The sequence below is a fragment of the Corallococcus sp. AB032C genome (genome assembly GCF_003668935.1).
In the GTDB taxonomy this organism is placed as follows: Bacteria; Myxococcota; Myxococcia; order Myxococcales; family Myxococcaceae; genus Corallococcus; species Corallococcus exiguus.
On record NZ_RAWP01000001.1, the window covers coordinates 57,288 to 172,630 of the forward strand.

Here is a 115,343-nt window from a genome sequence, read left to right on the forward strand (position 1 = left end):
CGTCCAAGAGCTGCCCCTGGTACGCGCTCTGTCCCTCCACACCCGGCGGACGCGCTTCACGCACCAGCCCGCGCCGGAGCAGCACGTTGCCGTCCGGGCAACGCACGTCCTGGCCCAGGCACCACATGGCCACGTCGAACAGACGGTCGCCGTCGCGGCGCACGTCGCAGGGAAGCAGGGAACCGGCACTTCCAGAAGAGATCTTGGACATGGGGCGCCTCGGGCTTCATTGGAAAGAGAGGAACCGGGGGGTCAGTCGTGGGCGTGGTCGTGCTCGCCCGACTCCTCGATGACGAGCGACACCGAGGACAGGGTCGACGGCCCGAAGGTGAGCGTGTGCGTGCCCACGGTGAGCGGCACGACGTAGCGGCCCTTGATGTCCGTGCAGAGCGAGGAGCTGGTGGCGCTCTCCTCGAACTCCACCGTCGTTCCGCTGCCGTTGGTGACCGTCACCGGCACCGTGGCGTTCGTATAGAGGACGTAGTCCGTGGCCTCGGAGACGGCGAAGGACACCGCGCCGCCCTTGCCGCCAGCGACGTCCACCAGGGCGATGTCGTAGCGCTTGTGATCGTTGCTCACGGCCGGGCCCGTGCCGCTGACAGCAGCGGTGACGGCGGCGGCGGGGCCTTCCTGCAGGTGCTCGCAGCCCTCCTCGTCGACGTGGGCTTCCTCTTCGTCGCCACCGCAACCGGCGGCGAGGAGGGCGGTGGACAGCAGCAGGGCGGACAGAAGCTTCTTCTTCATGATGGGGACTCCAGGGACACGGGATGGACTGCGGGAACTCCAGCCGCACGGGCCGCACGCGCACCGCTCCTCAAGAGGCGCGAACGCGAAGGACCGGACGGGACTGGAAGGAGGGACCGCGGCACGAAGCGCGCGCCCGTGCACGTGGCCGGAGGTTCCATGCGCGTACGGCGGATCCGTTCAGCGAACGGGAACGCGCACGCCCTGGACTCCGGTGGCCACGGCGCACCCCGGCCCACGAAGACACGGGAGGCCAGGACGGCGGGCTACGGCGGCGGAGACTTAAGCGCGCGGCGGCGACGACTTGGGCGCGAGCCTCAACAGCGCGACGGGTGCCGCGTGGAAGCGGAACACCGCCAGCGCGGGGCTGGAGCGCGTGGAGACCGCGGCCATGACGGGCGCGGACTCGGCCGGAGGCGGTGCCTCACGGCGGAGGAAGGCGTGGTGGCAGTGAGCCTCACCACCGTGGGGCGTGGCCTTCGACACCGGCGCCCGGGCCACGCGCGCGTCGTCGAAGGAGAGCTCCTCCTCCAACGGGCCGTCGTGGGATGACGCCTCGCTCACGTGCATCACGTCCCCGTGCTCCAGGCACGTGGTGTGCTGCACGAGCGCGAAGTGGAGCACGCTGCCCACATACACCAGCACGCACACGAGCACCCACGGCAGCGCCAGCAGGCGCGGCAGGGAGCGACTCGTGCTGAGGTGGCGTCGGAGGCGGCTCACGTCGACTCGGTCTCGAAAAGCAACTCAGTTGTTTTTAAGCGACCTCCCTGCCCGGTGCAAGCCGGGATGCCCGGGCCCGGGCCGGAGGGCGAGGTGGCGGACACAGGGAACCGCGACGGGACCCGCGGGTTGTGGACCCACGAGCCCCTGGGGTCGTAGGTTCCGCGCCGTGCACGAGCTCATGGATGTCCTGCGCAGGCAGGCACACTATTTCGGACCGGAGCTGGCGAAGACCGCCTACCAGCGCGGCCTCGCGGTGACGAAGCAGGATGGCAGCACCCAGCCCATCCCCATCACCGCCACGCCGGTCATCCTGGACGCCGAGGAGATCAAACGCCGCTCGCTCCTGTCCGCGAAGCTGGCCTCCGCCACGATGAAGATGGCGCGCGCCATCCTGGGTGGCCCGGACGCGGAGCTGCTGCTGGGCGCGCTGTCGCCGCTGGAGCGCAGCCTGGCGCAAGGCACCTGGGAGGCGAGCCGCAAGCTCGCCACCACGCGCGTGGACTACTTCGTGTCCGGAGGCCGGCCCTGGGCGCTGGAGGTGAACGCCACCATCCCGGCCATGCAGGGCTATTCGGACATCGCGGCGCGCACCTTCATCGAAGTGGTGGCGCGGCACGTGCGCTATCCGGAGAAGGCGCTCGCGTCGCTGCTCACGCTCAACGGCAACAACGCGCTGCCGCTCTACCGCTCGCTGCTGGATGGCTACGCGGCCGAGCGCAACGGCCAGATGCCGGACACGGTGGCGCTGCTCTGCCGCAAGAACGACGCGCAGATCACGGAGCTGCGCTGGCTGTGCGAGCGCTTCCGCGAGTTCGGCGCGGACGCGGACGTGGTGCATCCGGAGGACGTGTCCGGCGACGACGCCTTCACGGTGAACGGCAAGAAGTACGACCTGGTCTACCGCCACCTCTTCGTGCGCCGGCTGGAGCAGAACCCCGCCCCCTGGGTGGAGGACTTCCTCTCCGTCGTCCCGGGCAAGAAGGCCGTGTTCTTGAACCCGCCCGCCTCGCAGGTGGAGGTGAAGACGACGTTCGCGCTCCTGTCCCAGTCGGTCACGGACGCGGCGCTCGCGGAGCGCGCGGGCCTCACGCCGGAGGAGTTGGAGGCGGTGCGCGAGTCGGTGCCGTGGACGCGCCCCTTCCGCCACGGTCCCGGCGTGGATCCGGACGGCGCGAAGGTGGATGACATCGTGGCCCGCGTGGCCGGGGAGCCCGCGCGCTTCGTGCTCAAGCGCGCGTGGGACTACGGCGGCAAGGCCGTCTTCCTCGGCCGCTCCGTGGGCACCGGGCCCTACGAGGAGCGCGTGAAGGGCGCCTTCGGCGAATCCAAGACGTGGGACCAGCTGTGCGAGCGCGCCGCGACAGACGCGCAGGGTGGCGGCTACGTGGTGCAGGAGGTGGTGGACACGCAGCCGGAGGAGCACCTGCTCTGCGGGACGAACCAGGTGCTGCCCACGTCCTTCTTCGTGGATTACTCGGCGTATGCGTCTGTTGGGCTCGCGAAGCAGCCCGCGTGGGGCGGGGTGTGCCGTGGGTCCATGTCGGAGATCGTCAACATCGTGGGTGGCGGTGGCGTGCTGCCCCTCATCACGACGGAAGTCGCTTCGAAGCTTTTGCTGGCCTGGAAGGCCCTTTAAGGCGTCCTCCAAGGGTCCTCGTTAAAGAGAGGCCGGGACTGAAGCGGTCCCCGGCCCGAAAGGAAACGGAACACATGGCGTGGGAATCTTCAGGTGGCTGGCAGAGCGGGCAGGCGAGCGCGGTGGACGACGTCCTGGTCCAGGAGTCGCAGCGCGCGTTCATGTCGCGCGTGCACGGCTGGATGTTCGCGGGCCTGGCGCTCACCGGCGTGATGGCGATGGTGACGCTGGCCAATGAGGCGCTGCTCCGCGTGGCGCTGCAGAACCGGATGGCCCTGTTCCTGGTGCAGTTGGGCGTGGTGTTCGGCCTGTCCATCCTGGCGCCCCGGCTGTCCGGCCCGGTGGCCGCGGTCATGTTCGCGGGCTACGCGGCGCTCACCGGCGTGACGATGTCGGTCATCTTCCTCATCTACACGGCCAGCTCCATCGGACAGGTGTTCTTCATCACCGCCGCGACCTACGGCGCGATGGCCGTCTATGGCACCGTCACGAAGAAGGACCTGAGCAGCTGGGGCACGTTCCTCTTCATGGGGCTCATCGGCATCCTCATCGCGGGCGTGGTGAATATCTTCGTCAAGAGCAGCGCCGTGTCGTTCGTGACGGCCTGCGCGGGCGTGCTCGTGTTCGCGGGCCTCACCGCCTACGACGTGCAGAAGCTGCGCGAGTACCATGCGGGCACGGGCTTCAAGAGCACGGCCACGGTGGCCATCGTGGGCGCGCTCACCCTCTACCTGGACTTCATCAACCTGTTCCTGTCGCTGCTGCGCCTGCTGGGCAACCGCCGCAACTAGTTCCAGGGTTCAACGCAGGTCCCCAAGGCGGGGCGCGAGGCGGGAAACCGCCTTCAGCGCTCCGCCTTCTTGCTGAAGGGCATCAGGAGCCGCTCCACGGGGCGCCCCTGCACCAGGTGCTCCTCCACGATGGTGGGCACGTCCTCCACCTTCACGCCGCCGTACCAGGTGCCCTCCGGGTAGACGACCACGGAGACGCCGAAGGCGCACGTGTCCACGCAGCCCGCCGCGTTGGCGCGCATGCCGCGCTTGAGCCCGCGCTTGTCGAGCTCCTCCTTGAAGGCCGCCCGCACCTCCTCGCCTCCCTTGGTGGCGCAGCACCCCTTGGGGTTGCCGTCCGGGCGACGGTTGGTGCAGACGAAGACGTGGCGTTCGAAGGGAGGCGGCATGGTCCGCCTCCTAACGCGCCCGGGCTTCGAAATCGACGCCGCCGTTTGGCGGGCAACCGTCCAGGCCCACCTCGCCCGGTCCTTGTGTCACGGGGCCTCCGGAGCGCCCCTACGCTCGGCGCACGGACTGGCAGCAAACATCCGTCAGTGATCACAAGCGCTTGGACAGGCGCCCTTCCCCGCATGTCCGATTTCGCATGGTCATGGCCATACATTGCCAGCCACAACAGGCGTTGCGAGCCACAGGCGGGGTTCCTAGATCCAACTTGGGGTGGCTGTTCGGCCACTCAGCACCCACACCAAATGCAGTGTGTATGCGAGGACCTGATACTAGATATAGGGGAATGGGTGATATTGACGGACCCCACCAGCGATCATATTGATCCGCCCGCCCGGCGGGAGGGCAGTCAGGCCCGGGCCCGGATTCCAGTGGAGGACCCGCTGGCTTCTGCCCATCCCGAACCATCCCAACGCTGCCGTCCCCGTACCTGGAAGTGATCATCGGATCCCCTGGGATCTCGCGGCGTTGGCTATTTTGCAAATTTTGCATCAGCACTCTCAGTGGATCTGGAGGCGGGCGTCATGGAGAAGGAACTGAGTGGGAAGCCGGCGGTGGGGGGCAGGGAGCCGCGGCGCGGCGGCCGTGCGAAGGGCAAGGCCGCGGTGGCCTCCACGGGGCTGAGCGTGGAGCGCTTCTTCACGACGCCCGGCGTGGATCCGGCGGACGAGCTGGCGTGGGAGCACCGCAGCGCGAGCATCAAGGGCGAGGACGGCAAGGTCGTCTTCGATCAGAAGGACATCGAGGTCCCCCGCTCCTGGTCGATGCTGGCGACGAACGTCGTGGCGTCGAAGTACTTCCGGGGCACCCCCGGCACGCCCGAGCGTGAGACGAGCGTGCGCAAGCTGGTGGCGCGCGTGGTGGACACCCTCACCCGCTGGGGCGAGGACGGGCACTACTTCGCGTCGGCGGTGGACCGCGAGGCTTTCCACGCGGAGCTGACGCACCTGCTCCTGCGCCAGAAGGCGGCGTTCAACTCGCCCGTCTGGTTCAACGTGGGCGTGGAGGAGCACCCGCAGTGTTCGGCGTGCTTCATCAACAGCGTGGACGACAACATGGAGTCCATCCTGGGGCTGGCGCGCACGGAGGGCATGCTCTTCAAGTACGGCAGCGGCACGGGCTCCAACCTGTCCAGCATCCGCGGCAGCAAGGAGCTCCTGGCGGGCGGCGGCACCGCGTCCGGCCCGGTGTCGTTCATGCGCGGCTTCGACGCGTTCGCGGGCGTCATCAAGAGCGGCGGCAAGACGCGGCGCGCGGCGAAGATGGTCATCCTCAACGCCGGGCACCCGGACATCCTCGATTTCATCCGCTGCAAGTCGAACGAGGAGAAGAAGGCCTGGGCGCTGATTGAGGCGGGCTACGACCCGTCCTTCAACGGCGAGGCCTACGGGTCGGTGTACTTCCAGAACTCCAACAACTCCGTGCGCGTCACCGACGACTTCATGAAGGCGGTGGTGAACGACGGTCCGTGGCAGACGCGCGCGGTGCGCGACGGCCAGGTGATGGAGACCTACAAGGCCCGTGAGCTGTTCCGCGAAATCGCGGAGGCGGCGCACCTGTGTGGCGATCCGGGCCTCCAGTACGACACCACGGTGAACGCGTGGCACACGTGCTCCAGCACGGCGCGCATCAACGCGTCCAACCCCTGCTCCGAGTACATGTTCCTGGATGACTCGGCCTGCAACCTGGCGTCGCTGAACCTGATGCACTTCCGCACGCTGGAGGGTGGCTTCGACGTGCCCGCCTTCAAGCACGCTGTGAATGTGGTGCTGCTGGCGCAGGAGATCATCGTCGGCTTCAGCCGCTACCCCACCGAGCGCATCGCGAAGAACAGCCACGACTACCGTCCGCTGGGCCTGGGCTACGCGAACCTGGGCGCGCTGCTGATGGCGTCCGGCCTGCCGTACGACTCGGCCGCGGGCCGCAACCTGGCGGGGGCGATCACCTCGCTGATGTGCGGCGAGGCGTACGCGATGAGCGCGCGCATCGCGGAGAAGCAGGGCGCGTTCGCGGGCTACGGCAACAACGCGGAGCCCATGCTCGGCGTCATCCGCAAGCACCGCAAGGCGGCGTACCAGCTGCCCGTGGACGGCGTGAGCGCGGAGCTGCACACGGCGCAGAAGGAGGCGTGGGACGACGCGCTGGCGCGCGGCACGGAGCACGGCTACCGCAACAGCCAGGTGACGGTGCTGGCGCCCACGGGGACCATCGGCTTCATGATGGACTGCGACACCACGGGCATCGAGCCGGACATCGCGCTGATCAAGTACAAGAAGCTGGTCGGCGGCGGCATGCTGAAGATCGTCAACCAGACGGTGCCGCTGGCGCTGGAGAAGCTGGGCTACCCGCAGACGCAGACGCAGGACATCATCGCGTACCTGGACAAGCACGACACCATCGAGGGCGCTCCGCACCTGAAGCCGGAGCACCTGCCGGTGTTCGACTGCGCGTTCAAGCCGTCCAAGGGCCAGCGCAGCATCCACTGGATGGGCCACATCGAGATGATGTCCGCGGCGCAGCCGTTCCTCTCCGGCGCCATCTCCAAGACGGTGAACCTGCCGAATGACGCCTCGGTGGAGGACATCGAGAAGGCATACATCGAGGCGTGGCGCAGCGGGCTGAAGGCCGTGGCGGTGTACCGCGACGGGTGCAAGCGCACGCAGCCGCTCAACACGTCGCAGGACAAGGCCCCCGAGAAGGCTCCGGAATCCCGCCGCGTGGTGGCGGAGCCCGCCCCCGCCGTGACGCCGGAGCCCAAGGCGCTGCGCCGCCGGCTGCCGGACGAGCGGCAGTCCATCACGCACAAGTTCTCCATCGGCGGCCACGAGGGCTACCTGACGGTGGGCATGTACGAGGACGGCAAGCCGGGCGAGCTCTTCGTCGTGATGGCGAAGGAGGGCTCGGTGGTGAGCGGCCTGATGGACAGCTTCGCCACCAGCGTGTCGCTGGCGCTCCAGTACGGCGTGCCGCTGCAGGTGCTGGCGGACAAGTTCTGCCACACCCGCTACGAGCCGAGCGGCTTCACGGGCAACCCGGCCATCCCCATCGCCAAGTCCATCACCGACTACATCTTCCGGTGGCTGTCGCTGAAGTTCCTGCCCACGGAGCCCCGCGCGGACGACGCGGAGGTGACGCCGGTGGAAGAGGCCCGTCCGGAGCCGGTGACGCAGGCGGCGGTGCCGGCCCAGGTGGGGACGCTGCAGCTGTCCGCGATGAACTCGCGCAGCACGTACCTGAACCAGGCGGACGCCCCGCCCTGCCACCAGTGCGGCGCCATCACCGTGCGCAGCGGCGCCTGCTACAAGTGCACGAACTGCGGCACGACGACGGGCTGCAGCTAAAGCGCCGCGTCGGTCTTGAGCTGAAGTGAGAAAGGGCTCCGGGGCTTCAAGCTCCGGAGCCCTTCGTGTTTCAGGGGAAGCGATGGAGGCGGGTGCAGATCTCCACGGCCCTGTCCGCGATGCGGCCCAGTTCCTCCAGCATGGCGACCTCCAGGGGCGAGGGGCCGTGCTCGGCGACGAAGAAGGCCACGGGCTGACCGCGCGAGTGCAGCGGGAAGACGAGCAGGTGGGACTCGGACTCGCCGCACAGCGCGGAGAAGATGGCTTCGTCCTGAGGCACTTGCGGGGCACTGAAGACGCTGGGGCTGGGGCCGTTCAGCGCGGAGGTGAAGAGGGACGGCGCGTCCAGGTCCACCTTGAGCGCGGTGACCTCCGGACGGTCGCTGCCATGACCCCAGGCACGGCCCACACGCGCGAGCCCGAAGCTGTCCCCCAGGAGGAACGCCCGGCGGAAGCGGCCCGCGCTGTAGGCCAGCAGCACCTTGCCGACCATGCCCTGTGAGTCCGCGGTGTCGAGCGCGGAGAGGACCTGTTCCGCGGAGACGGCGGGACCGTCCGTCGGCGTGTCGGTGGACGCACTGGCTGCGGCGAGCAGGGCCTGAGCGGGATCGACTTGCTCGGAGGCTTGCGGCTGCCACGGCTGCTGCATGAACTCCCATGCGGAGGCCAGGGCCACGCCGTCCTCAGACGCAGCGGGCGCGGCGGCGGGGACGTCCAGGTCGACGACGCGGTCCGCCCAGGTGGTCTCCGGGTTGTGGCCCACTGCACCCTCCCCGTCCCCGCCGCCCTGCCAGCCCACGAACTCCCACGTGGAGGCGAGCTGCATGGGTTCCTCGGAGGAGGTGGGCAGGTCGTCGAGCGCGATGGGCGTCCGGTCGCGGGCGGGCGCTGGAGACGCGGCCACGAGGCGCGGCTTTGGCAGGGCCACGGGCTCTTCGGCGGGCGCCGGTGTGGCGACGGGTTCGGGTGCCACTTCCGCGTGGGAGACGAGGGCGACCTCGAACTCCGGGGGGACTTCGGCTCGATGCTCCTCGGTGGGCGCGGGGCTGGGGGCCTCCGCCGGAGGCGCGGTGTTCACGGAGTCGGACTTCGGTGCGGCGGCGACCTGCCAGGACTCGGCCTCCGAAGACGCGGAGGGCTTCTGCGAGTCTCCCGCCAGGCTGAACTCGAGCGCGTCCGCTTCGGCGTCCTGCGTGGCTGGGGCGGAGGCAATGACAGAGTCCTCCGGAACATTCGCATCAGGCGAAGGCGCCGTGGAGATGGACGCCTCAGCGGGGAGGCTCTCCGGCTTCGAGGCTTCGACGGCGACGGGCGCTTCCGGAACGGCCTTGAGCTCCGTCGCCTCCAACAGCCCGCCATCCTTCGGGGCGTCAGCAGCGGCAGGCGCGGCGATGGATTCCTGCGCGGGTGCTTCCTTCGCGCCAGCCGTGGATGCGTCGGGCGCGGCGTCCCAGACGGGTTCCGCCTCGGGAATGGGCAGAGGTTCGTGCGGCTCGACAGACATCACCGCTTCGACTTCGAGGACGCCCGTGGCTTCGGCGGCCTGCGATGCGCGCGGCTCGGCGGACATCACCGCTTCGTCTTCGAGGACGTCCGTGGCTTCGACGGCCTGAGGCGCGTGCGGCTCGGCGGCCATCACCGCTTCGACTTCGAGGATGGCCGTGGCTTCGACGGTCTGAGGCGCATGCGGCTCGGCGGACATCACGTCCTCGACTGCGAGGACGTCCGGGGCTTCGGCAGATTTGGGCGCGTGCGGCTCGGCGGAAATCACGTCCTCGACTTCGAGGATGTCCGTGGCTTCAGCGGCCTGCGGCGCGTGCGGCTCGGCGGAAATCACGTCTTCGACTTCGAGGATGTCCGTGGCTTCGGTGGCCTGGGCCTTCTGCGGCTCGGCGGCCATCACCGCTTCGACTTCGAGGACGTCCGAGGCTTCGGCAACCAGCGCCTCGTGCGGCTCGGCGGAAATCACGTCCTCGACGTCGAGGATGTCCGCGGCCTCCGCAGCGGTCGCGGCGGGCAGCTCCGCGGACGCGGCGTCCACGTCTTCGAGGATGTCGCTGTCGGACAGATCATCCCCGGTCAGGAGCGCTGCGGGATCGGACGCCTTCTCGGGGGCGTCCGCGATAGATGCGGCGTCGATCGGCTCGGGACTCGGACTGACGTCGGCATCGACAAAAAGCTCGGCGTCCAGCACCAGCTCGGACAACGACGAACTCGGGGCAGGCGTGGCGATGGCGGCGTCTGCCTTCACATTCAACGGTGCATCCACGACGTCCGAAGCCACCTGCTTCGCGGGAGCGGCGTCAGTGAATGCATCGCCCCACTCACCTCCGAAGGCCGGCACCGAACCACTGGCTGCCGGGACTTCCTCGACGGAGGCCACCGCGGGAGCCGCGTCCGCAACGGCCGCAGTGATGGCTCGAGTCACTCCAGACGGACGCCGAGCCGCTGGGGGCTGGGCTCCACCGGAAGACAGCTCCATGACAGGAATTGAGGCACCCGCCACGTCCTGCGGAATCCCTGCCAGCGAAGACCCCGCAACTGGCGAAGCCTGGGCCGTTCGCGCAACCGCTGGAGCGAGGCCCACGGAGGCACTCGTTTCCCCAGACAGCCCTTGAGGCGCAATGGCAGGCACACTGCCCTGAGCGGCATTCGCTGCCCCAGACAGGCCTTGGGTTCCATTCGCCGGACCCAACGTCCCTTGAGCCATCGCGGGCGACAGGCTTCCAGCCGGCACATTCGTCGCGCCCTGGGCCATCGCGGCCGGAGGTACGGCGACAGCACCTGGACGAGGCGGCGGAACGAACGCCGGAGCACCAGGAGGAGGCACGGCGACACCCGGTGCGCCAGCAGCCACCGAAGGCACAACTCCAGAGGGAGGCCCCTGCCGCGGCGGCGCCCCCGGAGGAGGCGGCTGGACAGGACGTCCCTGCACGGCATTCGGCGGCATGGCGCCCGGAGGCCCCATTGGGCGCGCACCCGGAGGAGCCCCGGCACCGGGAACCCCAGGCGCGGGCGGAGGACGCTGCCCCGGAGGAACAGGCCCAGCGCCACCTGGAGTCATCATCACCGGCGCGGGCATGCCCGGCGGAGGCCGAGGCGCAGCTCCCGGCGGCATGCCCGGAACTCCCGGAGGAGGCCCCGCGCGAACCATGCCCGGAGGCATCGGTGCACCCGGAGGCCCCACGGGTCGCGGCCCCGGCACACCAGGAGCGGCGGGACGCATGCCCGGAGGCGGCGTCTTCGGCACAGCGGGGATCCCCGTCGCGGAAGGCCGAGCCGCCGGAGGCACGGGCCCGCCCCGTCCAATCATCCCGGGTGGCTGCCCCCCCGGCGGAGGCGCCGCACGCGGAGGCATTCCGGCACCCGGAGGAACCGCCCCAGACACAACGCCCATCGGCGCAGCCCCAGGCGGAGCAACTCCCGGAGCCACCGGCATCCCCGGAGCCGCGGACGGAAGCCCACCCGCTGCCCCCTGCCGGGCCACCATGCCCGGAGGCTGTGCCGCCAAGCGCGGCGGCGGCGCGGCCGGAGGACTCCCACCGGGCCGAGCCGTCTCAATGACAGGCGGAGCCCGCATCGGCTCGCCCATCACGATGTCCGGAAGCTCCTCGCCGATGATGGCCGCGTCGGCGATGTCCGCGTCGGCCTCGGAGTCCTCCGAGTCATCACTGAGGAACTGTCCCGGCGCGAGCCCGCCGAACATCCCCGCGACCTCGGGCTCCGCGCGCACGGGCGCGGGCGGAGGCGGCACGGCCGGCGGCGGCACGACCACCGGCGCCGCCATGGCCACAGGAGCGACAGGCGCCACCGCCGCCACGGACACCGAACGGCGCGCGGGCAACGGAATGGCCGGCTTCAGCGGGCGCGTCGGCCGGTCGATGTCGTAGCGCTTGCTCAGGTAGTGGAAGAGCCGCAGCTCCGGCACCACGTACGGGACGATGCGCATGCCGGTGATGAACCCGAGCGCATCCGTGGTCTGCAGATCCAACGGGTTGGCCATCGCGACCTTCAGCCGCCGGCCCTCCACCGCGAGCGGGAACGCCTGGTGCTTCTCCGCCTGATCCGCGTTGAGCAGCTTCAGCGTCGCGTCCGTGACGGCGTCGAAGTCCGCCTCCATCGCAACGGGCAACCGGGTCAGCTCACCCAGCACCATGCCCACCGTCTCGATGTCGAGGAACCCCAGCTCCACGAGCCGGGAGCCCAACCGGCCTCCGTGCACGAGCTGAGCGCTCATGCCCTGGTCGAGCTGCGCCTGCGTCAGGAGGCCCTTGCGGACCAGCGTCAATCCCAGCTTGTCGCCCATGTCGGCCCGCAGTCTAAACGGCTTCGCGGTGCCAATGAGAGGGTGCGCACGAATACGACCTGCGCACCCGTCCTGCTCGCCTGCCCGGTGGCGCCCGGGTCAGTACGCGTTCTTCGACAGGAAGCCACCCAGCGCGGTGCGCAGGAGGATCTTCAGGTCCATCAGGAGCGACCAGTTCTCGATGTAGTACAGGTCGTACTCGATGCGCTTCTGGATGGACGTCTGGCCGCGCAGGCCGTTGATCTGCGCCCAGCCGGTGATGCCGGCCTTCACCTTGTGACGCAGGTGGTAGCGCGGAATCTGGCGCTTGAACTCCTCGATGAAGACGGGTCGCTCCGGACGCGGGCCCACGAGGCTCATGTCGCCCCGGAGCACGTTGAAGAACTGGGGCAGCTCATCCAGCGAGTACTTGCGCAGGAACGTGCCCACCGGCGTGCGGCGCGCGTCCACGGCGCTGGCCATGGTGGCGCCCTGGACCTCCGCGTCCACGCGCATGGTGCGGAACTTGAGGATGGCGAAGGTGCGCCCGTCCATGCCCATCCGCTCCTGGCGGTAGAGGATGGGGCCCTTGCTGGTGAGGCGCACCAGCAGGGCGGTGAACACCATCATCGGCGCGCTGACGGCGATGGCCACCAGGGAGAAGAGCACGTCGAACACGCGCTTGGCCACGCGGCTCCAGCCGTCCATGGGGTCGCCCTGGAGGCTGATGATGGGCAGGCCGCCGAACTCCTCCAGGCCGCCGTACAGGGTGATGTACTGGTACAGGTCCGGCACCACCTTGACGTCCACGGTGCGCAGCGCCAGCTGTTCCATCAGCGGCTTCACGCGCGCCTGGTCCTCCAGCGGCACGGCGATGATGACCTGATCCACGGGGTGGGCATCCAGGTAGGACTCCACCTCGCCCACATGGCCCACCACGCGCACGCCGCCCACCCACTGGCCGACCTTCTCCTCCTTCAGCGACAGCACGCCCGTCACGCGGAAGCCCAGCTCGCGGTGGCTCTCCACGGTCTCGATGGTGCGCAGCCCCAGTTCCTCCTCGCCGATGACGAGGATGGACTTGAGGTTGTAGCCGCGCCGGCGCACCTCGCTGAGCAGGTGGCGCATGACCATGCGCGACAGCGCGATGAGCGTGAAGGCGTAGACGACGAAGATGGCCAGCGTGAGGCGCGAGTAGCGCTCGCGGATGAAGTACGTCACCGCCACCAGCACGAGCGTCGCGGTGATGGTGGCCTTGAAGAGCTCGAACAGCTCCCCCATGTGCGAGCGCGCGCGGTTGGTCGCGTACAGCCGGGCCCGCTGGAACGTCATCGGGAAGATGACGAGCACCATCACCAGGGAGACGAACGTCTCACCCGGGGGCGGGACGCCCTCGGTGATGGGGAACACGCCGCTGAAGCGGGTGAAGTACGCGAGCACGAACGCCACCCCGAGCATCCCCGCGTCGGCGGCGACCTTGATGGACGTGTAGAAGCGCTGCAGGCGACCAAACACCGCGGTGACTCCTGACGGGGGACGAGGACCGTCCGTCGGATGCAAGACACGCACCCTGAGCCCCGGGAGCCCTCAAGCGCCCGGGCCCCTCCCCCGGCGCGGCGTCCTATCACGGGTTTTTCCGTGAAACCAAGGGGTTGCACCGGAGGGCAGCGGACACAAGGCGTCACGCCGAGCGGGCAGGCCTCGGGAAACTGGGGACGGCGCGGACAGCGCTGTCACACCGTTGGGGAGGACGGGGACATGCCCAGCAGGGCCTCCACCTCCGCCTGGATGGCCTGCTGGAAGCGGGCGCGGCTGAAGCGCTCGGCCTGGGCGCGGGCGTCCTCGGGGCGAAAGGACTGCTCCCAGGCGTCGAACTGGCGCACGGCGGCGGCGAGGGACGCGGGGGTCTGCTCCGGGAAGAAGAGGCCCGTCTTCGGGGTGACGGTCTCCAGGGCGCCGCCCTTGCCGAAGGCGATGACGGGGCGGCCGGTGGCCTGGGCCTCCAGGGGGGTGATGCCGAAGTCCTCCTCGGGGGTGAAGAGGAGCGCGCGGGCGTCGCGGTAGAGGGCGGGGAGCGCGCTGTCGGGCACGTTGCCGAGGAACCGGATGTGGGGCGGGAGCGGCCCGGACGTGAGGCGCGAGGCCTCCTGTCCCGTGCCCACGACCCACAGGGGGGTGTCGAGGGTGCGGAAGGCCTCCAGGGCGACGTCCAGGCGCTTGTAGGGGGCGAAGGCGCCGAGCCACAGGAAGTAGCCGCCCTGCCCTCCTCCTTCGAGCGGCATCTGGGTGAAGCGTTCGAGCTCCACGGGGGGCGGGACGACGGAGGCGTCGCGGTCCCAGAAGCGGCGGATCTTCCCCACGATGTGCTGGGAGTTGGCGACGATGCGGTCCACGCGTTGGGTGGAGGTGCGGTCCCAGTGCTGGAGGTAGGGGCGCACGGCGAGGGCGGCGGCGCGCACGGGGAGGCGGGTGCGGCCGGGGCCGAAGTACTCGTCGAACAGGTCCCACATGTACCGCATGGGAGCGTGGACGTAGCTCAGGTGGGGCACGCCGGGAGGCGCGTGGATGCCCTTGGCGACGCAGTGGCTGGAGGACAGGACGAGGTCGTAGTCGCCGGTGATGCGCAGGGCTTCGATGGCGCGGGGGAACAGCGGCAGGAAGTGCCGGTAGCGCGAGTGGATGCCCGGGATGTGCTGGAGGAACGACGTGGTGATGCGCCGGTCCTCGATGCGTGGGGACTGGCTGCCCGGCTGGTGGATGAGGGTGTAGAGGTCCGCGCTGGGGAACAGTTCGCAGAGGGCGTCGAGGACGCGTTCTCCGCCGCGGTGGGTGACGAGCCAGTCGTGGACGAGGGCGACCTTCACGGGTGGGCCTTCTAGCACTGGCGCGGCGGTGCGGGGGGAAGGCGGCGTGTGGTAGGCCAGGGAGCGTGCCTTCTGTCCTGCTCGACTTGAGAATGGTGCGCGGTCAGCTCCACGGCATCGCGAGGTACGCGCTGGAGCTGGCGCGCCGCCTGCCCGCGCTGGCCCCGGACCTGGAGTTCTCCGCGCTGGTGCCGGCGAAGGGCCTGCCGGACGACCTGGGCGACCTGACGCCAACGATCCCGCTGCACCGGTCGAGGGCGGGGTATCTGTCACCGACCGAGCAGCCGTTGCTGGCGTACGAGCTGACGAAGCTGAAGCCGGACCTGTTCCACGCGACTTCGTTCTCGTTGCCGTTGTTCTGGCCGGGCAAGTTGGTGGCCACGTTGCACGACGCGAACCACCTGGCGCTGGCGGACCAGTACACGCCGGTGCAGGCAATTTATTACAAGGCCGTGGTGGGTCCACGGGCGCGGTTGGCGACTGCGCTCATTACCGTGTCTGACTTCTCCCGGGAGGAGCTGGGGAAGTACCTGAAGATGTCGCCGTACCGGTTCCAGGTGATCCACAACGGAGTCGATTCAAGGTTCCAGCCGCCCACGGTGAGTGAGGCGAAGGCGTTCCGGGAGCGGCATGAGTTGCCGGAGCGGTACATCGCGGTCGTGGGCAACGCAAAGCCGTTCAAGAACCTGGCGATGCTGGGGAAGTTCGCGCCGGACCTGCCGGTGCCACTGGTGTTGCTCGCGGGCAAGGGGGCGGTGGCTCACGAAGTCGGGCTTCACGAGAACGTGATCGACCTGGAACAGCTGCCTGAGTCGGAGATGCCGTTGTTCTATGGGGCTGCGACGGCGTTGCTTGTGCCATCGAAGTACGAGGGATTTGGATTGCCGGCCCTGGAGGCCATGGCGTCCGGGTGCCCGGTGATCGCGGCGGATGCGACAGCGCTCCCGGAGGTCGTGGGCGACGCGGCGCTCCGGCTGGATCCGACGGCGTCTTCCGCATGGAGGGAGGCATGCCTGCGACTGTTACGGGACGACTCCCTCCGCAGGGAACTGGTGGAATTGGGCAGGGGGAGGGCCGCGCGTTTCACCTGGGACATCTGTGCATTGCAGACGTTGGGTGTCTTTCGCAGAGCCCTGGGTGACTAGTTCACGTCGAAGGTACAATTCCATTCACTGCCATCGGCAAAGCGATAGACAAATCCACCTTGCGCATCAGTGGTTGCCACATGGTTGAGGGTAAGGGTCGCGGACATCAACATTCCGGGCTTGAGGTAGCCACCCATCCGAAGGTCATCGACGGGATCGTAGTATCCCGCCCACCGCAAGCCGCTGGGCCCGCCGCCAGCAACCAGCTCATCTTCACTCCCCCGAACCAATTCATAAGCAGTCGGCGAGCGAATCACGAGTTCTTCACTGAAAGTAATACCCACCCCGATGGAGGCCACACCCTTCTCGTGGAGAGAATCCGTGACATACGACAACGCGAAGTAGGTCATCTTGTTGTCGTACAGATCCGGATGGGTCCGCTCCAAGGAGCTCCTCTCCCCGTCAATGGGCCAGTTCACAGCCTGCCCCAGATGGGTTCCTTGACACGATCCCTTGGCGGGCGACTCACAGCCGACGGCAAGCGCTCCGCAGCAGGACAGCACCAGAGCCAGACGCGACGATGACGGGTCCATGAGTCCCAGTCTAAACCAGATCTGGACATGGCCCAAGCCACTCCCGAGATGCCTTCCATGACAAGCCTTGCGACTTCGCACCTCCTTCCAAGCGCATTCCGAGTGGCGCGTGTTCTTGCAGGGGTGGTGCTCTTCTTCGCCTCGAACGCAAGCGCCCAGGCCCTCCACCCGCTCCAGGCCGCAACGCCGAAGGCTGTCTCACTGACGGTGAGTGGCGGCGTATCCCTGGGCACGTATGAGGCAGGGTTCCTGTACTACTCAGGAACATCCTCTCAGGGAGAGCGCGCCGTGGACCTGCGACTCGTGACTGGCGCCTCCGCGGGAAGCCTCAACGCCTTGCTTGCGATCATGGCGACCTGTGGCGTGGATGCGTCAACACCGGGCCAGTCGTTGTTCTGGGACATCTGGGTTCCCATCGGATTCAATGACCTCTTCGTCCCGTCCTCGACGACGCCGCTCGGAGTCTTCTCGCGGGAGGCGCTGGAGCGGCGCGCTTCTCATGTCGAACAGGCCTGGAACCGAGGCTTGGACCGCTCCTGCGACGTAGTGCTCGGAGTTTCAACGACGCGCCTTTCGCCTCGTGCCCTTCAGGCCGCGAATGGCCGTCTCGACCTTCCGCGACTCGAAGAGAAGTTCGCCATCCGCATCCAGGGACGCGGGCCCGGACGCGCTCCACGCGCGACCAACTACACCGCGCGCGAGGGCCGGCGCTTGGAACTGCTGCTGGAGACGGACGAGCACGGAGAGCTCCCCTTCGCGAACCTGCGCGAACTGCTGCTCGCGTCCATGTCCTTCCCCATCGCGTTCCCGCCCCAACCCCTGCGGACCTGCGCGCCGAACGCTGCCGCGAAGCCTGGGGTCTGTCTGCCTTCGGAGGCGAAGCGAGAACTCTTCATCGATGGCGGCGTCTTCGACAACACACCCCTGCGTCTGGCCGTGGGGCTCGCCCGTGATGGTCTTCGCGAAACCGCGGACGGCAAGCTGGAGTGGCGTCCGGTTCCACAGCCCAACACACGCACGACGCCTCCCGGTATCGCGTTCGCATTCATCGATCCGGACGCCACCGAGTATCCGGTCGCGCCTCCCACCCAGGCCAGCGCTGGACCTGTCTCGCTGCCCGGAACACTCGCGGAGATCCTAGCGGCGTTCGTGGACACGGCGCGCTCCAAGGAACTGGCCATGCTCCTGGAGGAAGAGCCGGAGATCGCCAAGCGCCTCACCCTCCCCCGCCGACACTTCCCCGCGGCCGGTGCGCCCCTCTTCGCCTTCCTGGGCTTCTTCGAAAGAGGATTCCGTGTCTTCGATTTCTACCTGGGCATGTATGACGCCCGGCGGATGATGGATGACGCGTTCCGGGAAGGGCGAACTCAAGCGGAACAGCCTCGCACGGCAGCGATGGATGGTGTTGGCGGATGGCAGCCCTTCGCATGCATGAGCGCTGTCTACGACTCATCACCGAGCGCGGAGCATGCATGTCAGGGCGAAGCGCTGGAAGACTTCCGGGCGCTGCTACAGATGTCCTTGGACCAGCTCTACGACGCATGCAGCAAGTCCGCCGGCACCGTCCCCCCGGGCACCTGGCGCAATGCGCACTGTGACCGCGCCATCGCGGGCCAGCCACCGCCCCATGTCCCGGGCCTCCATCCCACCGAGTGGCCGGACTGGAAGCAGCGCAAAGAGGAATCAGAGCTGGCGTATTCGATGCGGCTCCTGGGTGCCTACGGCTTCGGGTTCCGGGACCTCGGTGTCCCGAAGGGACAAGGAGACCAGGCCGTCATGCGCATCCGCCATGCGCTGGGTGACGCGGCCATCCGGCTCGCCGCGGTGCAGCCCGCCGCAGACAAGCCCACGGTCCGCTTCGCCAGCAAGCTCGCGGTGGACAGCATCAGCTACGAACCCCAGCGCCTGTCGCTGCACATCACGATGGGGCCCACGGAGAGCGAACTGGGCTTGAGCGTCGGGGCCTCCGAGATGCCGCTGTCGTCCGGGCTCCGGTTCGCGGGTGCTCTTGGGTTTCGGGGACTCGAAGACGTCCTCTCCTCTGGTAGTAGCAGCGATCCCTTTGGCGTGATCCTCGCGGGAGGACTGGAGTTCCAGCCCCGCGCCGAGCAGACCTTCCTCTCCCAAAGCCGCCTTGCGCTTCGCGCCGGATGGTTGTTCAGCGCGAACGACGGCTACGGAACGAGCCTCTGCACGGACAGAGGCGCCAGCCACGTGACCGCGTGCTCACGACCCGTCGTCCAGGCGCTCGTGGGCATCACCTTCCTGGAGTTCCTCCGGGCCCAAGTGGTCGGCGAGTGGTACCCGGGCAGCAACTCGCGGAAGACGCTCTGGTCCGTGGCCCCAGGCATCGGCCTGGAGCTTGGACTCTGACGAGTCCTCGCGAAAACCAGGATGGGAACCCCCTGAGATCCGTGACGCGGGCGTAAAGTCACGTACATTCATGGTCTCCATTCGCTCGATCGCTCTCTCCTGCATCGTCGTACTCGGCATCTTCGCTGCCTGCAGTGACGATTCCCCCAACCCACCCGGCGGGACACCCGACGCCTCTGTGCCAGATGCGTCCGTGCCTGAGATGTGCACTGACGCGGGCACCACGCAGTGCGGCGACACCTGCGTCAACACCGACAGTGACTCTGCCCACTGCGGAGGGTGCGACCAGGCGTGCACGAGCACCGAGGCCTGTGAGGCCGGCGTCTGCGTCGCCGTCTGTCGGATCGACGGCGAGCAGTTCGCGGCCGGCGCGGTGAACGCGGCGAATGCATGCGAGCAGTGCGTGCCCGCGACGTCCGCCACGACGTGGACGCCGCTCGCGGACGGGGCGGCGTGCGGCTCGGGACAGATTTGCTCGGCCGGGGCGTGCAGCCCGAAATGCCTGATCGACGGTACGTTCTACTCCGAGGGTACGCCGAACCCCGCGAATGCCTGCGAGGTCTGCACGCCCGCGACGTCGACGACGACGTGGTCATCGCGCGCGAGCGTTCCGCTGCTGGTCGGCGGCACCGACATCGCAGCGCAGGGCTGGACGACGGTCGCGCAGACGCCGAACACGCTCACGTACGGTGAGGACTACGTCCGCCTCGCGACGTCGACGGACAGCGGCGGCCGAACGAGCGGGCAGTTGCTCATCACGCGGGCGAACGCGTTCGACGCAACGAAGCCGTTCAAGCTCCGCGTGACGATGCAGGTCGAGTCGGCGAACAACCACAACGCGCTCGACAGCGGCGCGGCCATCCTGGGGAGCTTCACCCCGCCGTTCGGCAACTCCACGGATCGCTCGCAGATGATCTACCTGGACAACGCGGCGATTGGCTGGGCGGATGACACGCAATCCGCGGCGTTCTCCGTGACCGATGGCGCGTACCATGTCTACGAGCTCGCGGTGGATGCCGCGAAGGTCGCGACGGTGAGCATCGACGGTGTCGCGAAGCTCACGCGGAACAACTTCTCGGCGACCGGCACCATCGCCCTCGGCGACCAGACCAACGATCCGAAGGTCGACGGCGTGGTGCGGATCAAGTCGGTCGAGCGGCTCTGCCAGTGAGGCTCCTCCCTGTCCCCATTCATGTGAATGGGGACAGGGTCATGTGTGGGCCATGACCGGGAACCGGTGGGCCTCTTGTGAGGGATGGAAGTTGCGCACGAACAGGTCGGCTTCCATGTCCTCACCGGCCGTCACGGCCTCCGGCCAGTAGCGCTCCGGAGTGAACCCGAAGCGGATGGACCGGATGGGCCGGTCAATCAACCGGGGGATCCAGGCTCGCAGGTCGAAGGGCTCGCGGGCGAAGACGTCGTCGAGGTACAGCGTCTCGCCTTCGACTCCCGCGAACGCCCAGGCGTCCGTTCCCAACTGGCGCAGGGGCCTCGCGAAGCCATTGGCCACGGGCCAGCTCGCCACCGTCGCGTAGCCTCGCGCGCCGAAGCGTTCCGTGGAGGGACGCCCTTCGCTGGAGAGCGTGGCGAGTCCAGCGCGCACTTCCGCGTCATCCAGATTGAGCGTGGGCGCGGGTGGGCCAGCCGGTACGGCATCGTACGGGGTGGCGAACAACGTCTGCATTTGAGGCTGGAACCCGAAGCGCGGGTAGAACTGGCGCACCTTGGGGTTGGCGAAGAGCAGCACGGGCGCATCCCCACACGCGTCCAGCGCGGCGTTCATGACCACGCGCGCAAGTCCCCGGCCACGATGCGACAGCAAACACCCCACGGCTCCCAGCTGATGGGCCAGCACCTCGCGCCCTTCCAACAGCAGGCGCATCCGCATCACGGAGGTGTTGGCCACCACGCGGCCGTCCTCAATCAGCGCGAACGCACGGTAGTCGCCGTTCCACTCTCCCCATGCACGCCAACGGCGGAAGTCCGCGCGGCGGAACACCTGGGGCACGTAGTCACAGAACAGCTCCTGCAATCCGGTATCGACCTGCCTGATTTCGCTGACCGCAACGGCTTCCATCACACGCCCCCACTCAGCTTGAAAACTCAATCAGGTTCATGGCGGAGCGGCGTACTGAACTCGCACAGCCCCAGGCCCCAGATGAGCATGAATGACAGGTGCACGCTGGGGTGGAACGGCAGGTAGTGCACCAGGGCCAGGACGTGGAAGCCCACGAAGGACAGCAGGGCTCCCGTGGCCGGAATCGAACCCGCCCGGTGCCTTCGCACCAATGCCCTCGCCAGCAGGAAGTGCATCGTCGCCAGCAGCACCAGCCCCACGAGCCCTGTCTCCGCCCAGGCCGTCAGCCAGAGGTTGTGTGAGTCCGTGGCCAGCAGGTCCGTGATGCCCGTCTCCGCCTGCGTCGCCAGGGCCGCGGGTTTGTGATTGCCGAAGCCCACGCCCACCCAGGGGTGCTCCCGCACCAGGCGCCAACCCACGGACATCGCCAGCGAGCGCTCTCCGCTGCCGAAGAGGTTGTCCACCGCCTTGCCGAAGCGCTCCCGCCACGCGGGCGTCAGCAGCACCACGGCCACCAGCGCCACCGCCACGCCCAGCCCCGCCTTCCGCGCCGTCCCCCGCAGCAACAGCAGCAGCGCCAGCACGCATACGCCCAGCGCCGCTCCCAACGCCGCTCGCGCGAACGCGCCGTAGATGGACAGCAGCAGCCCCAGCACCATCACCCCGGCCAGCACCCGCCGCCGCGTCACCTTCGACCGGCCAATCACCGCCAGCGCCGGGCCCAGCACGGCAATCGCTCCGTGCGCGAACCGCAGCCGGTGGAAGAAGAAGCCTCCCGCCGCGTACCTCGGGTTCTCCTCCGTCCCGAAGTTCTCGTGCAGGCGCGCCAGGTTCAGCTTCAGGAACTTCGGTGGCTCCCAGGGCCACTGCACCCGGTGCTGGAAGAAGCCCAGCGCCGCCGCCAGCAGCCAGCCTCCGGCGACGAGGCTCCCCAGCATCAGCCACGGCACTCCCAGCGTCCCGATGCACGCGACCGCCGCTCCCGCCACCGTGTCCAGTGCCTGGCCGTACCTCGCGCCCCGGGGCCACTTCGTCGCGGCTCCCGTCAGCAGCGCCACCGCTGGGGACAGCAGCTGCCAGACGCTCAGGGCGACGCTCGCCAGCACGAACGCCCTCACGTCCTTCTCCAGGCGCAGCCGCTTCGTTGCCGCCAGCGCCAGGGCCAGCGCCGTGGCCAGGATGGCTCCGGCCTGGAGCACCGCCTCCGCCAGCACCAGCCCTACCGCGTAGAGCCCCAACACCGCGGCGACCGCCGTCCTCCAGCGCCCTGACTCGACCGTCTTCGTTTCCGTGCCCATGCCGTGCGCCTCGAACTCGCGAGGCCGGTGGACCCTATCCCACCTCGTGCTCCCCTGCCCTTCCGGACTGGACCTGGAATCCCCGTCGATGGACGCCGTCATCCCTTTTCACGCGCTTGACGTTGGCGCTCCGGACGGGCACGCGTTACCCAGGGTCCTTTCCCCGGTCCCCCTTCCGACATGCGCACCACCCATCGACCGTTCACCACCCTGGCTCTGGCACTGTCCCTCTTCGTGGCCGCGCTGGAGATGACCGTCGTCTCCACCGCCATGCCCACGGTGGTCAGCGACCTGGGCGGCATCCAGCACTACGCGTGGGTCTTCACCGCGTACATGCTGTCGTCCACCATCACCGTCCCCATCTACGGGAAGCTCGCCGACCTCTACGGCCGCAAGCCCATCGTCCTCTTCGGCTCCACCCTGTTCCTGCTGGCGTCCCTGGCGTGCGGGTTCTCCACGTCGATGAACATGCTCATCGCGTTCCGCGTCCTCCAGGGCCTGGGCGCCGGCGCCATGCAGCCCATCGCGCTCACCATCATCGGGGACATCTACACGCTGGAGCAGCGCGGGAAGGTCCAGGGCGCGTTCAGCGCCGTGTGGGGCATCGCGGGCCTCGCGGGCCCTCTCACCGGCGGCCTCATCGTGAAGTACCTCACGTGGCACTGGATCTTCTTCATCAACATCCCCATCGGCATCGCGTCCATGGTGTTGCTCGTCATGTTCTTCCACGAGCAGCTCCAGCCCAAGCCTCGCGCACGGCTCGACTACGCGGGCGCGGCGCTGCTGTCCTCGGGCGTCGTGGCGCTGCTGTTCGGGGTGCAGGGTTCGGGAGCGACGCTGCTCGCCCTGCCCCTGGCCGCCGTGCTCCTCACCGCGTTCGTGTTCGTGGAGCTTCGCGCCGCCGAGCCCATCATCCCGATGAGCATCTTCAAGATTCCCACCATCGCCATCTCCAGCCTGGCCGGCGCCCTCTTCTCCGCCGCCCAGTTCGGCGCGACCACCTATGTGCCCCTGTACGTGCAGGGCGTGCTCGGCGGCTCCGCCACGATGGCGGGCGGGATGATCACCCCCATGATCGTCGGCTGGCCGCTGGCGAGCCTCATCGGCGGCAGGCTCATGGTGCGCACCGGGTTCCGGCCGCTCATCGTCGGCGGGCTGGGGCTGGCCTCCATTGGCACCGTGCTGATGGCGCTGCTGCTCAAGCCCGGGGCTTCCATGCTGGTGCCGCAGCTCGCCATGGGGTTGTTTGGCATTGGCCTGGGCTTCGCCGCCATGGCGACCATGGTGGCAGTCCAGACCACCGTGGGCTGGGAGCTGCGCGGCGTGGCCACGGCCAGCAGCATGTTCTTCCGCACCATCGGCGGGTCGCTGGGCGTGGGCATCATGGGCGGCGTGCTGGTGTCACAGCTCATGAAGGACCCGAATGTCCCCGTGAGCGCCGCCACGGAGCTGCTCGGCCCCGAGCATGGACGCGGCCTGGCTCCCGCCGTCCTCGAGACGCTCGGCGGAGCGCTGAACACCGGGCTGTCCATCAACTTCTGGATCATGTGCTCGGCGATGATCGCCGCGTTCGCGGCGGGCCTGTTCTTCCCCAAGGTGAAGCGCGTCACCACGCCCGTGAACATGTCGGACGTCACCGCCTCCCACTGATGCCCGGCGTCCTTCTAAGCCGCCGGGTTCCAGGAGCTGGGGCTCGCTGGAACCCGGCGGCACGTCATGCGTCTGGCCTTGCGCTGACGCTCACCGGCCTTGTCACTCCGCGCTGGCGCTCAGCGGCGTGCAGGTCACGTTGGCGGACACGGCCCACAACGCGTCACCCCAGACGCCGGAGAACCCCCGGAAGTAGATCCTGTTGCCCACGCGCGTGAACTCCTCGGGTCCCTCGGCCCCGGGGCTTGAGGTGGTGACGCGCCCCGTGCCCGCCGCCGTGCCATTCGTGACCTGCGGCATGAGTCCCAGTCCGCCGTCCCACGAGCTGAAGAGCAGCGTGCCAGAGCCCGTGTCGAAGAGGGGCGAACTGCTCTCGTCGGACGTGGTGAGCCCCTGGCTGACCTGCCGCGTCCCTCCCGCCGTGCCGTCCGTCACCCACAGCCCGACCTGGCGAGGCGCGGGGCCCGGCGAGCTGATCGCCACGGACAGGTAGAGCTTGCCCCCGGCCTCCCGCGAGTCCCGCACGGAGGGCGTGTTGTCCTGCTGGCCAGGATAGGGATTGGGCAGCGTCGTCACCGGGGTCTTCCCGCCTCCGGAGAGCGACAGGCGGTTCAGCTTCAACCGCTCGCCATCGTCGGCGAGCGTGGACAGGTAGACGTAGGAGCCCAGCGCCCCCAGCAGCCGCGCCTGCTTGCCGAAGGTGTCCAGGCGCACCGTGCCCGCCGCCGTTCCATCCGTCCGCCACACCTCCGTCCCGGAGGAGTCGTCCAGCGTGAACATCCCGTTGCCGTTCGCGAGCCGGCGCGTCGCCGTCACGAAGGGGGCCCCCGCGTCCACGCGCTTGACGAGCCGGGTGCCCGCCGCCGTGCCGTTCGTCCGCCACAGGCGCGTGCCGTGGGTCGCGTCCTGGAGGAAGAACAACAGCGCGTCATTCGTCCGTACCGTGGAGCTGGACAGGGACGCCCCCGAGCCGAAGTCCACCACCCGGTACGTCCCCGCCTCCGTCCCGTCCGACCGCCACAGCTCCACCGCGCTCTCCTCCCTGCGGAAGAAGGTCAGCACGCCCCCCAGGTCGGTGAGGTTCGAGAGAATGGAGTTCGCGCTGCCCGGCACGATGTCCTTCACGAGCCTCGTTCCCGCCGCCGTCCCGTCGCTCACCCACAACTCGAAGCCCGTGGCCGGGTCACTCATCTTGAAGAAGACTCGCGAGCCCACGGCCGTGAGCGACGAGAAGTCCCGGTAGTTCAAGCCCGCGAAGGGGAACTCCTTCACCGGAACGGTGCCCACCCCGGTGCCGTCACTGCGCCACAGCCCAGCCGTCCCCTGGTAGGGATCCACGGTGAAGTACAGCGTGCCCGCCACGTTCGTCAGCCAATCGGGAATGGGCCGGGATGGCGAAGGCAACGGCGCACCCGGCGGGAGGAGGTCCTTCACCTTGAAGGCCGCCATGGCGGGTGTGCACGCCTGCGCCTGGACCTGCTGCTCCTGGGCCACGGGCCGCTCCATGTCCCGCGCTCCACCGCAGCCCACGAACGACAACCCTGCAAGGATCCACCCGAATCGCATACGCATGGCCCAACTCCTTGTCAGACGAAAGCAAGGGACGATGGGACGCGTGGCGATGGCTGCCAATGTGCCCTATAGGCGTTAGGGCTTGCGGTCAACACGACGGCCGCGCGAAGGCCGCTCCGCTGTCGGGAAACCGACGCGCCCGATTTTTCCCATCACAGACATTGCATGGCGTGGGCCAGCTGGAGTCCCATCCGCCGGGGGATGCACGGCCTTCACTTTAGGAGATGAAAGATGGCGGGTCCGCTGAGTGACGAGGAGCTTGGAAAGATTGACGCCTACTGGCGCGCGGCGAACTACCTGTCCGTCGGGCAGATCTACCTCAAGGACAACCCGCTCCTGGAGCGACCCCTCACCCGCGAGGACATCAAGCCCCGGCTGCTCGGGCACTTCGGCACCACGCCCGGCCTCAACTTCATCTACGTCCACCTGAACCGCATCATCCGGAACCACCGGGCCAACATGATGTATCTCATTGGCCCCGGCCACGGCGCTCCGGGCATCATCGCCAACACGTTCCTCGAAGGCTCCTACACGGAGCTGTATCCCAACATCGAGCGCAACCGCGACGGAATGAAGCGCCTGTTCCGCCAGTTCTCCTGGCCCTACGGCGTCCCCAGCCACGACGCGCCGGAGGTCCCCGGATCCATCAGCGAAGGCGGCGAGCTGGGCTACTCGCTGCTCCACGCGTACGGCGCCGTGCTGGACAACCCGGACCTCATCGTCCCCTGCGTCGTCGGCGACGGCGAGGCGGAGACGGGCGCGCTCGCCGCGAGCTGGCACTCCAACAAGTTCATCAACCCCATCACCGACGGCGCGGTGCTGCCCATCCTGCACCTCAATGGGTACAAGATCGCCAACCCCACGGTGCTCGCCCGCATCGACGCCGACGAGTTGGAGTCGCTCTTCAAGGGCTACGGCTACACGCCCTACTTCCTGGAGGGCGACGACCCCAAGGACATGCACCAGCGGATGGCGCAGGTGCTGGACACCCTCTACGCCGAAATCACGCGCATCCAGCGCCACGCCCGAGAGAAGAACGACCCCACCCGCCCGCGCTGGCCCATGCTCGTGCTGCGCACCCCCAAGGGGTGGACCGGCCCGAAGGTGGTGGATGGCAAGCCCGTGGAGGGCACCTGGCGCGCCCACCAGGTCCCGCTGGCCGAGGTGCGCGACAACCCCGAGCACCTGAAGATCCTGGAGGCGTGGCTCCACGGCTACCGCCCCCGCGAGCTGTTCGACGCGAACGGCACCTTCCGCGAGGAGCTGGCGGACATCGCCCCCAAGGGCCGGCTGCGCATGGGCGTCAACGCGCACTCGAACGGCGGACAGTTGCTGGTGCCGCTCGCGCTGCCGGGCTTCCGCGACTACGCGGTCGACCCGGGCGTCCCGGGCTCCAAGCAGGTCAGCGCCACCAAGGTGCTGGGCGGCTACCTGCGGGACGTGATGCGCAACAACCTGGCGACGAAGAACTTCCGCATGTTCGCCCCAGACGAGAACGCGTCCAACCGGCTCCAGGACGTGTACGCCGTCAGCGGCAAGAGCTGGGACGCGAAGCAGGAGCCCACGGACGAGAACCTCTCCGTCGACGGCCGCGTGATGGAGGTCCTGAGCGAGCACCTCTGCCAGGGCTGGCTGGAGGGGTACCTGCTCACCGGACGCCACGGCTTCTTCTCCTGCTACGAGGCGTTCATCCACATCATCGATTCGATGTTCAACCAGCACGCCAAGTGGATAAAGAGCGCCAGGGAGCTGCCGTGGCGCAAGCCCATCGCGTCGCTGAACTACCTGCTCAGCTCGCACGTGTGGAGGCAGGACCACAACGGGTTCTCCCACCAGGACCCGGGCTTCATCGACCACGTGGCCAACAAGAAGGCGGATACGGTTCGCATCTACCTGCCGCCGGACGCGAACACGCTCTTGTCGGTGGCGGACCACTGCCTGCGCTCGAAGAACTACGTGAACCTCATCATCGCGGGGAAGCAGCTCTCTCCGGCGTGGCTGGACATGGAGAGCGCGGTGCGCCACTGCTCGGAGGGCATTGGCGCGTGGGACTGGGCCAGCAATGACGACGGCGACCCGGACGTGGTGATGGCCTGCGCGGGCGACGTGCCCACCCTGGAGACGCTGGCCGCGGTGACGCTGCTGCGCGAGTGGGCCCCCGAGCTCAAGGTGCGCGTGGTCAACGTGGTGGATGTCTTCACGCTCGCGCCCGTGCACGTCCATCCGCACGGACTCAACGAGGAGGACTTCAACCGCCTGTTCACCACGGACAAGCCCGTGGTGTTCGCGTTCCACGGCTACCCCACGCTCGTGCACAAGCTCACGTACAGCCGGGCCAACCACGACAACATCCACGTGCACGGGTACAAGGAAGAGGGCACCACGACGACGCCGTTCGACATGACGGTGCTCAACGACATGGACCGCTTCACCCTGGCGCTGGATGCCATCCGTCACTCGAAGGCCGCGCGGCACCGGCGGGACGACGCGGAGCAGCGCTTCTCCGAGGTGCGCCAGCGCCACAAGCTCTACGTGTCGGAGCACGGCGAGGACATGCCCGAGGTGGCCGACTGGAAGTGGACCGCGCGATGAGCGATTCGGGCGCGGTGCTGGTCATCAACAGCGGCTCGTCGTCGCTGAAGTTCGGTCTCTACGTCGAACAGGGTGGCCAGGAGGCGGTGCGGTTCAAGGGCAGCGCGACCCACATCGGCGCGGAGCAGGGCCGGCTGGTCGTGAAGGACGGCGCGGGGGAGCAGGTGCGCGCGGTGGACGTGCGGCATCCGTCACAGGAGGAAGCGTTCCGCGAGGCCGTGCGGCACCTGGAGGAGCTGGGCGGAGAGCGGCCCCGGGCCATCGGGCATCGCGTGGTGCATGGCGGCCCCCGCCTGCGCGAGCACCAGGCCCTGACGCCGGAGGTGATGAAGGCGCTGGAGGAGGCGACGCACTTCGCGCCGCTGCACATCCCTCCGGCGCTGCGGCTCATCCGGGCCACGCAGCGGCAGTACCCGGGCGTGCCGCAGTTCGTCTGCTTCGACACGGCCTTCCACGCGACGATGCCGGAGGTCGCCTCGACGTTCCCCCTCCCCCGCTCCGTGCGGGATCAGGGCGTGCAGCGGTACGGCTTCCATGGTCTGTCGTACGAGTCCATCGTGGCGAGGCTCGCACCCCAGGTGCCCGCCCGCACCGTGGTGGCCCACCTGGGCAACGGCGCGAGCCTCGTGGCGCTGGAGCGCGGACGCTCCGTGGATACCTCCATGGGCTTCACGCCCACGGGCGGCATCCCCAGTGGAACGCGCACCGGTGACCTGGATCCGGGCGTGCTGCTGTTCCTGATGCGCACGGGTGGAATGGACGCGGATGCGCTGGAGACACTGGTGAACCACGACGCCGGTCTCCGGGGCTTGTCGGAAGGGACCAGCGACATGCAGGCCCTCACACGTGACGCGGCGGCGGGCAACGCGGCGGCTGAGCTGGCGGTGGACGTCTTCACGCGAAGCATCGCGAAGACGGTGGGGGCCTACTCGACGGTGCTCGGCGGGCTGGACCTGCTCGTGTTCACGGGAGGCATCGGAGAGAACAGCGCGCGGGTCCGCGAGGGCGTATGCGCGAAGCTGGGCCACCTGGGTATCCAGTTGGACTCGCGGCGGAACGAAACCGGCGCGGAGGTCCTCACGGCCGATGCGTCGCCTTGTCCGGTGCGCGTGCTGCCAAGCGATGAGGAGGTTCAGCTCGCCCGGCACACGCGCCGGCTGCTTCGCGGGTGAAGCCTCCTACGCCTGCCGCGTGGCGCTCCGGCGCGGCAGGTGCAGCAGGCCTTCGCGGCGCAGCCACAGGGCTGCCGCGACGATGGTCAGCAGTGTCGTGGGCATCCAGGCCGCCACGGCGGGCGCCAGGCGCTCGGTGAGCACCAGCGTGCGGGACACCACCATCAGGCCCCACATCGCCACGGCGATGAGCAGCCCCTCCACCACCGCCGCCGTCAGGTGTCCGCGCCGGTTCGTCCGCAGCGCCAGGCCCACCGCGAGCAGCGCAGCGGGCAGCCCCGCCAGCGGATACGCGAAGCGGTTGTGCCACGCGAGCTGGAAGGCCTTCGTCGCGAGCCCCACCTCCGCTCGCGCGACAATCTGCTCGCCCAGTTCTCCCAGGCGCATCTGCTCCGGACGGCCCGGCCGGATGCGGAACGTCGTCGCGCCCACGCCCAGCTCGTACTCCGCGGTGGGCTGCTGCGTCACGGACGTGCGCCCGTCCTCCGTGAACGTGCGCTCCACCACGTCCGTCAGCTCCCAGCGCGTGCCCTCCACCGGGCGCATCCGCCCCGCGTCCACTCGGCGGCGCAGCTTGAACTCCGGCGTCAGCGTGAAGATGGAGACGTTCTCGAAGCCCTCCTGCGGATTGCCGCCTCGCAGGAAGAAGATGGCGTCCCCCCGCCGGAACCACTGCTTCGGCGTGTAATACATCCGCCAGTCGCCCCAGCGGTTGAAGCGCTGCGTGGTGATTTCATCCACGCGCCGGCCTGCCCTCGCGGCCACCGTCTCGTCGAACACCACCAGCCCCACGCACGCCACCAGCGCGCACACGCCCACCGGCAGGTACAGCGCCGCCGGTCCGAAGGTGAGCGCCCGGAGCGCAGTCACCTCGCCCTTCTTGCGCAGCGCCGACACCGTGGTGCCCGCCGCCAGCAGCAGCGCCGCCGGCCCCAGCTGCTGCACCGTCACCAGCGCCTTGTAGCCATAGAGCTTGAGCACATCCAGCACCCAGCCCTCGCCACCGTAGGCCTTCGCGCGATCCACGAAGTCCACCACCAGGAACACCGCCACCACGCCCGCCAGGATGCCCAGCGTGTAGCGCACGTACGCGCCCACCACGTACCGGAAGAGGGTGCCCTTCACCGCACCGTCCCCGAACGCGTCACGCGGTACAGCGCGAACGCCCCCACCGCCATGAAGAGCACGTTCGCCAGCTGCCCCGCGACGAACACCGGCATCTGGCCCTTCTGCCCCATCTGCTCGAAGGCGCGGCTCAGGAGGTAATAGAGGACGTAGCCCCCCAGCGTCAGCAGGTAGCCCCACGCGCGGCCCGCCTGCCTGCGGCCAATCGCCAGCGGCGTGCCCAAGAGCGCGAACGCCACCGGCGCCACCGCGTTGCCCATCCGGCTGTGCAGCGCCATCAGGAAGGGACGCGCATCCTCGCGCCGCTCCTCCGCGTCCTTCGCCGCCGCCAGCAGCTCCACCGGCGTCAGCTCCTCCTTCGGCGAGCGGAACCGGTTGCGCCGCGACAGCGAGCCGCCCAGCCCCACGTTGATCTCCGCCTTCTCGAACGCGACGACGCTCGCGTCCACCGAGGAGCGGTTGGCGCGGTGCACCTCGCCTTCCCTCAATTCAATCCGCAGCGCCTCGCCCCGCTCGGACGTGCCCACGCTGCCCTTGTGCGCCAGCACCAGCAACGGCGAGCTGGGGTCGCGGTCGTCGTGCAACAGCACATTCGTCCACCCGCCGCCCTTGGGCGCCACCTTCTGCGCGTACAACGTCAGGTCGCTCAGGTCCTCGTAGAAGACGCCGGACTTCACGTCGCCCGCGACGTTCTTCTGGATGACCTCGCCCACCAGGTCCTTCACGCCCGTGAGGCCCCACGGCTCCACCGTGGACGTGAGCAGCACCATGAACGCGCTCAGCGCGATGCCCACGCCCAGCGGCGCCGCCAGCAGCTGGAGCGGGCTGATGCCCAGGGCCTGCAGCGACGTGAGCTCCCGGTCCTCTCCCAGCCGCCCCAGGCCCAGCAGGATGGCCAGCAGGAACGCGATGGGCAGCGCCATCACCAGGAAGTGCGGCGCCAGGTACGCGATGAGCCGGCCCAGGTCGACCAGCGTCACCGCCGAGCCCAACAGCACGTCCGTGCCGCGCAGGAACTGCATCACGAACAGCAGCAGGAACATGAACGCCACCCACACACCCAGGGGGACGAGCAGTTCCTTGAGCAGGTAGCGCGCCAGCAGCTTCACGACCGCGCCCGCAGCCCCCGCGCGCCAATGTCCCGGCGGAAGTGCTTGCCCTCGAAGCGTACGGCGTCCGCCGACTCCAGGGCCCGCTCTCGCGCCGTCGCCAGGCTGTCACCCCGAGCGCACACCGTCAGCACCCGGCCACCCGCCGTCACCAGCGCGCCGTCCTGCTTCGCCACGCCCGCCAGGAACACGGGCGCGTTCGACGCCACCTCGTCCAGCCCTTCAATCCGCTGGCCCTTCTTCGGCGCCTCCGGGTAGCCCTCCGCCGCCAGCACCACGCCCACGGACGCTCCCGGGAACTGCTTCAGCGGCCGGGGCTCCAGCGTCCCCTTCGCGCACGCCTCCATCAGCGGCAGCAGGTCCTCGTCCACCTGCATCACCAGGACCTGCGTCTCCGGGTCGCCGAAGCGCGCGTTGAACTCCAGCACCTTCGGGCCAGACGCCGTGAGCATCAGCCCCGCGTACAGCACCCCGCGCAGCGGCGTGCCACGCTTCTTGAGCACCGCCAGCGTGGGCGCGATGACCTGCTCGCCCACCTGGACCAGCTGCGCCGGAGTGAGGAACGGCGCCGGGCAGTACGCGCCCATCCCGCCGGTGTTGGGACCCGTGTCGCCCTCGCCCACGCGCTTGTGGTCCTGCGACAGCGGCAGGAGCACGTAGCGCTCGCCGTCGCACAGGGCCATCAGCGAGACCTCCTCGCCCTCCAGCAGCTCCTCCAGCACCATGCGCTGGCCCGCCTGCCCCATCTGGGCCACGGCGCGCACGGCTTCACGCGCGGACTTCGCGTCCGGCGCGACGATGACGCCCTTGCCCGCGGCCAGGCCGTCCGCCTTCACCACGATGCGGCCCTGCGCGACGGCGTACGCCTCCGCCTCCGCCGCGTCCGTGAAGACGCGGAAGGCCGCGGTGGGCACGCCCGCCTCCGCCATCACCTCCTTGGCGAAGGCCTTGGAGCCCTCGATGCGCGCGGCCGCCGCGACGGGGCCGAAGCACGGGATGTCCACCTGCGCCAGCGCGTCCGCGACGCCCGCGACGAGCGGCGCCTCCGGGCCCACCACCACCAGGTCCACGCGCTCGCGGCGCGCCAGCGACACCACCGCCTCCGGCGAGTCCGCCTGCAACGGTACGTTGGTGCCCCACCGCGCCGTGCCCGGGTTGCCGGGGCCGACGAGGAGCCGAGAGAGACGAGGACTCTGGGCCAGCTTCCATGCGAGCGCGTGCTCGCGGCCGCCCGACCCCAGCAACAGGACCTTCACGTCAACCTCGCTCGTCCAGTTTGAAGAGCAGCGTCTTCGCCGGGAAGTAGGAGGGATCCAACCCCACCACCTTCTCCAGCACCGCGCGCGCCTCCTGCGGCTTCGACGTCATCAGCAGCTCCGCCAGCTTCGTCTGCGCGGACAGCATCTTCGGCGCGACGTCCAGGGCGGACCGCAACGAGCGCATCGCCCCCGCCACGTCCCTGTCCGCGGCCTGCGCGAGCCCCAGCGACAGGCGCGCCACCGGCAGCCCGCGCTCGACCCGCACCGCGCGCTCCGCCAGGCTCCGGGCCTGCGGCCCCTTCGTGTCCAGCGCGATGAGCGCCCGGTACGCCTGCGCACCGCCGCTGTTCTCGTTCACGTCCACCACGGTGTGCAGCAGCCGCTCCGCGGTCTGACGGTCCCCCTGATGGAAGCGCACCAGGGCCTCGTAGAGCAGGGGCTGCACGTCCTCCGGACGGTCGCTCAGGGACTTCACCACGTTCTCCACGCCCACCAGCGTGTCGCCCGGCCGCAGCCAGAAGCGCGACAGCGCGGGCCGGGGCGCCAGCCGCAGGGGATCCCACTCGCGCGCCTCCAGCACCGGGTAGAACAGGCGGAAGACCTCGTCGCGCTTCTTCGCGCTCGCCGCCGCCACGCCTTCCAGCAGCTTCGCGTCCATGCGGCGGTCGTCCAGCCGCACCGCCTGCTGGAAGCGCTCCTGGGCTCCGGCCACGTCGCCTTCCAGCAGGTGCACGCGCCCTTCCAGCACCTTCTCCAGCGCGGCGTCCTGCAGCCGGCCCTGGAAGCCCTTCAGGTGCTCGCGGGCCAGGGCCGCGTCCTTCTGCGCCAGCGCCACCAGGAACCACTGCAGGTGGGCCTCCGGCATCGCCGGCACCACCTTCAGGGCCGCCGCGGCCGCGGTCGCGGCACCGGTGTCATTGCCCGCGGTGCGCTCCGCCGCGGCCAGGTGGCTGAAGATTTCGGAGGCGTCTCGCGGGCCGTAGCGGGACGCGTTCTTCGTCAGCTCCTTCAGGGCGCGCACGGCTTCGCGCGCGTTGCCCTCCGCCTGGTAGCGCAGCACCGCCAGCGCCAGGGAGGCGCGCACGTCGCCCGCCTTCGCCTTCAACCGGTCCTCGTACAGCTTGCGCGCGCGGGCGGTCTCGCCGACCTCCACGTAGATGCGGGCGGTGGCCTCCAGGCTGTTCCAGTCCTGGGGATCCAGCTCCATCCGCTGGCGCAGCTGCTTGAGCGCCAGCCCGTACTGGCCGGCCTGCTCGTGCGCGAGCGCGCTGTAGTAGTCCACGCGCTGGAGCTTCGGCGCCAGCTTCCGCGCGGCGTCGAACTCCTGGTTCGCCAGCTCACGCGACGTGGCCACCTGCGAGCGGCCCAGCACCAGGTGCGCCTCGGCCTTGTAGGCGTCAGCGGCCTTCGGCTGGGACAGCACCTCCGTCGCCAGCCGCGCCGCCTCCTCCAGGTTGCCGGACTGACGCGAGCGCGCCAGCAGCAGGTTCGCGTGCGCGACGAGCAGCGCGGGCGTCTCTCCAGCCATGCCCGTCGCGGCCTGGATGAGGTCGCGCGCCTCCTGGAAGGAGTTGTCGTCCATGCCCGGACCGCGCCCGAGCGCCAGCGCCTGCACGTACCCGGCGATGGCGTCCGTGCTGCGTGGGTCGAGCAGCAGCGCCTGCTGGAAGGACTCCTCGGCTTCCGTGTAGGCGATGCGCTGGTCCAGCTCGAGCTGCTTCTGACCGGTGGCCAGGTGCTCCGCGCTGGTGCCCTCCAGCTCCAGGAACTGGAGCTTCCACCGGCCCACCGCGGTCAGCACCTCCGGAGGCACCGCGGCCGGAGCGGGGGGCTGCGCGGCCCGGGCCAGCTGCTCCTGCTGGGGCTTGTGCACGAGGAAGTAGTAGCCCGCACCGCCGGCCCCCAGGACCGCCAGCGCCACCAGGCCGAAGACTCCTGCACGGCTGCCGCCACCGCTTCCGCCACGCTGCGCGCTGCGGACCGGCGCGGCGGTGATGTGCGACGTGCGCGCGGGCTTCACCGAGCTCACGCGCGAGTCCGGCGCCAGCGCCGTGGCGCCCTCGAACCGGGGTTCGTCCTCGGACGCGGTGCCGTCCAGGCCGCTCATCATGGGCAGTTCCACCAGGCCGCCGCTGTCGGACGGAGGCGGCGCCGCCACCTCGGGCGCCACCACCACGGACGACTCCCGGGGGAACGCGGACTCCCGCTGCTTGCAGGCCTCGCAGGTGCCCAGGGCCTGATCGAAGGGGTCCGTCAGGTCCTTGCCGCACGAGCGGCAGTTCGTGTGCATCTCCTTCTTCGGGACCACCGGCGCGGGCGCGCGGGCGGACATGCGGCCCAGGGACACCGCCCCGGCGGGAGGCGAGGAGGCCCGCCCGGGCGTGGGCGCCAGCGGGGCTTCCGGCTCCAGGCCCCCGGGCGCCGGGCCGAGGAAGTCGAGCAGCGGATCTTCCGGAGGAGCGGATGGCGCCGCTGCCGGCGCGGGAGCCGCCACCCCGGGCGCGTCGGGCACCGGCGGGCCAGGCTTCGCGGCGGGCGCCGCCCTGGGCGAGGACGGGCCCAGGTTCGCGAACGGGTCCGCGGGAAGGCCCCGGGAGACCTGCGCCGCGGGCGGCCCCAGGTCCGCGAACGGGTCCACGCTCCCCGGCGGCCCCAGCTCCGGCATCTCACCGAAGTCCCCGAAGAGGTCCGACTTCGCAGCCGCCTTCGGTGCTTCCCGTGGCTTCGCGGCGACGGGCGCGGCGGCCGGATTGCTCCGGGGCTCGCGGGCGACTGGAGGCGCCGGTGCGGCCGCGGGCGGATTCGGCTCGGCGGCGGGAGGCACGGCCCCTTCAGGGGGAGCCGTCACGGACGCGGCCGAGGCCTCCCGCTTCACGAGCTGGAGGTGACGGCAGCGGGGACACTGCGCGCGGACGCCCTTGGTCGTGATCAACCGATCGTCGATCGCGTAGGCCGCCGCGCATTTCTGGCAGACGATGCGCATGAAGTTAGTGGCGGAAGTGTCGCACTCCCGTCACCACCATGGCCATCCCATGTTCGTCCGCGGCGGCAATCACCTCCGCGTCCCGGACAGACCCGCCTGGCTGGATGACCGCCGTCGCCCCCGCCCGGGCCGCCTCGTCCAGCCCGTCCCGGAAGGGGAAGAAGGCATCCGAGGCCACGGCGCTGCCCTTGAGGGCCTCGCCACCCCGCGTCATGGCGATGCGCACGGAGTCCACCCGGTTCGTCTGCCCGCCGCCCTGGGCCAGCAGCTGCGCCGGCGCCGCGAAGACGATGGCGTTGCTCTTCACGTGCTTGCACACCTTCCAGGCGAAGCGAAGGGCCCGCTCCTCCTCCGGCGTGGGGGCGCGCTTGGACACCACCTTCCACTCCAGGGGCGGCTCCACCGCGTCCCGGTCCATCAGCAGCATTCCCCCGGACACGCTGCGCGCGTCCACCTGGGGCCGGGGCGCCGCCGTGGCGGACGCCAGCGCGGGGCCCGCCTCCAGGAGGCGCAGGTTCTTCTTCCCCGCCAGCACCTGGAGCGCCACCGCCGAGTACGACGGCGCGATGACCGCCTCCAGGAACGTCTCCGCCATGGCCTTCGCCGTGGCCTCGTCCACCTCCCGGTTGAAGGCGACGATGCCGCCGAAGGCGCTCACCTCGTCCACCGCGCGGGCGGTGCGGTAGGCCTTCTCCAGCGCGTCGTCCACCGCCACGCCGCACGGGGTGTTGTGCTTGATGACCACCGCGCAGGGCTTCTCCGGGAACTCCAGGACGAGCCCCAGGGCCGCGTCCAGGTCCAGGATGTTGTTGTACGAAAGCTCCTTGCCCTGGAGCACCTTGGCGAAGGCGACGGACGGCTCCTTCGGGGCGGCGTATTCCTTGTAGAAGGCGCCGCGCTGGTGCGGGTTCTCCCCGTAGCGCAGGCCCTGCACCTTGCGGAACGCGAGCGACAGCTCTTCGGGGAAGGGCTCCTGGGCCTCGCCGGACAGCCACCCGGAGATGGACGCGTCGTAGGCCGCCGTGTGCGCGAACGCCTTGCGCATCAGCCGGCGCCGCGTCTCCAGGCCCACCGACTTGTGGCCCTCAATCTCCGCGAGCACCGGCGCGTAGTCGTCCGGGTCCACCACGATGGCCACGTGCTGGAAGTTCTTCGCGGAGGCGCGGACCATCGCCGGCCCGCCAATGTCGATGTTCTCGATGACGTCGTCCTCGCCCGCGCCGGACGCCACCGTCTGGCGGAACGGGTAGAGGTTCACCACCACCAGCGAGATGGGCTCGATGTTGTGGGCCGCCATCTCCGCCTTGTCGCTGTCCAGGTCGGGCCGGCCGAGGATGCCGCCGTGGATGCGGGGGTGGAGCGTCTTCACGCGGCCGCCGAGGATTTCGGGGCTCTTCGTGTGCTCGGACACCTGGGTGGCGGGGATGCTGGCGGCCTTCAGGGCCTCCAGGGTGCCGCCCGTGGAGAGCAGCCGGTAGCCCAGCCGCACCAGGCCCTGGGCGAAGGGGACCAGACCGCGCTTGTCGGAAACGCTCAGGAGAGCCAGCACGTGTGCGCCTCGCAATGGGTGGGGGGTGGCGCGGGTCCTAGCAACCACCCCCTGGGGTGTCAACGCAACACGTCACCCCAGGCCCTCAGCGAAACAGTGCCCTGCCCTCAGGGCTTGCGGGCGGACACGGGAGGCTCGGCCTCCGTGGCCTCACGCAGCTTCATCAGGCCGCGCGTCTCCACCTGACGGATGCGCTCGCGGGTGAGGTTCATGATTTCCCCCACTTCCTCCAGCGTGATTCCGCCCTTCTCCGCCACGTCCAGGGCACAGGTGTGCTCCAACTCCGTGATTTCCTTGTCCGGGAAGTTGAGCTTGATGGAGCCCGTCTCCGGGTTCACGTCCAGGTAGAGGTTGTGCTTGCAGGACACGAAGAGGCACGGGCGCGGGCCGTTGATGCAGTCCGCTCGGGTGCGCGGCCGCTGCTCGTCCACGAGCTTGAGGGTCTCCGCCTCTTCCGGGTCCAGCTGACCGGCGAGCCTGCGCCGGCGCAGGTCGCGCGCCATCTCCTTGCGCGACATCGTCTTGGAGCGCCGGCGTTCCGCGGGCTGCTCCTCCTCATTCCCCCCCTCGCCCTCCTGCAGCTGCTTCACTTCCGACATGTTTCGTCCTCCAGATGTGTGGAGTCTATCCGGTTCAACAGGACCCGGGGGGGCATCCTATTGTGGCCGGAGCGTTTCGTCTTCGCGCGCCGTGACGGCGCTGCCCAACCGGGCGACATCCCGGACCAGATCCTGCGCCCGTTGCCTGAGCGTTGCCAACTGGGCTTCGAGTGACCTCCTGCGTTCTCCTCCCAGGGGCCGCCCTCCCAGCTCCTCCTGGAACCCGTCCAGTACTTCCGACAAGTCCCGCTGGAGCTGGTCGATGTGGTTTCGGTGGAACACGAAGGAGCGACGGATGTCCTCCAGGGTGTGTCCTTCGGCCATCATCTTCTTGATGACGTTGATGCGCCGTACCACTTCCACCGGGTAGAGGCCCAGGCTTCCCTGGTGCTTCCCCTTGCGGCCCACACGGCGGCTGCGGGGGAGCAGACCGGCCTGGACGTACTTCCGGAACGTCGCCTCCGAGAGCCTCACGCCCCGGGGCCGGAAGATTTCCAGGATCGCGTTCGCGGGCAGGCCTCCCGCGTTTTCGCGCTCGATGCGCTCGAGTTCGTCGGGCGCGAGCAGGTCCATCGATTCCATTGAATAGAGGCTACTGAATGGACGCCATAGGTGCCAGATTCGCGCGTCATTCGTCAAGGAAGACGAGCAGGCGTGCGGGCGGACGTCGTCCGTCCGACGCTGCGCGCCGGCTGCCGGGGGCTTCAGGGGATGGAGGGACGGGAGGCGGGCTCCAGCCCAGCTCAGCGGCCGCGGGACGCGCGGAACTCCTGAATCACGGAGCCGTTGGCGGGGACGACGACGGTGAACGTCTTCGTGCTGGTCGGGTGCGCGAAGGTCAGGCTGTAGGTGCCGGCCGGCACCTTGTAGCTCGCACGGCCCTGCACGTCCCCGAGCCGCTTCGCGCCCAGGAAGACGGTGGCGTAGGGGTTGGCCCGCACCTGGAGCGTGCCCATGGCCTTCGCTGTATCCGCGGCGGCAGGCGCCGTGGCGGGGGCGGCCGGTTCGGTGGACGGAGGCGGGGTCAGGGCGGCTTCGCGCTGCTGCCCTTCCAGCTCCGAGTCGATGGCCTCCGCGGCCGGCGTGCGGGCGGGTTCGGCCGGCGGCACCGTGGCGGTGGCCGGAGGAGGGTTGGCGATGGGGGCCGTGGCCTGCGCGGGCGGACTCCCCTGCCCCGCGTCCCGGGCACCGGTGTTCGAACGGGCCACGGCGAGGACGCCCACCAGGCCCGCGAGCCCCACCACGGCGGCTCCAGCCCACAGGGCACGCTTGCGGTTCGGCGCGACGGGAGGCCCCGGCTCGGTGGCGGAGACCGTGTCGAGCTCACGGTCGTCGGCGCCAGAGCCTTCGTCGGCGGCGAGCGCGACCCGGCGCGCGGAGGCGGTGTCGGGCTTGCGGCTCGAGGACTCCGCCCGGCGCGCGGAGGCGGATGACCGCGAGCCTCCATCCACGGAACGGCTCGCGGACGCACCGGCGTCGTCATCAGCGGAGCCGGCCCAGGCGGCCATGGAGTTCTCGTCGCGAGGGGACGCATCCCTGGCGGCGGGGACCTCGCGGGATTCGCTGCGCCGGGCGAGCGGCGCTTCCCTTCCCATGGATTGCAACGGCATCTGCGGCGTGGGCTGCGGAGGACGACCACTTGGAGCCTGGTCGTCTCGCGACAGCACCAGCGTCGTCCCGTGGCGGTCCTCGTCCGGCGAGGCGCCCCGCTTCGCTCCCGAGGCGTGCTCGCGCGACGGCATCACCGCCGTGGGTTCGCGGGGCGGCGCTCCGGCGGCGGGCAGCGCTCCATCCTCCAGCGCGGTGCGCTCCGGGAGCGCGGGCAGCGCCTGGTTGCTCGCCGCGATGGGGAACAGCGGCCGGACGAACGCGCCCACGTCGGTGTCGTCCACGGAGCGGGCGTGGTTCAACACGCACTGGGCCAGCGCGCGCTCCAGCTCCCCTGCCGTCTGGAAGCGCTTGGACAGGTCTCGCTCCAGCGCGCGGCAGATGACGGCGTCCAGGTCCGGCGGCACATCCGGGTTGAGGCGCGCGGGCGGAACGATGGTGCTCTCCTGCACCGCGCGCAGGACGGCGATCTCCGAGTCCCCCTGGAACAGGCGCCCGCCGGTGAGCAACTCCCACAACACCACGCCCAGCGCGAAGACGTCGGTGCGCACGTCCACGCTCTCGCCCCGGGCCTGCTCGGGGGACATGTACGCGAACTTGCCCTTGAGCACGCCGGGGTTCGTCAGCTTGTTGCCCGCCTTCGCGATGCCGAAGTCGGTGAGCTTCACCGCGCCGTCGTAGGACACGAGCACGTTGTGCGGCGTGACGTCCCGGTGCACCAGGTTCAACAGCTCGCCGTTCACCCGCAGGCGGTGGGCGTAGTGCAGGCCGCGCGCGACCTCCGCGCCGATGTGCGCCACCAGCACGGGCGGCATCGGCGTCATCGCCTCCTTGCTCCGCTTGCGCAGCTCCCACAGCGAGCAGCCGCGCACGTACTCCATCGCCAGGTAGTAGGTGTCCTCGTGCTTGTCGAAGTCGAAGATCTGCACCACGTTGGCGTGGTTGAGCCGCGAGGCCAGCCGCGCCTCCGCGATGAACATCTGCACGAAGTCCGGGTCGCTCGCGAGGAACGCCCGCACGCGCTTGATCACGACCTCCTTCTCGAAGCCCTCCGGCCCGCGCGCGGTGCACAGGAAGATCTCCGCCATGCCCCCTTCGGCGAGCTTGCGGCGCACGACGTACTTGCCGACGTGGGTGCCTGCCTCGAGCGTCACGGAAGGGTCCAAGGCCACGCCTACTCGAACTTGACCGTCACCACGTTGAGGTCGATGGGACGCACCTCGATGCGGCGGCTGACAGTGCGCTTCAGCTCGGGGTTGGTGAACTTGCAGTCATACGAACCCACCCGCAGCTCCACCGGCTGGAACGGCGTCTCCCCCAGCTTGCGGCCGTTGCATGACACCTCCGCCCAGGGCGTCACCACGAAGCTCACCGACGCGGCCCGCTCCACGGCGCGCGCGGCTTCACGCACCTCCGGTGCAGGCACCACCGTGGCCGCCGTGGCGACGGGCGTCTTCACCACCGGCGCGGGAGCCTGGGCGCCAGCGGGCTCCTGGACCTGCTTCACCTCGGGGGCCGCGGCGTCCGGCTCACGGGGAGCGGCCACGCCGGAAGGTCCGACGCCGGGCTCCGGTGTCGTTGGAGCCGGCGGCGCCGACGCGGGCGGCTCCGTGCCGGGCTTTCCGGACGACGGCATCGGCACGAGCTTCAGCGGCCCCACGTCGAGCCGGCCGGACGGCGGGATGACGACCTGCGTGCGCAGCTCGCGGTAGCCTTCCTTGATCAGCACGACCCAGTAGCGGCCGGGCTTCACCGTCGGCAGCGTCAGCGGCGTGCGCTCCGGGAGCACCCGGTCCTCGAAGACGACGCGCGCGCCCGCGGGCTCGGACGCCACGTGCACACCGCTGGCGCCCGGGCCCAGGCTCCACACGAGGGCGACGCCCACCAGGATCGCGACGAGCACGATGGCGCCGTACAGGAGCCCCCGGCGCTTGGGCGACTCCACGGCGGACTGCTCGGTGAGCGTGCCGGTGCGGGCCGGCGGCACCCACGCGCCAGGCATGGGCGCACGCGACGCGGAGCGCGGCGCGGTGGACGCGGTCATCTCCTCGATGGTCGCGTGGGGCGCGGGCACCGGGAGCCGGTGGCCGCGGTGTTCACCGGACGGCGTGGGCCCGCCCGGACGGGGAGCTGGAATCTCGGAGCGCGGCACGGCGCGCAGGTCCTGCGTGGGGCCCTCGTCCACGTCCGCGCGGGAGACAGAGCGCATGTCCAGGGTCGAGTCGTCCTCGTCATCCCGGGTCAGCGTCGCCGTCAGGGAGCGATGATCCAGCGTGGGACCGTCCTCCTCGATCTGGAACGCGCCGGAGAGCTTCCCCTGCGTATCCACCATCGCGAGCGTGGGGCCGTCCTCCTCGATCTGGAACGCGCCGGAGAGCTTCCCCTGCGTGTCCACCATCGCGAGCGTGGGACCGTCCTCCTCGATCTGGAACCCGCCGGAGAGCTTCCGCTGCGTGTCCACCATCGCGAGCGTGGGACCGTCCTCGTCCTGCGTCACCGTCGGGAGGGACGGCTCCTCCAGGCGCACCGGCCGGGTGCTCCGCGAGGGCGGGGACTCCAGCGCCCGCCGCGAGCCCGTCATGCCCCGGGGGGCCTCGGCGCGAGGGTCGGCGTTGCGGACCTCGGAGCGGGGCTCCGGCCGCGCTTCGACGGCGCGGGCCTCCACGCGCGGGTCCGCGTTACGGACTTCCGAGCGAGGCTCCGGCCGGGCATCGACAGCGCGGGAGTCCACTCGCGGATCCGCATTGCGAACCTCGGAGCGGGGCTCCGGGCGGGCGTCGACGGAGCGGGCCTCCGCGTTGCGCGCGTCCACCCGCGCCTCCGCGTTGCGGCCTTCCGGACGGGTATCCGGGCCCCGGACCTCCGAGCGAGCCCCACCCGCCTCCGCGTCCTCGCGGCGCGCCTCCACCTTCCCACTGGGACGGCTCGGCCGGTTCGGACGTAGCGTGGTGGTGGGCTCGTTCTCCGTGCGCCCCGGCGCCGTCGCGGGCCGCATCACCGACCGGCGCGGCGCGGGCGCCGGAGCCACTCCCGCCTCCTCGTCCGTCACCTGCACCTCGCCGGAGCGCGCCTCCTCCGTCAGGCGGTCCGCGTACAACTCCCCCATGTACCCGGCCAGGTCCGCCGCCGTGCCGCACGGCTGCGGCTGCGACGCGAGCCACCCCTCCAGCGCCCGCTGCAGCTCCTGCGCGTGCTGGAAGCGCGCGTCCGGCTCCTTCGCGAGCGCCTTGAGCACGATGACGTCCAGCTCCGCCGGCACCCGGGGCGCCACCTGCGAAGGCGCGGGGACGTTGCACTCCGCCACCGCCGACAGGGTCAGCATGTCGCTGTGGCGCTTGAAGAGGCGCCCCCCGGTCAGCAGCTCATGCAGCACCACGCCCAGCGCGAACACGTCCGAACGGCGGTCCACGCGCTGCCCGGCGGCCTGCTCCGGCGACATGTACGAATACTTGCCCTTGAGCACCCCGGAGCGCGTGACGGTGGCCTGATCCGCCGCCTTCGCGATGCCGAAGTCCACCACCTTCACGCCGCCGTCGAACGTCACCAGGATGTTCTGCGGCGACACGTCCCGGTGGACGATGCCCAGCGGGCGCCCCGCCGCGTCCGTCTTCTTGTGCGCGTAGTCCAGGCCCGCGCACGCCTCCAGCAGGATGCGGCACACCAGGGGCACCGGCAGCGGACGGCCCGCCGTCTCCGAGCGCTTCCAGAGCCGGCGCGCGTCCACGCCATGGATGTACTCCATGGCGATGAAGAAGGTGTCCCCCTCCGCGCCCAGGTCGTAGATCTGCACGACGTTGGGGTGAGCGAGCCGGGCCGCGATCCGCGCCTCGTCCAGGAACATCCGGACGAACTCGTCGTTCTCCGACAGGTGCGGGAGGATCCGCTTCAACACCAGCAGCTTGTCCGGAGCATCCGAACCTGGCCGACGTGCGAGGTAGATCTGCGCCATGCCGCCCGTGGCGAGGCGCTTCAGGAGCTGGTAGCTGCCGTAGGTTTCGATGGACACGGCCGGACGCGAGGAGGCGAACCCCAAGCGTAAGCGGCCGGGCCAGGGGAATCAAACATCGAATCCCCCTGGGCTTTTCCCGGCTCCACCGGGCGTGTGCCTAGCGCCGGGCGGCCCGGACCTCGCGGGTCTCCCGCATCAGGGCCTCCAGTTCGTCCAGGTGCCGCTTGAGCACCGGCATCAGCACCGGGGCCGCGTCTACCCGGTCGAACAGGTCCAGCACCCGGTCCACCTTGCGCTCGATCTCCTGCGCCCTCACGGGGCTGATGCGCCGCAGGAGCATGTCCGCCCCGGCCTCCATCAGGACCCGGGCCACCGCGTTCCGGTCCGCCAGCGGCTCCTGCTTGCGCTGCCCCTCTCCACGGATGACCCGCAGTCCCGGCGCACCGGCGCGCGGAGAGGACTTCAGGGGCTCATCGGGCATCCAGGTGCTCACAGCGCCTCCAGGGCAACAGCGTGCAGACGCTCCGCAGGGTACACACCGAGGGAGCGCCTCCAATTTTCTGGTCATCCGCACAGGCAGATGCAGTGCTGTAGCACCGGGGTCTGACACCCCCGTTCGGGGCCGGATGGCCGGCCCGTCACGGGGTCCACACCCACAGCTTCTTCACCGTTCAGTCGTTGGCGCAGGCGCGGCGGTAGGTGACGGCCACCTTGGAGCCCGGCGGCGGCACCACGCTGAACACCACGCTGTTGGACGCGGCGTCATAGGTCCACCCGCTGGTGGTGGCGGTGCCGTTGACGGTCACCACCACCGTGCCCGCGTCGGGCTCCTCGCTCAGCGGGAAGCGGTCCTGCGCGCTGAACGCCTTGCTGGCCACCTGCCGGAGCAGCGGCGCGTAGTCCGCCGCGCAGACGTTGAGCACCTCGCCGCCCGTCTGCGCCGCCGCGTCCGCGTACCGGGTGCCGGTGCCGCCCGCCGTGGCACAGGACGTCTTGGTGGGCGCGATGGCGAAGAACGTGGCCCGCTGCGGCTGGTTCTCACCCTTGCGCTGCTGCGCCCACTGCACGTACGTGGAGACCGCGTCCGGCGAGTGGTCGTCCTCGTCGCCCACGAACACCACCACCAGCGCCGCGGAGTCGCGCAGGAAGCCCGCGTTGCCGTCGTTGGCCAGCGGCGTGCGCGGATCATCCACGTTGTTCACCAGCGGAGAGGTCAGCGCGCGGCGCATCGCTTCAAAGCCCTGCTCCACCTGGGCGCACTGGCCCACCTGCACGTTCTGCTGGAGCACCTGCGTCACGTTGGCCGTGCCCAGGGTGAGGATGCGCTGGCGGCTGTTGTCCGCCGGGAAGAAGCGGCCGGCCTCGCCACCCAGCGCGCCGCCCGGGCACGCGCCGGACACCGCGGAGATGCCCGTCGTCGTCACCGCCATGTTCACGTCCACCGCCTTGTTGCGCGCGGCGTCCACGAACGCGGGGATGGCGGACACGAGCTTCGGGTGCTCCTCCACCATGGACGCCGTGTTGTCCACGACGAACAGCACGTCCACCTTGCTCACGTCCTGCTGCACGAAGGTGTCCGTCTTGTCCGTCTTCTTCGACGACTCACCGATGAGCGGCACCATCAGCGGGATGGCCAGGTCGCTGGAGTCCACGAAGAGCGGCGACAGGTTCATTCCCGTCACCTGCGCCAGGTAGTCCACGCCCACCGTGAAGGACTCGCCCGGCGCAAGCTGGAACGCGGGCGGCGCCGGGTGGTCCAACAGCTCGAACTCCGTGTCCGTCGTGCCCGGCCCGATGAAGACGTTGGACACCGTGATGGGCGTGGTGCACGCGTTGAGGTAGTTCACCTCGCGCGGCGCCGGGCGGCAGTCCTTGCGGCCCAGGCCGAAGTCCAGGTACCAGGGCGACGCCACCAGGCACGTCTCCTGCGAGTTCGCCATCAGCGGCACCTGCCGCACCGGCGTCACCGGGTTGTACTGCTCCACCTGCAACTCACCGATGAAGCTGCCGCCGGTGAAGGGCGCCTGGAACGCCACCTGGAAGCTGAACCAATCCCCCGGGTAGATGATGCCGCCGAAGAGCTCGCCGCCGGGCATCTTGAACACGCCGCCGCCGTCGTTGGCGACGCGGATGTTCTTCACGGGGCACAGGTCCGTGCCCTTGTTCTCCAGCTTCACGCCCAGCACCGCGCCGCGGCCCGGCGGGAGGGTGCCGAAGTCCACCAGCTCCGGCGTGACGGTCAATTCACAGGGCGCGTGCGCCTTCGCGCTGCCGAAGAAGTCCAGCTGCACGGTGGACGCGGAGAACGCGCTCGTGGTCATCACCAGCGCGCCGGATGCGCTGCCCTCGCGCATGGGCTCGTAGAAGACCTCCAGGTTCAGCTCGCCGTTGGCCGGCAGGGTGAACGGCAGCGTCACCGGCTTGTTGTTGAACTGGAGCTGGGCGCCCGTCGCGTCCGGCGTCCAGTCCAGCGTGTTGATGGTGAGCGGCCCCGCGTTGTCCGTGCCGCAGTTCTTCACGTTCACCACCACGCGCACCTTGGAGCCCAGCGGCTGCTCGCCGAAGTCGTACATCATCGGCGACACGCACAGCTCGGACGCGCCGCCAAAGCCTCGCAGCGGCACGGGCAGCGTGGGATGGCGCTTGCTCACCACGGTGTAGACGGCGCGGTCCGTGGCCGCGCCCATGTGGCCGGGGCTGTAGCGGATTTCAAAGGCCCGCACTTCGCCCGGCTGGAGTACCAGCGGCAGGCCCGTGTTGTTCTGGCTGAAGGACGCGTCCGTGCCATCCAGCATGAGCGACGTCACCGTCACCGGCTCCGTGCTGATGTTGCGCAGGCTGGAGGCCTTGATGGCGTCGCGGTCCACCGGCACCGCGCCAAAGTCCACCACCTCCGGCTCCGCCACCACCGCGCGCTCCAGCGACTCCGCCGTCACCTGCACCGGCACGTCCGCGCACCCGTGGCAGGGCGAGATGGCCAGCGCGACCTGCTTCTTGCCGACCTTCACCGGGTTGAAGGTGAGGGGCAGCTCCACGCGCTCGCCCGGGTTCACCGTCACCGGCGCCGCGATGAATTCATCCTTGTCCGCGCCCACCAGCTTGGGCGTCACCATCACCGGCAGTTCCGTGGGGTTGTCCAGCGTCACGCCCAGCGTCTTGGTGGAGTCCGCCTCGATGCGGCCGAAGTCCAGCGCGCGCGGCGTCACCCGCGCCCACGCGTCCACGCCCGCGCCGTTGAGGGGAATCCGCATCAGCGGCTCGATGCGCGTGTCCGAGCGAATCACCAGCACCGCGGGCAGACCGCCCTGCGCCAGCGGCGCGAAGCGCACCTTCAGCGTGCACTCGCTGCCCGGCACCAGACTGTGCGGGCCTTCGTGGGTGAACTCCGCCTTGTAGGCACCCTCTGGCCCCTCCACCCAGGCCTCGTCCACCGTGATGCGCGCGCGGCCTACGTTGCGCAGCGTCACCGTGGATTCGCGAGCGTCGAAGACCGCCACCCGCGCGAAGTCGACGCCACCTGGCGTCGCCGTCAGCCGGCCGTCCGCGAGCGACGAGCGCTCCCGGTCCGCGCAGCCCGACAGAAGTCCCACCACCACCAAACCCAGCAGGCCCCAGCGCCCCGTCATGGCACCCACCCTTCCCTCCCCGCCTCGCCCAAAAGCCTTGAAGCCGCGAACGCGGCCACACCTTCCGGGTGTGGCCCTCGCGGATCAGGTGGCGAAGCTAGGCACCCACCCCGGGACTGCCAACCGCCTCACCGTGGGAAAAACAGGGGAACTGCCCTCCAGAACGTCCACTGGATGGCACCACCCCCGCCCACCCCGGCGGAAGACTTCAGAATTTCGGAATCCGCAACGTCTTGCTGATCATCGCGCTGCCGCTGACCACGTAGAGCAGCGCCAGCGGGTGCAGTTGGAGCGGGCCCAGGTTCCACACCCCGCCCCACAACGCGTCGCCAATGCGGCCCTGCCAGGTCGCCACCGCCAGCACCATCACCAGCACCAGGCTGGTAGGGATGGGCGTGCCCTCGAAGTACTTCACCTTGCCAGTGCCGTCGGACAGCTCCGCGGACGTGACGTTGAAGCGCGCCAGGCGGCTGATGCCACACGCGACGAAGTAGAGCAGCGCCGCCACGTCCAGGTTGCCGCGCACGCCCACCGCGAACGCCAGCGCCGCGGGCGCCATGCCAAAGGAGATGACGTCCGCCAGCGAGTCCAGGTCCGCGCCCAGCGGCGACTTGCGGAAGCGCCACCGGGCGATGCGGCCGTCCGCCACGTCCATCACCAGCGCCACCGGCATCAGGCAGAACGCCACCCACAACCAGCGTGGGTTGTTGGTGGCCAGCGACTGCATGGCCGCCAGGATGGCCCCGGCGCCGGCGAAGCCATTGCCGAGCGTGACGAAGTCCGCCAGCACGAAGGTGCGAATCATGGAGAAGTGGCGGCGCTGGCGGCGGGCCGCGGGCGGCGACGAGGGCTCGGACGTCATGGCTCACATGTAACACACACCGTCTTTCCGGCTTTCCCAAACCCACGACGCAACGCATCCGTCCGTTTCATCTCCGTGGAAAAGTCAAATCCCAGAAACATTGACCGGCGAATCGCCACCTTCCTAGTCTCCGGGCCGCCATGCCCGAGCACATCCCCGATAATCTTCCTCCTCGCGGAGGGTCCCGTTCTGTCCGGACCCGCCGTCTTTCTTTCTCCCTCATCGCGTCCATGGCGCTGGTTGCCAGCGCCGGATGTGACGACAAGGAGCCGGTCGACCCGACTCCGACTCCGACCACCCCGAAGTACACGGCGAAGATCAAGCGCACGTCGTACGGCATTCCGCACATCACCGCGGACTCCTACGCCAGCCTGGGCTTCGGCCAGGGCTATGCCTTCGCGCAGGACCATGTCTGTACCCTTGCGGATCAGATCCTCAAGGTGCGCGGCGAGCGCGCGCGCTACCTGGGTCAGGGCGCGGGCAACAGGCACGTGGCCAGCGACCTGGCGTACCTGGCCATGGACCTGATGGGGCGCGCGGAAGCGGCCTTCCCCACCCTGTCGCAGGAAGTGCAGGACATGGTCACCGGCTACGTGGCCGGCTACAACAAGTACCTGCAGGACACGCCCCCGGAGGCCCGTCCCACCGAGTGCGCCAACGCGGCATGGGTCAAGCCCATCAGCACCGTGGACCTGCTGGCGTACAACACGGACCTGACGCTGCTGGCGGGCATCAACGCGCTGGCGCTCACCATCCCGAACGCCACGCCCCCCACCGTGGGCGCACAGTCCGTGGACCCGAAGCAGGCCGCGCTGCGCCCGCAGATGCCGTCGCTGGAGGAGCTCCAGCGGCTGAAGCTGGCGGACTTCGGCAGCAACGGCTGGGCCCTGGGCGGTGAGCGCACCGACAACGGCAAGGGCATGGTGATGGCCAACCCGCACTTCCCCTGGGAAGGCGAGCTGCGCCTGTGGGAGAGCCAGCTGACCGTGCCGGGCCAGATGAACGTCTACGGCGTGGGCCTCATGGGCGTGCCGGCGGTGCTCATCGGCTTCAACGAGAACGTGGGCTGGACGCACACGTTCTCCTCCGGCCAGCGCGCGACGATGTACCAGCTGCAGCTCGTGGACGGGAAGCCGACCGTCTACAAGTACGGCAGCGAAGAGCGCCAGATGACCTCCAAGACGTTCACCATCCTGGTGAAGCTGTCGGAAGGCTCCCTGACGAACTACTCGCAGACCGTCTGGTTCAGCCACTACGGCCCGATCATCGCCTTCCCGGACTCGGCCGCGCCGGGCTTCCCCTCCGGCACGCTGGGCTGGAACACCAAGACGGCGCTCACGCTGCGTGACGCCAACATTGAAAACACCAAGTTCCTGGACCAGTTCCACGGCATGAACAAGGCCAAGAGCCTGGCCGAGTTCAAGGCCGTCTACGCCACCGAGCAGGGCCTGCCCTGGGTGAACACCATGTTCGCCGACAAGGACGGCAACGCCTGGTACACGGACGCCACGCCCACGCCCAACCTCTCCAAGGACGCGTACACGAAGTGGCTCACCGAGGCGACCACGGGCTCCAACCCCATCACCGCCGGCATCTTCCAGGGCCTGGGCTTCGTGCTGCTCAACGGCAGCGACCCGGCCAATGAGTGGCAGGTGGAGCCGGGCTCGCGCAGCCCCGGCCTCGTGCCCTTCGCCAAGGTGCCGCAGCTGGAGCGCAAGGACTTCGTCTTCAACGCGAACGACAGCTACTGGCTGGCCAACCCCGCCGCGCCGCTCACCGGCTTCTCCCCGCTGCACGGCCTGGAGAACTTCCCCCAGTCGCCGCGCACGCGCATGAACGCCAAGGTCCTCACGGAGGTCAGCGCCACCGGCGCCTCCGGCGCGGACGGCAAGTTCACCCACGAAGAGCTGAAGACGGCCGTGTTCAGCAACCGCAGCAGCATGGAGGAGCTGGTTCGCGCCTCGCTCGTGGAGCGCTGCGCGGGCAAGACGACGGTGCCCTACAACGGCACCGCCGTGGACATCAGCCAGGCCTGCGCGCTGCTCACCGCCTGGAACGGCCGCTACGACGTGGACCAGAAGGGCGCGTTCATCTTCCGCGAGTTCCTGGGCGCGTACACCTCCGGCAACCTCCAGAACGCGGGCCCGCTGTTCTCCGTTGGCTTCAACCCGGCCGACCCCATCGCCACGCCCAACACCGTGACGCCCGCGCCCGCCACGGGTGACGACCCGGTGCTGGTGAAGCTGGCGCAGGCCGTCTTCACCATCAACCGCTCCACCAACGCGCTGGACAAGACGCTGGGCCAGGTGCAGTTCACCACCCGCTCGGGCACCCCCATCCCCCTGCACGGCGGCATGCACCGCGAGGGCGTCACCAACGTGATGTCCTACGGCGCCGCCCGCACCACGGTGTTCGACTTCGCCCAGCCCCACACGGCCACGTTCAACGCCAACACCCTGCTGGCGAAGGAGGGCTACCCCATCAACAACGGCAGCTCCTTCATCATGGCGCTCCAGTTCACCAACGCGGGCCCCAGCGCCAACGCCGTGCTGACCTACAGCCAGTCTGGCGACCCCAAGTCCCCGCACCACGCGGACCAGACCCAGCTGTACTCCCAGAAGCAGTGGCGCCCCATCCTCTTCACGGACGCGCAGATCAACGGCGACGCGAACATGGTGGAGACCACTGTCTCCGGCGGGTAACCGCTTCCACCTGAAGACCTGAAGTCTCTTGAAGGCCCTGGGAGCCACCGCGCTCCCAGGGCCTTCTTGTTTTCATGGGGAATCGCCGTTGAAACTTGTCACATGGAACGGAATAGACAGACAGGGCGGGCGGCCCCGGCGTCTGGGTTCAACATCCAACAGCTGACATCCAAGGGGGCCTTCGAGGCGAACACACAGTCCGTGACGTCGTCAGGGCTGAGCCGATGTGTCGTCTCAACAATGTCAGCCTCCAGGGCTAGTTTCTTGACCGCGGCTGAAGAGCAGGATGTCCCTCAGGCCCAGGGAGAAAGCCCGGACGCGTACCGACCGGGACGGCCGCTGGGTCCGACACGAAGGAGTCGCGAACGCCATGGCACTTCCGGTCTACAAGACAGACGTCATCGATAAGGTGTTCTTCCTGCGCTGGGATGCTCCACCGACGCCGGAAGAGATTCAGGCGGTGTTCCAGAAGATGCAGGCCGCCTACCAACAGCACCAGCAGCAGCCGTTGGTGCTGGTGACAATCGCGGGAGCGAAGTCCGCGGTCCCCAACAGCGAACAGCGGCGGCACCTGTCCAACATGCTGTCGGACGCGCGGGCGCTGTTCTCCGAAATCCACGTCATCATCGAAGGCAACGAGCTGCAGCACAACCTCCAGCGCGTCATCGTGTCGGGGATGCTCATCGTCACGCGCACGTATGACGACCAGTTCATCCGCGTGCACAAGAACGCGGACGGGGCTGCGGGCTTCATCGCCCGGCGGCTGGGCGTGGATGGAACGCAGCTGGTGAACGAAGCGCGGTCGCGCGGCGTGGTGATGTAGTCCCCGGGGGGATTCGGGGGCCCTTCAGAAGGGCCCCCGGCCCCGGAGAGAGAAGCCTTCGCGCGGGCGACCCTTTCAGCCCCTCGCGCCCTGCCCCACCGGGCGGGCCGGACGGGTGGCGCTGACGGTGCCGCGCACGTAGCGGTGGTCGAAGAGGTCCACGTAGAGGTACTCGGGCCAGGACACCATCGCGCGAGCCCCCAGCATCACGCCTCGCATGATTTCACTCACCATCAGCCCCGCGGCGGTGGTGGCGCCAATCACGCACGTGGGCGCGTGGCCCTTTCCCTGGTAGCAGGCATCCATGTACTCCTGGAGCATGTAGCTGCCCAGGTGCGGGATGATTTTGGGCAGGTCGATGCGTCCGTCCGGGAGGATGAAGAGCTCTTCGTAGAGCGGCGCGTCCGGCTGGAAGACGTGGAGCGCGGCGCCAAAGCCCAGCATCAGCCCGGTCATGATGGGGATGCCCATCTCCCGGCACGTCTGGTGGAGCGACTCCTTGGCGCGGGCCCCCGCGATGTCGATGACCTCCACCACGTAGTCCACCGGCGGCAGACCGCCCAGGCCCTGGAGCACGTGCGCCACGTTGGCGTCGGTGATGCCCTCCTTCGCCTTGTGCACGCGCAGGTCCGGGTGGATGTCCCGGCACATGCGCTCCACCACGTCCACCTTGTGCTGGCCCAGGGTGCTTTCAAAGCAGCCAATCTGCCGGTTGATGTTGTGGCGCTCGTAGACGTCGAAGTCCGCGAGCGTCAGGCAGCCGAAGCCCAGGCGCGTCAGGTCCACCGCGCACTGGCCTCCGGCGCCGCCCACGCCGGCGACGAGCACGTGGGTGCTGGCGAGCTTGTCCATGGTCTGCGGGTGGAGGACGCCCAGGTTGCGCTGGAAACGGGGGTTCACGTTGCTCATGGCAGGGCTCCCTACTTGCGCATGCAGACGTAGAAGTTCTCGCCGTAATAGTCGTCGCCGTCGGCCACCAGCGCCTCGCTGAAGCCCACCTTCTCCAGCAGCTTCACCGCCTGGTCCGTGTCCAGGAAGGTGACCATCTCGTTGGGGTCCGTGGTGAGCTTCTGGGCGCAGGTGCGGTGGTGATTCACCGCGCGCTGGAGGCTCTCCGTCCAGCGTCCCTGGGACTCCCATTCCCGGATGGAGTTCTTCAGCACCAGCTCCAGGTCGGGCCGGGGCCGCTTGTTGCTCGTCATGCACAGCACGCCGCCGGGCTTCAGGTGCGTCCAGGCCTCGCGCAGCACGGCCTCCGGGTCCCTCACGTAGAAGAGGACGTTGTTCATCACCACCGCGTCCGCGGCGCCCTCCACCTCCAGGGGGAAGGTCGTCACGTCCCCGGGCAACAGCGTCCAGCGGGCGCGCACCGCCTCCGGCTCCTTCGCGCGGCGGCGCACCGCCAGGGCCAGCATGGCCTGGTTGTTGTCGAAGCCGACGACGCGCTGCCCACGCCTGACCAGGGGTTCGCTCACGAGCCCCGTGCCACACCCCGCGTCGATGACGTAGGAGCGCTCCCGGGTGTCGCGGAGGATCTTCTCGCGCTGCCGCTGGTAGCACGGCAGTTCGGGGATCATCTGATCGTAGCTGTGCGCGAAGTCGTTCCAGATGTTGTCGACGAAGACGGTCTCGGGCATGGGTCCTCCCCCTCCGAGGGGAGTCAGGGTGAGACCCGCTGTTGTCTCCCGGCCTGGCGCCCCCGGGCGATTGCCCCGCCGTCCTCCCCTAACATCCAGGACTTGCCTGTTTCAAATGTATGTGTTGGATTGAATGAACAAACACACCCTGGGGGGCCGGCGGGGGTGTCCGTTCAGTCCCAGGGGACCCGCTCCATTCGTGGTCCGCATGTCTCAGCATTGAAGTACGCGGAGTCCTGCGTTTATTCACTCGGAGGGTGCTGGGAGCGGCGTCCAGCGGCCTTCACCGGTGAAGCTTGCCCTGCGGGGCAACACCAATGAAATCAACTACTTGGGCCCTGGCGCGGAAGGTGCTCTGGGAAGGCCTGCATCGGGAGGCACCGGGTGTCAGAGCCTGGCGCTTGTCTGCGTGGGGGACCCTCAATGCGATCCGAGGTCGGTATGCGTAGGACGTTGAGCCTGTGGGCGATGGTGGTGTTGTTCGTGGCGCTGCGCGCGAATCCGGGGGACGCGCACGAGGTGACACTTCAGGCGGATCCGTGGACGCGGCCGCTGGTGGCGGCGGGCCTGGTGGCCTCCAACACGAAGCGAGAGGCGCTGGGCGGCGGCCTGGCGCACTACAGCTGGAAGGTGCGGGTGGGCGCGGGGAGGTACGACGCCATCACCGTGCACCGCGTGGTGCGCGAGTCGCGCCCGTGGATTCCGGCCCGCAGCAGCCGGGCGGTGTTCATGGTGCACGGGGACCTGTGGGGCTTCGCGCCCGCGTTCCTCACCAACAGCTGCGTGACGACGATGCCGGAGAACCGCTCCCTGGCGGCGTTCCTGGCGAGCCAGGACGTGGACGTGTGGGGCCTGGACCTGCGCTGGGTCGCGGTGCCGGAGGAGGAGACGGACTTCGAGTTCATGGCGGACTGGAGCATCCAGACGCACGTGAAGGACGTGGGCACGGGCCTGGCGCTGGCGGAGGTGGTGCGGCGGCTGACCGGAAGCGGCGGCGATGACCGGATGTTCCTGCTGGGCTGGAGCCGGGGCGCGACCATCGGGTACGCGTACCTGGACGCGGAGTCGCAGCGTCCGCGCGCCCTGCGCCGGGTGGACGGCTTCGTGCCCATGGACATGGTGCTGCGCTACGGGCCAGACGCGGCCCAGCAGCGCGAGTGGGCGTGCCAGCGGTACCAGGTGCTCCAGACCGCCCGCGACGAGGGCCGCACGGAAGGGGGCCTGCTGGGGCCCGGGGCGGGGCTGCCGGTGAAGCAGATCGGCTGGCTGGCGGACCAGTATCCCAACAGCATCCCTCCCAACCCGGCGGCGGCGCTCGCGGGGCTGACCAACCGGAAGGTCGCCGTCATCGCCGCCGGGCAGACCGGGACCCTCCTGGACCCGCTCCAGCCGATCACGCCGGACTACCACCTGGCGGGCAGCATTCCGGACACCGCCGGCAAGCCCGACAAGACGGCCTTCACGCCGGAGCCCACCCTGTTCGACTACTTCCAGTTGGCGGCTCCCTACCAGAGCCTCAACGAGGTGGTGGAGACGGAGAAGCAGCTCTGCGGCCTGAACGTGCCCTACGACGACCACCTGAAGGACGTGAAGGTGCCGGTGCTGTACGTGGGCGCGGCGGGCGGCGTGGGCCGCTACGGCGAGTACTCCACGCGCCTGCTGGGGAGCACGGACGTCACCCACATCATCGTGCGCAACCGGCCGGAAGCGCAGCGCGCGCTGGACTTCGGCCACGCCGACCTGTTCCTCGCCCGGGACGCGCGCGTGCGCGTGTGGCAGCCCATCCTCCAGTGGATGCGGGCGCACTGACGAAAGCGTGGAGGGCGGAGGGCTACTCCGGCTTCCACAACCCGTGGCGCCGGGCCCGGCGGCCCAACGTCACGGGGTCCATGCCCAGGGCCACGGCGGCGCGGCGCAGGACGCCGCCGTGGCGCTCCAGGGCCTCGCGGATGAGGTCGCGCTCCACCTGCTGGAGCCGGGCCCTCAGCGAACCATCCCCGGTGGGGTCCGCGCGGGGGAGCGTGGTGTTGAGGAGCGCGGGCGGCAACAGGCGCCGGGTGAGCATCTCCCCGGGCCGGGACAGGAGCACCGCCCGCTCCACCACGTTGCGCAGCTCGCGCACGTTGCCCGGCCAGCCGTAGCCGTGGAGCACCTCGTCCGCGTCCGGGGCCACGCCCGTGGCGGAGCGCTTGAGGGTGCGGTTGAACTGCTCCACGAAGGCGCGGGCCAGCTCCGGGATGTCCTCCGGGCGCTCGCGCAGGGGCGGGATGTCGATGGTGAAGCTGTTGAGCCGGTAGAAGAGGTCCGCGCGGAAGCGGCCGGCGCGCACCTCCTCGCCCAGGTCCCGGTTGCTCGCGGCCACCACGCGCACGTCCACGTGGCGCACCTGGGTGCCGCCCACCGGGCGGATGTCGCCCGTCTCCAGCACGCGCAGCAGCTTCGCCTGGAGGTTGGGCGTGGTGTTCTCAATCTCGTCCAGGAAGATGGTGCCGCCGTTGGCCAGCACGAAGAGGCCCGGGTGGTCCGACACCGCGCCGGTGAAGGCCCCCTTCACGTGGCCGAACAGCTCGCTCTCCAGCAGCGTCTCCGTGAGCGCGCCGCAGTCCTGGACGACGAGCGGCAGGTCCCCCCGTCCGGAGAGGCGGTGGAGGATGCGCGCCAGCACCTCCTTGCCGGTGCCCGTCTCGCCCTGCAGCAGCACCGCCACCCGGTGGGGGGCCACCAGGCGCACCATCTCCATCACCCGCTGCATGGGCGGGCTGCGAAAGCCCAGGTCCTCCCCGTGGCGGCCCACGCCCACCACCGGCGTCTGGGCCAGCGCGCGCTCGCGCATGAGGTTGCGCTCCAATTCCAGCGCCATGCGCCACTGCTCCGTGCGGAAGCCGTGCTCGCGCCCTGCCTGGAGCACCGCCTCGCGCATGGCTTCCGGGTCCGGCCAGGCGCCCGGCGCCCGGTAGATGCGGCCGGAGTTGAAGAGCGCCACCAGCCGCTCCGGGGCCGCCGGGGCGCAGTAGACGATGCGCGAGGCCAGGTCGCTGGGCGGCCCCGCCCCCGTGGGGTCCACCTCCGCGCGCAGCTCCGCCAGGGACTCCACCAGCGCGAGCGCCCGCGACTCGTCCTGGCCGCACACCAACAGCACCGCCATGTCCCCGCGCGTGAGCAGCGCGTGCACGTCCTCCGCGGTGGCGGCGAAGTGCGGCGTGGCCACGCCGTCCAGGGCCTGGCGCACCGCGCGCGTCTCGTCATCCGAGGCGAAGGCGGCCACCACCTGCAGGTGGGACGAGGCCAGGTAGCGCGCCAGCTTCACGCCGTCCGCCGCGTCGAAGGCGCCGAAGCTGATGCCCAGCGCCGCGACGGTGCCCCCGACGCCCGCCGTGTCGTGGCGCCAGCGCACCGTGCCGTGCACCCGCACGTGGGCGCCCGTGTCCGGCAGCGAGAAGGCCATCTCCACCGGCTCGTTCTCGCGCGGGCCCTCGGAGGGGCTGCGCGGCGTGGCGATGAGCCCGATGCCCGTCTCGCTGATGTTCACGGACCAGCAGCCATGCAACGCCGGCTGGGTCACCACCTTCACGTACAGCGGCTTGCGCTCGCTCCGGGGCACCTGCTCGGAGTCGGGGCGCGACATGGGGTGCGTCACTCGACCGGCCTCATGGCCGCCGCGCGGCGGGCTTGCTGGAAAAATACGAACATTGCGGACGGGGTTTCTGCCTGATTCTCCCGTCATCGCAAGTCGGCGGCAAAGGGGATGTCCTCTCAGCACGCCGCAAGTGGACACGGGTCCAAAGCGCCCTGCCCGGAACACGGCGAACCCTCCCCCACACCGCACCACAACCCACGGCGCGAAACGTCCGTGCTCCGGCGGTGCGCATCCCACGCGACGGGCTGTCTCTCTCCTTCCGGGGTGTTGAAGGATTCCAACCGGGCCGTCTGAAATTGATGTCTGTCTTTCAGTTTCGAACCTGCCCAGCGTGCAAGCGGGCTCAGCGTCGCTTGTGTTCGAAATAAAACTTCGGTATTCGGTTTATCACCTTGGAACACGGCAGGCTTTTCCCCCGCTGCCGGATGGAGCACCGAACACCCGTCACGCTGTCTTTCTCCTCCCGTCGACGCGGCCCTGTCGAACAGGTCCGGGAGCACGAGAGGGGATTGTCCCGCCGTAAAGCCAGACATCCCCCAGCCATGCCCCTGTCTCCTGTCGTTGGAGCATGGCTTTTCACTGCCTGTCCTTTCCCCCTGGGCCAATTCCTTGAAGAAAACCCTCCTCCTGGTTGAAACGTTGTTTGTCCTGGGCGCCGTCGGCTGTGGCGCTCCGGATGGTTCCCTTCCGGTTGAAGACCGCCAGCCGTCACTCGAGACGTCCGGCGAGGACCTCACCACCACCGGCTGCACGCAGCTCACCCCCGCCAGCGTGAAGGCCAGCGGCGACGACGGCACCGGCAGCGTCGCGGCGAACACGCTGGATGATCAGCTCACCACCCGCTGGAGCAGCCTGGGCAAGGGCCAGTGGATTGACTTCGACCTGGGCGCCACCAAGGCCGTGAGCGCGGTGTCGGTGGCCTGGCACGAGGGCAACACGCGGGCGAACACCTTCACCGTCTCCGTGTCGCCGGACGGCTACACCTATACGCAGGTGTACAGCGGCAAGAGCAAGGGCAACACGACCGCGGCGGAGACGTACGCCTTCACGTCGGTGAGCGCGCGCCGGGTGCGCGTCACGGTGCAGGGCAACTCCCTCAACGACTGGGCCAGCATCGCGGAGGCGCGCCCGTGCTCCGGCACCACGACGGCGCCGCCCCCCACCACCCCGGGAGGCATCGTGTGGCGGGGCGACTTCGAGTCCGGCAGCCGCAGCCAGTGGGACGGCACGCAGATGATGTCCGCGGACCGGCTCCAGGTCGTCTCATCGCCGGTGCGCGAGGGCGGCTACGCGCTCAAGGCCACGGTGAAGCAGGGCGATGACCCCATCAACTCCAGCGGCAACCGCAACGAAATCTTCAAGCAGACGAAGGAGGCGGTGGGCTCCGAGTACTGGTACCGCTGGAGCACGCGCTTCGCGCCGGACTTCCCCAGCGTGAACACCTGGCAGCTCTTCACCCAGTGGCACCATGACGGGTGCTGCGGCTCGCCGCCGGTGGAGTTCTACGTCTACGGCGAGGAGATGCGGCTGAACATCGGCGGGTCCCCGGGCACCATCGTCTGGCGCACGCCGCTGGTGCGCAACGCGTGGCACGACTTCGTCTTCCACGTGAAGTGGTCCCCCAACGCGAGCGTGGGCTTCGTGGAGCTGTACTACGACGGCCAGTTGGTGCTGCCCAAGCGCAACATCGCGACGCAGTACTCCGGGCAGCTCAACTACCTGAAGATCGGCCTGTACCGGAACGACACCATCGCGCCGGTGGGCGTCGTCTACCACGACGGTTGGGTGATGGGCCGGACGCAGGCGGACGTGCTGGATGCCAACTACAAGTTGAAGTGAGACACCGGCCGCGTGCCCCGGTAGGCGCCGGGGCACGCTCCGGGATAGGCTTTCACGAGTCCATCCCGAGGAGTCGTCTCATGCGTCTGTGCGCCGCGCTGACCGCCCTGTCCCTGCTGGCGTCCTGCACCACGACCTACGCCATTCCCAAGCCGGAGCTCACGCGGCTGGATGGCTTCCGGGACGAGAACGCGGCGCTGATGCGGGAGCTGGGTGACGTGATGCTCAACCGCGTCACGGACCGCAAGCGCACGGTGCGGGACGTGGAGGGCCAGGCGCACCAGTTCACCTCCGACACGCCGCTGGCGCTGGTCTCCGCCCAGGCGGACACGGAGTTCCAGCGCTTCATCGAGGTGGGCGTGGACGGCGACCGCTTCCGGGGCGTGCCCCTGGAGGGCTCCACCTCCAGCGTCTCCGCGCCCCCGGTCGTCGTGTCCCTGGCGGAGGTGGACCACGCCCGGCTGCGCGAGTTCAGCCTGGGCAAGACGCTGCTCCTGACGGGCACCATCGGCGTCGTGTTGATGGGGTCGCTGGTCATGGTGAGCAAGCTCTTCAAGCCCACCACCGGTTCGGAAGGCGACCGCCCTGGTGGCGTCATCGACCTGGGCCCGACGCCCCGGCTGACGTTCTGACGTCCCGCTAGCGCGCGTCCGTGCGCTGGCGCAGCAGCCCTTCCTGGGCCACGGAGGCCACGAGCCGACCGTCGCGGGTGAAGACGTGCCCGCGCGCCAGGCCCCGGGCGTTGCCGGCCCAGGGGCTTTCCATGGTGTAGAGCAGCCAGTCGTTGACCTTCAGGTCGCCGTGGAACCACAGCGCGTGGTCCAGGCTGGCCATCTGGAAGCCCGGCTGGAGGAACGTCTGCGCGTGCGGCTGGAGCGCGGTGCCCAGCAGGTTGAAGTCGCTGGCGTACGCGAGCACGTAGCGGTGCACCTGGGGCTCGTCGGGCATGGCGCCGTCGGCGCGGAACCAGACGTGCTTCACGGGCGGCTCGGCGGTGGGCTCGAAGGGGTCCACGTACGTCACCGGGCGCATCTCAATGGGCTTGGCGGAGAGGAACTTCTCCCGGGCCCGCTCCGACATCCGGCCCGCGTGGCGCCCCAACAGCTCCAGGTCCGTGGGCAGCGACTCCGGCGGCGGCACGTCCGGCATGGTGGCCTGGTGCGTGAAGCCCGGCTCCTCGCCCTGGAAGGACGCCATCAGCGTGAAGATGGGCTGCCCCTTCTGGATGGCCACCACGCGGCGGGTGGTGAAGCTGCCGCCGTCACGCACGCGGTCCACGGTGTAGACGACGGGCAGGCTCGCGTCCCCGGGGCGCAGGAAGTAGCCGTGCAGCGAGTGCACCGCGCGCTTCTCCTCCACCGTCTGGCTGGCGGCGGACACGGACTGCCCCAGCACCTGCCCTCCGAAGAGCTGCCGGAAGCCCAGGTCCTGGCTGGCGCCACGGAACAGGTTCTCCTCGATGGGCTCCAGCTTCAGGAGCCCCAACAGCTCGTCCAGCACCCGGCTCATGTACGTCCTCCCGTTTTGACGCACCCCGTCCATATCCCAGCCCCGGGCCCGTGCGCGCGGACCAATGTAGAGTGCGGCGCCTTTCCGCCCCGGAGGAGCCCGTGGCCTCGCTTTCCCTGCCAGACGCCGTCCGGCGGCACCCGGCGGCCTGGGGCATGGCGGCCACGTTCGCCGCCAGCCTGCTCCTGCGCGGGCTGTACCTGGCGGGTTCGCCGGACCGGGACTGGCCCTTCTCCGTCTTCTTCGCGGGCGACGCGCGCTTCTTCCACACCGCCGCGATGGACCTGGCGAGGGGCCGCGAAGGCCCCATCGCCCTGCCCTACCACCCACCCCTGTTCCCCGCGCTGTTGGGCCTTCTGTACCGGGTGCTGGGCGAGCCCGCGGGCAGCGCACTGCCCTACAAGCTGGCGCTCGCCTGTCTGGGCGCGGCCACGGTGGCCTTCTGCCAGGGCTTCTGGCGGCGTCTGTTGGGGACGCCGTGGAGCCTGGTGGCGGCGGGGCTGTACGCCACGAGCTTCGGGTGGCTGGTGCTGTCCACCACGTACAGCAATGAAACGCTGTCCGCGCTGTGGCTGTGTTTCACCTGTGCGCTGGCATTGCGCATGGGCGGCGCGGTGCCGTCCTGGCCCGCGGTGTTGGGATTGGGCGCGGTGATGGGATGGGGCACCCTCACCCGCGCGGAGCACCTGGGGCTGTGGCCCTTCCTCCTGATGTATGCGTGGACGGCGCGCGAGCGGGGGCCCTGGAAGCCGTGGGCCCTGCGCTGGGGCGCGGCGATGGGCGTATCCCTGCTCCTGCTCGTGCCCTCCGCGCTGCGCAACGTGGACACGATGCGCGAATTGAACGCGCGGGCGCCGCACCTGGAGCCGCTGCCGGAGTGGGTGCCCGTCACGGTGTACGGGCCGCTCAACTTCGCCATGGCCAACCACTCGGGCGCCACCGGGGGCTTCACGCCGGCCCTCATCAATCAGGGCGGCAACAACGGACAGTTGGACCCCTCCCGCCCGGAGCACCGGCGCCTGCTCTTGCACGGCTACGCGGAGGGGCTGCGCTGGATGGTGGCCTCGCCCGGCGACGCGGCCGGGCTGCTCTGGACGAAGCTGGACCTGTGGCTGGACGGCCTGCGCCTGGGCGTTGGCGTGTCGGACGTACCCGGAGGCCTCACCGGCGAGCGCGCCCCGGTGGACGTGTTCGTGCCCGACTCCGCGTGGCTCAAGTGGCCGCTGGCGGCGCTGCTCCTCGCGGGGATGCTGCTCTCGCTCAAGCCCGCGCACGCGCCCTTCCGGCTGCTGTCGCTGGTGGTGCTGCACCGGGTGCTCATCACGCTCGCCTTCTTCGGCTATGCGCGCGGCCTGCTCGTCGTCTTCCCCGCGCTCCTGCCGCTCCTGGTGCTGCCATTGAAGGTCCTGGGCGAGCGCCACGCGGCCATGGCCCGGCGGCTGCCCGCGCTCGCCGGGGCGCTGCTGCTGCTCCTGTGGGTGGAGGCCGCGCTCGTCGCCACGCGCGAGCCGCCCCGCCGCTTCATGGCCAGCGGCACCACCGATGCAGTCAACGGCAAGCTCATCCAGGACGACCGCGTCCGGCTCTGGCCCCAACCCTGAGCAGGCGTCCGGATGGAATACTGCGAGCGGATCAAAACACTCCGAGAGTGAAGAACCGCTTGGTGAACACTTCAACCACTCGAATTCACTCATTTTCTTTTAATTCATAGTTACTCAGGAATAACCGCAATTCATTTTTAAAAAGCGAATGACCTAAGCAGGAGGCGCTCCGCCCCGGAGCCCGCCGGTCCCGTCCGGCGGCATCACCCGAGGAGACGTCATGCGCCCCCTGCGGTCCGCGTTGTGTTGTCTTGCCCTCCTGGTGTCATCCACGACGTACGCATTCCAACCCTCCCAGCCCGAGCAGCAGAGCGCGGCGGCGAAGAAGGCCTTCTTCAAGCCAGACCTGTACCTGCCCATCCAGAACGTGCCGCTGGAGAAGGCGCGGTCGCTGATGCCGCGCGCGGGCGCGGACAAATGGGCGGGGTTCGTCACCCGCTTCGGCGGCAACGTGCAGGTGTACCTGGATCCGCTGTCCGGCATGCCCACGGGCATCCAGGGCAGCTTCCCGCTCATCCCGGGTGACGGCTTCCGCAACAACGTCTCGCTCGAGTCCGTGCGCCAGGGTCTGGGCCGCTCGGTGGGCAGCGTGGACGAGTCCGTGGTGGGAGAGCTCGTCTTCAAGTTCGTCGCGGACCATCAGGACGCGATTGGCGTGGACCTCTTGCAGCTGGGCTCGCCGCGCGTGACGCAGGTGACGGAAACGCTGTGGCAGGTGCACATCCCGCAGGTGGTGAACGGCATCACGGTGCGGCACGGCCGGCTGGCGGCCACCATCAGCCACGGCAACCTCGTCCTCCTGGGCACGGAGGCGTGGGCCAACGTGGGCATCGATACGAAGCCCCGCTTCACCGCGAACCAGGCCATTGCCGCGGGCAGCACGTTCCTGGGCCAGACGCTGTCGCCCACCAGCCTGTGGCAGCAGCCCACGCTGGAGGTGACTCCGTTCGCGCGCACGGGCGCGGCCTTTGGCCAGGGCTACGGCCACGCGCTGGTGTGGAGCTACGGCTTCTCCAACCCCGGTGAGCACGAGCGCTGGAAGGTGACGGTGGACGCCAACTCCGGCGAGGTGCTCGCCGTGGAGGATGACAACCACTACTTCGACGCGCAGGTGAAGGGCGGCGTGTACCCGTCCACCAACATCGGCACCTGCACGTCGAAGGAGACGTGCGGCACCATGCAGCCCAACACGCCCATGCCGTGGGCGAACACGGGCTTCGCGTCGCCCAACAACTTCACGGACGGCGCGGGCATCTACAACTACAGCACCGGCACCCTCAACACGACGCTCGCCGGCAAGTACGTGAGGATCGCCGACAGCTGCGGCGCCATCAACGTGAGCTCCGCCACGGGCAGCCTGGACCTGGGCGGCGTGAACAACGACCACGACTGCACGGTGCCCGCGGGCACGTCCGCGGGCAACACGCCGGCGGCGCGCTCCAGCTTCTACGAGCTGAACAAGATCAAGGAGGTGGCCCGCGGCTGGCTGCCCACCAACACCTGGCTGCAGGGCCAGCTGACGTCCAACGTGAACCTGTCCAGCACGTGCAACGCGTTCTGGAACGGCAGCACCGTGAACTTCTACAAGTCCGGCGGTGGCTGCCGGAACACCGGCGAGATTGGCGCGGTGTTCGACCACGAGTGGGGCCACGGCATGGACAACTTCGACTCCAACGGCTCGCTCTCCAACTCCAGCGAGGGCTACGCGGACATCGCGGGCATCCTGCGCCTGCAGACGTCCTGCGTGGGCTACGGCTTCTTCCAGACGACGAACACGGGCTGCGGCCTCACGCCGGACGGCACGGGCTACAACCAGCAGGAGGCTCAGGTCGCGGGCCAGTCCTGGTGCAACCTGCGCTGCTCGGGCGTGCGCGACGCGGACTGGGCGGCGAGCGCGCCGAACATCCCGGCCACCCCGCAGAACTTCACCTGCCCGATGTGCTCGTCCGGCTCCGGCCCGTGCAGCAAGCAGGTGCACTGCGCCGCGTCCCCCGTGCGCCAGGCGGCGTGGGACCTGGTGGCGCGCGACCTCACGGCGGCGCCCTTCAACTACAACTCCAACGACGCGTTCCTCTTGGGCAACAAGCTCTTCTACCAGGGCTCCGGCAACATCGGCACGTGGCACGCCTGCAACTGCTCCGCGGGCACGTCCGACGGCTGCGGCGCGACGAACGGCTACATGCAGTGGCTGGCCGCGGACGACGACAACGGCAACCTGGCGGACGGCACGCCGCACATGACGGCCATCTACGCCGCGTACAACCGCCACAACATCGCCTGCTCCACGCCCGCGCCCACCAACGGCGGCTGCGCGGCGGGCCCCACGGCGGCTCCCACCACCACGGCCACCCCGGGCGACAGTCAGGTGAGCCTGTCGTGGACCGCTTCCGCGGGCGCCAGCCAGTACTGGGTGATGAAGACGGAGGGCTTCGCGGGCTGTGACTTCGGCAAGGCGCGCGTGGCCACCGTCACCGGCACCAGCTACACGGACCCGGAGGTCGCCAACGGCCGCCAGTACTGCTACTCGGTCGTTCCCGCGAGCAGCAACGCGTGCTTCGGTCAGGCGTCCGCCTGCACCTGCACCACGCCCACCTGCGCGGCGCCCGGCGCGCCCACGCTGTCCACCCCCGCCTCCGGCGCGACCGGTGTCGAGCTGCTCGCGGTGCTGGACTGGGCGGACGTGACGGGCGTGTCCGGCTACGAGGTCCAGGTGGCCACCGACAGCGCCTTCACCAACGTGGTGCGCAGCGCCAACTCGCTGGTGGCCAGCACCTGGACGGTGTCCCCGGGCCTGTCGGCGACCACCGCCTACTACTGGCGCGTGCGGGCGCTCAACTCGTGCGGTGGCACCAGCTCCTGGAGCGCGGCGCGCAGCTTCACCACGCGCGGCTGCGTCACCCTGGCGGCCCCCACCCTGACGGCCCCCGCCAACGCGGCCACGGGCGTCGCCCTGGCGCCGGCGCTGGACTGGTCCGACGTGACGAACGCGTCCGCGTATGACGTGCAGGTGGCCACCGACAGCGCGTTCACCAACGTGGTGCGCAGCGCCACCGGCCTGTCCACCAGCGCGTGGAACGTGACGCCGGGCCTGTCCAACCTCACGGCGTACTACTGGCGCGCGCGGGCCACCGACAGCTGCGGCGCGAGCCCGTACAGCACCGCCTTCAGCTTCACCACCACCAACGTGTGCACGCCCACCGTGGCCACGTACAACTCCACCCTGCGCACCCCGGCCTGCGGATCCGTTTGCGGTTGCGACACCGGCACCACGCTCGTCAACGGGCGCGGCACGATGTCCGGTGGCATCGAGCCCAACCAGCCCAACACCCTGGGCGCCACCTGCACGGACGGAGCCTCCGGCGTCTACCACTCGGATGAGAGCATCGACCGCATCGTGCTCAAGACGGTGGACCAGGGCACCATCACCCCGGGCAAGCAGCTCACCGTGGACGTGACGGTGTGGTGCTACGGCACCACGGACCAGCTGGACCTGTACTACACGACGAACACCACCACGCCCGCGTGGACGGCCGTCACCACCGCCCAGGCCTGCACCGCGGTGGGGCTGAAGACGTTCTCCATCCCCGTCACCGTGGGCAGCACCACCGGCAACCACGCCGTGCGCGCGCAGTTCCGCTTCGGCGGCACCGCCTCCAGCTCGTGCGTCACGGGCAGCTACAACGACCACGACGACCTGGTCTTCAACGTCGCGTCCGCGGTGGCCACCAACCCCACCGCCCCGTCCGCGAAGCAGGTGCGGGGCCGGGCCCTGACGGCGCGCTAGTCAAGACGCGCGAAGCCGTCCTTCAGTGACATGGGGGCTCCCGGTCCACGCCGGGAGCCCCCGTGCCTTTTCACGGCCTACACCACGTGGAAGCGCTTGCTCGCCTCCAGGTCCCTGACCTGAAGGTGGACGTGGTCGAACATGCGGCCGTGGTGCAGTTCCATGGTCTGCCTCCCGTGATTCGCGCGTCGGGTGTCGTTCAACACCGCGCGCTCGCACGACCATCAGAGCTGCAATTCACGCATGTCAAGGCGGCTCCGCCCGGGAAGTCGTGAAAGCGGCAGCGACTTCCACAAAAGCGCGGGCGCGCGGCGGCGGGACGACGCAGCTTCGTGCGATAGTCCGCGCCACTTCGCTGTTCTTGCCTTCAGGAGGGTGCCGCGATGTTCATCGAAATCATCGTCCTGCCCCGTGAAGAGCAGTCCCCGAACCCGCGCGCGGCAAAGGCCTCCAAGGCTCCCCAGCCGCTGGAGAAGCGTGGCCGCGCGGAGCTGGCCCAGGTGTGGCGTGAAGAGGGCAAGGCCTTCCACGGCGCCGTCCTGGAGTTCATCAAGGCCCAGCACCTCCTGGGCGCGGTGAAGTGGATGAGCGAACCGGGCCTGCTGCCCCAGGTGACGCTCGTCGCCTCGGACCGCGTCCTGGAGAAGCTCCAGGCGGAGCCCCGCTTCGCGGCCGGCCGCTCGCTGAGCATGAACCTGCAGACCTGAGAGCCGCCCGTCCCCCGCGGCGTCCCCCTCGCATTTCCCATTTTCCAATCATTTTTCCGTGACACCCGCGTGAGCCCTTCTGCGGCGCGTCCGGGCGTGGCCGGGGTGCGTCACTGTTGGCGGCGAAAGCTGTCTCATCGTGTTTCACGATGCTGGCAGCCTTGACGGCGGTGTCTTGAATTCCACAGGATGCGCCCCCAACCCCCGAGGTCTGGCCAGACGGCCCGGACTTGAACGTGGGCGGTCCTTGTCGTGCCTCCCGTCAGTGCGCCCCTCGCCTGGAATCGGAGCGGAACATGCGTTTGAAGAGAGTGGTCCCCGTGGTCGTGTCGCTGTGTTGCGCCACCGCTTCCGCCGAAGAGCCGCGTGACAAGGAGGTCTTCATCACCATCGGTTCGGACGCGGTGGGCACGGTGCGCTCGTCGTTCCGCGGCGGCGGCGCGCCCACGCTGGTGCGCGAGGCGAACGGGGTGAGCGTGCTCAAGCTCACCGAGTCGCAGCTGGGCGACGTGTCCGCCATCATGCATGACCAGTATCACCGCTGCGCGGGCTACATGGCGCACGACACGCAGGAAGAGGCGCTCGCGCAGCTCACGCCCGCGCAGCCGGTGCAGTCGCTGGTGAGCTACACGCTGGACAACGCGCCGGTGGTCAACTCGCTCTTCTCCGGCCTCCAGGAGGCCAGCCTCAGGAGCACCATCACCCAGCTGTCCAGCTACACGAACCGCTACTACAACAACTCCACGGGCGGCACGCAGGCGGCCGACTGGCTGAAGTCGACGTGGGAGTCCTACGCCAACGGGCGCAGCGACGTGGGCGTGCAGCTGTACACGCACTCCGGCTGGACGCAGCCGTCCGTCATCGCCACCATCACCGGCACCGTCTACCCGGACGAGGTGGTCGTGATTGGCGGCCACCTGGACTCCATCAACATCAACGTGAGCACCTCCAGCCGCCCCACGGCGACGGCGCCGGGCGCGGATGACGACGCCTCCGGTGTCGCCACGCTGTCGGAGGTGTTCCGCGTGGCCATGGCCAAGGGCTACAAGCCGGCGCGCACGGTGAAGTTCATGGCGTACGCGGCGGAGGAGGTGGGCCTCTACGGCTCGCAGGCCATCGCGCAGGCGCACAAGAGCGCGAACGCGAACGTGGTGGGCGTGCTCCAGCTGGACATGACCAACTACCGCGGCTCCACGTGGGACCTGACGCTCGTCACGGACAACACCAACGCGGCGCAGAACACGTTCCTGGGCAACCTCATCGACACGTACACGGGCTACACGCGCACCAACATCACGTGCGGCTACGGGTGCTCGGACCATGCGTCGTGGAATGCGCAGGGCTACCCGGCGTCCCTGCCGTTCGAAGCGCAGATGAACAACGACAACCCCAACATCCACACGGCCAACGACACGCTGGCCAACAGCTCGGATGGAACGAGCGGCAACAACGCCAACAACGCGCTGAAGTTCGCGCGCATCGGCGCCGCGTATCTGGCGGAGCTGGGCAAGGGCACCATCCCGGGCCTGCCCACGGACACCACGCCCCCCACCGTGGCGCTCACCGCCCCGGCGAGCGGCGCGACGGTGAACGGCACCACCAGCATCACCGCGACGGCCAGCGACAACGTGGGCGTCAGCCGGGTGGAGTTCCTGGTGGACGGCGCGGTGAAGGGCACCGTCGTCTCCTCGCCGTACAGCTACGCGTGGGACAGCCGCACGGTGGCCAACGGCAGCCACACGGTGGCGGCCCGGGCGCATGACGGCGCGGGTAACACCACCACCACGACGGCGCGCACGGTCACGGTGTCCAACGTGTCCACGACCGGAACCTTCGACAGCACCTACAAGACGCTGCGTTGCAGCGCGGCGGCGGCCACCTGCGACAGCGGCACGCTCTTCAACGGCCGCGGCACCCGAGGGCCTGAGGTGAACACGCCCAACACGCTGCGCGGCACGTGCAAGGACGCCAGCAGCGGCACCTACAAGAGCGACGAGTCGATGGAGGCCCTCAAGGTGTCCACCGTGGACGGCTCCAACTTCGCCGCGGGCAAGCAGGTGAAGGTGGAGGCCACCGTCTGGGCCTACGCCACCCCCACGTCGGATCGGCTGGACCTGTACTACACGGCCAACGCCACCGCGACGACGCCTGTCTGGACGCTGATTACGTCCGTCACGCCGTCGGGCGCGAACCTGCAGACGATCTCCGCCACGTACACGCTGCCCGCCGGCGCCGACCAGGCCGTGCGCGCGCAGATGCGCTACGGCTCCGGCACCCCGACCAGCGCGTGCGTCTCCGGCGAGTACAACGACCGCGACGACCTGATGTTCACCGTCCAGTAAGCACGGAAGTGACGTGAGCTGACACAGGAGGGGATCCGGGCCGCTTGCCCGGGTCCCCTTCGTGTTTCAGGCCGCCTTGAGCCCTTCGAGCGGCAGCTCCACCACGAAGGTGGAGCCCAGGCCCGGCGCGCTGTCCACGGTGATGCGGCCGCCGTGCGCCTCCACCACCTGCCGCGCAATCCAGAGCCCCAGGCCCAGGCCACCGTAGTTGCGTCCGGGCACCGCGCGCTCGAAGCGCTCGAAGATGCGCGCGCGGTCCGCCTCGCTGATGCCAATGCCCTCGTCGCGCACGGTGAGGCGCGCGGTGCCGTCCTCGGCGGCCACGCGCACCGCGATGGGGCGGCCCTGGCCGTACTTCGCCGCGTTCGTCAGCAGGTGGTTCACCACCTGGTCGATTCGCAGCCGGTCATACCGGCCCACGAGCGGCATGTCCGCGTCCAGCGTCACCGTCACGCCCATCCGCGCCACGTCCTCGCGCAGCCGGGCCACCGCGTTGCCCACCACGGAGGTCAGGTCCACGTCGTTCAGGTCCAACGCGAGCCGGCCGGTGGTGAGCTGCGACACGTCCAGCAGCGTCTCCATCAGCGCGTGCAGCCGCTGCACCTGCCGGCCGGCGGACTCCAGCGGGCTCCTCGCGCGGCCCAGCGCGTCGTCCCCCAGGCTTCGCTCCAACCGCTCCAGGTGCAGGCGGAAGGCGGCCAGCGGCGTCTTCAGCTCGTGGCTCGCCACCGCGAGGAAGTCGTCCCGGGCCTGCACGCTTTCGCGCAGCGACTGGGAGAGCATCTCCTGGCGCAGGGCTTCGCGGCGGCTGCGCGACAGCTCCAGCATGGAGCGCACGCGCGCCACCAGCTCCCGGGCGCTGAAGGGCTTCACCAGGTAGTCGTCCGCGCCCGCCTCCAGCCCCTCCACCGCGGCCTCCTCCCCGGCGCGGGCGGACAGCATCACCACGGGGACAGCGCGCGTGGCCGGCCGCTCGCGCAGGCCGCGCAACAGCCCGAAGCCGCCCAGCCGGGGCATCATCACGTCCGTCAGCACCAGGTCCGGAGGACTCGCGCGCGCGGCGGCCAGCGCTGCCTGTCCGTCCGTCGCCAGCGTCACGTCGAACGACGGCGACAGCACGCGCTCCACGTACTCGCGCATGTCCGCGTTGTCGTCCACCACCAGCACCTTCGCCCGGGGAGCCTCCTCCGCCGGGTACTCCTCGTCCGTCAGGGCCCGCACCGGCTTCAGCGCCCGGAGCACGGGCTCCGCGTCCGACCAGCGCTCGGCCTCCTGGAGATAGGGGCGAGCGCCCAGGGCGGTGGACTCCTGCTGACGCGCGGCCTGGATGCGGTCCGCGGGCAGGTGCGCGTGGCCCCGAGGGATGCGCACGGTGAAGGTGGTGCCCCTCCCCTCTTCGCTCTCCACGGTCACGTCGCCGCCGTGCAGCTCCACCAGTTCATGCACCAGCGCCAGCCCGATGCCGGTGCCTTCGTGCGTGCGGCTTCGCGCGTTGCGCACGCGGTGGAAGCGCTCGAAGAGGTGGGGCAGCTCCTCCGCGGGGATGCCCGTGCCCGTGTCGGTGACGCACAGGAGGAGGGAGGCGCCCCGGGCCTCCTGCCGCACGATGATGCCGCCCTCGAAGGTGAACTTGAGGGCGTTGGAGAGCAGGTTGAAGACAACCTTCTCCCACATCTGCCGGTCCACCCAGACGGGCTCCGGAAGCGCGGCGCAATCCACGCTGAAGGACAGGCCGGTGCGCTCGATGGCGGAGCGGAAGTGGCCCGTGAGGTCCTTGGTGAACACGGCCAGGTCGGTGGGCTCGAAGCTGGAGTCGATGCGGCCCGCCTCCAGCCGGCTGAAGTCCAGCAGCGTGTTCACCAGCCGCAGCAGGCGCCCCGCGTTGCGGTGGACGAGCTCCAGGTCCTTGCGCGCGGTCTCCGTCACCGGCACCTGCGCGAGTACGTCCTCCAGCGGCCCCAGCATCAGCGTGAGCGGCGTGCGGAACTCGTGGGAGATGTTGTGGAAGAAGGCCGTCTTCGCCCTGTCCAGCTCCGCCAACGCCTCCGCCCGCTGGCGCTCCTCCTCGTAGGCCCGCGCGTTGCGCAGCGACGCCGCCACCTGCGCGCTCAACAGCTCGCTGAAGGAGGCGTGGCCTTCATCGAAGGCGCGGTTGGGGGACAGCGCCGTGACGAGCACGCCCAGCGGCGCGGCCGTGCCGGAGCCCGCGAGCGGATGGAAGAGGAACGTGCCCACCGCGTCACCAAACGGTCCGCCCTTCATGGACAGGAGCGCCTCCAGTCCGTCCCGCCGCACCCGCTCCCCTCCGAGCGCGCGCAGGAACGGCGCCGCCATCCGGGAGCCGGCGTCCAACTGCACGGTCTCCGGGCTCAGGGGGCCGCCGCGTTCGATGCCCACGGTCCCGCACAGCGTCAGCGACCTGCCGTCCTCCTCGCGCAGATAGAGGAGCGCGCACGGCACATCCAGGGGGTGGTCCGCCAGGGCGGTCAGCAGGTCGCCGCACGTCTTCACCACGCTGCGCGTGTCCGCGGCCTGGGCGGACAGGTCGCGCAACAGCCGCGTGCGCCGCTCGCTCAGCACCCGGGGCGTCACCTCCGCGCACACCGCGAGCATGCCGCCAATGGCCCCCATGTCGTCGTAGGCGGGCGCGTGGCTCACGTCGAAGTAGGACTCCTCGCGATAGCCGCTGCGGTTGAGGAGCAGTTGGAGCGCGGGCACCCAACTGGCGATGCCCGTCGTCATCGCCTCGCGCACCAGCGGCTCCAGCGAGTCCCACGCCTCCGCGAGCGTGCCCCGGATGTCCGTGCCCAGCGCGGCCGGGTGCTTGTCGCCAATCACCAGCGAATAGGCGTCGTTGTAGAACTGGGTGAGGTGCGGACCCCAGGTGAGGATCATGGGGTAGCGCGACCCGAGCAGCGTCTTCACGAGCATCTTGAGGCTCGTGGGCCAGGAGGCCACGGGCCCCACCGGTGACGCGGCCCAGTCGTGCGTTCGCACCAGCGCGTGCATCTGACTGCCGCCGGTGAAGAGGGCCTCCGGCGTCTGCGGCGGAACATCCTGACTCATCGCGGGCGCTGCTCCTCACATCAGCGAGCCATGTCCCTAGGTCGGCTCCTGGTGGCTTCCCACTGGAAATGTGCCCATCCGTTTGGAGTGGAGCATCTCCCGAGCGCCCGGCTGGCCGCCTGCCGTGAAACAGCGGGCGGGCTGTCCTCCGCCAGGCACCAGTCCCACCTTGGAGGGGATGATGCCATCCCCTCAGGCCGAGTCCCGCGTACTGCGCGAGAAACACCCCACCGAGGGCGCGGAGCGAGGCCGGCTGTCGCCCCGGCGCGAGGCGTTGCTCCAGGCGCGCATCAAGGACCTGTCCCTGCGGCTGGGGGGCACGCCGCTGGAGCGCTACATCGCGCAGCTCCATGCCGAGCTGGAGGCGAAGGGACTCTCCTTCAAGCCCCAGTGCTACCTGTCCGACGAGTGGGGCTGTCCGTCGGGGGTGCCCGTCATCGGCCTGCCCTTCTACCTGGCGGATCCGGACCTGCTGTCCATCGAAGCGGAGCTGGGCGGAAGCGCGGAGACGGAGGCTGAAATCCTGATGTACCTGCGCCACGAGGCGGGCCACGCGTTCAACTACGCGTACCGCCTCTACGACACGGACGAATGGCGCCGCGTCTTCGGCGACTACGGCCGGCCCTACCAGGACGACTACAAGCCCCGGCCCTTCTCGCGCCGGTACGTCTTCCACATCTCCGGCTGGTACGCGCAGAAGCACCCGGACGAGGACTTCGCGGAGACCTTCGCGGTGTGGCTCACGCCGGGCAGCGACTGGGCGAAGCGCTACCAGGGTTGGGGCGCGCTCAAGAAGCTCCAGTACGTAGAGGACATCGCGAAGCGCCTGGGCCGTACGACACCGTCCGTGCAGCTGGCCGAGCCCGACTTCACCACCGAGGAGATGGAGGGCACCGTCCAGGACCACTACCGCCAGCGGGAGCTGGACGAGAAGGTGGACGTGGAGCTGCGCAACGCCTTCGACCACGCGTTGGAAGACATCTTCTGGGGGCCGGGAGAGGCGCCGGTGAGCGCGGCGACGCTGGTGCAGGCGGAGCGGCAGCGCCTCCTGTCCACCGTGGGTCACTACGCGGGGGTGAGCCGGGGCGTGGTGCGCGCGCTCGTGGACCACCTGGCGGAGCGCACCGCCGCGCTGAACCTCACCCTGCATCCGGATGACAGCCGCGAGGCGGCGATGCAGCTGGCGTCGCTCGTCACCGTGCTGGCGATGAACTACCTGCACACCGATCGCTTCTTCGAGGACTGAAGCCATGCCCGTGAAGTCCCTTCGCGTCGCCATCCTCCACTACCAGACCAAGGAGGATCCGCCGGATCCCGTGGTGACGCAGGTGGGCGCGGCGCTGCGCGCGGCCGGCCACGACACCCTGGAGGTGCGCGTGGACGAGAGCGTCTCCGACCTGGTGCAGAAGCTCACGCACACCCGCGCGGACCTGGTGTTCAACCTCTGCGAGACGTTCGCGGAGGACTACCGGCTGGAGGTCAACGTCGCGGCGGTGCTGGAGCTGGCGCGCATGCCCTTCACGGGCGCCGGCACCGCGGGCCTGCTGCTCGCCCAGGACAAGGTGCTCACCAAGCAGCTGCTCCAGTTCCACGATGTGCTCACACCCCGCTTCGCCACCTTCGACGGCACGTCGTTCCAGACGAGCGGCGACTTGTCCTTCCCGCTGGTGGTGAAGCCCGCGCGCTCGGATGCATCCCTGGGCCTGGGCGTCGAGAAGGACATGGAGGGGCTGGCGAGACGGGTGAAGAACATCCGTCAGGAGTACGACGACGAGGCGCTGGCGGAGGAGTACATCGAAGGCCGCGAGCTGTACGTAGGCGTGGTGGGGGACGCGGCGAAGCCGGAGGTGCTGCCGGTGGTGGAGCTGGACTTCGGCTCCCGGTGGAACCGCAAGCGGATGAAGATCGCCAACCGCGAGGTGAAGTTCGGCCCGGAGACGCCGGGCAGTCCGCGTCTGGTGCTGCCCAAGGACTTGTCGGATGAATTGAAGGGCCGCATGGAGCGCGCGGCCGTCACGGCGTTCCGCGCGCTCAAGCTGCGCGACTACGCGCGCATCGACTTCCGCGTGTCCAGCCGCACCAACGAACCCTACCTCCTGGAGGTGAACCCCAACCCCTACCTGGAGACCCAGTGCGAGGTGGCCATGGGGGCGAAGGAGCGCGGCATGGGCTACGAGGCGCTCGTGCAGCGAATCGTGGACACCGCGGCCCGGCGCCACGGCCTGGGCGTGGGGTCCAAGGCCACGGCGGGTGTGCCCTCTCGGGAACCGGCCCACGCCCCGCACTGAGCCCGGTCCAACGTCCGGCGCGCGAGTGACGCCCCCACGGCATCCCGCCCGGATTCCGGTGGCCCGGCCGTGGGCGTTGCTCTATGGGGGACGGGTGCTCCACCGTCAGTTCCTGGACCATGCGAAGGCCGTGGCCCGCTTCGCGCCCGTGCGGCCCGCGGTGAAGGCGGGCCTCCGGGCCGCGCTCGCGTTCTTCGTCCCCACCGTCGTGGGCACCGCGCTGCATCTGCCCGCCACCCTGTGGCTGGCGATCGGCGGCTTCAACACGTCCTTCGTGGACAAGGGCGGCTCCTACCACGCCCGCTTCCGCGCCATGGGCGGCACGGCGCTGGCGGCGGCGGTGTCCGCGGTGCTGGGCGGCCTGGCGGGAATGCACCCCGCCCTGGCCATTCCCGCGACCCTGCTGTGGGTGACGGCGTGCAGCTTCGCGGGCGTGTACGGAGCGGCGTCGAACATCACCGGCAACATCGCCGCCACCACCTTCGTCATCGCGCTGGGGCTGCCCGCGGACAGCGTCGTGCACGCGCTGGAGTCCGGCCTGGCGGTGCTGGGCGGCTCCGCGTGGGCCATGGTGCTGTCGCTGGTGCTCTGGCCCATCCGCCCCTACCGGCCCGCGCGCAAGGCGGTGGCGGCGTGCTTCGACGCGGTGGCGGACTACGCGGAGGGGCTGTCGCGCACGGTCCAGGGCGCGCGCGAGGACGCCTGGCAGGCGCTCATCCAGGAGCAGCACGGGCGCATCCGCGAGCTGCTGGAGCTGGCGCGCACCACGCTCGCGGCCACGCGTCAGGGCCGGGTCGAGCGCGGCCGGGGTGAGCGGCTGCTGGTGCTGCTGGAGGCCGTGGACGCGATGTTCATGGGGCTCATCGCCCTGGGCGAGCAGTTGGAGAGCCTGGGCCCACCGGTGAGCGGCCCCGTGGGAGACCCGCGCGCGGCGGTGGCCGTGGCGCTGCTGGACTGCGCGAACACGGCCAGGGACCTGGTGCTGCTGGTGGAGCAGGAGGGCCGCAACCGCAGGCCCCAGCCGGAGTGGGACGGGCGTGCGCTGCGCGACGCGCTCGGAGACCTGGACGCGCGCGGACTCGTCACGCGACTGGAGCGCGCGCGGCTGTCGGACATCGCGCGGTTGCTCACGGAGATGCGCGAGCGCGCGGACGTGGCGCTGGACACCGCGTGCCGGTTGGCCGGCCCCCTCACTGAAGCCCCGCCTCCCGCGCGCGAGCTGGCCGAGGAGTCGCACGCGTCCCTGTTGGATCCGGTGCGTGCGCACCTCACGCTGGATTCAGAGGTGCTGCGGCACGCGCTGCGCGCGGGGCTGACCACCACGGCGGCGGTGTACGTGGCCAGCGTGTTCCGGCCGAACCACGGCTACTGGGTGACCATCACCGTCCTCACCATCATGCAGCCGTACACCGGCCCCACCTACCTCAAGGCGCTCCAGCGTGTGCTGGGGACGGTGGTGGGAGGCCTGCTGGCCATCGCCGTGTCGTCCTGGCTGCAGAATCCGCACGCGATGATGGGCCTGTTGTTCTGCACCGCGGCCCTGTGCGTGAGCCTCATCCCGCTCAACTACGGGCTGTACACCATCTTCGCCACGCTCACCTTCGTCCTGCTGGCGGAGCTGGGCAGCGGAGACTGGACGCTGGCGCCGGTGCGCATCGTCAACACGCTCATCGGCGGCGCGCTGGCGCTCGCGGGCACCTTCTTCCTGTGGCAGCGCTCGGAGAACCAGCGCTTCCCGGCGCAGATGGCGGACGCGCTGCGCGCGGACCGCGAGTTCTTCAACGTGCTGGCCCGCGCGTGGCAGCGGAACGGGCCACCGGAAGCAGCGGCGCTGGCGGAGGCGCGCCGCAAGCTGGGGCTTGCCACCATCAACGCGGAGACGTCCTTCCAGCGCCTGCTCACCGAACCGCGCTGGCGCACGGAGGCGGTGGAGCCGCTGATGACGCTGCTCGCCTTCACCCGCCGGTTCGCCGCTGTCTGCACCCTGCTCGCGTCGCGGCGCTCCGTGCCCTCCACCCCGGCGGTGCAGGAGGCCCTGTCACGCTTCGCGCGCGCCATGGACGCGAGCATGGAGGACCTGGCGGACTCGGTGCACCATGGCCGCCGTCCCAAGACCCTGCCCGCCTTCGACGCGCTCATCGGCTGGAACGTCCCCACCCCGGACGCCCCCGGCGCCGCGATGAGCGCCGAGGCTCCCCTGCTCCAGTCCCAATTGGAGCGACTGGCGCGCCAGCTCACGGTGCTCCACACCGCCGCCGTCCGCCGCCTGGAGGCCCTCCCTCAGCCATCCACGATTAACAAGCATTAGCGGAACAGCCTGAATAGACTGCGGACTCCCTCTTGGTGTCTGGAGTCCCCCATGTCCCCCTGGTTGTCCCGTGTCCCCCTGCAGGGCCTGCTGCTGGCCGCCTCCACCCTCCTGCCGCCCGCCGCGAGCGCGGCGAACGAGACCGTGCGGGTGTGGCTGACGACGACGTCCGGCAGCACGCTGTCGAAGAAGCTCAACGCCGAGGCGAACAAGGCGTTCGGTCCGGAGACGGGCAGCGCGACGGCCATCGACGTGAACGAAGGAGTGACCTACCAGACGCTCGACGGGTTCGGCGGCGCGCTGACGGATTCGTCCGCATGGCTCATCTTCAACTCGCCCCAGCGCACGGCCATCATGAACGACCTGTTCAGCGTGACCGCGGGCGCGGGACAGAGCGCCATCCGTCTGCCCATGGGCGCGTCCGACTTCGCGCGCAACAACTACACCTACGACGACACCTGCTGCGACCTGAACGACTTCTCCGTGGGCCACGACACGGCGTACATCCTGCCGCTCTTGAAGCAGGCGCGCGCCATCAACCCGGAGGTGAAAATCTTCGCGCTGCCGTGGAGCGCGCCCGCGTGGATGAAGTTCAACAACTCGCTCACCGGCGGCGGCTACCTGCGCAATGACTTGTACGGCACCTACGCGAACTACTTCGTGCGCTTCGTGCAGGCCTACCAGACGAACGGCGTGCCCATCCACGCGCTGAGCCTCCAGAACGAGCCGCACAACGCCAACGGCGGCTACGCGACCATGCAGATGGAGTCCAACGACCAGTCCATCTTCGCCGCGCAGCACCTGCGCCCCGCGCTCAACGCCGCGGGCTTCAACGGCGTGAAGGTGCTGGCGTGGGACCACAACTGGCACGACGGCACGGGCCCCGCGGGCTACCCGCATGAGGTGATGGCCTACAACGGCGGCCAGGCGCAGAGCGCCGTCGCGGGCGTGGCCTACCATTGCTACGAGAGCCCCGAGGGCAGCTACAGCGTCCAGTCCGCCTTCCACGACGCGTACCCCGCCAAGGAGGTGCACTTCACCGAGTGCACCGGCGGCTTCTGGGCCACCAACGCGGCGGCGAACCTGGAGTGGGCGTTGCAGAACAACCTCTTCGGGCCGCTGCGCCACTGGTCGCGCACGTCCTTCTACTGGAACCTGGCGTTGGATCCGAACCACGGGCCGCGAGTGGGCGGCTGCGCGGACTGCCGGGGCATGTTCACCGTGGACAACGCCGCGGGCACGTACACGCGCAACGAGGAGTACTACGCGTGGGCGCACCTGGCGAAGGTGGTGCGGCCGGGCGCGGTGCGCGTGGGCGCCACGTCGCTGGGCAACAACAACATCGAGACGCTCGCCTTCCGCAACCCGGACGGCTCGCGCGCGCTCATCGCGCTGAACTCGAATGACGGCGCCACGCTGTCCTTCAAGGTCCGCTGGAACGGCCAGTCCTTCGAATACACGCTGCCGCCGCGCTCGGTGGCGTCCTTCCAGTGGGGAGGCACGTCCGGTCCGCAGGGGCCGTGGTACCGGCTGGTCAACAAGGCCACCAACAAGTGCGTGGACATCGTGGGCCCGTCCGCGGCGGACGGCACCGGACTGCACCAGTGGACGTGCCATACGGGCGCGAGCCAGCAGTGGTCCCTGGTGGCCACGGACAGCGGCTATTCGCGGCTGGTGTCGCGCTACAGCGGCAAGGCGGTGGACGTGGCGGACGCGGGCCAGGCGGACGGCGCGCGCGTGCAGCAGTGGTCCTGGGCGGGCGGCGCCAACCAGCAGTTCAAGCCGGTGGCCACCACCGGCGGCTACTCCCGCTTCGAGGCCCGCCACAGCGGCAAGGTGCTGGACGTGAGCAACTGCTGGAGCAGCGGCGACGGGGCCACCGTCCAGCAGTGGGCCTGGTCCAACAACGACTGCCAGCAGTTCCGCCTGGAAGCCATGCCCTGATCAGGGCACCGTCGCCAGGAAGCCATCGAGCAGGGTGTTCATCTGCTCGGAGGCGTCCAGCTGCACCCAGTGCCCCGTGCCCGTCACGAGCTTCGAGGGAAGGCTCGGGACGAGCACGTGGTACGCGCCGGGGGTCTGGTTGAGCGGCGTGATGACGGACAGGGCCGGTCCCGGGTGGCGCTTCAGCGCGGTGACGGGATCGAACTTGAGCAGCGAGCCCAGGGCCGCCTTCACCGCCGCGCGCTGTGTGCGCCGCAGCTGCCCCAGCACCTGCTCGCGCACCTGGGGCGTGGACGGCTCCAGCAGCGTGCCCCAGTACTGCTCGATTCCGGGCTGGAAATCCGGCCCCGCGTCGCGTCCGGCATCCTGCGCCCGGCGGCCCGCCTGGGAAGAGGCTGACGGCTCCAGCGCCGGATCCGTCCGGCGGACAACACCCGGCGAAACGCCCGCGCGCTCCCCCCAATCTTTTTCGCTGCCGGTGGTTCCATTCGCCGCTCGCGCCCCCACTGTTCCCGCGGCACCGCCCGTGAATTCCTCCGACGCCAAGAACGCCCAGGCTGGCCGCACCGCCGTCACGGTCCTCAACGTCAATGACGACCCGGCGACGCTGTACCTGCTGAGCCTCACGCTGAAGCAGGGCGGCTACCAGGTGCTCGAGGCCACGGGAGGGCGCGAGGCGCTCCGGCTCGCCCAGGGGCGGCCCGACCTGGTGCTGCTGGACGTACACATGCCGGACATCGACGGCTACGAGGTGTGCCGCCGCCTGCGCGCGGACGAGGCCACGCACGACCTGCTCATCGCCCACCTGTCGTCCGTGTCCGTCCAGCGCGAGGACCGCGTGCGGGGCCTGGCCCAGGGCGCGGACGCGTACTGGACACGGCCCCTGGCGGAGGACGAGCTGCTCGCGAACATCGAGGCGCTGCTGCGCCTGCAGATCCGCGCCCGGGACGCCGTGCGCGCGCGCGACCGGTTCCTCAGCATCGCCGCGCATGAGCTGAAGACGCCCCTCACCGTGCTGCGACTCAACCTGGAGCGCGCGGTGGAGATGGTGGTGAACGACGCGGACGCGGGCGCCGCCATGGAGAAGCGCCTCACTCCCGCGGTGCGCCAGCTCACGCGGCTTCAGCACCTGGTGGACAACCTGCTGGACGTGTCCCTCCTGTCCACGCAAGGCGTGGCGCTCCAGGTGGACACGGTGGACTTCTCCCAGCTGGTGCGCGAGCAGGTGGAGCACTTCCAGGCGCCGGCTCGCAGCGCGAACGTGGCCCTGACCGCGGAACTGCCGGACGCGCCTGTCCTCCTCTTCGGCGACCCGCGCATGCTGGAGCAGGCCGTGGGCCACCTCTTGTCCAACGCCATCAAGTTCGGCGAGGACCGGCCCGCGAAGGCGCGCCTGTCCACGCACGAGGGCCACGCGGTGCTCGCCGTGGAGGACCAGGGCGTGGGCATCGCGCCCGAGGACCACGCTCGCGTCTTCCGCCGCTTCGAGCGCGTGCCCTCCGGCGGTCGCTTCGACGGGCTGGGCCTGGGGCTCTACCTGGCCCAGGAGATCGCCGCCGCGCACGACGGCACGCTGAGCGTGAAGAGCGCCCCGGGCCAGGGCGCGTGTTTCGAGTTGAGGCTGCCCCTGCATCGCACCCAGCGGTACTGACGCATCCACAGGGAGAACGATTCGTGTCGATCACCGAAGACGCTGACGGCGGCACCCCGTCCAGCGAAGGCAAGAGTCCGACGAAGCGCCTCGTCACCAATGTGCCCCGGCTGGACTTCATCACCAAGGGCGGCCTCATCCAGGGCTCGTCCTACGCCATCATCGGTCCACCCGGCTCCGGCAAGACGGTGCTGGCCAACCAGATCGCGTTCCAGCACGTGAAGAACGGCGGCAAGGCGCTCTACGTGACGCTGCTGTCGGAGTCGCACGGGCGCATGCTGGAGAACCTGTCGCAGATGACGTTCTTCGACCCCGACGTCATCCCGGACCGGCTCCAGTACCTCAGCGGCTACCGCGACCTGGAGCGCGACGGGCTCAAGGGCCTGCTGGAGCTCTTGCGCAAGAACGCCCAGGCGCACGGCACCACGCTGCTCATCATCGACGGCATGGACGCGGCGAAGGAGTTCGCCCCCTCGGACCAGAGCTTCAAGCGCTTCCTCCAGGACCTGCAGACCTTCTGCAGCATCCTGGGCTGCACCACGCTGATGCTCGCCCCGCACCATGAAGGGGAGATCCACCCGGAGAACACCGCGGTGGACGGCATCTTCGAACTGTCGCTGTGGCTGCACGGGCCGCGCGCGGTGCGTGAGCTCATCGCCATCAAGTTCCGCGGCGGGCCATCCCTGCTGGGCCGCCACGAGGTGGAGATCAGCAACCAGGGCATCCTCATCCACCCGCGCACGGAGGTGCAGTTCGCGCACCCCGCAGCGGAGGGGCGCGAGGACCGCATCCGCATGCCCTTCGGCATCCCCCGCCTGGACGAAGCGCTCCGGGGCGGCGTGCTGTCCGGCTCCACCACGCTGCTGTTGGGCGCGCCCGGCACGGGCAAGACGCTCCTGGGGCTGCACTTCCTCCTCGAGGGCGCGCGCGCGGGCCAGCCGGGCGTCTACTTCGGCTTCTTCGAGACGCCGCCCCGCCTCATCGAGAAGGCCGAGGGCACCGGCATGGGGGACCTCAAGAAGTACGTGGACGAGGGCCTCATTGAAATCCAGTGGCAGCCGCCGCTGGAGCACAACATGGACTCGCTGGCGGAGCGGCTGCTGGAGCGCATCGAGGAGCGCAAGGTGGACCGGCTGCGCCTGTTCATCGACGGCGTGGCAGGCTTCCGCTCCGCGGCGGTGTACCCGGACCGCCTGGGGCGCTTCTTCTCCGCGCTCACGCACCAGCTGCGGATGATGGACGTCACCACGCTGTACTCGGATGAGACGCCCCTGTTCAGCCCCGGCGTGGAAATGCCCCAGCCGGAGGCCGCGTCCACCGTGGAGAACGTCATCCTGGTGCGCTACGTGGAGCTGCGCTCGCAGCTCTACCGGCTGCTCTCCATCATGAAGATGCGGGAGAGCGCCTACGACAGCGGCATCCGCGAGTTCTCCATCAGCGAACAGGGCATCGAGGTCGCGGGCACCTTCGAGAGCGCGGAGAGCATCCTCACCGGCCACGCTCGCCTGACTGGCGGCGAGAGCTCCCGCTCCGACCGCGTGAAGGCCCCCCTGGGCCCGAAGAAGAAGCAGCAGGCCCGCAAGGCGCCCGCGAAGAAGAAGCCGGCCTCGAAGAAGGCTCCGGCGGGCACGTCCCGGCGGAGGCGTTCATGAAGACCGTGCTCGTCGTGGACGACGAACAGGACATCGCCGAAGCCATCCAGGCCATCCTGGAGGAGGAACAGCTGCGCGTCGTCGTCTGCGGCAACGGCCGCGAGGCGCTGGCCAAACTCAAGGAGGAGAAGCCCGACCTGGCCATCATCGACGTGATGATGCCGGTGATGAACGGCTACGAGACCATCGACGCCATCCGCAAGGACGCAAGCCACCACTTCCCCATCCTCGTCATGAGCGCCATCCAGCCGCCCAAGGCCAAGATGGAGGAGCAGCAGTGGGCCGGCTTCCTCAAGAAGCCGTTCTCCCTGCGAGACCTGGTGGACACCGTGAAGCGGCTGACGTCGTAGGTGTCACTCTCACGATTTCAGCTCAAAGCACCCGCGGCGGGCAGGCAGCCGTCGCGGGTGCTTCCGGTTGAAATCGAAAAATCGCGCGCGCACAGTGGGTCCACCTGACGCGACGCATCCATGCCCACTGAAGTCGATCCGACACCCTCCCGAGAGCCGGGCCTGTTCCGCCTCACCTGGCCCATCTTCTTCGAAATCTTCCTCTTCATGCTGATGGGCACGGCGGACACGCTGATGCTCAGCGGTGTGTCGGACGCCGCCGTGTCCGCGGTGGGCGTCGTCAATCAGTACGTCTTCATCTGCATCCTGGTGATGGAGGTGGTGAGCCACGGCGCGTCCATCGTCGTGTCGCAGTATCTCGGTGCGAAGCGAAACGTGGAGGCAGCGCGCATCGCGGCGCAGGCCATCACGATGAACTTCCTGCTGGGCCTGGCGGTGAGCGGCGGGCTGCTGTTGTCCGCGGACGCCATCCTGGGGCGGATGAACCTGGAGCCCCAGACGCAGGCGTACGCGAGCACCTACTGGCACATCGCGGGCGGCTTCCTCTTCCTCCAGGCGCTCATCAACGTCTTCTCCAGCCTCATCCGCACGTACGGCTTCACGCGGCAGTCCATGTACGTGGCCATGGGCATGAACGTGGTGCACGTGGTGGGCAACTGGGTGCTCATCTTCGGGCACTTCGGAATGCCGGCGCACGGCGTGGCGGGCGCGGCCATGTCCACCGTCTTCAGCCGCGCGATGGCGGTGGGCGTCTTCGCGTGGATGCTCTGGCGGGTGATGGACGTGAAGATGCAGCCCACGAACTTCGTGGCGCTGACGCGCGAGTACGTGCGGAAGATTCTCCGCGTGGGCGTGCCGTCCGCGGTGGAGCAGATGACGTACCACGCGTGCCAGACGGTGTTCCTGTACTACGTGACGTACCTGGGCCCGGTGGCGCTGGCGTCGCGGCAGTACGCCAACGCCATGTCCCAGTACGTGTTCCTGTGCAGCCTGGCCATCGGCATGGGCACGTCCATCATCGTGGGCCGGCTGGTGGGCGCGAGGCGCTCGCAGGACGCGTACGCGCGCGTGCTCAAGAGCCTCAAGTGGAGCATCGGCATCACGGTGGCGGTGGACGTGACGGCCATCCTCTTCCGCGAGCCGCTCATCCGCCTCTTCACGCATGACGGCGACATCCTGCGGCTCACGTCACAGGTGCTCGTCCTGAGCCTGCTGTTGGAGACGGGCCGCTCGTTCAACCTGGTGCTGGTGAACGCGCTGCGCGCCGCGGGCGACGCCACCTTCCCGGTCATCATGGCGATGATCTCCATGGTCTGTATGAGCCTGCCCCTGGGCTACTACCTGGTGTTCCACCTGCAGCTGGGGCTCGCGGGCGTGTGGCTCGCGGTGGCCGCGGACGAGTGGACGCGAGGACTGGCCATGTGGCTGCGCTGGCGAAGCCGCGCGTGGGAGCGCCAGTCGCTGGTGTCCCCGGCGGAGGCGCCGGTGGTGATGGCGCACTGAGGAGGGCTTGAACGCGCGCCCGCCCTGCACGCCTGCACGGGGCGGCCGGGCATGTCCTTTCTCCAGCCTCTTCCCCTGGACGCGGCGCATCCCACTATTGGTGGGCCGCGTTACGGGCCAACCCAGGAGAAGCCCATGCTCGCAGTCGTCTACAAGGCCAACAGCCAGGTGAAGGTGGAGGAGGTGGAGGATCCGAAGATGGAGTCCCCCACCGACTGCATCATCCGCGTCACCTCCGCCGGCATCTGCGGAAGCGATCTGCACATGTACGAAGGCCGCACCGCGTCCAAGGCCGGACAGGTGTTCGGCCACGAGAACATGGGCGTCGTGGAGCAGGTGGGCCCTGGCGTGACGAGCATCAAGAAGGGCGACCGCGTGGTGCTGCCCTTCAACATCGCCTGCGGCACCTGCTTCGACTGCGTGCGCGGCCGCACCGAGGCGTGCCTCGTCGCCAATCCGGAAGCGCCTCACGCGGGCTACGGCTACGCGGGCATGGGCCCGTACCGCGGCGGACAGGCGGAGCTGCTCCGGGTGCCCTGGGCCGACTACAACTGCCTGAAGATCCCCGGGAAGCCGGGCGATGACCTGGAGGACGACTTCCTGCTGCTGTCGGACGTGTTCCCGACCGCGTACCACGGCACCGAGCTGGCGAACGTGCGGCCGGGCGCCACCGTGGCCGTCTTCGGCGCGGGGCCTGTGGGCCTGCTCGCCGGCTACTGCGCGCTCTTGCGCGGCGCCTCGGAGGTCTACGTGGTGGACAGCGTCCCGGAGCGCCTGGCCAAGGTGAAGGAGATGGGCGCCATCCCCATCGACTTCACGAAGGGCGACCCAGTGAAGCAGATCATGGACCTGCGCCGCGGCAACCCGCTCATCATGGGCGCGCTGCGCTCAGGTGAGGAGAAGGCCATGGGCGTGATGTGCGGCATCGACGCCGTGGGCTACCAGTCGCGCGACATCAAGGGCGCGGACGCGCACGGCGGCCGGGAGAAGCCCACCCAGGTGCTGGAGCAGTTGGTGGAGCTGGTGAACCCCACGGGCTCCATTGGCGTCGTGGGCGTCTACATCGCCCCGGACCCCGGCGCGAAGGATGAGAACGCCAAGCAGGGCATCTACCCGCTGCCCTGGGCCAAGGTGTTCGACAAGGGCATCACCGTGGGCACCGGCCAGACGCCGGTGAAGCGCTACAACTACTTCCTGCGCGACCTCATCATCGCGGGCCGCGCCAGGCCGAGCATGATCGTCAGCCACCGCCTGCCGCTCCAGGACGCGCCGGACGCGTACAAGAAGTTCGACGCACGCAAGGACGGCTACACCAAGGTCATCCTCAAGCCCCAGCTTGGCCCCAAGGCTCGCGCTTAGGGGTCCCCTGTCCCCAGGTCCAAGGCCCGGGGTGCACACACCCCGGGCCCGGCGGTATATGATCTGATGGTGGTTGCCCTGGACAAACCCTCGACCGTGCTGGTGGTCGAAAGCTACGACGACCTGCGCGAGGCCCTGGTGGCCCTCCTCGTGTTGGAGGGCTACACGGTGCTGTCCGTGGCCACGGCCACGCAGGCGTTCGAGGTGTTGTCCCAGCACCCGGACATGCCCTCGCTGGTGCTGCTCAGCCTGATGCTGCGCAACCCGGAGGACCAGCGCTTCCTCGTCCGGCTGCGGAACCTGGACCTGACGTCGCGGCTGCCGGTGCTGGCGCTCACCGCGGATCCGGACCTCCAGGCGGCCCCGTCCGGGACGGTGGGCCTCTTGGGCAAGCCGGTGCGCACGGAGGTGCTTCTGGCCGCCGTGGACCGCTACCGGACCCGGCACTGAAGGCCCTCGTCAGGGGCGGATGTAGGCAGGAAAAGGCCGCAACTGCGGGCGGCAAGGGTCGATAATCCATCAACGTCCACCGTCTCGGTGGTTCGAGGGGGAGACCCGACATGTCCAGAATCGGTGAGTCGATTGGCGGCGCCATCGCGGCGCGAGTGCAGCAGGCGCTGACCCCGCAGGTCCGCCCCACCCCGCCGCCTCCGGCCGCTCCGGTCGCGTCGCGTCCCTCCGACACCTTCGAGTCCGCCCCCGCCACCCGTCGGGGAGGCCCCGCGCTGGGAGCTCCCACGCCCACGGCCACGCCCACCCAGGTGGGGACGTCCGGCACGGCGGTGCAGACGAACGGGAACACGGTGGCGGACTACCAGGTGGGTCCTCCCCGGCGTCCGGACATCCACCACGACAACGGCTTCCTGCAGAACCCCAACGACCCCAACGACCCGAACCCCATCCCCACGGAGAGCCCGGGGCTGAGTGACTACGCGGCGCGGGCGGAGTGGGAGGTCAAGCTCCGTGGCGCGCAAGCCCTCCAGGGCGTCCCGGGCGTGCCGCACAACGACATCCCGGACGGCCTGGACACGTACGACCACTTCCTGCACGGCAACGGGGCGGACCGGCACTTCGACTACGAGCGCTTCGTCCGGACGGATCCCGCCGGCCAGGCGGTGCTCACCAACTCCACGCGCGACACGCAGCAGGCGGCGGAGGCGACCTACAACCAGATGATCGCCCAGGACCCGTCGCTCGCGGGCAAGCCGGTGACGTTCCAGATTACCGGCTCGCAGATTGGCGTGGGCTCCAGCGAGCAGTTCCCCTACCCGGAGACGGAGAACTGGCAGAAGGCGATTGGCGGCCACAACGTCTGGAACAGCGCCACCGTGACGGTCTACCCGCCGGAGACGCCGGGCGGGAAGCCCCGCTTCGAGATGGACATGACGCTCCACGCGGAGGACCGCTACAACTTCAACCCGGGCCAGCAGGACATCAACACCGGCACGCCGGACGCGGCCAACGGCCGGCTGGAGCAGACGGGCCTGGGGCACCAGTACACCAACTACGGCACGCTCCAGCGGCACGTGACGTGGGACCAGGGGAGCCCCGAGAATGCGACGTCGCGTCCCATCGGTGGCCGTTAGGCGCACGCTGGCTACCACCCTGCTCGCGGGGTGTGTTTCGCTGGCCTGCGACAAGCCCTCAGGGGGGAATGCATCCATGACGACAGAGACGGCCGCGCCTGCGGCGAAGACGGGAACGGACCTGGAGACGCTGGAGAAGGTGGTGACGCTGCCGCGCCGCCCCCAGGCGGTGCAGTGGCGCCAGTCTCCGCGCGGCATCCAGGGCGGGCTGGGCCCCACGGACACGCAGTTCCTCGCGGTGCTGGAGTACCCGGCGGCGGAGGCCCAGGCGCTCCAGGCCGCGCTGAAGCCCACGCGGCTGACGGTGAAGATGGATGACGGTGGGTGGCTGCCGGAGGCCACGAAGGAGGCCCTGAAGGGCGCCACCGCCTACGACGCGGCCCCCTTCTTCAAGGGCTCGCTGCGCCAGGGCACCGTGTTCCACTTGCCCCAGTCGAGCACCTTCGTGCTGGTGCTCTTCAGCAGCTAGAAGTCCGCGCGAAGAAGCAGCAAGGGCCCGGCCGCGAACACTCGCGCCCGGGCCCTTCTCATTTCAGGGGCTACGTCGTGCCTTCGGGCCGGTTCTTCTTCTGGGGCGAGGCCCCCGTGTGGCGGACGTTGCCGCGGGTGTCGTGCTTTCCGCCCGAGCGGCTGTCCGCGCTGTTGATGATGGCGCTCGCGAGCAGGAAGGCGTTGAGGCGCAGCTGCATGAAGTTGTGCTCCACCTTCGGCGGCTGCTGCATGCGCAGGGTGCGGTCCTCACCCGGCTGGTGCTTCGGCCACTCGGTCGCGGAGGCGGGCGCTCCGGTGCGGGCGAACTGGAGCATCCAGTTGCTCACCTGGCGCGAGTACGCGCGGTCCTCGTCCGAGAGCACGTCCTGGGTGGGCGGGCAGCGGGCCACCGTGTCCAGGAAGTACGGGACGTCCGAGCCGTGCGGGACGCCGTCGGGGAACTCCGGGCGCAGCTCGGTGGCGGTGTACTCGAAGTAGAAGCGCCACGCGTCGGAGACCTTGAGGTGCAGGTCCGCCACCTGCCGGGGGATGAGCGTGAAGACGATGTCGCGGCACACCTGCCGCGCCAGCTCCTCGTCCGGTGACACGCCCGGGTAGAGCAGGCCGATGGGGACGTTGTTGTCCCGGAGCGCCTGGAGGATTTCCATGGGGTCGCGGCCCATGTCCTCCATCACGCTCACGTCATCGCTGGTGCTGCCCAGGATGAGCGGCACGCGCGCCTGCTGCTGCGCCTTGAAGGTGGAAAGGATGGACTGGGGCAGCACCGTGTCACCGCACACGGCCACCGGCGCCAGCGAGTGCTCCGGCGGCTGCTGCCAGAAGGACTCCGCGGGCAGCTGGCGCATGCGCTCCGGAGTCGCGGCCGCGTCCGCCACGCCCATGCCGCGGATCAGCGCCTCACCCTTGAGCTGCGCCTGCGCCAGCGGCATCTCGTCCAGACCGTACACGCTCATCGCCACGCCCCGGTGGAACAGGGGCTTCGCTGACTCCATGCAGAAGAGGGACAGCACGCTCTTGGCGCCCGCGGACTGGCCCATGAGGGTGACGTTGCCCGCGTCCCCGCCGAACTTCGCGATGTTGCGGTTCACCCACTGGAGCGCGGCGACCTGATCCAACAGGCCGAAGTTGGCCGCGCCGCCGCCCGGCTCCTTCTGGAGCGCCGGATGGGCCAGGAAGCCCAGGTGGCCCAGGCGGTAGTTGATCGTGACGAGGATGGCGTCACGGGACGCCATGGGCACGCCGTCGTACGGGGGCAAGCCGCTCGCCCCAAGCACATACGCGCCGCCGTGGATCCACACGATGACGGGCAGCTTCGCCTGGGGGTCCACGCGAGGCGTCCAGACATTGAGATAAAGACAATCCTCACCCATCGGATACGGGTCACCGCCGCCGCCCGCGATGCAGCCTTCGCGAGACTGGAGCGAGGACTTGCCGAACGTGGACGCCTGCCGGATGTTCTTCCAGGGCACGACCGGGGCGGGAGGACGCCACCGCAACGCGCCCACGGGAGGTTGGGCGTAGGGAATGCCCTTGAAGGCATACACCCCTTCCTCGACGACGCCTTGGAGCTGTCCTTCGACCGTGCTGACGACGGGAGCCGACTGCTGGACCATTTTTGGAACCCCCCACGAGACCCGGCGCCAGGACCGGGCCGGTGCGAAGTAGAGGTTTCGCCCATGCGAGTCAATGCATTGGGCCTCAAAGGCAATCACCCGTCCGCCAGCCGACGAGCCCCCAGACTCCGGAGCATCAGGGCAATGCCATACCGAGTTCCCGCAGGACGGCCCGGGTGATGGCTGCGTAGTCCCCGTCGAAGTGATGTCCACCCTTGAGCAGTACCGCGCGCGCACCGGGCACGCCGGACAGCACGGGGCAGAGGCTGTCGGACAGCTCCTCGTCACCGTAGACGCAGAGCACGGGCGTCCCCTTCAGGGCTTGCACGTCCGGGAGCACCGCGGCCGTGGGCCGGCCCTTGCCGCCGAAGATGTCCGTGACGTGCACCTCGAACTCCGCCTCCTTGCCGGGCGCGAGCAGCACGGCCATCCGCACGCGCTCGCGCAAATCCTCTGGCAGGCGCGCGGTGATGGCCGGCACCACGTCCGCGCCGCGCGAGTAGCCCAGCAACACCACGCGCTGCTTGCCCCACGCGGACAGGTAGTGGCGCAGCGCTCGGGCCACGTCCGCGGATGTCTGCTCCGGCGTGCGGCGCTTCCAGAAGTAGCGCAGCGAGTTGAAGCCCACGACGGGGATGCCCTGCGCGGCGAGCGACTCGGAGACCGTCTGGTCCAGGCTGGCCCAGCCGCCATCGCCGGTGACGAAGAGCGCCAGCGTGTCGCCCGGGACATCCGACGTCGCGGGGACCTCCACCAGCGGCAGGCCCTCCACCGACGTGTCCCCGGAGAGCCCCTGGGTGCCCGCGTCTGGAGGCGACGCTGGCGTGGAGACCGGCGGCAGCGCTTCCGATGGGAGCGGCGCGGCGGCGGCATCATGCGCGGCCAGCAGCGCCCCCTGCCATGCGTCCACCGGCATGCGGGCCAATCCCGGCCCCGGCACCGTCAGCACGCGGGCCGTCGTCAGCGAGCGGGTGAAGTCGTGCGCGGCCTTCACCGGATGGACCGGATCATGCTCCGCGCCGAGCAGCACCCACGGTTGATACAGCGCACGCGCCGGGGCCAGCCGCTCGCGCCTGTCTTTGTCCGCGCGTGAGCGCACGAGCCCCGCGCCCGGACAGAAGGCCACGGAGGTCATCACCTCCGGCGTGAAGTCCACGCTCACCGCGCCCCGGAACGTGCCCGGAGGAGCCTGGGACAGCGCCGCGTAGGCCAGCGCCGCGCCCGTGCCGTCCCCCACGAGGACGGGGTGCAGGTACTCGGGCAGCTCCGCGTGCCGCTGGTAGCCCTGGCTCAGGACCTCCAGGTCGCCCGCCGGATACGCGCACCGGGTGCCCTTCTCCAAAGCGCGCAGCCAGGCCCCTGCGTCCACCCCGAGCACCAGCGCGCCGTGCGCGGCCAGCGCCGTGGACAGCTCCAGCGCCCTGCCCTTTTCCGCGGGCCCATCCGCCAGCAGGAGCACCACCGTCCCGGGCCTCCCCGGGGGCGTCACCACCGTGACATGGCCAAAGCGGCCCCCAATGTGCCGCGTCTCCACGCGCGGCGCGACGGGAGGCTGGGGCACGGGGACCGCCACCCGGGCCGGAGCGACGGAGGGCGCCGCGCACGTGCGCGACCACGGGATGAGCGCCAGCGCCAGCACGAGCACGGCCCCCACCAGGAACCACTTCGCGCGCGTCCTCATCTCGCCACCACCCCGCCCAGCCCGCGTGACACCAGCGACGCCACGCCCGCGAGCACGCCCGGCAGCGCGAGCCCGCCCGGCGAAGCCAGGTAGCGCGGCGCCCAGTCCGGACGGAACTTCTCCTTGTACTGGCGCAGCCCCTGGAAGTTGTAGAAGTGCTCGCCGTGCCGGAACAGGAGCGCGCCCAGCCGGTTCCACATGGGCGCGAGCGCGCGTGCCTCGAAGCCGCTGAAGGGCGCCATGCCCAGGTTGAAGCGCAGGAAGCCCTGCCCCCGGCCCCACAGCATCAGCGACGTGAAGAGGAAGTCCATGGCCCCATGGGGACTGCCCGGCTGGTAGCGCATGAGGTCCACGCTCAGCTCCTCCTTCGTGTCCGGAGCCCACACGTTGGCGAAGCCCATGAGCACGCCGCTCCGGCGCACCAGCGCCACCGGCCCCTGCTCCAGGTAGCGCGGTGAGAAACAGCCCAGGCTGAAGCCCTTCTCACGCGTGTGCTTCTCCGCGAGCCACGCGTCGGAGATGGCTCGCAGCTGGGGCAGCAGCTCCGGCACGGCCTCGCGCGGTTGCACTTCGAAGGTCCAGCCCTCGCGCTCCATGCGGTGCATGCCGTGGCGCAGGCCCCGGCGCTCCGGCCCCTCCAGGTTGAAGTCCTGGAGCGGCACGGTGGCCTCCTCGCCCAACTTGAGCAGCGTGAGCCCCAGGTCCAGGTAGCGCGGCAGCGCGCCCGGCCCCACCTGGTAGAAGCACGCCCAGCCGTGGTGCCGGTCCGCCAGTTCCAGGAAGCGCCACGCCAGCTCCGTCGCCGCGTCCGGCGGCCCCACCGGATCGCCCATGGACACCCACGCGCGCCCCGACACGCCGTACATGAGGAACGCGGTGCCCGCGTCGTTGAGCAGCAGGGACTTGTCCCCCACCAGCGCCAGCGAGGCCATGGACTCCGGGGCGCTCGCCACCAGGGGGCGCACCCGTTGCAGCTCCTCCACCGTCGGCGGATGCGTGCGCGGCGACGCCGGCCGCAGGAGCGCGGCCAGCCCCGCCACGATGGTCGCCCCCAACACGCCCACGCTGGCGCGCAGGAAGCGCGGCGCGTTGCCTGAGAAGGCGAAGTGCCACCAGATGTCATTGCGGTACTCGACGTGCCGGTAGGAGAAGAACCCCAGCCACACCGACGCGCCCACCACCGCCACCGTGGCCAGGAGCCACCCGGGGCTGAAGGCCTCCGCGAACAGCGACGTGTGCCGGTAGAACTGCTGATGGAACGGGGCCAGCGCCGCGGCCAGGACGAGCAGCAGCGTGGCCTCCTCGTAGTCCACGCCCTTCACCACGGAGAACACCGCGCCCGCCACCAACAGCACCTGCGTCAGCACATAGGCCGCGTCCAGGCGCCGCTGGAGCCCGCGAGCGAGCAGGAGCAGCGACACGCCCACCAGGCTGCCCAGCAGATGCGACACCTCCAAAAGCGGCAGCGGCACCAGCCGGCGGAGCAGCGCCAGCCGCTCGCCAACGGCCGGTGTCGCGCCGGAGAAGAGCAGCACCGTGCCCGCCACGAACGCCACCGCCGACGCGGCCCACGGCACCACCGGCGCGAACGAGCTGTGCACCACCTTCGCCAGCCGAGTGAGGTGGTGACGGCGCTGGAGCAGCTCATGCCCCGCGAGCAGCAGCGCCGCCACCGTGAAGGGCAGCAGGTAGTAGACGAGCCGGTACACGAGCAGCACGCCCACGACCTGCGGCGCGGGCACTCGGGGCGTGAGCGCGGAGAGCATCACCGTCTCGAAGACGCCCAGGCCCGCGGGCACCTGGCTGGCGATGCCCGCCAACTGCGCCAACGCGAACAGCGCGGTGAGCGACGGCAGCGACACGCTGTCCGGGGGCAGCAGCACCCACAACACCGCCGCCGCCAGCGCCCAGTCCCCGCACGACACCACCAGTTGGGCCAGCGCCCGCGCGGGCGTGGGCAGCGTCCACTCCAGGCCGCGAACACGCAGCGGCTTGCGCACGGTGGCGCATGCCACGAAGTAGCCCACGAGCAGCAATCCCAGCGCGGCCCCCACTCCGTGCGCCACGGGCGTGGACAGGGACAGCACACCGCCCCCACCCTCCAGGAGCAACGACGCGCCGGTGACGGCGGCCAGGCCCAGCCAGAACGTGAGCGCGTTGAACGCGGACACCCGCGCGACGTCCAGCGCGGTGAGCCCCCACGCGGAATACAGCCGGTAGCGCACCGACCCGCCGCTCAGGAACGACGCGCCCAGGTTGTGCCCGAAGGCGTAGCCCACGAAGGACGTGAACCCCACGCGCGAATAGGGAATCCGGTGCCCCGCGTGCCCCAACGCCAGCACGTCGTACAGCGTGAGCGCCGCGTAGTTCACGACCGTCACGGCCAGGGCCAGGAGGATGCGACTCGCCGTCACGGCCGCCAGCCCCGCGCTCACATCCTCGCGGCGGTAGTGCGACAGCTCGCGGTGCAGCACGTACGCCGCCACGCACAGCAGCAGCAATGGCAGCGCAGTGGTGAGGAATCTCTGGACCTTCGACATGCCAGGAGAACGCAGCATCCGGCGTGCCATGCTTCCGGAAGAGAAGACGCGGGGGCAGTCCTCCGCCCGAAAGGCCCCAGCTGGGGCAATTCGCCCCACCTTCCCGGGAGGACCAGGCAGGCGTCGCGCCACTGGAGCGACCGTGCCGGAATGACTGCGCTAGCGTGGATGAGGACTCAACACCCGAGCCAGGAAGACACCTTGGTCTACGACGTGATCATCGCGGGGGCCGGCCCGGTCGGCCTGTTCCTGGCCTGTGAGCTGCGGCTCGCGAAGCGCACCGTGCTGGTGCTTGAACAAGCGGAGGATCCGCACTCCCCCCTGAAGCGGCTCCCGTTTGGAAGGCGAGGACTCTGGGGCCCCAGCATCGAAGCGTTCCACCGGCGCGGACTGCTGGAAGCCATCGCGTCGAACCCTCGTGCCGGCGCGGGTGCCCGTGGCCAACCGAGCCCCGGCTCCATGGCATCCAACTCACAGCTCCGCGGGCCAGCCGGCCACTTCGCGGGCATCCCGTTCGAATACAGCAACGTCGATTCGACGCGCTGGACGTACCGGCTCCCCGGCCCGGCCGACATGCAACTGGGAAGCGAAACGGAGCATCTCGAGCGCGTCCTCGCCGCTCACGCACAAGCCCTGGGCGTGGAGCTCCAGCGCGGCCAGGGTGTCGAAGGCTTCGAGGTTTCGGACGAGGAAGTGATTGTCCATGCCGGCGGGCAACGCTTTCGCGCGCGTTGGCTCGTGGGTTGCGATGGCGGCCGCAGCACCGTCCGCAAGCAAGGGGGCTTCGAGTTCGTGGGGACCGGGCCTGAGCTCACGGGCTATTCGGTCCAGGCCGAAGTCGCCGATCCGGAGAAGCTCCGCCTGGGCCGTCATTACACGCCGACCGGGATGTACACCCAGTGGCAGCCCGGGGTGATCGCGATGACCGACTTCGACGGCGGCGCGGCCCATCGCACCCAAGCGCTCACCCTCGAGCACATGCAAGCCGTCTTGCGGCGAGTGTCCTGCACGGACGTGACCCTCCAGGCGTTGCACCTCGCCTCGACCTGGACCGACCGCTCACAGCAGGCCACGACCTACCGCAAGGGACGGGTACTGCTGGCGGGCGACTCCGCGCACATTCATTCACCCCTGGGCGGACAGGGCCTGAACCTCGGACTCGGGGACGCCATGAACCTCGGGTGGAAGCTCGCCGCGACCCTCCGAGGCGACGCCCCCGAGGGCCTGCTCGACAGCTACACCCAGGAGCGGCATCCCGTGGGGGCGCGCATCCTCGATTGGACGCGGGCCCAGGTCGCGCTGATGCGCCCCAGCCCCCATTCGCGCGCGCTCGAAGCCATCCTCCGCGACGTGCTCGACACGCGCGACGGCGCGACCTACTTCGCTGAACGTCTCTGGGGCGTGTCCCTCCGCTACGACCTCGGCGAGCAACACCCGTTGGTGGGCCGCAGCTGCCCGGACTTCGAGTGGGAGGACGGAGAGCGGCTCGGCACACGGCTCCGGGATGGAACCGGTTTGCTGTTGGACTTCGGCCGGCACGCGTCGCTGCAAGCACTGGATGGCCTCTGGGGCGACCAGGTCCGGTACGTGGCCAGCGACGTCAGGAATCGCCTGGGACTGAACGCGGTGCTCGTGCGTCCGGATGGGTTCGTGGCCTGGGCGAGCGATACGACCCCAAATCCCGAGGAGCTCACCCGAGCCGCGGCCAGGTGGTTCACGCCTCGCGAGCATCACGCCTCCCTGTGCTGAAGCCACGCATGGGACCTGGGTACAGGCGGACCAGGAGTCCGTCCTCGCACCGTCGCAGGCGGCGCCATGCCGGGCCCTCGCAAGCCCGTCCCCCTTCGGGACACGCGGGCCCTCCACGCCCGGAAGCCAGGGCTCCCCAGAGGAGCAGCGGACCCCCGGGGTAGGGTTCCGGGACAGGACCGGGTGTCACGCCGATCCTGAGAACAATTTCATGTTTTACGACTCTATCCGGTCCGCTCCGTCTGTTTTGTGAACAGCGCGTGAAACGCAGCGGCCGGAGGCACGGCGGGGAGGCATGAGGGACCCATTTTACTTTTGACCCCCTCGCGCTGGAGCATGTGTCTCGAATGCGTCGCTCCCGTGTCTTCGCTCTCGACTTACAGCTCCGGCTCACTCCCTTCCGCGGCTCCCGGAAGGCCCTCTTCTCGCGGCTCGCGGGCGTGGGGGCCGTGCTGCTGATGCTCCTCGCGTTCGCGCCCGCCGCCCGGGCGGAGGCCGCTGGGACAACGGCCGCCCAGCCCGCGCTCGACGGGTGGCGCTATCGCTGGGGAGACTCGCCGCTGGGGCCTGACGGCGTCCCCACGTGGGCGACGGAGCCGGAGGACGCGGCGGGCTGGCAGGCCATGACCGCGCTCCAGGAACCGCCGGGCCGCGGGACGAACACCTTCCTCTGGCTGAGCATCCCCGTGCCCCAGGGCCCGTGGCTGGAGCCCGCCCTCTTCCTGGGCAACGTGGCCAACGCCTTCGAGGTCTACGCCGACGGCCAGCGCGTCCACACCAGCGGGACGCTGGCCCCCAACGGCCAGGAGCTCATGGAGAACATGGTCTGGCACCTGGTGCCCGTGCCGCCCGCGTCCATGGGCCATCGCGTGCTCCTGCGCATCCAGGCGCATGGGCCCGCCATCGGCGTCACGCGCGACGCGAAGGTGGGCTCGCGCCAGGAGCTGCTCGCGGAGGTGACGCGCCTGGGACTGGCGCCCTTCGTCATGGGGACGCTGCTGGTGGGCATTGGCGCGGTGGCGCTGTTCGCCGCCCTCCTGCGCCGCCAGGGGCGGATGCTCGCCGCGCTGACCGTGTTCTCCGCGGGCTCGGGCGCGCTGCTGCTGGGCTCCAGCGGCCTGTTCCCGGCGCTCTGGGGCAAGGCGGCCACCGGCAGCGTCCTCACGCTGCTGGGCTCGTACGCCATCCTGCCCGCCCTGGCGTGGTTCATCTCCGATACGGTGGGCTCGGACAAGCTGCGCTGGTTCCGCCGGGGCGCGGCGGTCGTCACCGTGCCGGCCATCCTCCAGGCGATCATCGTGGTGATGGACCTGGGCTCCGCATGGCGGCTGCTGTCCGCCTTCATCCTCTACTCGCTGCCCGGACTGCTGGTGTGCGTGGGGGTCGCGGTGGCCGAGGCCCTCAAGGGGAACAAGGACGCGCGCATCTTCGTCGCGGGCCTGGGGGTCCTCACCTTCGTGCTCCTGCTCAGCACCCTGCCGATGCTGGGCCTGATGGAGGCCACCGACAGCCAGGTGCACTGGGGCTTCTTCGCGCTGACGCTGTCGCTCGTGGCCATCGTGGCGCGGCGTTCCGCGGAGGTGGTGCGCTCGCTGGCGGAGTACACGCATCAGCTGGACGCGCGCCGCAAGGACGTGCGCCTCTTGGCCGAGGGCATGGGCCGCGGCGCGGACGAGCTCGCCGCCGTCGTGCAGCAGCTGCACACCTCCAGCGAGGAGCAGACGGTGGGCATCAGCCGTCAGGCCGCCGCGCTGCGAGAGCTGGAGCAGACGGTGGAGGAGATCCGCCAGGGCTCGCACCTGACCGCGGACAAGGCGCGGGTGCTCGCGGCGTCCGCGGAGAGCGCGGAGGCGGTGGGGCGCGAGGGCGGTGCCGCGCTGGAGCGCACGCTGACGGACCTGGCCGCCATCCGCACGGAGGTGTCGGGGATGGCCTCGCGCATCCTCGCGCTCGACGAGCGCACCCGCGAGGTGTCCAGCATCGTCGACGACGTGAAGACGCTGGCGGACCAGTCCAACATGCTGGCCATCAACGCGGCCATCGAGGCGGTGCGCAACGGCGACAGCGGCAAGGGCTTTGGCGTGGTGGCCAAGGAGATGCGCCGGCTGGCGGACCAGTCCATCCGCGCCACCGAGCGCATCCGCGACGTGCTCGACGGCGTGAGCATGAGCATGCGCGAGGCCGCGCAGATGAGCGAACAGGGCGAGGCGCGCGTGCAGGTGAGCCTGGACGCCGTCCGCGGCTCCGGCGCGCAGCTGCAGAAGCTGACGAGCATCATCGGCGACACCACCGGCAGCGTGAGGCAGATCACCCAGGCCGTGGCGCAGCAGGACTCGGGCACGCATCAGATTGCCCAGGCCATCCAGGAGCTGTCCGGCCAGATGCAGCGCACGCTCCAGGCCGTGGAGGAGACGCGCACCGTCACGCACTCCGTGCAGACGCTGGCGGAGGTCATGTCGGGGGCCGCGAGCAAGGCGCTCCGCTCCGGCACGTTGGACGACCAGCAAAAGCCCGCGGCGGCGTGAAGCCCGGGCCCGGCCCGGCTACACTCCGGGCCATGGTGCCCCTGACCGACCACTCCGGGCTGTCCCCCGAGCGGCGCGCCGCCCTGGAGCGGCAGCTCACGCCGCTCACGCTGCTCCAGGACGTGGTCCGCTGGGGCTTCGCGAGCACCCCGCCGCGCGACGTGGCGGCGGTGGTGGTCCAGGACGAGTTCACCCACGACGTGGTGCTGCCCTGGGAAGAGGAGCGCTACCTCGTCTTCGACACCACCTGACTGGGCGGAGTGACCTCGGTCTCCGTGTGGGACCGCTGCCCTACCGCCGACGAGTTGCTGGACGCGAGGCTGCGCGCCGGCTGGAAGCCCACTCCGACGAGCACCGTCGACGGGGACGTCATCCTGGGCCACGCCGCGTGCCGGGCTCCGTCCAGGGCCGCGCGCTGACGTCCTGGCGACACTCCCCCGGGGCGATGCGTGGAGAACGCGACGCCCTGGGCGAAAAGGTGCGCGGGCGCTGACGAAGCCATGACGTGCGGGAAGTACGAGCACCGCCATGGAAGAGAGTCTGAAGCCCCGGTTGCGCGGCCTGTCCCACGTCATCGCGTTCGTGGCGGCGCTGGTGGGCTGCGTGAGGATGGCGCAGCTGCCGGTGCACGGCGTGCAGTACGCGGCGAACCTGGTGTTTGGCGGCAGCATGGTGCTGATGTTCGGAGTGAGTGGGGGCTACCACTGGCCCACCTGGAGCGCGGCGACGTACCAGCGGATCCGCCGGTTCGACCACGCGGCCATCTTCATCCTCATCGCGGGGAGCTTCACGCCGCTGGCGACGCTGGACCCCATGGGGGGCCTGAGTCAGAGGCTCCTCTGGGTGATGTGGGGCGCGGCTCTGACGGGAGCCACGCTGACGCTCGCGGGCATCTCCGCGTCGCGAGGCCTGCGCTCGGGGCTCTACGTGGCGCTGGGCTGCGTGGCTGCCCCGGTGTTCTGGAACCTGCCCGGGGTGATGGGCCAGGGCCGCGTGGGCTGGCTCTTCTTCGGGGCCATGCTCTACGCCGTGGGCGCGGGGGTGTACGCGCGCCGTTGGCCGGATCCCATCCCCCACGTGTTCGGCTACCACGAGGTGTTCCACGTCATGGTCGTCGCCGCGGCCGCCACGCACTACGCTGTGCTGCTGGACTTCGTGGGGCGTTGACCGTGGCCATGCGTTCGCGTGTGTGCATCGCAATTCTGCTGTTCATTTCGGGCTGTGCCGCGACGGAGCCCATCACGAGGGAGCCCACGGCCCGAGGCCGACGGGTTGCCAACCTCCAGCGAGCGGCGGCGCTGCCCTGGAGGGACGGCGGGCGGTGCGTCGTTCGCGAAGCGTCCCAGCCATGGCCCGTGCTGGTGGAGCGGTGCTATCCGGCGCTCGACCATGACCGGGTCGAGTTCCACGACACCACGGGAAGATGCACGGTCGCCTCCGCTGACGCCGCGACCATCGGACTCGGGTTCTGTGTGCTGGCGGCTCCTGAGATTGCCGTGGGAGCCGTCATCGTCCTGGGCGTGGTGGTGGTCGGCGTCGCCATCAAGGAGGCACTGGATGCGTATGAGCTCCGCCACCTCTATCCCGAGGAAGCAGGGGCTTCGCGAGGACCCAAAGCGGCGCCTCGGGAAGCCGTAGCGAAGCGGAAGCCCGAGTTGGAGCCGGAGCCTGCGGGGAAGGACTGGCAGCCCCCGGTGCCACCCGTGCCCGTGGACCGGACACGCCGCGCGAGTTGCGAGCCCGTTCCAGTGCCTCACGCAGGCGAGGACGACGCGCACAACGAATGTGCCGACAAATTCCCGCCCAACCGATACCCCGGGATGGATGTGCTGGTGGACGGTGTCCTCTTCGATGCGCTGCAAGTCGGCATGCGTGTGCTGTGGGAAATCAAGACCCATCGATTCGATTCGTACAATGCCTATGTCCGGAAACAGGAAATCGAGAAGGAGCTCAAGCAATTGGACAAGGAGCGAAAAGCCGCGGCGGCATGTGGATATGGCTTCGTCGTTGGGGTGAGTTCCGAGCAGCACAAAGAGGCATTGCTGCGGCGAGATCAGACCCTCGATGTTGTCGTCACAGGGTGCAAAAGATGAATGCGCAAAACAGTCTGGACATCATCGTCTACGCGCCGGCGCTCATGGGCAAAGACCGCCGCACAATCGATAGCGTCCAAGGCATGGAAAAGGCACTCCCCGGCTTGCGCCTGGAGTGGCGGCTGTCCGAAGGCGGGCGCCCCCTTGCATTACCTCAGCGTGATGCGTGGCTCATCGAAAGTATTGAGGACGGTGGATTCCCTATCGTGTGCAATGGGGACGAGAACTACCCCGTGACGGTGATGGGAAGGGAACGCTCGGGATTTTTCAGCCCAGCGGGTCAGGCCCAATTTGAAGTCCACGCAGAGCTACCTTTGGACGCGGCCGTCAGCGCAGCAGCGGCGGATGTACTGGAAGCCGTAGCAGAGGGCGCGCGCGCATTCTGGGGGCGTGCGACGCCAGACGGAGCCGCGGTGGACATCGCGTATCAAACAGCCCCCACGCGCGGCGGACCACCATCCCCGCGCCGGGGATTGCCCGCCCTGAAGCTCTTCGAGCACATCCGCTCGCCCGAGATTCCCTATTACCTCGGGTGGCTGAACTACTGGTCGGACGCTTCCGCGCGGGCCATCGGGTTCCCGGATCCTGCTCGCGACACCGAATGGCTCTCACGGGCGCGGCGCACGGCGACGGGCGGGTGGATCGTGCAACTGACCGAGGCGCCCCTCGACCTGGACGACCCCGCCCATCTGGCAGCGCTCAAGCGGGCCTACGAGCGCTTCCCCGAAATCGGCGGGCGCGGGGTGCCGTGAACTGCGTGATGAGTGTCGGACGCCGCACGCCGCATCGGCCGCCACTCCAGGTGCATCGCCCCATGGCGGGATGAACCCTTCCTCGAGGAGGCACCACCATGGCCGACCCGGCGATCACCACACAGTGCTGCATCGCGGGCGGAGGGCCGGCGGGAATGATGCTGGGGCTGCTGCTGGCCCGGGCCGGAGTGGAGGTAACGGTGCTGGAGAAGCATGCGGACTTCCTCCGCGACTTCCGGGGCGACACGCTCCACCCGTCCACGCTGGAGCTGATGCACGAGTTGGGCTGGCTGGACGAGCTGCTCGCCCTCCCCCACTCGAAGATGTTGGACCTGCGCTTCCAGGTCGGCGAACACGAGGTCACCGTGGGTGACTTCCGCCACCTCCCCACGCACGCGCGCTATCTGGCCTTCATGCCGCAGTGGGACCTGCTCGACTTCATCGCGCGCAAGGCCGCCATGTACCCGACCTTCCAGCTCCTCCGCCGCACGGAGGTAACGGACCTCGTGCGCGACCATGGCCAGGTCGTCGGTGTCCGCGCACGGACGCCGGAAGGCCCGCTGGAGGTGCGCGCATCGTTGGTGGTGGCGGCGGACGGCCGGAAGTCCACGCTGCGTCAGCAGTCCGGCCTGGAGGTCCAGAACCTGGGCGCCCCCATGGACGTGCTCTGGTTCCGCGTGTCGCGCAGGCCCGACGATCCCAGCCCGCCCCTGGGCCACTTCGAGCGCGGAGCGCTCTTCCTGCTCATCAACCGGGGCGACCAGTGGCAGTGCGGCCGGGTCATCCCCAAGGGCGGCATCGAGTCCGTCCAGGCGCGCGGCCTGGAGTCCTTCCGGGCCGAACTCGTGAAGCAGGCGCCGTTCCTCGCCGACCGCGCCGGTGAAATCCGAAGCTGGGACGACGTGAAGCTGCTGACCGTGCGGGTGGATCGGCTGCGCACCTGGTACCAGCCCGGCCTGCTGTGCATTGGCGACGCGGCGCACGCGATGTCGCCCGTGGGCGGCGTGGGCATCAACCTGGCGGTGCAGGATGCCGTGGCCACCGCCAACCTGCTCGCGGGCCCCCTGCTCGCCCGCCGTGTCACGACCGAGGACCTGCGCCGCGTCCAGCAGCGCCGCGAGTTCCCCACCCGTCTCACCCAGCGGGCGCAGGTGCTCATCCAGAACCGCGTGGTGGACCCGGCGCTCCGGAAGCGCGCCTTCAGCAACGGTCGGCTGCCCCTGAGCCTCCAGCTGGTGAAGCGCATCCCCGCGCTGCGCCGCATCCCCGCGCGCCTGATAGGCCTGGGCGTCCGCCCCGAGCACATCCACACGCCGGCCGCTTCACCCCTTCACTGAGGACCGCCGGAGCGCTGGTTCCCCCGTCCCGGCTCCAGGCACGGTTGTCTCGGCGCATCCCACCCCAAAGCTTCGCGGGAAGTGCCTGACGCCCGTGCATCACCCTCCTGCGCGTCAGGCCAGGAGGAACCATGACGAGCTCACGAACGACAGCCCTGCGGGAAGTCCGCTCTCAGGCCACCGAGGAACTCCGCTCGGGCCAATGGAAGCTGACCGCCGCGGTGGTGGTCGCGGGGACGATGATGTCCGTGGGGATGAAACGCCGCTCGCTCGGGGGCACGGTGGTGGCCCTGGCCGGCGGCGCCGTGCTCTATGGGGGCCTGCAATCCCAGCGGCGTGCTCTCGCCTCGGTCGCTCGGAAGGCCCGCCGCGCATTGACAGGCAAGGAAGCGAGGCATGGACAGCTCATCGAAGTGGAGCACACGCTCACGGTGGGACGTCCGGTGGAGGAGCTCTACCGCCTGTGGCGTGAACCCTCCACGCTGAGCCGCCTGATGGAGCACTTCGCGGAGGTCACGCCCACGGCCGGTGACGGCCGGCACTTTCGGATCCACGGGCCGCTGGGGCGCGAGGTGAGCTGGGACTCGCGCCTCGTGGAGGAACGCGCGCCGGAGTTCCACAGCTGGGAGTCCACGGAGGACAGCCCCGTGAAGACGCGAGGGTGGGTGCGCTTCCAGCCCGCTCCGAACGGGGGCACGGAAGTGACATTGCACCAGGCCTTCTCGCCCCCGGGCGGAGCGCTGGGCGAGGCGCTGGCGAAGCGGATGCGTGGCGTCCCCGCCATGCAGGTGAGGAAGGTGCTGCGCAGCTTCAAGAGCCTGGCGGAGACCGGGGAGATTCCCACCGAGGACGCGCCGAAGGGCTACGGGTTCTTCAAGCAGAAGGTGGATGGCTACGTGCGGAACGTGTTCACTTCTTGAGCCGCGGGCGTACTGCCCTTCCCACAACTCAACACCCGTGCGAGTGGCGGATCCGTCCGTCATCGCCGGACAGCGAGGAGGCCCCTAGAGGAAGGGCATGACCGTCTTCCTCCGGGCCTCCTTCTGCGTGGGCGCCGCGCTGTTCCTGACGAACTGCGCGCACCGCTCCACTCCAGAGACCTCCGCCGCATCCGCGAAGGCGCCCGCGCTGCCCGCGCCCGACCCCAGCTTCAAGGTGGAGCGGTACAGCACGGTCGTCGGCTGGCCGGAAGGTAAGCGCCCCACGGCCCCGGAAGGCTTCGAGGTGACGCGCTACGCGGACGGCCTGCGCAACCCGCGCTGGACCTACGTGCTGCCCAACGGCGACGTGCTGGTGGCCGAGGCCAGCTCCGAGTTCAAGAGCGAGGAGGACAAGGAGGACTCCATCGAGTCCGGCAAGGTGCGCTCGCAGAACCTGGGCCACAGCGCCAACCGCATCACGCTGCTGCGCGACGCGGACCACGACGGCACGCCGGAGGTCCGCGAGGTGTTCCTGGAGGGTGTGAAGCAGCCGCTGGGCATGCTGCTGTTGGGCGACCGCTTCTACGTGGCCGGCACGGACGCCGTCTGGCGCTACCCATACACGGCCGGTGAGACGTCGCTGAAGGCCCCCGGTGAGAAGCTCCTGGAGCTGCCCGCGGGCGGCTACAACAACCACTGGACGCGCAACCTGCTGGCCAATGCGGACGGTTCAAAGCTCTACGTGTCCGTGGGCTCCGCGAGCAACGTGGCCGAGCACGGCCTGAAGGAGGAAGAGCGCCGCGCCAACATCCTGGAGCTCAACCCGGACGGCACGGGCGAGCGCATCTACGCGAGCGGCCTGCGCAACCCCGTGGGCATGGGCTGGGCCCCGGGCACGCGCACGCTGTGGACAGCGGTGAACGAGCGCGACGACCTGGGCGAGGACCTGGTGCCGGACTACCTCACGCACGTGGAGGACGGCGGGTTCTACGGCTGGCCCTACGCGTACTTCGGAGCGAACGAGGATCCGCGCATGGCGGGACAGCGGCCGGACCTGGTGGCGAAGACGCTGGTGCCGGACGTGCAACTGGGCTCCCACACCGCGTCGCTGGGCCTGGCGTTCTACGAGGCCCAGGCGTTCCCGGAGAAGTACCGGGGTGGCGCGTTCATCGGGCAGCACGGCTCGTGGAACCGCGCGGAGCTGTCTGGCTACAAGGTCGTGTTCGTGCCGTTCAAGGACGGGAAGCCCTCCGGTCCGCCGGAGGACTTCCTCACAGGCTTCATCGCCGACGCGGCCCAGGCCCGGGTGCACGGCCGGCCAGTGGGCGTCACGGTGCTGCCGGACGGCGCGTTGCTGGTCGCGGATGACGCCAGCAACACGCTGTGGAAGGTGACCGCGAAGCGCTGAAGGGCAATGCCTAGCAGCCCATGCAGACCGGCCGGATGTTCTGCCAGTTGCCGCAGCCGTTGTCACCGCAGCACGTCTGGTAGAGCGTACCACTCCGGCCATAGGAGCCCTGCGGCCAGGAGCCGTCGCCGCCCACCTCGCGACACGCGGCGCAGGTCGAAGACCAGATGACCTGATCCGCCACGTATTCGCCGATGGCACAGCTGGGCGTCTTGCCAATGCCCTGCTCCACCTGCGCCGCCTCACCGGCGGACGGCGACGCATCCTGCTCCGCTGCCGGGCCGCAGGCGGAGAGGAGGCCCACGGAGAAGGTCGCCAAAACCAAACCACGGATCATGTTTCGCATGAGGGATGCTCCAGGTGACGGAGGCGAAATGCCTCGCGTCCCCACAGTCCGGCAGAAAGCGATATCCTGCGCAACCGACACATTTGACTTTGACCCCGCTGTTCCTTTCCTGCCCCGGTGCTCGCAATGGCTCTCTTTCGTCCGCTGACGGTGTTCCCTTTCCTGACGCTGTGGAGTCTGTGTCTCGCCCTGGTCACGACGGCCGGTGCCTGCCGCTCCGAGAGCAAGGCGGAAGCTCCGCCCGCGCCCGTGGTGTCCGCCGCGCCGGAGCCGCCCACGGAGCTGCATGGCGTGGGCGGCGTCGAAGGCGAGGATGCCGCGTATGACCGCTCCCGGCAGCCCTCGCGGTTCGTGGCCGCCCTGGGGCTCGCTCCGGGACAGCGGGTCGCGGACGTCGGGGCGGGGCTGGGGTACTTCACGCAGCGGCTCGCGGAGGCGGTGGGCCCCACGGGCCAGGTGGTCGCCACCGACATCAACGACGAAGCCATCCAGCGGCTCCGTGCGCGGGTGCTCGGACGCAAGAACATCGAGGTGCGGAAGGTGGCCCCGGAGGCGCCGGGGCTCGAAGCGGGCGCGTACGACCTGATCCTCCTCTCGGAGGTGGATCACTTCTTCGGGGACCGGGTGGACTACCTCACCCGGCTGCGTCCCGCGCTCACACCCCAGGGCCGCATCGCGGTGACGCACCTGAGGGCCATGCGCCCTCCGCTCGTCGCCGCCGCGCAGGCCGCGGGCTACGTCATCGTCTCCGAGTACGACGACCTGCCGGCCCACTACCTGCTCTTCCTGCGGCCCGCCGTGAGCCCCTGACGGCGGCCTCAACCGTCCAGAACCCAGGCCTTCGCGCTCGCGAGCGTCCACTCCCCGGCAGAACCCGGCCCCTGTCCGCCGACAGGACCGCCTCGCTCCGGTGAGCGCCCTACCCTTCCGCCGCGCGAACGCAACGGACGCGGCACGGTGCCGCGCCGCGCATGGGGAGACAGAACGCCATGGGTATCAGCAAGGGCAGTGCGCAGTGGAACGGCGGGTTCAAGGACGGCAAGGGCTCGATGAAGCCCGGTCACGCCGCGGAGGTCCTCTTCTCGGTCGGAACCCGCTTCGAGGGACAGCAGGGCAGCAACCCGGAGGAGCTCATCGGCGCGGCGCTCTCCGGGTGCTTCTCCATGGCCCTGTCGGTGGGGCTGGAGAAGGCGGGCCTGAAGCCCACGCGCATCCAGACGAACGCGGACGTGCACCTGGACAAGCAGGGTGACGGCTTCGCCATCACCACCATCGACCTCGTCACCGAGGCCACCATCCCCGGCGCCAACGACGCCCAGTTCCAGAAGATCGCCGAGGAGACCAAGAAGGGCTGCCCCGTCTCCAAGGCGCTCGGGGGCGTGAACATCACGCTGAAGGCGAAGCTCGCGACCTGACGGACCCTGGCCGGCCTTCAGCCGCCAGCGCACGCGTCGCGGCAGTCCTGTCGGCACGCGACGACCTCGGGCGTGTTGCCGACGCAGGTCGCGTAGCACTGGCTCAGGCACGGCGTGAGCTCATGCTCCGCCGCGCCGGGCTCCTCTCCGGGCGGGTCCTGCACCTCGAACGGAGGGTCCTCCGCCGGAGGGGCATCCGCGGGGCCACAGGCCGCCAGGAGCCCTCCCACCGCGGCCAGCGCCAGCACCCAGTTCCGTCGCATGCGCCACCCCATCCGCTGGAAGGTGAAGGCCCTATTCTAGCCGCGAAGGCGGGTGGAAGAATCCGGGCCTGTGGCCGATTCGTCCTCCAGGAGGTCTTCCGAGCAGGTGGGTGAGACGGACGATGTCACGGACGCGGTTCGGCGCGCGACGAGGGGGGAGTCGTCCGCCTTCAGCGAGCTATACCGTCGCACCCGCCCCTTGGTGGCCCGGCTGGTCGCGGGTTTCGGCACATTGGATCCCGACGAGGCGGAGGACGTCCTACAGGAGTCCTACGTGCGGGCGTTCCGGGGGTTGCCCCAGCTGAAGTCAGCGGGGGCCTTCACCCCCTGGTTGTTGACCATCGCGCGCAACCGGGCGCGCACGCGGCTGGAGCGCCGCAACCTGCTCCAGCGGATGGAGGACGAACTGGCGGACCCGACACCGGAGACGGTGCCGGCCCTGCCGCCCACGCTCCAGGTGGAGAGGGACATCGAGGTGGTGCGGCGGCTCATCGCGGAGCTGCCCGAAGGCGAGGAGAAGAAGACCGTGCAGCTCTTCTACATCGAGGGTCAGCTCTCCGCGCGGGAGATCGCCGAACAGCTCGGCGTGGGCAAGAGCACGGTCACCATGCGGCTGGAGCGGTTTCGCGGGCGCATCAAGCGCGAGCTCCTCCAGCGGGTGCTCGCCGGACGGTGGGAATGAAGCGATGAGACATCTGGATGCCACCGCGATGGCCGAACTCGCCGGGCGCGACCCCGCCGCCGTCGCCTGGTTCCGCGAGCACCTGGCCTCGCCCTGCGAGGTCTGTGAGACGTTCCTCGCCGCACACGCGGATCCGCTCGACGGGCAGACGGACGCGCTGCTCCTCGCGCTCGCGCCCGAGAGGAAGACCGAAGCGGAAGTCATCCCACTGCGGTCGCCGGCCCGCGCCCGCCGCTTCGCCCCGCCGCCAGGCCGGTACCTGGGCTGGATGGCCGGCGCGATCGCGGCCTCCGTGCTGATGGTGGTGCTGGTGCCGCTGGTGAAGGGCCCCACGCAAGGTGCCACCGGGTGGACGGGGGTGAAGGGCCCGGGCCGCATCTCGCTGGAGCTGGCCGTGGTCGCGCGGAGCACCGACGGAGCCCTGCGCCGGCTGGACTCCGGCGCGGACGTCACCAGCGACGAGGTGCTGCTCCTGCGCTACCACGCCACGGAGTCCGGCACCGCGCTGCTCTACCAGCAGCGGGAGCAGCAGGCGCCAGAGCTGCTTGGCCGCTTCCCCCTGGCGGCGGGAACGCACGACCTGGAGGGGCCTGATGGCCTCGCGGGCGTGAGCCTCGACTCGGATGAAGGCCGGCTGTCGCTGGCGCTGGTGGCCTTCGCTCCCGGTGAGCCCGCAACGGAGCAGGACGCACTCGCCGCGCTCGCCGCGGACGGAAGCCCGGATGCACGCCCGGGGACCGTGGTGAGGTTCGACGTGCGGGTCCAATCCGGTCAGACTCAGGCCCCGTGAGGCGCCTGTTCCCCCTGCTGCTCGTCCTCCTCTGCGCCTGCGCGGGCCCGTCCGCCACGGCCGGAGACAAGGGCGGGCTCGTGCCGCTGCGGCTCGACGCCGCGGACCTGTCGCGCGCGTACACGCCCCGGCGGCTCGCGCTGCTCGTGGGCGTGTCGTCCTTCGATGATCCGCAGTGGCGCGCCCTGCGCTTCTCTTCCAAGGACGCCAGCGACCTGGCGGCGGCGCTGAAGGATCCCGCGCGAGGCCACTTCGACCAGGTGCGCGTCCTCACGCGTCCGGAGGAGACGACCCGCGACGCCATCCTCGCGGCGCTGCGCCAGCTGCGGCGTGAAGCCACCCGGCCCGACGACGTGGTGATGGTGTACCTGTCCGCGCACGGCACGCTCGCGCGCGACGGTCGTGGAGAGCTCACGCGCTACCTCGTCACACGAGACGCGTCCTACCGAGCCATCCCGCAGACGGCGCTCTCCATGGACGCGCTGAAGGCGGAGTTCGAACAGCTGCCCAGCCGGCGGCGGCTGTTGGTGCTGGCCACCTGCCACAGCGGCAGCGGCAAGTCGCTGCTGCCCCACGAGTTGGAGGTGGAGCTCGCGGGCATCAAGTCCGGCTTCTACGCGCGCCCCCTGGAGGAGTCGTCCCGGGCGTCCATGGTGTTCGCCGCCAGCGACTGGGGCGAGACAGCGCGCGAGGACGAAGGCCTGCGCAACGACATCTACACGTACTTCCTCATCGAGGGCCTGGGCGGAGCGGCGGATCGCAACGCGGACGGCGCCGTCACCGCCACGGAAGCGCACGACTATTCGCGCCGCCGCACCTTCGCCTTCACGGAGGGCCGCCAGCGACCGTCCGCCGAGATCATGGAGGTGGGCGCGGATCCGGTCATCCTCGCCGGCCGCATCGACCGCACGGGCCAGCCGGAGCTCTTCTCCTACAACCCACGCCTGGACGGCTTCCTGCTCAAGGTGGACGGCGAGCCGCGCCTGGAGCTGCCGGGAGGCGCCGCGGTGGGCCCGGGCCGGCGCACGGTGGAGCTCACCAAGGGCGACGCTGTCCTCGTGCGGCGCGAAGTGGACGTGGCCCGGGGCGAGCGCCTGCCGCTGGAGCGACTGCTGTCGGACGCCATCCCGCGCCGCGCGCTGTCGCTCGTGGGCGGGATGATGTCCTTCGCGGACGGCAGGAGCCGGCGCGAGCTGTTGCCCGCCGCGCCCCAGGTGGGCGTGGTGCTGCGGCTGGAGGATCTGCCACTCCAGAACCTGGGCCTGATGGTGGACATGGGACTCGGACGCGGGCGCGAGAAACTCCAGGTGGCGCCCGGCAGCGAGGTGCCCTTCGGCTACACCACGCTCACGCTGGGCGCGGCGGTGCCGTACCTGTGGCGCTGGGAGCGATTGACGCTGTTCGCGGGTCCACGTGTGGCCGCGCTGTACCTGGGCAGGTCTTTCGACGTGGAGGCCTATTCGGGAGGCCAGCGCTACTTCACCGTCAGCCCCGGTGTGGTGGGCGGACTGGCGTGGCGCCTGGGGGAGCGATTGGAGCTCACCGCCCAGGGCCACGGGATGGTGACGTACGTGGTGGTGGACGGACAGGGACAGGCCGTGGGCTTCATCGGCGGAAACGCCGGCGTGGGGTACCGCTTCTGATGCGCCGCCAATCCCTGTTCCTGACGCTGTCGTCGCTCGGCCTCCTGGGCGCGTGCGGAAGCCTGGACAACGAGCCCTTCCGCGCGGGCACCGTGCGAGGCCGGCTCACGGAGTTCGACCCCGCCGTCGCGCTGGTCTCCGTGGTGGGCGCGCCCGGCGTGCGCAGCGGCGTGGACACACAAGGCCGCTTCACGTTGGAGGACGTGCCCGCGGGACCGGCGGAGCTCTTCGTCGTGGCCACCGAGGAACTGGCCGCGCGAGTGCCGCTCACCGTGCAGGGAGGCCAGTCCGTGGACATTGCGGACGTCTCGCCGCGCACCGCCGGCACCTTCTTCGTGAAGTTCCATGTCCGGGGCAACCGGAAGCTGACGGACGCGAAGGCCATCGTGGACGGCACGCCCATCGAAGCCTCCGGGCTCGACGACAAGGCACCCCACCGTCTGGGGCCGCTGCCAGAAGGTTGTTACGGCGTGAGCGCCTCCGCGCCCGGCTTCGCCTCCACGTCCGTCCAGGACTGCGTGGACGAGGGCAAGCAGACGGTGCTGAACGTGGAACTCATCCCCGAAGGCTCCTCGGGCGAGGAGCGCTGCGCATTCGCGGGCTGTGCCGATGACAGCCATGCCGCGATGGATGGCCGCGACGTCGAAAACTCCGACGAAAGCCATTGAAAGACATCGCCAGGCCGCGACGTCTTCCGCTGTGAATCAAGCTTTCCGCAAAGCCACACATATCCAGACCGCGCGTCGCCTCGCACTTCGCCGCCCGTCTGGAGTTGTGGCCACCCCGCGATTCTCCGGGTCTTTCTGACAACGAGGCACTCCGCTCCCCGAGCGGCCCCCCACCGCCTCGTTTCACAGGAGGATGACCATGCGTATCCCGACCGCTCGCTCTTCCGCGGCATGGATGGTGTTGTGCGCGACGATGCTGTCCCTGGGCTGCGGAGGCCCCACGGAGGCGGAGGATCCGTCGCTCGTCTCGGGCGATGACAACCTGGGCGGCGCCGCCGGAGAAGCGCCCGCCGCGGATGGCGGCACCGCGCCGGGAGGCAACACGGGAATCACCCTCTGCCACATTCCGCCCGGCAACCCCGCCAACGCGCACACCATCACAGTGGGCGTGCCCGCGGTGGCCGCGCACCTGCGCCACGGCGACACAGTGGGCGCCTGCGACGACGAAGGCGAACCGCCCACGGACGGTGGCACCAGCGAGCCCGACGCGGGCACGACGGACGGCGGCTCGGGTGGTGGCATCGATGCCGGTCCCCAGTGCACCCCCGAAGGCGGCGAGTGCTCCACCGAAGGCGACGAGACCTGCTGCAATTCGCTGTCGTGCCAGGAAGGCGGGTGCTGGCCGGTCATCGGCTGACACAGCGCCGTGGCCGGTCCGGACGCGGGAGGGTCTCCTCCCGCGTTCATCCCCGATTCCAACAAAGGCTTACAAATGAAGACCCTGCGACACCTGACCTCCACCCTGCTGATGGCCACGGGGCTCCTGTTCCTCGCGGCCTGCGGCGACAGCGGCAAGGCCCACGTCACCCTGAAGCTGACCGACGCCCCGGGCGACGGCATCGAGAAGGCCGTGGTGACCATCTCGAAGGTCTACTTGAAGGGCAGCGTGGAGGGAGAAGACGGCAAGGGCGACGTGGTGCTCCTGAGCGAGCCCGTCACCACCGACCTGCTCACGCTGGCCAACGACACCGCGGACCTGGTGAAGGACGCGGAGGTGCCGCCCGGCACGTACAAGGAGCTGCGCTTCGTCATCACCGGCGGCTACATCCAGGTGAAGCAGGACGGCACGAGCCGCATCTTCGCCACCTCCGCCAACTACGAGGGCCTGCCCGACGGGGCCCAGGTGGACGGAGACCTGCAGATGCCGAGCGCCAGCAGCTCCGGCCTCAAGGTGAAGTTCGACAAGGACGCGGACGTCACCATCACCAGCGATGACGACCAGAAGGTCATCCTGGTGGACTTCGACGTGGCGCAGAGCTTCGGCAAGGAGGCCGGCAACTCCGGCAAGTGGGTCATGCGGCCCATCATCAAGGGCGCGGACATGGAGTTCTCCGGCAACGTGGAGGTGACGTTGGAGGCGGGCAGCGTGTCCCTGCCCATGGGCTTCCCGCAGCTGGGCAGCTTCGCCGCGGTGCTCATCAACGCCGACGGCAGCCGCGAGACGCTGTCCTTCCGCGCCAGCACGGCCACCCGCTACGTGGCGGACTTCAAGTACCTGCTGCCCGGCACCTACCAGGTGGACCTGGTGGCGCCCGCGGGCGTGTCCTTCACCACGGACATCGCGCGCCCGGCGACCGCGACGGTCAGCTCGGGCGCGGAGTCCGACGTGCACTTCGTGCTGACGTCCTTCGACGTCGAGTAGCAGTCCCCAGGTTCAGGCCGCCTTCTCGCCCGACTGCGCCTGGGCGGCCTGGACCTCGAGGGCGATTTCGATCTTCTCGCCCACCAGCACGCCGCCCGCCTCCAGGGCCTGGTTCCACGTCAGTCCGAAGTCGCTGCGGTTGATGGACGTCTTGGCCTCGAACGCGGCCTTGGTGTTGCCCCACGGGTCCTTGGCGATGCCCAGCTGCTCGGCCTCCAGGACGACCTCGCGGCTGATGCCGCGGATGGAGAGCTGACCCGTCACCTTCAGGTGCTTGCCGGAGGGCTCCACCTTCGTGCTCTGGAAGGTGATGGCCGGGAACTTCTCCACGTCGAAGAAGTCCGGCGAGCGCAGGTGGTTGTCTCGCTGGTCGACGCCGGTGCTGATGCTCGCCGACTCGATGGAGACAGAGACCGCCGAGGCCGCCGGGTTCGCGTCATCCAGGGTGAGGGTGCCGCCGAACTTCGTGAAGCTGCCGCGCACCTTCGCCACGACCATGTGGCGGACGCTGAAGTGGATGCCCGTGTGCGTGGTGTCGATGTTCCAGGAGGTGGTGGCCATGGTCGTCTTCCTTGTCGTGTGCGCCGCGGCAGCGGCGGTGTGTTTCAACGAGGCGTAAGGTAGCGGCCCCCCACGTTCCCGATTAGACGGGACGAACAGGATGCACTGTTCCACGGCTGGAACAGTCCTGCGCCTGCTCGAGGGAAGGGCCATGGACCTCAACGAACTCCTCATCTTCGCCCGGGTGGTCCAGGCGGGCAGCTTCACGGCGGCGGCGAAGGCGCTGCGCATGCCCAAGTCCACCGTGAGCCGCAAGGTGTCCGAGTTGGAGGAGCGAGTAGGCGCGCAGTTGCTCCAGCGCACCACGCGCACGCTGCACCTGACGGAGGTGGGCCGCGCGTACTACGCGCACTGCGAGCGCATCGTCGCGGAAGCGGAGGCCGCGGAGCTGGCGGTGACACGCCTGCAAGCAGGGCCATACGGCCTGCTGCGCGTGACAACACCCCTGTCCGTCCATTTCCTCGCGCCACTGGTAGCGCGCTTCATGGAGAAGTACCCGGACGTGCAGGTGGAGCTGCTCTGCACGGACCGGGCGGTGGACCTGTTGGAGGAGGGCTTCGACCTGGCGGTGCGCGCCGGTCGGCTGCCGGACTCGTCGTTGATGGCACGGCGGCTGGGGGACATTGAGTGGCTCGTGGTGGCTTCGCCCGGCTATCTCCAGGCGCGGGGCGCACCGAAGGCGCCAGCGGACCTGGCGAAGCACGACTGCCTCTTCTTCGGCAAGTCGGTGCAGGGAAACGTCTGGACGCTGCACGCGGGCGGGCGCTCCGTCGAAGTGAAGGTCTCCGGGCGGCTGGTGGTGAACGAGCCGGACATGCTGCGCGCGGTGACGTCATTGGGCGCCGGGGTGGCGCTCATCCCGGGCCAGCAATGCATCGAGGACCTGGCGTCCGGGCGGCTCCAGCGCGTGCTGCCGGACTGGAGCTCCACGGGCGCGCCGGTGCACGCCGTCTACCCGCCCACGCGCCACCACGTGCCCAAGGTGATGGCCTTCGTGGAGGTGCTGCGCGAGCACTGGCCCCACAACCAGGAAGCCTTCAAGCGGGCGAAGCGCTGAGACAGTGCCGGCGTTTCGTTCCGCGGATGGAACGATGTGTCCCGAGGTTCGTGTCTGGCCAAGTGGCGTTTGGAAGCGCATGTTGTGTCTCGAAAGGAAGCACACACCATGATGAACGTTCGCCCTTCCGAAGCACGCGGTCACGCCAACCACGGCTGGCTGGATTCGCATCACACCTTCTCGTTCGCGAGCTACTTCGACCCCGAGAACATGGGCTTCCGCTCCCTGCGCGTCATCAACGAGGACCGCGTGCAGTCTGGCGAGGGCTTCGACACGCACCCGCACCGGGACATGGAGATCATCACCTACCCGCTGAGCGGCGCCATCGCGCACCGTGACAGCACGGGAGGCCAGGGGCTCCTGCGCGCCGGTGAAGTGCAGCGCATGACGGCCGGCACGGGCGTGATGCACAGCGAGATGAACGGCTCCAACGAGGACGTCCACTTCCTGCAGATCTGGATCATCCCGGAGAAGAAGGGCCTGAAGCCGGAGTATGAGCAGAAGTTCTTCCCGGAGAAGGACCGTCAGGGACGCTGGCGCGTGGTGGTCAGCCCGGACGCCCGAGACGGCAGCCTCACGGTGCACCAGGACGTGCTGCTCAACAGCACGCTGCTGAGCCCGGGAGAGAAGGCGGAGTACACGCTGCCCAAGGGGCGTCACGCCTGGGTGCAGATCGCCAGGGGCACGGGCACGCTCAACGGCGTGGCCCTGAAGGCCGGTGACGGAGTCGCCGTGTCCGACGAGTCGAGCCTCGTGCTCACCGCCTCCGAGCCGCTGGAGGCCCTGCTGTTCGACCTGGCCTGATGCGCCGGCCACGAAGAAGGCCCCCGGATCCCTGAGTGGATCCGGGGGCCTTGTCGTTTCTACGGAGTGAACGAGGTGGGGTTGGGGACGGGAGGAATGGTGACGGACTGTCCGTACACCAGCGCGTTGCCCGTCACCGTGCCGGTGGCGTTGAGCTTCGCAGCATCGAGCAACGTTCCCCGGATGCCTTGAGCGTTGAACGTGCAGGGGGACGAGGACGAGCAGTCATAGGCCACGAGCTTCGCGCCGTTGCTGGAATATACGGCGATGTCCTTGGCCGTGGTGGTGCCGGAGTGCATGAAGAAGTGGCCATCGCGAGGCTGGTAGCTGCTGACGTTTTCGACGCGAGGGCCCGGCGAGACGGATTGCCACAGGCGGAAGTTGCGTTTGCACTCAGCGGCGACGGTGTTGCGGATGAGCATGTTGCGCACCTTGGTGTCGACGCAGCCGTCCTCGTTGCCGCGGAAGTAGCTGTCCTCCAGGACGACGTCGCTGGCGGTGCTCTCTCCGTCGATGCCGTCCCCTTGGGTGTAGCCCGTCTGCATGCCGGTGACGTTCATCACCGTGGCCCGGCGCAGGGTGACGTTGTTCGTGGTGTCGTAGAGGGCGATGCCCACGGGGTAATCACTCCCCTGCCCGCCAATCTGCTCCGGCTCCATATCGACGTAGACGTCCTCCACGAGCGACTGGTTCGTCCCGGACGCGAGGAAGATGCCGCCGCGAGTGAACTGGAGGATCATCGCGTCGCGGATGGTGAGGTCGGTGAAGGCGGTGGAACTGGAGCGTTCCACGTCCACGCAGGTGGCCACGTTCTCCGCGCGGAACTGGCTGAGCGTGACGTGGGCCACGGACGTCGCGGCCTTGAAGCTGAAGCAAGTGCCCACGTGGCTGAACTCCAGGTTGTGGAACACCAGGTTGCTGGCCTTCACGGTGAAGGCCACGGGCCCCGTCTTCGCGCGAGTGGAGGCCTGGAAGGTGGACTGGAAGATGGGCCGCCCCTCCACGCCCTTGATGGTGACGGGGGCGCCCAGGGCGCCGCCCTGGGACACGGTGGTGCCGGTGCCGTAGGTGCCCCCGTGGATGCACACCATGCCGCCGGGGCCCACCGCCTGGATGAAGGCATTGAGGTTGGAGAGCGTGCCCGCCGTCTGCGCCGTCAGGCCGTCCTTGGAGCCCGCGCCGGTGACGGTGATGTGGCGGACGGAGGAGCCGGAGCACTCGTCCGCGATGGGCGTGGCGGACAGGCCGTTCGAGTACCCGGAGGTCGTGTCCCCCGTGGAGCCCTTGATGCGAACGTGGAACTCGTACTTCGTGCCGTTGGTGAGTCCGGTGACGGCGTAGGTCGTGGAGGTCCCCGCGCCCCGGTACACCCAGGAGCCGGAGCCCACGCGGAACCGCACCTGGTAGCCCTGGGTGCCCGCAGGGCCCGCAGTCCACTTCAGCGTCACCTGCCCGTCGCCGGGGACGGCTTCGAGCAACGTCGGGGCAGCCAGGGCCGCCTGGGAGACCTCGCCGGTCTCATCCAGGTCCGGAGTCAGGTCATCCTGCGGACCACAGGAGAGGGACAACAGGAAGGCGCCAGCGAAACACAGCACACGGTGTCGAGCGAAGGCGAATTTCTTCATTTCCCCGTTTTATCAGGGATCCCACTGGATGCGGTAGGAGCAGGCATGTCCGTCGAAGTCGAACGGTTCCACCCGGAGGCTCCGGGCCCCGGCCTTGGCCAGTCCCGCCTCGATAACGGCGGCCTGCGGTAATGTCATCACAACGCCACGGCCGTCCACCAGCCCCGACGCAACATCAATCAAGCCTGTCTGTCTTTCCCAGGCACCGGAACTGCGTCGGAGTTCTGGGATTGCCCGGCTCCAGGGAACTCCCTGGGTTCAAGCCTCAGCCGCCCCACCGGATGCGGTAGGAGCAGGCGTGGCCGTCGAAGTCGAAGGGCTCCACGCGAAGGTTCTTCGCGCCGGCACGGGCAAGGCCCGCTTCGATGAGACCACGCAGGTAGCCCGGGTTCCCGTTGCACTCGTTGACGCGGATGATGTGGTGCCCGGGGCCCTGGGTGAGCAGCTCCGACTTCATGTAGTTGTTGACGGTGG

The 115,343-nt window shown here is 69.6% G+C and carries 89 protein-coding genes (2 of these 89 cut by a window edge); 50 read left to right on the forward strand and 39 right to left on the reverse strand.

All coding sequences use genetic code 11. The features are described 5' to 3' along the window. From D7X99_RS00260 to D7X99_RS00270, 3 genes are all read right to left on the reverse strand, one after another. Window positions 1–211, reverse strand: partial view of a hypothetical protein gene (locus D7X99_RS00260; RefSeq protein WP_121775932.1) — the 5' portion only. The gene continues 401 nt to the left of window position 1, outside the view; 211 of the gene's 612 nt are visible here — the first part of the coding sequence; it begins with the start codon at window positions 209–211; its stop codon lies off the left edge, out of view. Between the two features lie 41 nt (window positions 212–252). Next, complete coding sequence (locus D7X99_RS00265; protein ID WP_121775933.1) at window positions 253–744, reverse strand: hypothetical protein; 492 nt, start codon at window positions 742–744, stop codon at window positions 253–255. A gap of 282 nt (window positions 745–1,026) precedes the next feature. Then, a complete protein-coding gene (locus tag D7X99_RS00270) occupies window positions 1,027–1,467 on the reverse strand; it encodes a hypothetical protein (protein WP_233613014.1) in 441 nt (146 codons plus the stop codon). Between the two features lie 169 nt (window positions 1,468–1,636). Here D7X99_RS00270 and D7X99_RS00275 point away from each other — a divergent pair, with 169 nt between their 5' ends. Continuing rightward, entirely contained in the window at window positions 1,637–3,106 is a 1,470-nt protein-coding gene (locus D7X99_RS00275) for a hypothetical protein (RefSeq protein ID WP_121775934.1), read from the forward strand. Window positions 3,107–3,180: 74 nt separating this feature from the next. After that, window positions 3,181–3,897 carry a Bax inhibitor-1/YccA family protein gene (locus D7X99_RS00280; RefSeq protein ID WP_121775935.1) on the forward strand — a complete coding sequence of 239 codons (717 nt, stop codon included), beginning with the start codon at window positions 3,181–3,183 and terminating at the stop codon, window positions 3,895–3,897. 53 nt (window positions 3,898–3,950) lie between these two features. Here the strand turns inward: D7X99_RS00280 and D7X99_RS00285 are convergent, their stop codons facing one another. Further along, window positions 3,951–4,286, reverse strand: coding sequence for a ferredoxin (locus tag D7X99_RS00285; RefSeq protein ID WP_121775936.1), 336 nt, complete (start codon window positions 4,284–4,286; stop codon window positions 3,951–3,953). A 582-nt stretch (window positions 4,287–4,868) separates the two neighbouring features. Between D7X99_RS00285 and D7X99_RS00290 the strand changes: the two genes are divergently transcribed. Further along, entirely contained in the window at window positions 4,869–7,685 is a 2,817-nt protein-coding gene (locus D7X99_RS00290) for a vitamin B12-dependent ribonucleotide reductase (RefSeq protein ID WP_121775937.1), read from the forward strand. A 70-nt stretch (window positions 7,686–7,755) separates the two neighbouring features. Here the strand turns inward: D7X99_RS00290 and D7X99_RS00295 are convergent, their stop codons facing one another. The 3 genes from D7X99_RS00295 to D7X99_RS00305 form a co-directional block, all read right to left on the reverse strand. Further along, window positions 7,756–11,991 (reverse strand): hypothetical protein, encoded by a 4,236-nt coding sequence (locus tag D7X99_RS00295; RefSeq protein WP_121775938.1) that lies wholly within the window; start codon window positions 11,989–11,991, stop codon window positions 7,756–7,758. Between the two features lie 99 nt (window positions 11,992–12,090). Further along, entirely contained in the window at window positions 12,091–13,485 is a 1,395-nt protein-coding gene (locus tag D7X99_RS00300) for an undecaprenyl-phosphate glucose phosphotransferase (RefSeq protein ID WP_120596788.1), read from the reverse strand. Between the two features lie 218 nt (window positions 13,486–13,703). Continuing rightward, window positions 13,704–14,834: a glycosyltransferase gene (locus D7X99_RS00305; RefSeq protein ID WP_121775939.1), complete on the reverse strand. Its 1,131-nt coding sequence runs from the start codon at window positions 14,832–14,834 to the stop codon at window positions 13,704–13,706. A 92-nt stretch (window positions 14,835–14,926) separates the two neighbouring features. Between D7X99_RS00305 and D7X99_RS00310 the strand changes: the two genes are divergently transcribed. Further along, entirely contained in the window at window positions 14,927–15,979 is a 1,053-nt protein-coding gene (locus tag D7X99_RS00310) for a glycosyltransferase family 1 protein (RefSeq protein WP_216671893.1), read from the forward strand. On the opposite strand, the gene D7X99_RS00315 is transcribed toward D7X99_RS00310, so the two are convergent. Further along, the gene (locus D7X99_RS00315; RefSeq protein ID WP_147475981.1) at window positions 15,976–16,365 is read right to left on the reverse strand and encodes a hypothetical protein; all 390 of its coding nucleotides are present in this window, start codon (window positions 16,363–16,365) and stop codon (window positions 15,976–15,978) included. The two genes, D7X99_RS00310 and D7X99_RS00315, sit on opposite strands and share 4 nt — an antisense overlap. A 204-nt stretch (window positions 16,366–16,569) precedes the next feature. On the opposite strand from D7X99_RS00315, the gene D7X99_RS00320 reads away from it, so the two are divergent. Both D7X99_RS00320 and D7X99_RS00325 read left to right on the forward strand, forming a co-directional pair. Further along, window positions 16,570–18,885, forward strand: a complete 2,316-nt coding sequence (locus tag D7X99_RS00320; protein ID WP_121776033.1) for a patatin-like phospholipase family protein — start codon at window positions 16,570–16,572, stop codon at window positions 18,883–18,885. A 70-nt stretch (window positions 18,886–18,955) separates the two neighbouring features. Continuing rightward, window positions 18,956–20,056 (forward strand): hypothetical protein, encoded by a 1,101-nt coding sequence (locus D7X99_RS00325; RefSeq protein WP_121775941.1) that lies wholly within the window; start codon window positions 18,956–18,958, stop codon window positions 20,054–20,056. Window positions 20,057–20,095: 39 nt separating this feature from the next. Here the strand turns inward: D7X99_RS00325 and D7X99_RS00330 are convergent, their stop codons facing one another. Then, a complete protein-coding gene (locus tag D7X99_RS00330; RefSeq protein ID WP_121776034.1) occupies window positions 20,096–20,962 on the reverse strand; it encodes a GNAT family N-acetyltransferase in 867 nt (288 codons plus the stop codon). Window positions 20,963–20,988: 26 nt separating this feature from the next. After that, window positions 20,989–22,260: an O-antigen ligase gene (locus D7X99_RS00335; RefSeq protein ID WP_121775942.1), complete on the reverse strand. Its 1,272-nt coding sequence runs from the start codon at window positions 22,258–22,260 to the stop codon at window positions 20,989–20,991. Between the two features lie 180 nt (window positions 22,261–22,440). On the opposite strand from D7X99_RS00335, the gene D7X99_RS00340 reads away from it, so the two are divergent. After that, complete coding sequence (locus D7X99_RS00340; protein ID WP_121775943.1) at window positions 22,441–23,910, forward strand: MDR family MFS transporter; 1,470 nt, start codon at window positions 22,441–22,443, stop codon at window positions 23,908–23,910. Window positions 23,911–24,012: 102 nt separating this feature from the next. On the opposite strand, the gene D7X99_RS00345 is transcribed toward D7X99_RS00340, so the two are convergent. Continuing rightward, window positions 24,013–25,482 (reverse strand): ELWxxDGT repeat protein, encoded by a 1,470-nt coding sequence (locus D7X99_RS00345; RefSeq protein WP_121775944.1) that lies wholly within the window; start codon window positions 25,480–25,482, stop codon window positions 24,013–24,015. A 231-nt stretch (window positions 25,483–25,713) separates the two neighbouring features. Here D7X99_RS00345 and D7X99_RS00350 point away from each other — a divergent pair, with 231 nt between their 5' ends. Together D7X99_RS00350 and D7X99_RS00355 are read left to right on the forward strand one after the other, a co-directional pair. Then, window positions 25,714–28,074 (forward strand): phosphoketolase, encoded by a 2,361-nt coding sequence (locus tag D7X99_RS00350; RefSeq protein WP_121775945.1) that lies wholly within the window; start codon window positions 25,714–25,716, stop codon window positions 28,072–28,074. After that, complete coding sequence (locus D7X99_RS00355) at window positions 28,071–29,246, forward strand: acetate/propionate family kinase (RefSeq protein WP_121776035.1); 1,176 nt, start codon at window positions 28,071–28,073, stop codon at window positions 29,244–29,246. Before D7X99_RS00350 ends, D7X99_RS00355 begins: the two co-directional genes overlap by 4 nt. A 6-nt stretch (window positions 29,247–29,252) precedes the next feature. Here D7X99_RS00355 and D7X99_RS00360 read toward each other — a convergent pair whose 3' ends face one another. The 12 genes from D7X99_RS00360 to D7X99_RS00420 form a co-directional block, all read right to left on the reverse strand. Further along, window positions 29,253–30,371 carry an LptF/LptG family permease gene (locus D7X99_RS00360; RefSeq protein ID WP_121775946.1) on the reverse strand — a complete coding sequence of 373 codons (1,119 nt, stop codon included), beginning with the start codon at window positions 30,369–30,371 and terminating at the stop codon, window positions 29,253–29,255. Next, the gene (locus tag D7X99_RS00365) at window positions 30,368–31,480 is read right to left on the reverse strand and encodes an LptF/LptG family permease (protein ID WP_121775947.1); all 1,113 of its coding nucleotides are present in this window, start codon (window positions 31,478–31,480) and stop codon (window positions 30,368–30,370) included. The genes D7X99_RS00360 and D7X99_RS00365 overlap by 4 nt, the downstream gene beginning before the upstream one ends. Beyond that, on the reverse strand, window positions 31,477–32,736 hold the full coding sequence (gene purD / locus D7X99_RS00370) for a phosphoribosylamine--glycine ligase (protein WP_121775948.1): 1,260 nt from the start codon (window positions 32,734–32,736) through the stop codon (window positions 31,477–31,479). The genes D7X99_RS00365 and purD overlap by 4 nt, the downstream gene beginning before the upstream one ends. A 1-nt stretch (window position 32,737) precedes the next feature. Next, window positions 32,738–35,722, reverse strand: a complete 2,985-nt coding sequence (locus D7X99_RS00375; RefSeq protein WP_121775949.1) for a zinc-ribbon domain-containing protein — start codon at window positions 35,720–35,722, stop codon at window positions 32,738–32,740. A gap of 4 nt (window positions 35,723–35,726) precedes the next feature. Continuing rightward, complete coding sequence (gene purH, locus D7X99_RS00380) at window positions 35,727–37,271, reverse strand: bifunctional phosphoribosylaminoimidazolecarboxamide formyltransferase/IMP cyclohydrolase (protein ID WP_121775950.1); 1,545 nt, start codon at window positions 37,269–37,271, stop codon at window positions 35,727–35,729. Window positions 37,272–37,378: 107 nt separating this feature from the next. Next, window positions 37,379–37,870 carry a sigma factor-like helix-turn-helix DNA-binding protein gene (locus D7X99_RS00385; RefSeq protein ID WP_014397952.1) on the reverse strand — a complete coding sequence of 164 codons (492 nt, stop codon included), beginning with the start codon at window positions 37,868–37,870 and terminating at the stop codon, window positions 37,379–37,381. Between the two features lie 57 nt (window positions 37,871–37,927). Next, window positions 37,928–38,452 carry a MerR family transcriptional regulator gene (locus D7X99_RS00390; protein ID WP_121775951.1) on the reverse strand — a complete coding sequence of 175 codons (525 nt, stop codon included), beginning with the start codon at window positions 38,450–38,452 and terminating at the stop codon, window positions 37,928–37,930. Between the two features lie 161 nt (window positions 38,453–38,613). Further along, window positions 38,614–40,632, reverse strand: coding sequence for a serine/threonine-protein kinase (locus tag D7X99_RS00400; RefSeq protein ID WP_171805360.1), 2,019 nt, complete (start codon window positions 40,630–40,632; stop codon window positions 38,614–38,616). 20 nt (window positions 40,633–40,652) lie between these two features. Beyond that, a complete protein-coding gene (locus D7X99_RS00405; protein ID WP_121775953.1) occupies window positions 40,653–43,484 on the reverse strand; it encodes a protein kinase in 2,832 nt (943 codons plus the stop codon). A 100-nt stretch (window positions 43,485–43,584) separates the two neighbouring features. Continuing rightward, window positions 43,585–43,908, reverse strand: a complete 324-nt coding sequence (locus D7X99_RS00410; protein WP_120578020.1) for a hypothetical protein — start codon at window positions 43,906–43,908, stop codon at window positions 43,585–43,587. Between the two features lie 190 nt (window positions 43,909–44,098). Next, window positions 44,099–47,053 carry a choice-of-anchor D domain-containing protein gene (locus tag D7X99_RS00415; protein ID WP_121775954.1) on the reverse strand — a complete coding sequence of 985 codons (2,955 nt, stop codon included), beginning with the start codon at window positions 47,051–47,053 and terminating at the stop codon, window positions 44,099–44,101. Window positions 47,054–47,261: 208 nt separating this feature from the next. Then, window positions 47,262–47,915 (reverse strand): phosphatidylcholine/phosphatidylserine synthase, encoded by a 654-nt coding sequence (locus tag D7X99_RS00420; protein ID WP_121775955.1) that lies wholly within the window; start codon window positions 47,913–47,915, stop codon window positions 47,262–47,264. Window positions 47,916–48,145: 230 nt separating this feature from the next. Between D7X99_RS00420 and D7X99_RS00425 the strand changes: the two genes are divergently transcribed. Both D7X99_RS00425 and D7X99_RS00430 read left to right on the forward strand, forming a co-directional pair. Further along, window positions 48,146–50,617, forward strand: coding sequence for an acylase (locus D7X99_RS00425; RefSeq protein ID WP_233613015.1), 2,472 nt, complete (start codon window positions 48,146–48,148; stop codon window positions 50,615–50,617). 370 nt (window positions 50,618–50,987) lie between these two features. Beyond that, window positions 50,988–51,440: a DofA protein gene (locus D7X99_RS00430; protein ID WP_120581340.1), complete on the forward strand. Its 453-nt coding sequence runs from the start codon at window positions 50,988–50,990 to the stop codon at window positions 51,438–51,440. A gap of 75 nt (window positions 51,441–51,515) precedes the next feature. Here D7X99_RS00430 and D7X99_RS00435 read toward each other — a convergent pair whose 3' ends face one another. Both D7X99_RS00435 and D7X99_RS00440 read right to left on the reverse strand, forming a co-directional pair. After that, a complete protein-coding gene (locus tag D7X99_RS00435; RefSeq protein ID WP_121775957.1) occupies window positions 51,516–52,349 on the reverse strand; it encodes a ThiF family adenylyltransferase in 834 nt (277 codons plus the stop codon). 11 nt (window positions 52,350–52,360) lie between these two features. Then, the gene (locus D7X99_RS00440) at window positions 52,361–53,077 is read right to left on the reverse strand and encodes a class I SAM-dependent methyltransferase (protein WP_121775958.1); all 717 of its coding nucleotides are present in this window, start codon (window positions 53,075–53,077) and stop codon (window positions 52,361–52,363) included. 441 nt (window positions 53,078–53,518) lie between these two features. Between D7X99_RS00440 and D7X99_RS00445 the strand changes: the two genes are divergently transcribed. Beyond that, window positions 53,519–54,886 carry a hypothetical protein gene (locus D7X99_RS00445; RefSeq protein WP_121775959.1) on the forward strand — a complete coding sequence of 456 codons (1,368 nt, stop codon included), beginning with the start codon at window positions 53,519–53,521 and terminating at the stop codon, window positions 54,884–54,886. A 22-nt stretch (window positions 54,887–54,908) separates the two neighbouring features. On the opposite strand, the gene D7X99_RS00450 is transcribed toward D7X99_RS00445, so the two are convergent. Next, window positions 54,909–56,702, reverse strand: coding sequence for a sigma 54-interacting transcriptional regulator (locus D7X99_RS00450; RefSeq protein WP_121776036.1), 1,794 nt, complete (start codon window positions 56,700–56,702; stop codon window positions 54,909–54,911). A gap of 621 nt (window positions 56,703–57,323) precedes the next feature. Between D7X99_RS00450 and D7X99_RS00455 the strand changes: the two genes are divergently transcribed. Both D7X99_RS00455 and D7X99_RS00460 read left to right on the forward strand, forming a co-directional pair. Continuing rightward, window positions 57,324–58,553: a heparin lyase I family protein gene (locus D7X99_RS00455; RefSeq protein WP_121775960.1), complete on the forward strand. Its 1,230-nt coding sequence runs from the start codon at window positions 57,324–57,326 to the stop codon at window positions 58,551–58,553. Window positions 58,554–58,633: 80 nt separating this feature from the next. Further along, entirely contained in the window at window positions 58,634–59,185 is a 552-nt protein-coding gene (locus tag D7X99_RS00460; RefSeq protein WP_121775961.1) for a hypothetical protein, read from the forward strand. Between the two features lie 7 nt (window positions 59,186–59,192). On the opposite strand, the gene tesB is transcribed toward D7X99_RS00460, so the two are convergent. Further along, entirely contained in the window at window positions 59,193–60,062 is an 870-nt protein-coding gene (gene tesB, locus D7X99_RS00465) for an acyl-CoA thioesterase II (RefSeq protein WP_121775962.1), read from the reverse strand. Window positions 60,063–60,217: 155 nt separating this feature from the next. Here tesB and D7X99_RS00470 point away from each other — a divergent pair, with 155 nt between their 5' ends. Both D7X99_RS00470 and D7X99_RS00475 read left to right on the forward strand, forming a co-directional pair. Further along, complete coding sequence (locus D7X99_RS00470) at window positions 60,218–61,663, forward strand: glycosyltransferase family 39 protein (RefSeq protein WP_121775963.1); 1,446 nt, start codon at window positions 60,218–60,220, stop codon at window positions 61,661–61,663. Between the two features lie 220 nt (window positions 61,664–61,883). Beyond that, complete coding sequence (locus D7X99_RS00475) at window positions 61,884–65,447, forward strand: endopeptidase (protein WP_121775964.1); 3,564 nt, start codon at window positions 61,884–61,886, stop codon at window positions 65,445–65,447. 77 nt (window positions 65,448–65,524) lie between these two features. Here D7X99_RS00475 and D7X99_RS44180 read toward each other — a convergent pair whose 3' ends face one another. Continuing rightward, complete coding sequence (locus tag D7X99_RS44180) at window positions 65,525–65,650, reverse strand: hypothetical protein (protein ID WP_255429121.1); 126 nt, start codon at window positions 65,648–65,650, stop codon at window positions 65,525–65,527. Between the two features lie 180 nt (window positions 65,651–65,830). Between D7X99_RS44180 and D7X99_RS00485 the strand changes: the two genes are divergently transcribed. Together D7X99_RS00485 and D7X99_RS00490 are read left to right on the forward strand one after the other, a co-directional pair. Beyond that, window positions 65,831–66,154, forward strand: a complete 324-nt coding sequence (locus tag D7X99_RS00485) for a hypothetical protein (protein WP_121775965.1) — start codon at window positions 65,831–65,833, stop codon at window positions 66,152–66,154. Window positions 66,155–66,450: 296 nt separating this feature from the next. After that, a complete protein-coding gene (locus tag D7X99_RS00490; protein WP_121775966.1) occupies window positions 66,451–68,496 on the forward strand; it encodes a M20/M25/M40 family metallo-hydrolase in 2,046 nt (681 codons plus the stop codon). 66 nt (window positions 68,497–68,562) lie between these two features. Here D7X99_RS00490 and D7X99_RS00495 read toward each other — a convergent pair whose 3' ends face one another. Further along, a complete protein-coding gene (locus tag D7X99_RS00495; RefSeq protein WP_121775967.1) occupies window positions 68,563–71,562 on the reverse strand; it encodes an ATP-binding protein in 3,000 nt (999 codons plus the stop codon). A 178-nt stretch (window positions 71,563–71,740) separates the two neighbouring features. Here D7X99_RS00495 and D7X99_RS00500 point away from each other — a divergent pair, with 178 nt between their 5' ends. Genes D7X99_RS00500 through D7X99_RS00515 form a run of 4 tightly spaced genes read left to right on the forward strand, consistent with a single transcriptional unit; the run spans window position 71,741 to window position 78,102 of the window. Then, the gene (locus tag D7X99_RS00500) at window positions 71,741–72,808 is read left to right on the forward strand and encodes a putative zinc-binding metallopeptidase (RefSeq protein ID WP_233613016.1); all 1,068 of its coding nucleotides are present in this window, start codon (window positions 71,741–71,743) and stop codon (window positions 72,806–72,808) included. 4 nt (window positions 72,809–72,812) lie between these two features. After that, window positions 72,813–73,850 carry an ATP-grasp domain-containing protein gene (locus D7X99_RS00505; protein WP_121775968.1) on the forward strand — a complete coding sequence of 346 codons (1,038 nt, stop codon included), beginning with the start codon at window positions 72,813–72,815 and terminating at the stop codon, window positions 73,848–73,850. A gap of 58 nt (window positions 73,851–73,908) precedes the next feature. After that, window positions 73,909–76,158: an FUSC family protein gene (locus D7X99_RS00510; protein ID WP_233613017.1), complete on the forward strand. Its 2,250-nt coding sequence runs from the start codon at window positions 73,909–73,911 to the stop codon at window positions 76,156–76,158. Between the two features lie 51 nt (window positions 76,159–76,209). Next, entirely contained in the window at window positions 76,210–78,102 is a 1,893-nt protein-coding gene (locus D7X99_RS00515; protein WP_121775970.1) for an RICIN domain-containing protein, read from the forward strand. On the opposite strand, the gene D7X99_RS43065 is transcribed toward D7X99_RS00515, so the two are convergent. Next, window positions 78,103–78,648, reverse strand: coding sequence for an alpha/beta fold hydrolase (locus D7X99_RS43065; RefSeq protein ID WP_199756310.1), 546 nt, complete (start codon window positions 78,646–78,648; stop codon window positions 78,103–78,105). On the opposite strand from D7X99_RS43065, the gene D7X99_RS00525 reads away from it, so the two are divergent. From D7X99_RS00525 to D7X99_RS00560, 8 genes are all read left to right on the forward strand, one after another. After that, entirely contained in the window at window positions 78,629–79,753 is a 1,125-nt protein-coding gene (locus D7X99_RS00525) for a hybrid sensor histidine kinase/response regulator (protein ID WP_121775971.1), read from the forward strand. The genes D7X99_RS43065 and D7X99_RS00525 overlap by 20 nt on opposite strands. Before the next feature lie 23 nt (window positions 79,754–79,776). Beyond that, complete coding sequence (locus tag D7X99_RS00530; RefSeq protein ID WP_121775972.1) at window positions 79,777–81,405, forward strand: ATPase domain-containing protein; 1,629 nt, start codon at window positions 79,777–79,779, stop codon at window positions 81,403–81,405. Next, complete coding sequence (locus tag D7X99_RS00535; RefSeq protein ID WP_121775973.1) at window positions 81,402–81,755, forward strand: response regulator transcription factor; 354 nt, start codon at window positions 81,402–81,404, stop codon at window positions 81,753–81,755. Before D7X99_RS00530 ends, D7X99_RS00535 begins: the two co-directional genes overlap by 4 nt. A 120-nt stretch (window positions 81,756–81,875) precedes the next feature. Further along, complete coding sequence (locus tag D7X99_RS00540) at window positions 81,876–83,258, forward strand: MATE family efflux transporter (protein WP_121775974.1); 1,383 nt, start codon at window positions 81,876–81,878, stop codon at window positions 83,256–83,258. Window positions 83,259–83,393: 135 nt separating this feature from the next. Next, entirely contained in the window at window positions 83,394–84,617 is a 1,224-nt protein-coding gene (locus tag D7X99_RS00545; RefSeq protein ID WP_121775975.1) for a glutathione-independent formaldehyde dehydrogenase, read from the forward strand. A 66-nt stretch (window positions 84,618–84,683) separates the two neighbouring features. Then, window positions 84,684–85,067: a two-component system response regulator gene (locus D7X99_RS00550; protein WP_120577959.1), complete on the forward strand. Its 384-nt coding sequence runs from the start codon at window positions 84,684–84,686 to the stop codon at window positions 85,065–85,067. A gap of 110 nt (window positions 85,068–85,177) precedes the next feature. Then, window positions 85,178–86,203: a hypothetical protein gene (locus tag D7X99_RS00555; RefSeq protein WP_121775976.1), complete on the forward strand. Its 1,026-nt coding sequence runs from the start codon at window positions 85,178–85,180 to the stop codon at window positions 86,201–86,203. A 76-nt stretch (window positions 86,204–86,279) separates the two neighbouring features. Next, window positions 86,280–86,672, forward strand: a complete 393-nt coding sequence (locus D7X99_RS00560) for a hypothetical protein (protein ID WP_121775977.1) — start codon at window positions 86,280–86,282, stop codon at window positions 86,670–86,672. Window positions 86,673–86,742: 70 nt separating this feature from the next. Here the strand turns inward: D7X99_RS00560 and D7X99_RS00565 are convergent, their stop codons facing one another. The 3 genes from D7X99_RS00565 to mprF form a co-directional block, all read right to left on the reverse strand. Next, window positions 86,743–88,308 (reverse strand): carboxylesterase/lipase family protein, encoded by a 1,566-nt coding sequence (locus tag D7X99_RS00565; RefSeq protein ID WP_121775978.1) that lies wholly within the window; start codon window positions 88,306–88,308, stop codon window positions 86,743–86,745. 136 nt (window positions 88,309–88,444) lie between these two features. Next, window positions 88,445–89,989, reverse strand: coding sequence for an AcvB/VirJ family lysyl-phosphatidylglycerol hydrolase (locus tag D7X99_RS00570; protein WP_121775979.1), 1,545 nt, complete (start codon window positions 89,987–89,989; stop codon window positions 88,445–88,447). Beyond that, window positions 89,986–92,547 carry a bifunctional lysylphosphatidylglycerol flippase/synthetase MprF gene (gene mprF, locus D7X99_RS00575; protein WP_233613018.1) on the reverse strand — a complete coding sequence of 854 codons (2,562 nt, stop codon included), beginning with the start codon at window positions 92,545–92,547 and terminating at the stop codon, window positions 89,986–89,988. The genes D7X99_RS00570 and mprF overlap by 4 nt, the downstream gene beginning before the upstream one ends. Window positions 92,548–92,730: 183 nt before the next feature. Here mprF and D7X99_RS00580 point away from each other — a divergent pair, with 183 nt between their 5' ends. The 10 genes from D7X99_RS00580 (at window position 92,731) to D7X99_RS00620 (ending at window position 103,313) form a co-directional block, all read left to right on the forward strand. After that, window positions 92,731–94,278, forward strand: a complete 1,548-nt coding sequence (locus D7X99_RS00580; protein WP_121776038.1) for an FAD-dependent monooxygenase — start codon at window positions 92,731–92,733, stop codon at window positions 94,276–94,278. A 347-nt stretch (window positions 94,279–94,625) separates the two neighbouring features. Next, the gene (locus D7X99_RS00585; RefSeq protein ID WP_121775981.1) at window positions 94,626–96,803 is read left to right on the forward strand and encodes a methyl-accepting chemotaxis protein; all 2,178 of its coding nucleotides are present in this window, start codon (window positions 94,626–94,628) and stop codon (window positions 96,801–96,803) included. A 32-nt stretch (window positions 96,804–96,835) separates the two neighbouring features. Beyond that, window positions 96,836–97,054, forward strand: coding sequence for a hypothetical protein (locus D7X99_RS00590; RefSeq protein WP_121775982.1), 219 nt, complete (start codon window positions 96,836–96,838; stop codon window positions 97,052–97,054). Window positions 97,055–97,063: 9 nt separating this feature from the next. Then, a complete protein-coding gene (locus D7X99_RS42600) occupies window positions 97,064–97,222 on the forward strand; it encodes a hypothetical protein (RefSeq protein ID WP_158626888.1) in 159 nt (52 codons plus the stop codon). Between the two features lie 109 nt (window positions 97,223–97,331). Then, window positions 97,332–97,970 carry a hemolysin III family protein gene (locus tag D7X99_RS00595; RefSeq protein ID WP_121775983.1) on the forward strand — a complete coding sequence of 213 codons (639 nt, stop codon included), beginning with the start codon at window positions 97,332–97,334 and terminating at the stop codon, window positions 97,968–97,970. Window positions 97,971–98,158: 188 nt separating this feature from the next. Beyond that, window positions 98,159–98,896, forward strand: a complete 738-nt coding sequence (locus tag D7X99_RS00600; protein WP_346729693.1) for a DUF6310 domain-containing protein — start codon at window positions 98,159–98,161, stop codon at window positions 98,894–98,896. Continuing rightward, complete coding sequence (locus D7X99_RS00605) at window positions 98,893–99,648, forward strand: DUF5953 family protein (RefSeq protein WP_121775984.1); 756 nt, start codon at window positions 98,893–98,895, stop codon at window positions 99,646–99,648. Before D7X99_RS00600 ends, D7X99_RS00605 begins: the two co-directional genes overlap by 4 nt. 98 nt (window positions 99,649–99,746) lie before the next feature. Next, window positions 99,747–100,985 (forward strand): FAD-dependent oxidoreductase, encoded by a 1,239-nt coding sequence (locus D7X99_RS00610; RefSeq protein ID WP_121775985.1) that lies wholly within the window; start codon window positions 99,747–99,749, stop codon window positions 100,983–100,985. Between the two features lie 131 nt (window positions 100,986–101,116). After that, window positions 101,117–101,905 carry an SRPBCC family protein gene (locus D7X99_RS00615; protein ID WP_120580057.1) on the forward strand — a complete coding sequence of 263 codons (789 nt, stop codon included), beginning with the start codon at window positions 101,117–101,119 and terminating at the stop codon, window positions 101,903–101,905. 97 nt (window positions 101,906–102,002) lie between these two features. Further along, window positions 102,003–103,313: a sorbosone dehydrogenase family protein gene (locus tag D7X99_RS00620; protein WP_121775986.1), complete on the forward strand. Its 1,311-nt coding sequence runs from the start codon at window positions 102,003–102,005 to the stop codon at window positions 103,311–103,313. 10 nt (window positions 103,314–103,323) lie between these two features. On the opposite strand, the gene D7X99_RS00625 is transcribed toward D7X99_RS00620, so the two are convergent. After that, a complete protein-coding gene (locus D7X99_RS00625; RefSeq protein WP_147475982.1) occupies window positions 103,324–103,659 on the reverse strand; it encodes a hypothetical protein in 336 nt (111 codons plus the stop codon). A 126-nt stretch (window positions 103,660–103,785) separates the two neighbouring features. Here D7X99_RS00625 and D7X99_RS00630 point away from each other — a divergent pair, with 126 nt between their 5' ends. Further along, the gene (locus D7X99_RS00630) at window positions 103,786–104,469 is read left to right on the forward strand and encodes a class I SAM-dependent methyltransferase (RefSeq protein WP_121775987.1); all 684 of its coding nucleotides are present in this window, start codon (window positions 103,786–103,788) and stop codon (window positions 104,467–104,469) included. 179 nt (window positions 104,470–104,648) lie between these two features. Then, the gene (locus D7X99_RS00635; RefSeq protein ID WP_014397999.1) at window positions 104,649–105,074 is read left to right on the forward strand and encodes an OsmC family peroxiredoxin; all 426 of its coding nucleotides are present in this window, start codon (window positions 104,649–104,651) and stop codon (window positions 105,072–105,074) included. A 17-nt stretch (window positions 105,075–105,091) separates the two neighbouring features. Here the strand turns inward: D7X99_RS00635 and D7X99_RS00640 are convergent, their stop codons facing one another. After that, on the reverse strand, window positions 105,092–105,337 hold the full coding sequence (locus D7X99_RS00640) for a hypothetical protein (RefSeq protein ID WP_121776040.1): 246 nt from the start codon (window positions 105,335–105,337) through the stop codon (window positions 105,092–105,094). Between the two features lie 106 nt (window positions 105,338–105,443). Between D7X99_RS00640 and D7X99_RS00645 the strand changes: the two genes are divergently transcribed. The 6 genes from D7X99_RS00645 (at window position 105,444) to D7X99_RS00670 (ending at window position 110,822) form a co-directional block, all read left to right on the forward strand. After that, window positions 105,444–106,019: an RNA polymerase sigma factor gene (locus tag D7X99_RS00645; protein WP_120577089.1), complete on the forward strand. Its 576-nt coding sequence runs from the start codon at window positions 105,444–105,446 to the stop codon at window positions 106,017–106,019. A gap of 4 nt (window positions 106,020–106,023) precedes the next feature. Then, window positions 106,024–106,809 (forward strand): hypothetical protein, encoded by a 786-nt coding sequence (locus tag D7X99_RS00650; RefSeq protein ID WP_121775988.1) that lies wholly within the window; start codon window positions 106,024–106,026, stop codon window positions 106,807–106,809. Further along, a complete protein-coding gene (locus tag D7X99_RS00655; protein WP_121761674.1) occupies window positions 106,806–108,452 on the forward strand; it encodes a caspase family protein in 1,647 nt (548 codons plus the stop codon). Before D7X99_RS00650 ends, D7X99_RS00655 begins: the two co-directional genes overlap by 4 nt. After that, window positions 108,452–109,120: a hypothetical protein gene (locus D7X99_RS00660; RefSeq protein WP_121761673.1), complete on the forward strand. Its 669-nt coding sequence runs from the start codon at window positions 108,452–108,454 to the stop codon at window positions 109,118–109,120. The genes D7X99_RS00655 and D7X99_RS00660 overlap by 1 nt, the downstream gene beginning before the upstream one ends. 199 nt (window positions 109,121–109,319) lie before the next feature. After that, window positions 109,320–109,817, forward strand: coding sequence for a hypothetical protein (locus D7X99_RS00665; protein ID WP_120594599.1), 498 nt, complete (start codon window positions 109,320–109,322; stop codon window positions 109,815–109,817). 75 nt (window positions 109,818–109,892) lie between these two features. Continuing rightward, a complete protein-coding gene (locus D7X99_RS00670; protein ID WP_120594600.1) occupies window positions 109,893–110,822 on the forward strand; it encodes a DUF4382 domain-containing protein in 930 nt (309 codons plus the stop codon). Window positions 110,823–110,834: 12 nt separating this feature from the next. On the opposite strand, the gene D7X99_RS00675 is transcribed toward D7X99_RS00670, so the two are convergent. Further along, entirely contained in the window at window positions 110,835–111,383 is a 549-nt protein-coding gene (locus D7X99_RS00675; RefSeq protein ID WP_121775989.1) for a YceI family protein, read from the reverse strand. 151 nt (window positions 111,384–111,534) lie between these two features. Here D7X99_RS00675 and D7X99_RS00680 point away from each other — a divergent pair, with 151 nt between their 5' ends. Next, window positions 111,535–112,440, forward strand: coding sequence for a LysR family transcriptional regulator (locus D7X99_RS00680; RefSeq protein ID WP_121751618.1), 906 nt, complete (start codon window positions 111,535–111,537; stop codon window positions 112,438–112,440). Between the two features lie 108 nt (window positions 112,441–112,548). Further along, a complete protein-coding gene (locus tag D7X99_RS00685) occupies window positions 112,549–113,244 on the forward strand; it encodes a pirin family protein (protein ID WP_121761670.1) in 696 nt (231 codons plus the stop codon). 59 nt (window positions 113,245–113,303) lie between these two features. Here D7X99_RS00685 and D7X99_RS00690 read toward each other — a convergent pair whose 3' ends face one another. From D7X99_RS00690 to D7X99_RS00700, 3 genes are all read right to left on the reverse strand, one after another. Then, complete coding sequence (locus D7X99_RS00690) at window positions 113,304–114,869, reverse strand: fibronectin type III domain-containing protein (protein WP_121775990.1); 1,566 nt, start codon at window positions 114,867–114,869, stop codon at window positions 113,304–113,306. A 12-nt stretch (window positions 114,870–114,881) separates the two neighbouring features. Next, complete coding sequence (locus tag D7X99_RS44185; RefSeq protein WP_253905958.1) at window positions 114,882–115,007, reverse strand: DUF2378 family protein; 126 nt, start codon at window positions 115,005–115,007, stop codon at window positions 114,882–114,884. Between the two features lie 127 nt (window positions 115,008–115,134). Further along, a protein-coding gene (locus tag D7X99_RS00700) for a DUF2378 family protein (RefSeq protein ID WP_121775991.1) crosses the window boundary here: on the reverse strand, window positions 115,135–115,343 show its 3' end. 334 nt of this gene lie beyond the right edge of the window; only the last 209 of its 543 coding nucleotides appear in the window; its start codon lies off the right edge, out of view; the stop codon is at window positions 115,135–115,137.

Excerpts from the sequence above, each read along its gene's own strand:
- D7X99_RS00265 (WP_121775933.1), bottom strand. The coding sequence starts at position 744 with ATGAAGAAGAAGCTTCTGTCCGCCCTGCTGCTGTCCACCGCCCTCCTC.
- D7X99_RS00280 (WP_121775935.1), top strand. The coding sequence starts at position 3,181 with ATGGCGTGGGAATCTTCAGGTGGCTGGCAGAGCGGGCAGGCGAGCGCG.
- D7X99_RS00285 (WP_121775936.1), bottom strand. The coding sequence starts at position 4,286 with ATGCCGCCTCCCTTCGAACGCCACGTCTTCGTCTGCACCAACCGTCGC.
- D7X99_RS00290 (WP_121775937.1), top strand. The coding sequence starts at position 4,869 with ATGGAGAAGGAACTGAGTGGGAAGCCGGCGGTGGGGGGCAGGGAGCCG.
- D7X99_RS00295 (WP_121775938.1), bottom strand. The coding sequence starts at position 11,991 with ATGGGCGACAAGCTGGGATTGACGCTGGTCCGCAAGGGCCTCCTGACG.
- D7X99_RS00310 (WP_216671893.1), top strand. The coding sequence starts at position 14,927 with ATGGTGCGCGGTCAGCTCCACGGCATCGCGAGGTACGCGCTGGAGCTG.
- D7X99_RS00320 (WP_121776033.1), top strand. The coding sequence starts at position 16,570 with ATGACAAGCCTTGCGACTTCGCACCTCCTTCCAAGCGCATTCCGAGTG.
- D7X99_RS00325 (WP_121775941.1), top strand. The coding sequence starts at position 18,956 with ATGGTCTCCATTCGCTCGATCGCTCTCTCCTGCATCGTCGTACTCGGC.
- D7X99_RS00330 (WP_121776034.1), bottom strand. The coding sequence starts at position 20,962 with ATGGAAGCCGTTGCGGTCAGCGAAATCAGGCAGGTCGATACCGGATTG.
- D7X99_RS00335 (WP_121775942.1), bottom strand. The coding sequence starts at position 22,260 with ATGGGCACGGAAACGAAGACGGTCGAGTCAGGGCGCTGGAGGACGGCG.
- D7X99_RS00340 (WP_121775943.1), top strand. The coding sequence starts at position 22,441 with ATGCGCACCACCCATCGACCGTTCACCACCCTGGCTCTGGCACTGTCC.
- D7X99_RS00345 (WP_121775944.1), bottom strand. The coding sequence starts at position 25,482 with ATGCGTATGCGATTCGGGTGGATCCTTGCAGGGTTGTCGTTCGTGGGC.
- D7X99_RS00350 (WP_121775945.1), top strand. The coding sequence starts at position 25,714 with ATGGCGGGTCCGCTGAGTGACGAGGAGCTTGGAAAGATTGACGCCTAC.
- D7X99_RS00355 (WP_121776035.1), top strand. The coding sequence starts at position 28,071 with ATGAGCGATTCGGGCGCGGTGCTGGTCATCAACAGCGGCTCGTCGTCG.
- D7X99_RS00375 (WP_121775949.1), bottom strand. The coding sequence starts at position 35,722 with ATGCGCATCGTCTGCCAGAAATGCGCGGCGGCCTACGCGATCGACGAT.
- D7X99_RS00385 (WP_014397952.1), bottom strand. The coding sequence starts at position 37,870 with ATGTCGGAAGTGAAGCAGCTGCAGGAGGGCGAGGGGGGGAATGAGGAG.
- D7X99_RS00390 (WP_121775951.1), bottom strand. The coding sequence starts at position 38,452 with ATGGAATCGATGGACCTGCTCGCGCCCGACGAACTCGAGCGCATCGAG.
- D7X99_RS00410 (WP_120578020.1), bottom strand. The coding sequence starts at position 43,908 with ATGCCCGATGAGCCCCTGAAGTCCTCTCCGCGCGCCGGTGCGCCGGGA.
- D7X99_RS00415 (WP_121775954.1), bottom strand. The coding sequence starts at position 47,053 with ATGACGGGGCGCTGGGGCCTGCTGGGTTTGGTGGTGGTGGGACTTCTG.
- D7X99_RS00420 (WP_121775955.1), bottom strand. The coding sequence starts at position 47,915 with ATGACGTCCGAGCCCTCGTCGCCGCCCGCGGCCCGCCGCCAGCGCCGC.
- D7X99_RS00425 (WP_233613015.1), top strand. The coding sequence starts at position 48,146 with ATGGCGCTGGTTGCCAGCGCCGGATGTGACGACAAGGAGCCGGTCGAC.
- D7X99_RS00430 (WP_120581340.1), top strand. The coding sequence starts at position 50,988 with ATGGCACTTCCGGTCTACAAGACAGACGTCATCGATAAGGTGTTCTTC.
- D7X99_RS00435 (WP_121775957.1), bottom strand. The coding sequence starts at position 52,349 with ATGAGCAACGTGAACCCCCGTTTCCAGCGCAACCTGGGCGTCCTCCAC.
- D7X99_RS00440 (WP_121775958.1), bottom strand. The coding sequence starts at position 53,077 with ATGCCCGAGACCGTCTTCGTCGACAACATCTGGAACGACTTCGCGCAC.
- D7X99_RS00445 (WP_121775959.1), top strand. The coding sequence starts at position 53,519 with ATGCGTAGGACGTTGAGCCTGTGGGCGATGGTGGTGTTGTTCGTGGCG.
- D7X99_RS00450 (WP_121776036.1), bottom strand. The coding sequence starts at position 56,702 with ATGTCGCGCCCCGACTCCGAGCAGGTGCCCCGGAGCGAGCGCAAGCCG.
- D7X99_RS00460 (WP_121775961.1), top strand. The coding sequence starts at position 58,634 with ATGCGTCTGTGCGCCGCGCTGACCGCCCTGTCCCTGCTGGCGTCCTGC.
- tesB (WP_121775962.1), bottom strand. The coding sequence starts at position 60,062 with ATGAGCCGGGTGCTGGACGAGCTGTTGGGGCTCCTGAAGCTGGAGCCC.
- D7X99_RS00470 (WP_121775963.1), top strand. The coding sequence starts at position 60,218 with ATGGCGGCCACGTTCGCCGCCAGCCTGCTCCTGCGCGGGCTGTACCTG.
- D7X99_RS00475 (WP_121775964.1), top strand. The coding sequence starts at position 61,884 with ATGCGCCCCCTGCGGTCCGCGTTGTGTTGTCTTGCCCTCCTGGTGTCA.
- D7X99_RS00485 (WP_121775965.1), top strand. The coding sequence starts at position 65,831 with ATGTTCATCGAAATCATCGTCCTGCCCCGTGAAGAGCAGTCCCCGAAC.
- D7X99_RS00490 (WP_121775966.1), top strand. The coding sequence starts at position 66,451 with ATGCGTTTGAAGAGAGTGGTCCCCGTGGTCGTGTCGCTGTGTTGCGCC.
- D7X99_RS00495 (WP_121775967.1), bottom strand. The coding sequence starts at position 71,562 with ATGAGTCAGGATGTTCCGCCGCAGACGCCGGAGGCCCTCTTCACCGGC.
- D7X99_RS00500 (WP_233613016.1), top strand. The coding sequence starts at position 71,741 with ATGATGCCATCCCCTCAGGCCGAGTCCCGCGTACTGCGCGAGAAACAC.
- D7X99_RS00505 (WP_121775968.1), top strand. The coding sequence starts at position 72,813 with ATGCCCGTGAAGTCCCTTCGCGTCGCCATCCTCCACTACCAGACCAAG.
- D7X99_RS00515 (WP_121775970.1), top strand. The coding sequence starts at position 76,210 with ATGTCCCCCTGGTTGTCCCGTGTCCCCCTGCAGGGCCTGCTGCTGGCC.
- D7X99_RS00535 (WP_121775973.1), top strand. The coding sequence starts at position 81,402 with ATGAAGACCGTGCTCGTCGTGGACGACGAACAGGACATCGCCGAAGCC.
- D7X99_RS00540 (WP_121775974.1), top strand. The coding sequence starts at position 81,876 with ATGCCCACTGAAGTCGATCCGACACCCTCCCGAGAGCCGGGCCTGTTC.
- D7X99_RS00545 (WP_121775975.1), top strand. The coding sequence starts at position 83,394 with ATGCTCGCAGTCGTCTACAAGGCCAACAGCCAGGTGAAGGTGGAGGAG.
- D7X99_RS00550 (WP_120577959.1), top strand. The coding sequence starts at position 84,684 with ATGGTGGTTGCCCTGGACAAACCCTCGACCGTGCTGGTGGTCGAAAGC.
- D7X99_RS00555 (WP_121775976.1), top strand. The coding sequence starts at position 85,178 with ATGTCCAGAATCGGTGAGTCGATTGGCGGCGCCATCGCGGCGCGAGTG.
- D7X99_RS00560 (WP_121775977.1), top strand. The coding sequence starts at position 86,280 with ATGACGACAGAGACGGCCGCGCCTGCGGCGAAGACGGGAACGGACCTG.
- D7X99_RS00565 (WP_121775978.1), bottom strand. The coding sequence starts at position 88,308 with ATGGTCCAGCAGTCGGCTCCCGTCGTCAGCACGGTCGAAGGACAGCTC.
- D7X99_RS00570 (WP_121775979.1), bottom strand. The coding sequence starts at position 89,989 with ATGAGGACGCGCGCGAAGTGGTTCCTGGTGGGGGCCGTGCTCGTGCTG.
- mprF (WP_233613018.1), bottom strand. The coding sequence starts at position 92,547 with ATGCTGCGTTCTCCTGGCATGTCGAAGGTCCAGAGATTCCTCACCACT.
- D7X99_RS00585 (WP_121775981.1), top strand. The coding sequence starts at position 94,626 with ATGCGTCGCTCCCGTGTCTTCGCTCTCGACTTACAGCTCCGGCTCACT.
- D7X99_RS00590 (WP_121775982.1), top strand. The coding sequence starts at position 96,836 with ATGGTGCCCCTGACCGACCACTCCGGGCTGTCCCCCGAGCGGCGCGCC.
- D7X99_RS00595 (WP_121775983.1), top strand. The coding sequence starts at position 97,332 with ATGGAAGAGAGTCTGAAGCCCCGGTTGCGCGGCCTGTCCCACGTCATC.
- D7X99_RS00605 (WP_121775984.1), top strand. The coding sequence starts at position 98,893 with ATGAATGCGCAAAACAGTCTGGACATCATCGTCTACGCGCCGGCGCTC.
- D7X99_RS00610 (WP_121775985.1), top strand. The coding sequence starts at position 99,747 with ATGGCCGACCCGGCGATCACCACACAGTGCTGCATCGCGGGCGGAGGG.
- D7X99_RS00615 (WP_120580057.1), top strand. The coding sequence starts at position 101,117 with ATGACGAGCTCACGAACGACAGCCCTGCGGGAAGTCCGCTCTCAGGCC.
- D7X99_RS00620 (WP_121775986.1), top strand. The coding sequence starts at position 102,003 with ATGACCGTCTTCCTCCGGGCCTCCTTCTGCGTGGGCGCCGCGCTGTTC.
- D7X99_RS00625 (WP_147475982.1), bottom strand. The coding sequence starts at position 103,659 with ATGCGAAACATGATCCGTGGTTTGGTTTTGGCGACCTTCTCCGTGGGC.
- D7X99_RS00630 (WP_121775987.1), top strand. The coding sequence starts at position 103,786 with ATGGCTCTCTTTCGTCCGCTGACGGTGTTCCCTTTCCTGACGCTGTGG.
- D7X99_RS00635 (WP_014397999.1), top strand. The coding sequence starts at position 104,649 with ATGGGTATCAGCAAGGGCAGTGCGCAGTGGAACGGCGGGTTCAAGGAC.
- D7X99_RS00640 (WP_121776040.1), bottom strand. The coding sequence starts at position 105,337 with ATGCGACGGAACTGGGTGCTGGCGCTGGCCGCGGTGGGAGGGCTCCTG.
- D7X99_RS00650 (WP_121775988.1), top strand. The coding sequence starts at position 106,024 with ATGAGACATCTGGATGCCACCGCGATGGCCGAACTCGCCGGGCGCGAC.
- D7X99_RS00660 (WP_121761673.1), top strand. The coding sequence starts at position 108,452 with ATGCGCCGCCAATCCCTGTTCCTGACGCTGTCGTCGCTCGGCCTCCTG.
- D7X99_RS00665 (WP_120594599.1), top strand. The coding sequence starts at position 109,320 with ATGCGTATCCCGACCGCTCGCTCTTCCGCGGCATGGATGGTGTTGTGC.
- D7X99_RS00670 (WP_120594600.1), top strand. The coding sequence starts at position 109,893 with ATGAAGACCCTGCGACACCTGACCTCCACCCTGCTGATGGCCACGGGG.
- D7X99_RS00675 (WP_121775989.1), bottom strand. The coding sequence starts at position 111,383 with ATGGCCACCACCTCCTGGAACATCGACACCACGCACACGGGCATCCAC.
- D7X99_RS00680 (WP_121751618.1), top strand. The coding sequence starts at position 111,535 with ATGGACCTCAACGAACTCCTCATCTTCGCCCGGGTGGTCCAGGCGGGC.
- D7X99_RS00685 (WP_121761670.1), top strand. The coding sequence starts at position 112,549 with ATGATGAACGTTCGCCCTTCCGAAGCACGCGGTCACGCCAACCACGGC.
- D7X99_RS00690 (WP_121775990.1), bottom strand. The coding sequence starts at position 114,869 with ATGAAGAAATTCGCCTTCGCTCGACACCGTGTGCTGTGTTTCGCTGGC.
- D7X99_RS44185 (WP_253905958.1), bottom strand. The coding sequence starts at position 115,007 with ATGACATTACCGCAGGCCGCCGTTATCGAGGCGGGACTGGCCAAGGCC.